This window comes from Microbacterium sp. As-52, from assembly GCF_049949185.1.
Taxonomy (GTDB): Bacteria; Actinomycetota; Actinomycetes; order Actinomycetales; family Microbacteriaceae; genus Microbacterium; species Microbacterium maritypicum_A.
Map to the genome: position 1 here is coordinate 2,534,159 of NZ_CP188171.1, position 112,159 is coordinate 2,646,317.

Sequence of the window (112,159 nt, forward strand, 5' to 3'; positions counted from 1 at the left end):
AGCCCACGGCGGGCGGCGAAACGCAGGAATTCGTCGTACAGGGTCGGCTTCTCCCACTCGGCGGTGAGCAGAGCGAGGTTGGCGGGGTGGTCGGCGAAGACGCTCAGCATCTTCGCGTTCTTGTTGCCGAGGGCGAACTCCACCGCCCGGTACTGCACGGACTGGAAGCCCGACGAGTTGCCCAGTGCCCCGCGGAACTGTGCGTACTCGGTGGGGGTGAGCGTGGCGAGCACCGACCACTGCTGCGTCATCACGTCTTGGATGCGCTTGACCCTGGCGATGCGCTTCAGGGCCTCGCGCAGGTCGTCGTGGGCGAGCAGCTCGCGAGCGGAGGACAGCTCATGCAGCAGCTGCTTGAGCCACAGCTCGGTGGTCTGGTGCTGGATGATGAACAGCATCTCGTCGTGGTGCTGCGGTGCGCTCACCGGGTGCTGCGCGGTGAGCAGCTGGTCGAGCGCCAGGTACGAGCCGTAGGTCATCCGCCCCGAGAGGTCGGTGACGATACCGGATTCGAGGGCGCGTTCGTTCTCGCTGTGCATGCGCCGAACATATCACTATCGTGGCGAGCGTCACAGGAGTGTTATGTCACGCTGGCGGCTCTTTCAGAGCGCGGGGGTGCGCGTCGGCGGCGTGCGACGCGTGCCAGGGCCGCCTGCCGCTTCGAATGCCGAGGCGAAACGCAGCAGTCGCGTGTCGTCGTACGCCCGTCCCGCGAATGTCAGCCCGATCGGCATGTCGATGTCGCTCATCAGTCCCATCGGCACGGTGACGGTCGGGATGCCGAGGTGACGTATCGCGAGGTTGCCGTTCGCGATCCACACGCCGTTGCGCCAGCCGAGGTCGGCGGATTCCGGGTTCACGTCCATGTCGGCCGGCCCCACGTCGGCGACCGCGGGGAAGACCACGGCGTCGAGCCGCAGCACATCCATCCACACCTCGAGGTCCCGGCGGCGGGTCTCCTCCAGGCCGCGCAGCCCGTCTTCGAGCTCGGGCATGTCCCTGTACGAGACGTCGGGATGGCGGCGCACCCAGTCCGGATACTCGGCGATATCGTCGTCGAACCCGGTGTAACGGTCGGGAAGCGCGCCCTCCGGATGCGGGAAGATCCTGGCGCCGTCGACCTCGGCGAGCGAGCGCAGGCCCGGGTCGCCGTTCGCCTGCAGGAAGTCCTCCCACGCCCACGCCGAGAGGTCGACGATCTCGCGGTGCAGGTACTCGGGTGACACCAGGCCGCGAGTCGCGATGGTGTGCGCCCCCGGACGGTCTCTCTCGTAGTTCGACACCGCGGGGAAGTCGACCTCGATCACGGTCGCTCCGGCAGCGGTGAGGTCGCGGCGGGCGGCCTCCCAGCGCGCGATGATGCTCGCCCGTGTGTCGATGCGCCGGCCGGTGGGGCCGCCGATGCCCGGGCTCTCGGTGCTGCCGGCATCCGGGTCCGCATTGATGTACATGCGGGGGATGCCGATGCGTGCACCGACGAGCGTGCGCGCCGTGTCCGCGGCGAGGGCGCGATACGACTCCGGGCGGACGGCGGATGCGGCGGGCAGCTCGACCCACGGCTGCGCCCGCCAGAAGTCGCCGCGGGTCTCGGCGTCGTCGGCGACGATCACGTCGAGCACCTCGAGCAGATCGGCCATCGAGCGGGTGTGCGGCACCACGACGTCCATGGTCGGCACGAGAGGCCAGTTCCCGCGGGTCGAGATCACGCCGCGTGAGGGGGTGTAGGCGCACAGCGCGTTGTTGGTCGCGGGGCCCCGGCCGCTCGACCAGGTCTCCTCGCCGAGGCCGAAAGCGGCGAAACTCGCCGCCGTCGCCGTGCCGGAGCCGTTCGACGAGCCGGAGGCGAAGGGCGCTGTGAGGAAGGCCGCGTTGTACGGACTCTCCGCGCGACCGTAGGCACCACGCTGCATGCCGCCGTTCGCCATCGGAGGCATGTTCGTGAGCCCGAGGCAGATGGCTCCGCCCGCACGCAGCCGCTCGATCGTGAAGGCATCGCGCTGGGCCACGAGCTCCGCGAAAGCGGGACTTCCCGCGGCGGCGGTGAGGCCGCGCACGAGGTAGCTGTCCTTCGCTGTGTAGGGGATGCCGTCGAGGGGCCCGAGGGCCTCGCCGCGGGCGCGACGAGCATCCGATGCCGCCGCCTCGGCACGGGCCTCCGGGTTGGCGACGACGACGGCGTTCAGCGCCGTAGCCGTGCCGGGGGCGTCGAAGGCGGCGATGCGCGCGAGGTAGGCGTCGATGAGTTCGACCGCGGTCGTCTCGCCGGTCTCGAGGGCGCGCCGCAGCTCGGCGATGGATGCCTCCACCACGTCGAACATCAGTGGCTTCCGTCGAGGGCGGGCTGCTGCTGAGTGATGCAGTGGATCCCTCCGCCGCGGTCGAACAGCGGGCGCGCATCCACCGTGACGACCCGGCGTCCGGGGTAGGCGTCGGCGAGGATCTCGCGCGCCGCGGCATCCGCCTTCTCGTCGCCGAAGCCGCACGCCACCACGCCGTCGTTCGTGACCAGGTGGTTGACGTAGCTCCAGTCGACGGGCCCCTCCTGGTCCGTCAGCGTGGAGGGTGCGGGCAGGTCGATCACCTCGAAGCGGCGTCCGGCGGCATCGGTCTGCTCCGAGAGCAGGGCGCGCAGCTCACGGGTGACGGCGTGGTCGGGGTGCTCGGGGTTCTGCTGATCGTGCAGCAGCAGCCGCCCGGGCGAGACGATGGTGGCGACGATGTCGACGTGGCCGTTCGTGCCGAAGTCGTCGTAGTCGCGAGTGAGCCCACGGGGCAGCCACACGGCCTTGGTCGCGCCGATAGTGCGGGCCATCTCGGCCTCGATCCGCTGCTTGTCGGCGAAGGGGTTGCGCCGAGGGTCGAGCTGCACGGTCTCGGTGAGCAGCACGGTGCCCTCGCCGTCGACGTGGATGCCGCCGCCCTCGTTCACGAGTGTGGAGCTCACGAGCTCCGCCCCGACGGCGCCGGCGACGATGCGCGCGTGCTGCGCGGCCTTGCGCCACTCGGCCCATTCCGGCGCACCCCAGCCGTTGAAGATCCAGTCGACCGCACCGAGCACTCCCGGCCGGTCGTCGTCGACCACGAACGTCGGCCCGGAATCGCGCATCCAGAACTCGTCGACCGGCGCTTCGACGATCTCGATGCTGCTGCTGAGCATGCGCCGGGCCCTGTCGACCTCGCTCGGGTCGACCAGCATCGACACGGGCTCGAATTCTGCGACCGCATGGGCGACGGCGGTCCAGGTGGCGTAGCCCTCTTCGCGCGCCGTGTCGGTGTCGCCGAGGGTCTCGCCCTCTGCAGGGAACGCCATCCAGGTGCGCTCGTGACGTGCGGTCTCGGTGGGCATGCGCCAGCTCATCGTGATCTCCTCGCTGCTGCCGGTTCTTCTATTGAACATGCGATCAACAGGTGTTACGGTAACCCCTGATGAAGACCACGTCAACAGGTGCGGGCGCTCGCCGGATGTCGCCGGAGGAGCGCGATCACTCGATCCTCGACGGCGCGATCGGCCTTGCGCGCGAGAGTGGTCTCGAGAGCCTCACCGTGCGGGCGGTCGCCGCTCGCGTCGGGGTGACTCCGGCGCTCGTGGCGCACTACCGGCCGGGGATGGACGCGTTCGTCGCCGATGTGTTCGGGCTGATCGTGGCGGCTGAGCGCGACGAGGTGATCGCCGCGTTCGATGGCGCCGACGGCCCCGCCGCGCTGCGGGCCGGTCTGCTGCGCCTGATCGAGACACTCCTCGACGCCGACCGCGACGACGTCACCCTGATCTGGGTGCAGGCGTGGGCGCTCGGTGCTCGCAACGAGGCGCTCGCCGCCCGCGTGCGGCAGGAGATGGACGGGTGGCAGAGCGCGCTGGAGCAGATCTTCGCCCGGGCCGCGGCGACCGGTGCGATCGCGGCCGGCCGCGCCGACATGGCCGCGTGGCTGCTGCTCGCGATGGTCGACGGAATGAACGCGCACTCCCTCGTGAAGTGGGCGCCCCGCGACCGCGCCGACCTGGCCAGGCGTGCACTGTCGGCCGTGCTCGACACCGCACCGCTCGACATCGCACCGCTCGACACCGCACCCGCCGACTCTCTATCTGCCGACTCCCGATCTGATGACAAGTAAAGGAACGCCCATGGATGCTGTGCGCATGCACGCGGCCTCGCCCGAATCGACGGCGATCGTCGACGCCGTGCTCGACTACTCGCGTCGTCGCATGCTCGCCGCCGACGTGCCGCTCGACAAGCCCCAGTCCGAGGCCGAGCTGAACCGCCTCGTCGGGCCCACGATCACCGATGCGGGACTCGGGGCCGCGCGTGCCCTCAGCGTGTTCGAGCACGTCCTCGCCCCGGCGTGCCTGACCACGAGCCACCCGTTGTATCTGTCGTTCATCCCGACAGCGCCGACCATGGCGGCGATCGCGTTCGACCTCGTCGTGTCGGCATCCGGACTCTACGGCGGCAGCTGGCTCGAGGGCGCGGGGGCCGTGCACGCCGAGAACGAGGTGCTGTCGTGGCTCGCGAGCGAGTTCGGGCTGCCCGAGACCGCGGGCGGAGTGTTCGTGCAGGGCGGCACGATCGGCAACCTCTCGGCACTGGTCGCCGCGCGCGAGGCGGCGAAGGCGCGGCTGATCGCGGCCGGCAAGGAGCTGCCGAGCCGATGGAAGATCCTGTGCAGCGTCGAGGCGCACTCCTCGAACAAGTCGGCCGCGAAGGTGATGGATGCCGACGTGCTGCTGGTTCCTGCGGGCGACGACGGCGTGCTGCGTGCGGAGGGCGTGCGCGAAGCCCTCCTCGCGCACGGTGACGAGATCTGTGCGGTCGTCGCGACCGGCGGCTCGACCAACTTCGGCATCGTCGACGACATCGAGGGGATCGCGGCGCTCAAGGACGAGTTCGATTTCTGGCTGCATATCGACGGTGCCTACGGTCTCACCGCGATGCTGGCGCCGGAAGCGCGGCACATCTTCGCCGGCGTCGAGCGCGCCGACTCGGTCATCGTCGATCCGCACAAATGGCTGTTCGCACCGTTCGACTGCTGCGCGCTGATCTACCGCGACCCCGACAGCGGGCGCCGGGCGCACACGCAGCATGCCGAATACCTCGACATCCTCACCGACGTCGACGAGTTCAGCCCCTCGGACTACTCCATCCAGTTGACGCGTCGCCCGCGCGGCCTGCCCATGTGGTTCTCGGTCGCGACCTATGGGGTCACGGCCTACCGTGAGGCGGTGAGTGCCGGACTCGCGCTGACGCGACGGATCGCCGCGGAGATCGCCCGACGTCCGGAGCTGCGTCTGGTGCGAGACCCGCAGCTGTCGATCGTGGTGTTCGAGCGCGACGGCTGGGAGCGTGCCGACTACGACCGATGGTCGGCGGCCCTGCTCGACTCGCAGCGGGCGTTCGTGGTCCCCAGCTCCCATGCCGGGCGTCCGAACACACGCTTCGCCATCCTGAATCCCCTCACCACGTTCGAAGACCTCGTCGGCATCCTCGACACGATGAAGTAGCCCGGCGGCCCGCGGTGCGCGACTCCGGATGTGGATGCCGGTGCGCGACAGTGATCGAACCCGTGGCGGTTCAGCCGGCCATCCCGGCGATGAGTCGACGCAGGCCGTACTCGAAAGCGCGGTCGACGTCGCCGCCGAGTCGGAACGCTCCGGACAGCTCCATCTGCAGGAAGCCGGTCGCCCAGGCGGTGAACAGACGGGCGGCGTCGAGCGCGTCGTCGTCACCGACCAGGGAGGCGGCGGCGCGCATGAGGGGTGCCGCCGAACGTTCCAGCGCGTCATGCGGAGCCGCGATCGTGAACATGATCCGGAAGCCCTCCGGATGCGCGTGCGCGAAGTCGCGGTAGGCATGAGCGAGCGCACCGATGTCGTCACCCGCGGCTTCGAGCCGCGCCGTGAGCGCATCGATCGACGCGGTGGCGACGGCGGCGTGCAGAGCATCCCGGTCCCGCACCCGCTTGTAGAGCGAGGGGGCGCGGACGCCCACCCTGTTCGCGACCGCCTGCATCGTGAGGCCCGAAGGTCCCGCGACCTCGAGGATCTCCCGTCCGGCCGCGACGATCTCGTCGGTGGACGTGCGTTCCGGTGTCGGCATCGGATCCTCCCTGGATGGCTATTGACAATAGCCATGATAGCTACGTAACGTAGCCATCGCAATCATCCCGAGAGGATCCGCCATGAAGCTCGCACCGCACCTGCACCGCCTCGGCAACGACATCGTCGCCTCGTACCTGATCGACCTGCCCGAGGGCATCACCCTGATCGACGCGGGGCTGCCAGGGCACTGGCACGATCTGCAGCGCGAACTCGCCGCGCTCGGTCGCCCGCTGTCCGACATCCGCGGACTCGTCCTCACCCACGGCGACGGCGATCACATCGGCTTCGCCGAGCGGCTGCGCACAGAGGCGGGAGTGCCGGTGTTCATCCATGCGGCCGACAGCCATCGTGTGCGCACCGGGGAGAAGCCGAAGACCGCGATGGGACCGGCGAAGATCGGGCCCACGCTCGGCTTCTTCGCCTACGGCCTGCGCAAGAACGCCCTGCGCGCACATCACGTGTCGGTCGTCACGGAAGTCGGCGACGGCGACGTGCTGGATCTGCCCGGTGCTCCGGTCGTCATCGGGATGCCCGGCCACTCGCCGGGGAGCATCGCGGTGCACGTGCCGGCCGTCGACGCGGTGTTCGTCGGCGACGCGCTGACCACTCGGCACGTGCTCACGGGACGGACCGGGGCGCAGCGCGCGCCCTTCACGGACGAGCCCGACGAGGCGCTCGCCTCGCTCGACCGCCTGGCCGCGGTCTCGGCCTCCTGGGTGCTGCCGGGTCACGGCGCGCCCTGGCACGGCTCCCCGACCGACATCGCCGCCGCCGTGCGAGCCTCGGACTGAGGCCCACGCCCGCCGTCAGCGGTTGCCGAGCACGGTGGCGGTGTCGCTCACGGTGATCTGCGGGGGATACAGTCCCATGACGTGCAGCGCAGTCGCGTGGTTCTCCGCAGTCGAGCCGGCGCAGGCATCCGCGGCGATCGTGACGTGCGCACCCGCGTCGGCCGCGGCCAGAGCCGTCGAGATCACGCAGCAGTCCGTCGAGACCCCGGCGAGCACCAGGCGCCCTCCGCGACCGACCACCGCTTCGAGCTCGGGGCCCCACTTGCCGAACGTCGGCAGGTCGAAGCTCGGATGCGGGGAGAGGTCGATCGCTTCGGGCACCAGGGCGAACAGCGGGTCGCCCGGCGGCTGGTCGGCGAACGGCCAGGCTGCGAAGTAGTCGCCCCAGGAGGTGGACCGATCGGCGGTCGGCACCCAGCGCGTCACGAGCACGCGGTCGCCGAACGCCTCCGCCAGGGCGCGGATGCTCGGCATCGCCTCGGCGAAGAAAGGTGAACCCCACGCAGACTCCGGCGAGGCGAAGATCGCCTGCGGATCGATCACCACGAGCCAGGTGTCCCCGGCAGCCGGAGCGCTCACACGGCCTCCTGGCGTCGGATCTTCGCGGCCCTGGCGGCGTAGGTCACGAGGAACGACAGCACCAGCGCGAAGAACACCCCGAGGTTCGCGTATGCCCACTCGCCGTCCCTGCCGCCGATGAGGAACAGCAGGTAGCCCTGCCAGTTGTTCCACGCGGCATCCTCGGCGAAGTTGTTCACGACCAGGCCCCAACCGATCACGCTCGTGACGACCAGGGTGCCGATCGATGTCCAGTCCCACGCGCCGTAACGACCGTTCTGATCGAACAGGGCCTCCTCGTCGTAGTCCTTCTTCCGACGCAGGATGTCGGCGATCAGGATGCCGGCCCACGAGGCGAGCGGCACACCGAGCGTGATCAGGAAGCTCTGGAACGGCCCCAGGAAGTCGGTCGCGAAGAACACCACGAAGATCGTGCCGAGTGTGAGGATCACGCCGTCGATCGCGGCCGCCGACGGGCGCGGGATGCGGATGCCGAGGCTGAGCAGGGTGAGCCCGGAGGAGTAGATGCCCAGCACCGCGCCCGAGACGAGCGCGAGCACGGCCGTCAGCAGGAACGGCACGAGTACCCAGGGAGGAAGGATCGAGGCGAGCGCGCCGATCGGGTCGGCGGCGATCGCGTTCATGAGGTCTTCGTCGGAGCCGCCGAGCAGCAGGCCGAACACCACGAGGATCACGGGTGCCACGGAGCCGCCGATCGTGTTCCAGGCGACGATCGCTCCGTCGGACGCCGTGCGCTTCTGGTACCTCGACCAGTCGGCGGCGATGTTGATCCAGCCGAGCCCGAATCCGGTCATCACCATCACGAGCGCGCCGATCACCTGACCGACACCGCCGTCGGGGCGGGCCAGCACGGCGGCGAAGTCGATCGCCGGCGCCGCGAGGACGATGTAGACCACGGTCACCACGCCGGTGATCCACGTGAGCACCGACTGCAGCTTCATGATCGTGTGATAGCCGAGCACGGAGGCGGTCACGATCAGCGCTGCGACGATGACGGTCGCGACGATGCGCAGCCAGATGCTGTCGCCGTCACCTCCGAGTTGCGTGATGACGGTCGCGGTGGCGAGTACCGCCATGATCGCGAGGAACGTCTCCCAGCCGATCGAGGTCAGCCACGAGACGATACCCGGAACCTTCTGGCCCTGCACGCCGAACGCCGCGCGGGAGAGCACCATGGTGGGCGCCGAGCCGCGCTTGCCGGCGATCGCGATGAGCCCGCACAGCAGGAACGACACCACGATGCCGATGATCGAGACGAGCGTCGCCTGCCAGAACGAGATGCCGAAGCCCAACACGAACGAGCCGTACGACATGCCGAACACCGAGACGTTCGCCGCGAACCACGGCCAGAACAGGTCACGAGGCTTCGCGGTGCGCTCGGATTCGGGGATGATCTCGATGCCCGCACGCTCGATGAGGGCCGGCTTGATGTCCGTCATGCTCACATCCTGGCACTGCGGGGGCGCGGCCGGGCGGACTTCGCGTGGGCCGGATCCGCCCGCGTGCTCAGCCAGCGAAGAACGACTGCGCGGTGCGGGCCAGATCGTGCAGGTCGGAGACCCCGGCGAGCTCTCGTGCGGAGTGCATCGAGAGGATGGGGATGCCCACGTCGACCGTGCGGATGCCGAGGCGGGTCGCCGTGATCGGGCCGATCGTCGAGCCGCACGGCACGCTGTTGTTCGACACGAACTCCTGCGTCGCGACGCCTGCGCGCTCGCACCAGCTCCGCCATGACGCCGTGCCGATCGCATCCGTCGCATAGCGCTGGTTGGCGTTGATCTTCAGGATCGGTCCCGAGCCGAGCACCGGTTGCACCACGGGGTCGTGCTTGGCGGCGTAGTTCGGGTGCACCGAGTGTCCGACGTCGCTCGACAGGCACCACGACGAGGCATACGCCTGACGGCGCGCGGATCCATCGGCGCCCAGCCTCGCGTACACGCGCTCGAGCACGTCTTCGAGGAAGGGGCCGGCGGCCCCGGAACGGGACTCCGAGCCGAGCTCCTCGTGGTCGAACGCGGCGAGCACCGCGATCGGTGCGCCCGCGGACGGTTCGTGCGTCGCGAGTGCGACCACGCCGGCGTGCACCGAGGCGAGGTCGTCGAGACGGCCGGAGGCGAAGAACGCGTCGTCCTTGCCGAACACCGCGCCGCGTGCGGAGTCGGCGACGACCACGTCGTATCCGCGGATCTCGGACGCTGCCACGTCGGCCGATGCGGCGAGTTCGGCGAGGATGTCGGCCTCGGTCGGGTCGCCCAGCCCCCACACGGGCTGCGTCTCGGTCTGCTTGTCGAGGGCCAACCCGTTGTTGACGCCGCGATCGAGGTGGATTGCGAGCTGTGGCAGGCGCAGCAGGGCGCCGGTGTCCGCCAGCACGACATGGCCGTCGGCCAGCGCCAGTCGCCCGGCGAGGCGCAGCTCGCGGTCGAGCCAGGAGTTCAACAGCGGTCCGCCGTACACCTCGACTGCAGCCTGCAGCCAGCCCCGCGAACCGGTGGTCGGCTGCGGCTTGAGCTTGAACCCGGGGGAGTCGGTGTGCGCGCCGAAGATCTGCACCGGCGTGGTGGTCGCGGCGTCCGACGGCACGACCCAGGCGATCGCCGCGCCGTCGCGCACGACCACGAAGCGCCCACCGGGCTGAAGAGGCCATTCGTCTTCCTCGTGCAGCCGCGTGAACCCGGACTCCTCCAGTCGTCGAGCGACCTCGGCTGCCGCGTGGTAGCTCGAGGGCGAGGCGGCGACGAAGTCGGCGAGGTCCTCGGCGTGGGCGAGGGCTGCGGGGGTGACGGGCATGTCGTGACCTTCCTGGAGAACGCGGTGCTTCGAGCGTAGTCGGGGACTTCGTCCGAAGGCCGGTCTACCACTTTCGGCTACACCCGGGTTAGCCTTCCAGCGGGGGAGATGCCGGTTCGGGCTCTTCCGTGAACCGGGGAGAACTTCACATGCGTGCACACCCACGTCTGTCCATTCGTCGCGCCATCGCGGGGGCGACTTCGGTACTGCTGCTGGCTGCTGGCCTCACCGTCGTCACCGAAGCGGTCGCTCCGACATCGGCATCGGCGGCGCAGACCCCGACCAGCTGTCAGGGAACGGTCGCCCTCGTCAACGGCGGGTTCGAGGCGCCGGTGATCCCGAACGCCTCGGTGTCGCTCCCCGACGAGAATCAGGTCCCCGGGTGGTTCACGAACGACAGCCTGAACCAGATCGAGCTGTGGAGCAGCGGATTCAACGGCGTCACCGCCGCCGCGGGGCGGCAGTTCGCCGAGCTCAACGCGAACAGCCCCAGCCGGCTCTATCAGGACGTGGCGACGACGCCGGGCCAGACGCTGTCGTGGTCGCTCAAGCACCGCGGGCGCACCGGGACCGACGTCATGCGCGTCGTGATCGGCACCCCGACCGGAGCCCTCGTGCAGAGCGGCCCCAACCTCTCCGACGGGAACACGGCCTGGGGCGCGCACACCGGCACGTACACCGTTCCCGCGGGTCAGACGGTGACGCGCTTCGGCTTCGAGGCGGTCAGCTCGGCTGGTGGCAGCGCTTCCGTCGGCAACTTCCTCGACGACATCACCTTCGGAACCGGCCCCTGTCTCATCACGAACAAGTCGGTGACCAATCTGACGCGCGGAGGCACGACCGCTGAGGTGGGCGACACGCTGCGCTACACGGTCACCACGAACAACGGCGGCGGGAACCCGGCGCTGCAGTCGGTGTCGTCCGACGTGCTCGCCGCAGGGATCGACTTCGTCCCGGGCTCGCTCAAGATCATCAGCGGAGCGGGCACGGGTGCCCTCACCGACGCCGCCGGCGATGACCGCGGCTCGTACACCTCGGGGAGCCGCACGGTGCAGGTGCGCCTCGGTGACGGGGGTACGGCCACTGCAGGCGGGTCGATCGGCGTGGGAGCGAGCACGAGCTACACCTTCGACGCCAAGGTCAATGTCTCGGCCGCGGCGACCACGATCGTCAATGAGGCACGGGTCGCCTTCCGCGACAACGTCGTCGGCCAGGACCGCACCTCGGTCAGCCAGGAGACCCAGACCCCTGTGAACGCCGCCGCCGACCTGGCGATCACCAAGAGCATCGACACGGATCCGCTGGTCGCCGGCCAGCCGGTGACGTTCACGATCGGTGTGACGAACAACGGCCCGCAGACTGCGACAGGGGTGACGGTCACCGACCCCATCCCTGCAGGCATCACGAACGTCAGGGTCGACTCGGGTGACGTGACGTGCACCGTCACCGCGACGGTGAGCTGCGCGGTACCGGACATGGCGGTCGGGCAGAGCACCGAGATCAAGATCACCGGAACGCTCTCCCCGTCGGGCGACCCCGGGGCCTCGTTGTCGAACACCGCCACGGTCTCGGGCACCCGCACCGATCCGAATCTCGCGAACAACACCGCGAGCGTCGTCAGCACGATATCCGCCCAGACCGACGTGTCGATCGTCAAGACGTTCTCCCCGTCCACGCCGGTCGCCGGCGAGCAGGTGACCTACACCCTCTCGGTCTTCAACGCCGGGCCGTCCGAGGCGCGCAACGTCGTGGTCACCGACCCGCTGGACCCGGACACGACCTTCATCAGCGCCGATCCCGGCCAGGGCACGTGCACGGCTCAGGGGTCGATGCTCACCTGCCAGGTGGGTACGCTCGCCCCCGGCGCGAGCTCCGTCGAAACCTTCGTCGTGGTGGAGATCAACCCCGGCGCCACCGCTGTGCTGCAGAACACCGCGACGGTGACGACCAGCACGACCGACACGAACCCGGCGAACAACGTCTCGTCGACCAGCTTCCAGCCCGATGTGATCGCCGACATGGCCGTCGTGAAGACGGCCTCCGCCGCGCAGGTCTCGGCCGGCGACACGATCGACTTCACTCTCGCTGTACGCAACCTCGGTGCGTCGGACGCCGTGAACGTGGCGCTCGTCGACACCGTGCCCGAAGGGTTCTCGGTGACGGGTGTCGACGCCCCGCCCGGCGCGACGTGCACATCCACCGCGAGTTCGATCATGTGCACCTGGGCGTCGTTCCTCGTCGGGGGACCGTCGAACGTGGTCGTGCACGCTCTGGTCGACGCCGATGCACCCGTCGGCACCGTGACGAACACCGCGTCCGTCGCGGCCCCCGCGGCCGACCGGGACACCACGAACAACTCCAGCTCGGTCGACGTCGAGGTCGTCCAGAGCGCTGACCTGAGCATCGTCAAGACGGCGCCGACGACGGGCGAGCCGGGGAGCTCTTTCACGTACACGCTCCGGGTTGCGAACGCGGGGCCCTCCGTCGCCCGCGGCGCCTCGGTCTCGGACACGCTCCCGGCGGGATTCCTCGACGTCGTCGTCAACGGACCGGGCTGCTCGATCGTCGGAGGGACGCTCGGGTGCGAGCTCGGCGACATCGCTCCCGGGGGATCGGTGGCGATCGAGGTCACGGGCACGTGGAGCACGACCGCGACGGGCGTGGTGTCGAACACCGCGACGACCACCTCCGGGACTCCGGATCCGAACACCGACAACAACACCTCGACGGTCGACGTCACGCTCGCGCCGAACGCCGACGTGAGCGTCGTCAAGACGACCTCGACCCCGACGGTTCCGCTCGGCGGGACCGCGACGTTCGAGGTCACGGTCACCAACGAAGGTCCGTCGGCGGCCGCCGGCGTGGTGCTCGACGAGCTGCTCCCCGTCGGGTTCATGCTCACCGGAGCCACGCCGTCGACAGGCACGTGGTCGATGGAGGACGCGCGCTGGACGGTGGGCACCCTGCTGCCGGGCGACTCCGAGACGATCACCGTCACCGCGACCGTCAACACGGAAGGACAGCTGACCAACACCGCGACGGCGAGTTCGCGCACGCCGGATCCTGACACGTCGAACAACACCGGCACCGCGTCGGTGACCGTCACGCCCTCCGCCGACCTCGCGATCGTCAAGACGATCTCGGCGAACCCGGCTCCTCTCAACGGCGCCGTGACCTACACGCTCGTCGTGACCAACAACGGGCCGAGCATCGCCTCCGCCGTCGCGGTCTCCGATGCCCTTCCCGCCGGCCTGCTGAATCCGTCGACCGCCACCCCCGGGTGCACGGTCACCGGATCGCAGCTCGCGTGCACGCAGCCGACCCTCGCGGTCGGCGCCACCTTCACCGCGACGGTGAGCGGCACGGTCGACCCGTCGATCGCGGGTGCGACGCTGTCGAACACGGCGACGGTGACATCGAGCACTCCTGACCCCGACCCGAGCGACAACACCTCGACGGTGACCGTTCCGGTCTCGGGAACGCCGCAGGTCGAACTCGTCAAGAGCGTCAGCGCTCCGACCGACACCGACGGCGACGGACGCATCGGTGCGGGTGACACGGTCGCCTATACCTTCACGGTCCGCAACACCGGCGACGTCACGCTCACCAGTGCCGCGATCACCGACCCGCTGCTCGGCGGTGCGGTGGCGTGCGCGGCCTTCGCCGCACCCTTGGCACCGGGCGGCACGGTGACCTGCGCGCCGGTCTCGTACACGCTCACGCAGGCGGACGTGGATGCCGGGACGGTGCGCAACACCGCCGCGGTGACGGCCCAGTCGGCCCAGGGCCCCGCGACCGACGATGCCGAGGCGAACGTCACGATCGCGGCGACCAACGGCATCAGTCTCGCCAAGAACCCGTCGACCGTGGTCGACGTGGACGGCGACTCCGCCGTCGGAGCCGGTGACACGATCGACTACACGTTCACCGTCACGAACAACGGCACGACGACGCTGCGCGACGCGGTGATCACCGACCCGATGCTCGGCGGAACCGTGACGTGCCCCGAGCTCGATGGAATCGCGCTCGCACCGGGGCAGTCGGTCTCCTGCACACCGATCACCTACACGCTCACCCAGGCCGACATCGACGGCGGGCTCGTGCACAACGAGGCCGCGGTCACGGCGAACGCACCGATCGGCACGGTGACCGACACCGCGCAGGCGGACGTGGACATCACCGGTACCGCGGCGATCGAACTGCTCAAGAACGTCGGGCGCGTGCTCGACGCCGACGGCGACGGCTTCATCGGTGCCGGTGACACGGTCGACTACACCTTCTCGGTGCGCAACCTCGGCACCACCACCCTCACGGGTGTGGTGATCACCGACCCGATGCTCGGTGCGGGAACCCTCTGCGCAGTCGGTGCTCTCGCGCCGGGCGGCACCTCGGACTGCGGCTCGTTCACGTACACGCTGACCCAGGCCGACATCGAGGCCGAAATCGTCCGCAACACCGCCACGACGACCGGCACCAGCCCGCTCGGTCCGGTCAGCGACGACGCATCGGCCGACGTCGTGATCACGGGCACGAGCGCGATCGAGCTGACCAAGACCCCGGGAGCGATCGCGCTCGGCGAAGACGGTCGGGCAGGAGCCGGTGACACGGTCGGCTACACGTTCACGATCCGCAATAGCGGCACGACGGTGCTGCGCGACATCGTCCTCGACGACCCACTGCTGGGTGGCAGGGTCGACTGCGCCGCTCTCGACGGTCTCGAGTTGAGTCCGGGTGACGAGGTCACCTGCGGGCCGGTCGACTATGTGCTCACGCAGCAGAACGTCGACGACGGGACCGTGCACAACGTGGCCACCGTCGAGGGGCAGTCGCGCAACGGCAGCGCCGACGCCCAGGACGAGGCCGACGTGCGCGTCGCGGGCACCGACGACATCACGCTGCTGAAGTCCGCGGCAGCCGTTGTCGATGCCAACGGCAACGGACGCACGGATGCCGGTGACACCATCGCGTACACGTTCACCGTGACGAACGCGGGCACGACGACCCTCACAGGCGTCACGGTCAGCGACCCGCGCCTCGGGGCGGCGGTCACGTGCGATGCGACCGAGCTCGCCCCGGGTGAGTCGACCGTCTGCGCGGCCGGCGCCCCTGCCGTGCTCACGCAGGCCGAGATCGATGCGGGCGAGATCGAGAACACGGCCACCGCCACGGGAACCGGCACCTCGGAGATCCCGCCGGTCGCGACCGACACCGTGGTGACCCCGCTCGTGGCACAGCCGGCCATCGCCCTGACGAAGACCGGCGGCGACTACGTCGATGCCGACCGCAACGGGAAGATGAACGCGGGCGACACCATCGCCTTCCGGTTCACCGTCACCAACACGGGAGCGGTGACGCTGACGAACGTGAAGATCGACGACCCGAAGCTGGGTGGCGTCGTCGACTGCGCGATCCCCGCCCTCGCTCCCGGCGCCACGGCGAGCTGCGGTCCGGTGACCTACGCCCTCACCACGGCGGACATCGCGGCGAGCACGGTCGTCAACGTGGCCACGGCGAGTGGCGTCGGCGGGGCCGTGACGGTCACGGCTGCCGCCACCGCGACGGTCGACCTGAACGGGCTCGCCGCCACGGGTGGCGTGATCACCGGAATCGGCTGGGCGCTCGCGTTGCTCGCGGTCGGGGCCCTGGTGCTGCTGATCGCCCGCGTGCGTCGCCGCGACGTCGAGGTCTGACGCCGCTCCATCCGCACGACGCGCCCCGCCCGATGATCGAGCGGGGCGCGTCGTCGTTTCCCCGCCGTTCATCCGATCGCGTTAGGCTCGTCCCGATAGCGCCTAGGGTTCCGGGGTTCGCGCCCGTCTGGTCCGAGCGGCGCCACGGCCCTCCTCCACAGGAGAGCCGTCATCTGACAGGACAAAAGCCCGGAGGACCCTGTTCGTCGCGCCGCGCGTCGGACGGAAGGGTCTCGTCGTGTCTCCACTCGCCTTCGTCCTGGTCTTCGGCGCCGCCATAGCCCACGCGGCGTGGAACATCATCGCGCACGGCATCAGCCGGGCCGGAGCGCCGTTCCTGTGGTGGGGATCGGTCGGCAGCACGGTCGTGTGGATCGGCGCGGTGCCGTTCACCGGCGGTCTCGGGGCCGACGACCTGGGATCGTTCGCCCTCGGCGTCGCCGTCTCGTCGGTGCTGCACGTCGGTTACATGGCGGTGCTCCAGCGCGGGTACCGGGAGGGCAACCTCTCCACCGTCTACGCGACGGCGCGGGGCACGGGCCCCTTCCTCTCGGTGATCGTGGCCGTGCTGCTGCTCGGCGAGCGTCCTTCGGCGGTCGCGCTCGTGGGCGTCGCCGCCGTGATCGTCGGCGTCGTCGCCATCGGACTCGTCGACCGGGGGAGAGGGGCGGGTTCTCGGCGGCTCGATCCCGGCATCGTCTTCGGGCTCCTCACCGGTGTCGCGATAGCCGTCTACACGATCTGGGACGCGCACGCGGTACGCACCTGGGGCCTCTCGCCGGTCGCGTTCATGGTCGGAACCACGCTGCTGCAGGTGCCGTTCTACTCGATCGCGGTGCGTCGGCGCTGGGGTGCGGTGTGGGCGCTCGGGCGCACGCAATGGCGCCGCATCCTGGCCTTCGGCATCCTGTCGCCGCTGTCGTACATCCTGGTGCTGACCGCGATCCAGATCGCACCGGTCGCGCTGGTGGCCCCCCTGCGCGAGGTCAGCGTGGTGCTGGTGAGCCTGTTCGGGGTGTTCGTGCTGCGGGAGTCGCGTCCTGCCTGGCGGATCGCGGCGTCGCTCGTCGTCGTCGCGGGGATCGTCCTGCTCGCGTGGTGATCAGCGGAAGCTGACGAGACCAGCGTGCGCGGCCGTCACGAGGATCTGCACGCGGTCGCGCAGGTGCCACTTGGACATCATGCGGCCGAGATGCGCCTTCACCGTACCCTCGGAGACGATCAGCGCCTTGGCGATCTCTGCGTTCGACATGCCCTGGGCGAGGCAGTGGAGCACCTCGACCTCGCGCTCGGTGAGCGGCTCGAGGGCGTCGGCGTCGGCCGCCACGGGCGTAGATTCGCGGACGTGCTTGATCAGCATCGAGGCGATCCGGGGAGAGAGGGAGCTGGCGCCGCTGTGCACTTCGCGGACGCCCGTGACGATGTCGTCGGCGCTGGAGTCCTTGAGCAGGTAGCCGGAGGCGCCGGCGCTGAGCATCGGAAGCACCGTGTCGCTGCCGTCGAGCGTCGTCACCGCGAGGACGCGGACGTGCGGCCAGCGCTCGGCGATCACGCCGGTGGCCTCGATGCCGTCCATCTCGGGCATCTGCACGTCCATCATCACCACATCGGGCTGCTCGCGTTCCACCGTGGCGATCGCCTCGAGGCCGTCCTCCGCCTGCGCGATCACGGTGATCTCCGGGTCACGCGACACGAAGTGCGACAGCGCCGAACGGACCAATGGATCATCGTCGACGATCACGACACGGATTTCCTGCATAGGGGGAAGCCTAACGGCGGGAGCGCTTCGATGACGTCATGTAGACCTTTGGCCAAAAACCTCTAGACGTGAGACAGATGTGCGCCGCGTTGTTCGCCGAGAAGATGAATACAGACATCGACGAACGACTACATAATGGAGGTGAACGTAATGACTTTCTGGCAGCAGGTTGGCAAGTTTTTTGGTCTCGTCCGCTAGCGTACCTGGCGAATAGGAGATAGTGAACCATGGCCTTCGACCAGTCCACCCGACGATCTGCGGATTCGTTCCGGTTGGGTCGGGGCGAGAAGCTCAGCGCGATCGAGCGGATCGTCGTCCTGGTCATCGTCTCCATCACCATCGCCACGGACGTCATAGGTTTTTTCACCACGCCGGGTGTGAACCCGGTCGCACTTTTGGTGAGCGTCGCATGTACCGCAGCGTTCGCCCTCTATCTCTGGAATCCACTCATCGCGACATGCGCCCTCGGCGTCGTGTTCGCGACATCATTCCTCGTGGGAACCGAGTCCCAGGTTCTGACCGCAGCCGCTGTCGCGGCCGGGCTGGTCATGAGGCTGGGATGGACCTCCCTGATCCTGTCGTACACCGGTGCGTTCCTCATCGCTGCAGCACTCGTCGCCAACGGCGATGCCGACACCGATGTGAACGTCGGTCTGTTCCTCATCTTCGCCACGGTGGCCGGAGCTGTCGGGTTCGCCCTGCGGCTCGCCTTCGCTCGGGGCAGTCGCCTCGAGCGCGAACTCGAGGAGCGCGCGGAACAAGAACGTCAAGCAGTGCTCGCCGAGCGACGATGGATCGCCGGTGAGCTGCACGACAGCATTGCGCACCACCTCACGGTGGTGGCGCTGCACGTGCAGATGCTCGAAGACCCCGAGACCAGCACCGATTCGCAGGAAGCGATCCGTGTCGCCGCTCGCAAGGCGATGACCGATCTTCGCTTCGTGATCGAATTGGCGGACGACGGTCCGCAGTCGTCCAGTGTGCAGACGGGCGACCTCGCAGCGGCGATCGACGAGGCGCAGAGCGAGTTCGAATCCGCGGGTCACTCCGTGGCCCGCGACGGAGACCCCCGCGACGAGCGCATCCCGCGTGCCGTCGAGATCGTCCTCGCGCGCATCGTGCGCGAGTCCGCCACGAACATCCTCAAATACGCAGGACCCGGTGAGGTGCAGATCGACCTCGCCGTGGACGACGACGTCGCCCACCTCACGCTGCGCAGCCCGCTCCCGACGACGCCGCGCCGCGAGCTCTCCTCCAGTCGCACCGGCCTGGGAAGAATGGCGGAGCGCGTCATGGGCGCGAGCGGCGAGTTCAGCGCCGGCGAAGTCGAGGGATTCTGGGTCGTGTCGGCCCGACTTCCGGTCGTCTGATGCTCTAGAGTGTGTGAGCACCCCTTCCACGATCCGCGAGAACCTAGACGAAAGTCTAGAGAAGTCTCGACGTTCGACCCTGTGGAACGCGTTGCAGCCTCCCGTAATCTGAAGGCTCCCCAGATAAAGCGTCCCCAGCGCTGCGATCGCGGGCGCGGTCTTTCTGGCTTCTGAAACACCTTGCGCGCTCGCGATCGCCTTCTGCGTTAACGGCCGATTCTCCGGCCTCCCGACCGGTGCTCATGCACGTCCTGCTAGGCGCCGACGGCACGCATGAAATGGCCGTCGGTGGAGATCCCCGACGCGGCGACCGTGAAGCGCACGACCTCGCTCAGGTAGCGGTCCTCCGAGGCCTCGAAGATCCGCCCCTCCGCATCGCGCGACGTGCGTGTGAGGCGCAGGATGGGCCTGCCACGGGGCACGCGCAGCAGTGCCGCATCCTGGTCGTCGGCGGCCACCGCATCGATGACGTGCTGCAGCGTGACGATCGGGTGTCCGACCGAGCCCAGGTACTCCGTGATCGAGACCTCGTCGAGGTTCACCTCGAACAATCGTCGTCCCGCGACCTCCGTGTAGTGGAGGCGCTCCAGCATGGTCGGCCGGCCGTCGAGCAGACGCAGCCTGACCACGCTCACGATGGTGTCGCTCGCGTCGACGCCGAGTGCTGCTCCCAGATCGCCGGCGCGCCGCAGGCTCAGCTCCTGCGTCTGCGCCCCCGGGGTGACGCCCAGCTCCCGAGCCCAGCGCGTGAACGGCACCGACACGTCGACGGCCTGATTAGCCTTGCGGGCGACCACGCGCGCCGGCCGCCCGCGGCTCGTCTCGATCAGACCTTCGCCGCGCAGAGCGGCCAGGGCGTTGCGGATCGGACCGCGAGATGTGCGCCACTTCTCGGCGAGGTCCGCCTCGGTCGGGACGTCGTCGCCTGGGCGCAGGGTGCCCGCCGCGATCTGCGCGCGAAGGTCGTCGGCGATCTGGGTGTACACAGCTTCGGCCACATAGGTACATTACTTCGCCATCTCGGTGAGCGCGATCACGTTCGAGGAGTGTTCATCCAGGCGAATGCTCGGTAAACGAGCCCTGAACTCTTCCGAGTTAGGTACATATCTCGGCGTGGCACCTGAGAGAGTCTTCCGTGGATCACCCCTCACACCCTGAAAGGTCCTCATGAAGCTTCGCGCTCTTCCCGCCCTCGCCGGCGTCGCGCTCCTCGCCCTCGGCCTCGCCGCCTGTTCCGGCTCGGCCGACGCAGCCGGCACACCCGGTGCCGACGAGTCGTCCTCCGCCAGCGGATTCGCGGTCGACGAGAACACGCTCGTCTTCGGCGTCGTGCCCGACTCGGTCGACACCGAGACGAACTACCAGCCGCTCATGGACTACATCGCCGAGATCACCGGCAAGACGGTCGAGTACCACGAGTCGACCGACTACGCCGCACTCATCGAGGCCGCGGTCGCCGGCAAGGTCGACGTCGCGTCCTTCTCCGGATTCACCTACGTCACCGCCACCAACAACGGCGCCAAGCTCACCCCGATCTCCTCGATCGTGACCGAGGAGGGCCAGGAGCCGGGCTACTTCTCGCAGGCGATCGTCCCGGTCGGCAGCGACATCACGAGCATCGACGACTTCAAGGGCAAGAAGGTCTGCTTCGTGGACCCGTCGTCGACCTCGGGCTACCTGTTCCCGTCGTACAACCTGCTCAAGGCCGGCATCGACCCCAAGAACGACATCACTCCGGTGTTCGCAGGCAAGCACGATGTCAGCGTCACCAAGGTCGGCGAGGGCGTGGAGTGCGAGGCGGGCTTCGCCGAGGACTCCGAGGTCGAGAAGTCGGACAAGGTGAAGGTCGTCGACGAGACGATGGTGCCCGGTGCGCCGCTGGTCTACTCCTCCACGCTCCCGGACGACGTCTCGAAGAAGCTCATCGACGGCCTCGCCGAGATCACGATCGACGACATCATCGCCGCGGGCATCGACGGTGCCGACACCGACGCCTTCCGCAGCGTGTTCTACGCCACGAAGCCGGTCGACGACGCGTACTACGACCTGATCCGCGACATCTGCAAGGAGACCGAAGCGGAGCAGTGCAAGGCCTGAGCCCGGCCTGACCGCTTCCCCTCACCCGGCGCCCTCCGTCCCTTCCGTCGCGCACGGACGGGACGGAGGGCACCACCGCACGACTCACGACACCACAGGAGCTACGACATGACCGCCTCGGCATCCGACGCCCTCATCCGCCTCGACGGCGTGACGAAGACCTTCGGGACGACCACCGCACTGAAGGATGCCTCGCTCGAGGTGTCCCGCGGCGAGATCGTCGTGCTCCTCGGCCTCTCCGGCTCGGGGAAGTCGACCCTGCTGCGCCACCTCGACGGTCTCGAGACCCCCACCGCGGGCTCGGTCGAGGTGCTGGGCTCCCAGGTCCCGGCGCTGAAGGGCAGGGCGCTGCGCGACCTCCGCAGCCGCGTGGGCTTCATCTTCCAGCAGTTCGAGCTGGTGCCCTCGCTCACCGTGCTCGAGAACGTGCTCACCGGCTCGCTGTCCGGCGTGCGCGGGCCGCGCCTCGGCCTCTGGGGATACTCGCGTGCCGCCAAGCTCACCGCACTCGAGCACCTCGACCGCGTCGGTCTGCTCGACCGCGCCTACCAGCGCAGCGACACCCTCTCGGGTGGACAGCAGCAGCGCGTGGCCATCGCCAGGGCCCTGATGCAGAAGCCCGACATCCTGCTCGCCGACGAGCCGGTCGCCTCGCTCGACCCGGAGTCGAGCGAGCAGGTCATGGCGCTGATCCGGGAGATCGCCGCCGACGAGGGACTCACCGTCGTCTGCAGCCTGCACCAGGTCGACCTCGCGATCTCGTGGGCCGACCGCATCGTCGGTCTGCGTCACGGCGAAGTGGTGCTCGACACCCCGACCGACGGTCTCACCAAGGCCGAGGTCATGGAGATCTACGGCCGCGTCGCCACCACGACCGCCGAGATCCGTGCCGTGGCCGAAGAGCTGGTCGAGGCGGCTGCGCAGGTGGCCGCATCATGACGGCCCTCGATTCCGCGACGGATGCCGCCACACGCGGCGGAGGCCCCGTGGCTCAGGGCGGCGGGCGCAGCGTCGCCGAGCGTGCCCCGAGGCGTCCGATCTCGCCGGAGCGGATCGCGGCATCCCTCACCCTGGTCGCCCTCGTGGTGCTCGGCATCCTCGCCGTCCGCGATGTCGACATCTCCCTCCCCGCGATGGTGCAGAGCTGGGGCAATGCCGAGAACTTCATGGCGCGCGTCGGCGGTCTCACCTTCCCCGCCCCTGGCGACCTCGCCTGGCTGATCGCCCTCACCGTGGGACTCGTGCTCGTGGGCACGCTGCTCGCCGCCGTGCTGTCGGTGCCGATCGCCTACCTCGCCGCCGCCAACACCACGCCGGGCAACGGATGGCGCGCAGCCGCGCGGTTCATCGGCGTGCTCACCCGTGCGCTTCCCGACGTGGTGCTCGCGATGGCGTTCGTGCTGATGTTCTCGCTCGGCACCCTTCCCGGGATCCTCGCCATCGGCATCCACTCGATCGGCATGATCTCGAAGATGTTCGCCGATGCGATCGAGCAGATCGATGAAGGCCCCCGCCTCGCCATCCGTGCGGCGGGCGGCTCGAAGATGCAGGAGTTCACATCGGGCATCCTGCCGCAGGTGCTGCCCAGCTGGGTGGCCACCGTGCTGCACCGCAACGACATCAACCTGCGCGGCAGCGTGGTTCTCGGCTACGTCGGCGTCGCCGGTCTGGGCCTGGAGATGTCGTATGCGTTCAAGTCGCTCAACTACGGCAAGGGCCTCAGCATCGCCCTCGTGATCTTCATCCTGTGCGTCGCGATGGAGATCGTCTCGAGCATGGTCCGCGGCGCGATGCTCGGCGAGCAGAAGCACACCCGATCGTGGATCGACAGGATCCTGCATCCGCGTCTCGGCGCGAACGCCGCATCGGCACCCGACGCTCGCCCCGCCTGGGCGGCCAGCCCGGAGACCGCGGTGCGGCGGCCCTGGACCGCGCAGCGCGTGCGCCACACGATCGCCGGCGTCATCGCGATGCTCGTGGTGATCGGCAGCGTCGTGGTCAGCCAGATCAACTGGATGGACCTCATCACGTTCTGGGCCAAGCTGCCAGAGGTGGCGGCGAAGTTCTGGCCGCCGTCGTTCGGCAACTACGACGCGAGCGCGATGTTCCAGGCGATGCGTGAGACTGTCGCGATCGCCCTCGCGGCCACCGTGCTCACCCTGCTCCCGTCGTTGCTGCTGGGTTCGCTCGCGGCACGCAACGTCGCCCCGAGCTCCGGTGCCCGTGGCACGGCACGTCTGCTGCTCGTCGGCATCCGGGGCATCCCGGAGCTGATCCTCGCGATCGTGCTCGTGGTCATCACCGGACTCGGCGCGCAGGCCGGCGTCATCGCTCTCGCCATCGGCGGCATCGGACTGCTCGGCAAGCTCATCGCCGACTCCTTCGAAGAAGTGGACCGCGGACCGGAACGCGCACTTCGCGCGGTGGGCGCGACGCGTCTGCAGACCTATACCTCGGCGACAGTGCCGCAGGGCATGCAGGCGCTCATCGGCCACAGCTTCTACATGCTCGACACGAACATCCGCGCGGCGACGATCCTCGGCATCGTCGGCGGCGGCGGCGTCGGCTATTACCTGCTCAACGCCAGCCAGGGCTCTCGCTACGAGACCGTGACGGCGATCGTGCTGATGATCCTCGCCACCGTGCTGGTGGTCGAAGGGCTCGCGATGTGGATGCGGAAGGTGTTCCGATGAATCGTCCTCTCGACACGGCCGACGTGGTCGTCGTCGGCTCCGGGATCGTCGGTCTGGGTGCGGCGTACGCGGCGGTCCGGCGCGGTCTGCGCGTGATCGTGGTCGACCGCACCGACGCACCGGTCGGCGCCACGATCCGCAACTTCGGGCACCTCTGCATCGGGGCTCAGGGCGGGGAGGCCCGGCGGTACGCCGACATCTCGCGCGACCTGTGGCTGCGCCTCTCCCACGATGCGGGCTTCTGGCTGCGCGAGTCGGGCACGCTGGTCGCCGCCCGGCACGACGATGAGCTCGCCGTGCTGGAGGCCGCCTCCCGCGAGGGCGGGATCCGGATGCTGGATTCCACGGAGCTCCTGCGTCTCGCCCCGCTCCGTGCCGAGGGACTCATCGGCGGCGCGCACATCGAGACCGACCTGCAGACGGATCCGCGCACCGCGGCGGATGCCATCGTGCGTCACCTGGCTCGTCTGGGTGTCGAGTTCCGCTTCCGTACCGCCGTCACCGCGGTCGGAGACGGACGTGTCGAGACCACCCGCGGTCCGATCGCCTGCGGGAGCGTCGTCGTCGCCGTGAACCACGACATCGATCAGCTGCTCCCCGAGGTCGCCGAACGGCACGGGGTGGTCCGCTGCGCCCTGGACATGATGCGGGCGGCCGTGTCGTTCCGGCATCCGCTGGCGGCGCCGCTGCTCACCGGCTGGTCGCTCGTCCGCTACGGTCGGTTCTCCGACGGACCCGAGGCCGCCGTGCTGCGGGAGCGCCTGCACATCGAGCGGCCCGACCTCGCCGCGATCGACCTCAACCAGATGTACACGCAGCTCCCCGACGGCACGCTCATCATCGGCGACTCGCACGCGACGGCCGTGGCCCCGGCGCCGTTCCAGCCCGAGGCCGCCTTCACCGCCTTCCTCAGCGAGGCGGAAACGCTGTTCGATGCGCTGGCGCCCCGCGTGATCGAGCGGTGGCAGGGCGTATACGCGAAGGGGCGGCAGGAGTTCCTGATCGACCGGACCGACGACGGTGTGCTGGTGCTCGCCGCCACGACCGGCATCGGGATGACCACAGGGCTGGGGCTCGCCGAAGAGAATCTCACCGCCGCCTTCGGGTGGGCGGCAGCAATGGAAGGAACATCATGACCACTCCTCTCGAACTCGTCGTCCTCGACATGGCGGGAACCACGGTGCTCGACGACGGCGTCGTGGAACAGGCGTTCCAGCGCGCCGCCGAGCGTACGGGCGTCGCGGACCGGATGCCGTGGGACGAGGCGCTCGACTACGTGCGTGTGACGATGGGGCAGTCGAAGATCGATGTCTTCACGCACCTCTCCGGTGGCGACGCCGAGTCGGCCGCACGGGCGACCGCCGCGTTCGAGGGCGCGTACGCCGAGATCGTCTCCGAGCAGGGAGTCTCCGAGGTGCCTGGCGCCGCCGACGCGATCCAGGGGCTGAAGGATGCCGGGTTGACGGTCGTGCTCACCACCGGCTTCGCCCCGGTGACCCGCGACGCCCTGATCGACGGTCTGGGGTGGGGCGATCTCGTCGACCTCGTCCTGTCGCCGATCGATGCCGGACGCGGGCGTCCCGCCCCGGACCTGGTGCTCACCGCGCTGCTGCGCACGCAGACCGCCTCTGTCCAGGCCGTCGCTGTCGCCGGCGACACCGTCAGCGACGTCGAGTCGGGCCGCCGAGCCGGTGCCGGATTCGTCGCGGGCGTGCTGACCGGTGCACACGATCGTCCGGCGCTGAGCGCCGCAGGGGCGGATGCCGTGCTGAGCGATGTGACCGCCTTGCGCGGCGTGCTCGTCCAGCGCGAACTGCTCCCGCTCGTCGCCACCTCCTGAGAGGCCCGACATGGGAACGCTGCTGATCCGTCCTCCCGGACACCGGAGAGACGTCGCTCTGCGCCCGGCGGCGACCGCGATGGTCTGGATCGGCGAGGGCCATCCGCACGAGACGATCGCGGTGCCCGGGGTCGCGCTCGCCGACGGCGACGTGCTCGTGGCGGTCGAGATGTCGACGATCTGCGGTTCCGATGTGCACACCGTGCAGGGCCGTCGATCCGCGCCGACGCCCCTCGTGCTCGGACACGAGAGCGTCGGGCGGGTGATCGCGACCGGCGACGCCGGAGCGCTCACCGTCGACGGCACTCCGCTGCGGATCGGCGACCGGGTGGTCTGGTCGGTCACGGTGTCGTGTGCGCGCTGCGACCGCTGCCTGCAGGGCATGCCGCAGAAATGCCGCGACCTGGGCAAGTACGGGCATGACCGGGTCGGGGCGCACGGCGATCTCACCGGAGCCTTCGCGAGTCATGTGCAGCTACGGGAGGGGACGGCCATCGTGCGGGTGCCGGAGGCGCTCCCTGCCTCGGTTCTCGCCCCCGCTTCGTGCGCCACGGCGACCGCCTGGGCGGCGGTGGCGAGGGCCGCCCAGGACCGCGACCTCGACGGGGCCGCCGTGCGGATTCACGGGGCCGGACTGGTCGGGCTGTCGGCTGCGGCCATCGCGGCCGAGCAGGGCGCGACCGTCGAGGTGCTCGACCCCAATCCGGATCGACGCGCGCTCGCCGCACGCTTCGGCGCAACGGGTCTCGCCCGTGAACCCGACGTGGTGATCGAGGCCTCGGGGCATGCCGTGGCCGAGGCACTCGCGGGTGTCGCGGTCGGGGGAACGGTCGTGCTCGTCGGGAGCGTGTTCCCCGCCGACCCGGTGCCGTTCGATGCCGAGAGCATCGTGCGACGGCTGGTCACGGTCGCCGGTGTCCACAACTACACCGGTGCCGAGCTGGCCGATGCCGTGGCCTTCCTCGCCGGACGGGGGCGGGCCTACCCGTTCGCGGATGCGGTCGGCGCGGTGCGCGGGCTGTTCGAGATCGACGCGGCTCTGGCGGCAGCCGCTAGCCCGGGCGCGCCCCTGCGGATCGGGCTCATCCCGGGGCAGTGACGCCCGGATCGCCGACGCTACTCGTCGGCGTCCTGACCGCGCAGGGGCCCGAGCGGGCGGAGCCCCTCGGAATGGAAGGCGAGCAGGCGGACGGCGGCGGCGACGGTCGCGGCCAGGACCTCTTCCGGGTCGCCGACCAGAGCGAGCCTCCGATGACCCGTATCGTCAGCGGTGGCCCAGCCCAGGTAGACCGTCCCCGAGGGGTGACCCCCCTGCGGCTCGGGGCCTCCGACGCCCGTGGTCGACACGGCGATGTCGGCGTCGAAGAGGTGCCGTGCCCCCGCGGCGAGCTGTTCTGCGCACGAGGAGGAGCAGGGGTCGGTCCCCGGCGTCAGCCCGAGCACTCGCTCCTTGACGTCGGTCCGGTAGGCGACGACGCCGCCGGCGAACCAGTCCGAGGCCGCGTCGCCGGAGCCGATGGTGTGCGCGAGCAGGCCGGCCGTGAGCGACTCCGCCACCCCGACCCGCAACGGTCGCTCGGCGGCGAGCTCACTCAGTCGCGCGATGTGGCTGCGTATGCCGGGGTCGCCGCTCGTGCCGTCCGCCTCGGTGTCGTTCGCGTCGTCCGTCTCGGTGTCCGGATCGGCTGTGGGGTCGTCGTGCAGGGTCACCGTGAGATGCTCTCCACTGTCTTGCCGGTCGTCGCCGCGGAGAGCGAACGGGCGATGTCCGCCTGACTGACGATCCCGACCAGCCGACGATCGGCGATCACCGGCAGGCGTCGCACCTGGTTCTCCTGCATCCGATCGAGGGCCACACGGATGTCGTCGTCGGCGTCGACCGTGACCGGCCTGCCCTTCGCGAGAGCGGACGCCGGCGTCGTCTCCGGGTCCATCCCGAGGGCGATCGCTCCGACGACGATGTCGCGGTCGGTGAGCATGCCCTTCAGCTTGCTGTCCTCGCCGCAGATCGGCAGGGCGCCGACATCCAGATCCGCCATGACGGACGCGGCGATGCGCAGCGAATCGTTCACCCCGATGCACCGCGGACTCGGTGTCATCAGGTCGCGGGTGGTGGTCATCGCTCTTCGCTCTCGTCATAGTCGGGGCGAGGAGGCTGGAGCGGCTGGTCGGAGTATTCGCCACCCGCGCGGCCTCCGTACGGGCGACCGTGATCGGCGAACTCATCCCGCGCGAACACGAGAGTCCACGGACCGGCCGTGAAGTGCGCTCCCGTGCGCAGTGTCTCGGAGTCTTCATCGACATGGGTCGCGTCCACACCCAGGCTCGCGTTCGTCTCGCCCTCGCCGTGCATCGTCAGCACATACTCGTCGCGGTCGTCGTGCGTGATCGTGGCATGCACGGGGTCGGTGTCGGCGAGGCGCAGCTCGTTGCCGTCGGCCGAGCCGATGCGCACCACGTCGTCTTCCAGGGCGAATTCGGTGCGTTCGTCGTCCCGCGTGATGCGCAGCCGCGGGTTTCCCGCGCCCCACTGGGCGTGGGTGGTCGTCGGCGTGTAGCCGTCGTCGGGACGGTCGTCGATGTGTCGGTCGTTCATGGCATTGCCCTTCTCGAGTTCGAGTGACCCCGAGGCTAGGCTCCGGTCGATGTCTCGCCGAGGGGGTTGACTTCGGTGTATCGAGTCGGCATCGGGCACACCTGCCCGTGAGGGCGGCATCCGGCGGAGGAGTGCGCGACAATGGATCGAAGCCGTCGTCTCGGCCAGGCAGCGACCAAGGAGCACCACCAATGGGAAAGTTCGTCTACGAAGGCGGCGTGAAGACCGAGATCGAGGACCGCGCCCTCACCCACCTGCAACTCGTCATCACCGCGAAGCTGCGGCGCGGCGAGCCGTTCCCGTTCAGCTGGCGCGAAGATGCGAGCGTGGGCGGCGGGCGCACGACCGTCTGGATCCAGCCCGGGAGCTCGCTCGTCTTCAAGTACTTCGGCAGCCGTCAGCCTTCGATCAACCGCGCGTGGATCGAGGCGCTGGCGTTCACGGCGAACGCTCCGAGCGGTCTGTACCTGGTTCCCGAACCGGCCGAGGCCGGCGACGAGCCCGGTGCCGGAGAGGTTCCGGTCACGCCCCCGCTCTGACCTCCGGGGCTCTCCTCGAGCCCACGCACCTCATCGAGACCCACCGGCGCGGAGCATCCGTCGGTGGGTCTCGGCGTTGCGCCCCGGACATCGACGGCACCCTGGCGAACGGCGAGATCTGTCAACCCCCTGACGAAGGACGGGACGATCGGGGAGGGTTGCTCCGACGACGACACGTCCGACGAGACGAGGAGGATCGGCCATGACCGACGACACCACCGACCCACGGCACGCGCACCGCGAGGAGGGTTTCCCCGCACAGCACCAGGACCAGCCGGGACTGACCGAGGAGACCAGGCCCGAACCGGACCACGGTGAGCGGACCTACGTCGGCCACGGTCGCCTGGACGGACGCCGCGCCCTCATCACCGGCGGAGACTCGGGCATCGGGCGGGCCGTGGCGATCGCCTTCGCACGCGAGGGCGCGGACATCGCGATCGCGCACATGCCCGAGGAGCAGGACGACGCGGAGGACACCCTCGCCCTGGTCCGCGAGGCGGGACGCACCGGAGTGGGCTTCGCCGGTGACCTGCGGGACGAGGCGTTCGCGACCGAGATCGTGGCGGGGACGCGGAGTGCGCTCGGCGGACTCGATGTGCTCGTGCTCAATGCCGGCTACCAGCACGACATCGACGGCTTCGAGAACCTGGAGACGGAGCGGATGCGCCGGGTGTTCGACACCAACCTCGCGGGAATGCTGTTCTCGGCACGGGCGGCCTACCCCCAGCTCGAGCCTGGAGCGAGCATCATCGTGACCGCGTCCGTCCAGGCGTACAACCCTTCGCCGGGACTGATCGACTACGCCATGACGAAGGCGGCGCAGGTGGCGTTCGTGAAGGCGCTCGCGGAGGAGGCAGGAACCAGGGGCATCCGGGTCAACGCCGTCGCGCCCGGGCCGATCTGGACGCCGCTGATCCCGGCGACCGGGTGGGACGCCGAGCGGCTGGCGACCTTCGGAGACGACACCCCGCTGGGCCGGGCGGGACAGCCGGCAGAACTGGCCGGGGCGTACGTGTACCTGGCATCGTCCGAGTCGTCGTACACCTCCGGATCGGTCATCGCGGTCACGGGCGGCAAGGCTCTCTGATCTGCGTCGAGGCGGCGGTCCGGCCGGGGGCCGCCGCCTAAGCTTGTCTGGTGCAGAAGCCCGCCGCGTCCAGTCCCCTCGTGGGGGTCGCGCTCGTCATCGGCTCCTGCCTCTCGCTCCCTTTCGGGGCCGCGGTCGCGGCCCAGCTCTTCCCCGTGCTCGGGCCGTGGGGCGTGACCTCGCTGCGCGTCGCGATCGCCGCGATCCTGCTCGTCGTCATCGTGCGCCCGCGACCGCGGAAGTGGACCCGCCCGCAGTGGCTCGCCGCGGTGCTCTTCGGTGTCTCGCTCGCCGCGATGAACGGCTTCTTCTACGCCGCGATCGATCGCATCCCGCTGGGCCCCGCCGTCGCGATCGAGTTCCTCGGTCCGCTCGTGCTCGCCGCCGTGCTCACCCGCAAGCTCGCGGACTTCGCCTGGGTCGGGGTCGCCCTGCTCGGCATGGTCGTCCTGGGCATCGACGGCATGATCGGCGCCGAGCCGCTCGATCCGCTCGGGGTCGTGTTCATCCTCATCGCCGCCGGCTTCTGGGTGATGTACATCCGGATGAGCGCCCGTGTCGGCGCGCTGATCCCCGGGAGCAGCGGACTGGCGATGGGCCTCGTGGTCGCGGCCGTGCTCCTCATCCCGGTCGGTATCCCCGCCGCATCGACGGTCGCGATGGACCCGCAGCTCCTGCTGCTCGCGGCGATCACCGCGGTGCTGTCGTCGGTGATCCCCTACAGCTTCGAACTCGCGGCGTTGCGCCGTCTGCCGCAGCGGGTGTTCGGGGTGCTGCTGAGCCTCGAACCCGCGTTCGCGACCCTCGCCGGGTGGCTCATCCTCGGGCAGGACGCGACACCGCTGCGGATGCTCGCCGTCGGGCTCGTGATCGCCGCGAGCGTCGGCACCACGCTCGGCGTACGGAGGGACCGTCGCGACGGCGGCCCCTCCGGCCCCTTCACCGCGCCGATACCGCTGCCCGACTGACCGCGGGCGTCGGCAGCGGGAACCGCCGCCGCAGGATGACACGCTGCACGAGCGTCCACACCACGGTGACCGTGAGATACAGCGCGGCAGCGAGCGGGACGAACGCGGCGAAGACGGCGGTGAGGTAGTGCATCGCCGAGACGACGCGCAGCATGGCGGGGGAGTTCAGCGGAGAATCGTCGCCCTCCACCGGTGCCGGACGGAAGACGCGACGGGTGATCTCGGCGGTGATGATCATCACCGCCAGCAGCGCGCCGAAGACGAGGAACGTGGCAGGGGTCGCGGTGCCGCCGAAGAGCGCCGACACCAGGCTCGTCCCGAGCGGCGCACCGAACAGGTCGTGTGCGAGCAGTTCGTTCGGGTGCCCCGCGATCTCCGGTCGGAGGAACAGCGTGTAGAGGATGCCGACGACCGGGGCCTGTGCCAGCACGGGAAGCATCCCGGCGAACGGCGACGTGTTCTCGGCCTTGTACAGCGCCAGCGTCTCCTTCTGCAGGCGCTCGGGGTTCTTCTTGTGGCGGCGCTGCAGCTCACGCAGCTTCGGGGCGAGGCGCGCCCTGGTCTGCTCGGCCTTGGCCTGGGAGATGCCGACGGGAATGAGGAGCGCCCGCACCAGCAGAGTGACGAGGACCACCGCGAGGGCGGCCGCAGAGGCACCGGCGAGGGGTGTGAGGAGGTCGGAGAGCCCGGTCAGGGCGCCGTAGGCGGCGTCGAGGAGGGCGGCGAGAGGGGGGAAGGCGAAGATGTCCATGCGGGTGTCCGTTCGTGGCGTCGGGAAGGGTCGGCGAAAGCCGCGTGATCCCATCGTGTGAACGGACTACGCGGCGGTCGCGACTCCCGGCGCCCGAGGGCGCGGATGCCCCGCGGCATCGGGATCGCTCTGCGTGAGGAGGGTGCCGACGTCGATCGCGCGCAGCGGATGCGGGGCGTCGGCTGTGGCTCCGGGGCGCACGCTCAGCACGATGGCGAGCGTGAGGGCGGTCACGGCGAGCAGCGCGATCGCGAGGCCGAGAGCCGCCGCGTCGGGCATCGAGACGAGACCGAGCGCGGTCGCGACGAAGCTCAGCATCTGCCCGAACCACTCGCTCATGTGCGCGCTCCTCCCTGCGACGAGGGTATCACCGGGGTCGGCGCTTCGCCCCGGCTTCGAATCGCGCGAAGCGTCGCATCGGCGGCTCGAATGCAACCGTTCGCGCGATCCGAACGGGGACGATACCTGCGCCGCGGGCGTAACGTCGAAGCATGAGTGACCTGCGCGCCCTGCTCGGCATCGATCATCCGATCATCCTCGGCCCCTTCGGCGGGCTCTCCTCGACGGCGCTCACCGCGGCCGTGAGCGATGCGGGCGGACTGGGATCGTTCGGCTTGTACGGCTACGACGGCGATCGCATCCGCGCGACCGGGGCCGAGCTGCGTTCCCTGACCGATCGACCGTTCGCGGTGAACATCTGGCTGCCCAGAGGCGATGAGGTCGAACCGAACCCGCAGCACACGGTGTTCGCGCAGGCACTTGAGCCCTTCTACGAAGCCGTGGGGGTCGAGGTTCCCGGAAGACCCGAGCGCTATACGCCCTCCCTCGATGAGCAGCTCGACGCCATCTGGGAGATCGACCCCGCGGTGCTGAGCGTGGTGTTCGGGGTGCCCTCCGACGCGCTGGTGGAGGGGGCCCGACGTCGCGGCGTCCGGATCGTCGGCACGGCGACAACGGTGGCGGAGGCGGTCGCGCTCGCCGCAGCAGGAGTGGATGCCGTGGTCGCCACCGGCGCGGAGGCCGCCGGTCATCGGGTGTCGTTCCTGCGCCCTGCCGAGGAGTCGCTCGTCGGGACGTTCGCCCTGATCCCGCAGGTCGTCGATGCGGTCGACGTGCCCGTGATCGCCGCGGGAGGCATCGCCGACCGGCGCGGCGCGGCCGCGGCGTTCGCTCTGGGCGCCGCCGGTGTGCAGGTCGGTACGGCCTTCCTCGCGACGGCGGAGTCGGCGGCGAACCAGGCGCACCGTGACGCGATCCGCTCGACCGCCGCCGACGAGACCGTGCTCACGCGCGCGATGAGCGGACGCCTCGCCCGGGGCGCGCGCAACCGCGTGGTGCGGGCGATCGAGGCGAGCGGCACGATCGCGCCGTTCCCGATGCAGAACTGGCTCACCGGACGTTTTCGCACGGCGGCCGGCGAGCAGAACCTGGGCGCGTTGCAGTCGCTGTGGATGGGGCAGGCCGCGCCGCTCGTGCACCACGAAACCGCCGGTGAGGTGTTCGCCGAACTCCTCGCCGGGGTTCCGGCCGCTCCCTGACGCTCGCTGACGCTCGCTGACGCTCGCTGACGCTCGCTCTGCGGCGTTCCGGTCGCAGTTCCTGCCGCGCTGACGGCCTCGGAGCGACAGGAAGTGCGACCGGAACCCTCGCGAGCCAGACGCTGCTCTACGAGCCAGACGCTGCTCTACGAGCCAGACGCTGCTCTAGAGGATGACGGTGGACTTTCCGTGCACGATCACGCGGTCCTCGGCGTGCCACTGCACGGCGCGGGCGAGCACCAGGCGCTCGACATCGGCACCGCGGCTCTGCAGCTCGGCCGCCGACTCGGAGTGGGTCACGCGCGTGACATCCTGCTCGATGATCGGTCCTTCGTCGAGATCGGCGGTCGCGTAGTGCGCGGTCGCGCCGATGAGCTTGACGCCGCGATCCTTGGCGCGCGCATACGGGTTCGCCCCGATGAACGCGGGCAGGAACGAGTGATGGATGTTGATCACCGGGGCTTCGAGACGGGTGATGAAGTCGTCGGTGAGGATCTGCATGTAGCGGGCGAGCACGACCAGGTCGACGTTGCCGCGCAGCAGTTCGAGCTGTCGCTCCTCCATCGCGGACTTGTCGCCGGAGGGGATGTGCACGAACGGCACCCCGAACGAGCGGACGGCCTCCGCCAGGTCGGGGTGGTTGGAGACGACCATCGTGATGTCGATGTCGAGCTGTCCCCGTTGGGTGCGCCAGAGCAGCTCCATCAGGCAGTGATCGTACTTCGAGACGAAGATCGCGACGCGCTTGCGGCGCGCCACGTCATGCAGCGACCACTCCATGCGGAAGCGCTCGGCGACGACCGCGATGTCGGCCTCCAGCGCGGGACGCGCGGCCGCCAGCCCGTCGAGGTGGATGACCGTGCGCTGGAAGAAGCGGCCCCCCTCGGAGTCGGTCGAGTGCTGATCGAGCGAGATGATGTTCGCCCCGTGCTGCGCGAGCACGCCGGCCACGGCGGCGACGATGCCGGGCTGGTCGTCGCAGGCGATGAGCAGGCGGGCGGTATCGGGCTGAGACATGGGGGCTCCTCGAGGGTGTGCATCGATTCTGCCGTGGATGCGCCGAGCGGGCGAATCGCGAAAGATCACCCGCAGCGCGTCACCCGCGAGGCGGCGGGCTCACCTACCCTGAGAGCATGGAAGCGAGCGACCTCGGTCTGGTGCTGATCCCCCTGCTGGCGGTCGCCGCGCCGTTGCTCGCGCGTGGTGTGCGACCCGTGGTGCGGGTGCCCATCGTCGTGTTCGAGCTCGTGCTCGGCATCCTCGTCGGCCCGGCCGTGCTCGGCTGGGTCGAGCCGGGACCGCTGCTCGAGAAGCTCAGCGACTTCGGCCTGGCACTGCTGTTCTTCGTCGCCGGAACCGAGATCGACTTCAAGATGGTCGCGGGCAAGCCGCTGGCGCGCGCATCGCTCGGGTGGCTGCTCAGCGTCCTGCTGGGCATCGGGCTGGGGTTCTTCTTCGCGCCGGGGGAGGGCATGGTGGTGATCGGCATCGCGCTGAGCTCGACCGCGTTGGGCACGCTGATGCCCATCCTGCGCGATGCCCGCGAGCTCGACACCCCCTTCGGCCGTGCGATCAGCGCGATCGGCGCGGTCGGCGAGTTCCTGCCGCTCATCGCGATCTCGATCTTCCTGAGCACGCGGACGACGCCGATCGCCACCGTGATCCTCTTGACCTTCGTCGTGCTCGCCGGTCTCGCCGTGCTTCTCGCCAATCGTGTGCCGCATGGACGGCTGCACCGTATCGTGCGCGCCACGCTGCACACCTCCGACCAGTTCGGCGTACGCTTCGTGATCCTCCTCATCGCCGCGCTCGTCGGCCTCAGCGTCATGCTCGACCTCGACATGCTGCTCGGCGCCTTCGTGGCAGGCGCGATCTGGCGCATCATCATGGCGCGCGCCCCGAAGAAGGACGCGGAAGAGGTCGAGAGCAAGATCGAGGCGATCGCCTTCGGTTTCCTCGTGCCGATCTTCTTCCTCTACACCGGCGTCACCTTCGACCTGCAGGCGCTGCTCACCTCGTCGTCCGCGCTCGCAATGGTGCCGATCTTCCTGGTCGCCCTGCTGGTGATCCGTGGATCGGCGGCGCAGCTCTCTGTTCCGCACGGTGCGAGCGTGCGCGATCGGGCGGCCCTCGGGCTCCTCGCCGCGACTGGCCTGCCGATCATCGTCGCGGTGACGGCCATCGGTGTCGACCAGAAGATGCTCGATACCGGCACGGCCGCGGCGCTGGTCGGGGCCGGCATGCTGTCGGTGCTGCTGTATCCGCTCATCGGCATGACGCTCCGCGGCGATCGCGCCGAGGTCGTCGGGCCGACGCACGCCGCCGAATCCACGCAGGGAGAACTGTGACCACCGCATCCGCCCTCCTGACCCAGGCCGTGATGGACCTGAAGGACGCTCCGAAGGAGGGCCTCGGCGAGCAGCGCGACTCCCGGTGGCGCGGGCGTCGCATCGTGCGGGTCGGCGCGGCCTGGCACCTGGGCGTGCTGCTGCTGACCGATACGCATGCGCTGGCCACGAATGAAGTGTTGCGCGCCGCCGACCCCGGTCGCCGCGGCTACACGGCCGAGTCGGCGAGGGAGCGCGCCGAGCGCCGTGCCGAGGCCCTGCGCGGCGGCTTCGACGAGGGCGACGTGGTGCACGTGGGGTGGAGCGTGATCGACGTCGATGCGGTGGATGCCGGCGGTTCCTCGGGTCCGCTCGCCCTCATCGATGCGGTGCCCTCCGTGCGGTGGAGCACCGCCGGTGGATTCATGCCGCTGGAGGCATACCTGCGCGAGCGCGTGGCGCTGCTGCGCGACTCCGCGTCGAGCTGACGCCGGCGAAGCGACTCCGGCGGACCGACTCAGGCGAAGGTCTCGGCGAAGCGGCGCAGGAGTGCTGCGCCCTCGGTGACGGATGCGGCGAGCACCTGCTGCTGCACCGCGTCGAACTCGTCGGGGTCGAAGTAGCCGGTGGTGCGGTAGAAGGTCATCCGGTCGGCGAAGTCGCGAGGGGTGGGCTCGGGGTGGAACTGCGCCGCATACAGGTGCGTGCCCACGCGGTAGGCCTGCACAGGGCAGACCTCGTTCGTCGCCAGCAGCACCGCACCGGGAGGCACGTTCGCTGCGCTCTCCTTATGCGCGGTGAACACGGTGAGGGCGGAGCCGCTGGGACCGAAAACCGGGTCGAGCGCGCCCTCGGGGGTCGTCTCGATCACGGTGGCGCTCGCGGGCTCGGGGGTGTCGGTCACGACGTCTCCACCGAGCATGCGGGTGACGACTCCGATGCTGAAACAGGTGAAGAACACCGCGATCTCCGCCGCCATCGCCGCATCGGCGAGAGTCCGCAGATCGGCTTCGACGCGCATCTGCTCCGGAGTCTTCACGGCGTCGGAGACGTTGAAGGGCGAGCCGCCGACCACGACGCCGCGGTAGCCGCGCAGGCGCTCGATGTGCAACGGCGTCTGCAGCAGGTCGAGCCGGTCGACCACGTCCACGCCCAGCGCCCGCCGGAACGAAGCGTGCTCGGCATCCGCCGCCCCGATCTCGGGACGCACGCAGATGTAGAGAAGCGAGGCCATCAGGAGATTCTAACGAGCGTGCGGCGGTCGGCCGTCGCGGTCGTCAGCGCGAGGAGTTCGCCGTGCGGCCGCGGACGATGCCCACGAACGTCTCGACATCGGGTGTGGTGCGCTCGCGGGGCCAGGCCAGGGCCACGGTCGAGGTCGGTCCGTCCGTGAGGATGCGGTGGTCGGCGTCCTTGCGGTGGTGCTTGCGGGCGAGCGACATCGGGACGATCACGATGCCGACTCCGGATGCTGCGGTCGCGATCGCGTCATCGGTGGGGAGCGCCGCGAACGTCGCCGGGAGTGCGCCCGGGAGATCGAGGGGACCGAGCACATCGTCGGTCAGCGCGATCACGATCTCGCCCTCCAGGTCTGCCGCCGTGAGGTCATCGGCCGCCATCAGATGCGAGTCCGCCGCGGCGACCACGACGGGGAGCTCGTCGTAGAGCGGGATGATGTGCAACGACTCGTCCAGGAGGGGCAGGCGCACCAGGGCGGCATCGAGATCGTCCAGCGCTGCCCGCGAGGACGCCGCCTCGATCTCCACGAGTTCGAGCGGAACGTGCGGCATCCGCTGCTTCCACGCATCGACCCACTTGCCGGGCGTCGCGCCGGGCACCGCGCCCAGACGGAAGGTGCGCGGTGCCTCGGGTTCGGGCTGCGGAGAGTCGAAGACCACCTTGGTGGTCTTCTTCTTCGGCTTCTGCGGGGGGAAGCGCTCGGCAGGAGCGGCCTTGTTCCGGCGAACCGGTGTGCCGCGGCTTGCGCCCTTCGCGGGCCGTCTTCCCTGATTCGCCATGGGGACCAGGCTACTCGGCGAGCGGCCCCGACACCTCCGGCGACGCAGCGGGGGTCGCGGCCGCGAGCTTGCGCTGCGCCCGGCGGATGAGTCCCGTGGCGCCGCCGACGAGCAGCAGCACACCCGCGGTCAGCAGCAGGATCGTGATGATCGTGGGCGGGGTCAGAGTCAGGAGCGCGTCCGCGACCGCTTCTCGTCGGGCTTCGTCGGCGAGCGCCCAGAGGGCACCTCCCGCGATGGCGGCGAACAGGAGCCCCCAGATGATGGCGGCCCAACGGGTGCGGGGCGGGGTGGTCGTCTCGGTGATCGTCGGCGTGCTCATCACTGGTCTTCCTTCGCGGGCTCGATGACGATGACGGCGATCTCGCCGCTGGTCTGATGGATGGTGACCGGCTGGACCGTGGTCGTCGAGGCGTTCTCCGCGGCGATCTTCACCGACACGGATGAGCGTCCGTCGCGTTCCTCGACGGGCCAGACGCCGCTGTCGACGATCCCGCCTCTCTCCTCGTCCTGCCGCGTCCAGGAGACGGTGGCCGTATCGACGGTGGCGCGCAGATCGAGCTCCACTCCCGGCTGCACATAGATGAAGGTGTTCCCGGAACCCTTGTCCACGACGATCGACCGGGGGCCGTCGTCGTGCGGGTTCAGCGTGACGTACACATCTCCGAAGGGCTGGCGCACATGAGCGGGCGCGTTGTTGCCGATCGAGGCATAGCCGAGCGTGACGCCGGGGAAGGCCGAGAATGCACCGGCCACCAGTCCGCCCACCAGCGTGAGCGCTGTCGCGAAGGCCAGGAAGCCGCTCCGCCGACGGAACGCCCCGGCGACGATCATCCCGAGGGCGAGGATGAGGGCGGCGGCGAGCAGGCCCAGTGCCCCGCCGAGGGCTTCCCCACCGGCGACGAGACCGACGGCGGCGCCCGTGATGATGGCGAGGCCGATCATGGTCGCGGCGAAGGCGAAGCCCGCTCGCGGGTTCGATGCGCGGCGGATGCGGCGGCGCTCGGCCGCCTCCGCGGCGAACACGGCGGCCTCAGCCTGGCGCTCCCGGCGCAGCTGGTCGCGGGCGGCTCGTTCGACATCCTGCTGCTGGCGCCGCCACGCTTGATCCTGTTCCTTCCAGGCGGCATGCTGGGCGCGCCACGCCTCGAGGGCGAGAGGGTCCTGGGATCCGGGCGGCAGCGGGGCCGGCGGCGCCGGCGGGGTCAGCCCGAGCCCGGCATCCGGCGCGGCGGGCTCCGTCACGGTGTCGGCAGCGGGGAGCGCCTGCGTGGAGAGAGTGGCGTCCGCCCCCTCGGCGGTACCCGAACCGTCGAGGGGAGCGGACGCGGCCGGGGCCGTCTGATCTGCGGAAGCCATCGGCAGATCGGACGCGGAAGCTCCCGGCGTGCGGCTGGCCGCGCGCACGATCAGGAAGAGCAGGCCGGCGACGAGCACCAGCCCGAGGATCCAGCTGATGAGGGACAGAGCGGACCAGCCGTCGTATCCGAGCCCGAACAGGCGGCCGGCGAGGGGCGCGGTCGGGAACAGGCCGATGACGCCCATCGCCAGGATGCCCCACTGCACGGGCTGGTAATCGCGGCGCAGGAGGTCGCGCACGTGCACACGTCCGTCGATGTCGGGCAGCAGTGCCCAGGCGGCGGCGTAGAGGAAGATCACCGGCAGTCCGAACAGGGCCGCGACCACGAGCACACCCCGCACGATCAGCGGGTCGATGCGGAGGCGGGCGGCGATGCCGGCGGCGACACCGCCGAGCCAGCCCTCGGAACGGGCGACGCCGAGACCGGCGACCCAGAGCAGGAAGCGATCGGCACCGCGCGGGATGTCGGTGCCCGGAGCGCCGACGGCCGGAGCGGCGGGGTCGGCGGGGGGTGGGGGCGCAGTCGGAATCGTCATGCTTCGATCCTGGCGGCGACAGCGGGATTGCTGCCATGGGGGGAACCCCTGAACGGACCCTGATTCCGGGCAGGGGAGCCCCCGGAGCACACGTGCGGGTGATTGGATTGCCACATGTCCTCTTCGGCGCACGTTCCCGCGCGACCCCCGCGTGCCGCGGCACCGCCGCGCCCGCCGTTGAGCCGCGATCGCGACTGCCTGGTCGCCGGCGTCAGCACCGGGCTCGCGCGTCATCTCGGCGTGCGGGTGTGGACCGTGCGGGCACTGTTCATCGCCCTCACCCTGTGCGGCGGCGCAGGAGTGCTCCTCTACGCCTGGTGCTGGATGTTCACGCCGTGGGAGGAGGGGGAGGGCGCGCCGACGAGGCGGATGCCGGTGGCCTGGCTGCTGCTCGCTCCCGCGGCCGTGGGGATGCTCGTCGTGCTGGTCTGGCGCGGGGGCAGCGACTGGTTGAGCGGATCGATCCCGCCGGACCTCGCCGCGCTGGTCGTGGGCGGTACGGCGGCGTTTGCGACGGGTGCCGGGCTCTGGGCCACGCTGGTCGACCGCACGGACACGGCTCGAGGACCCCGGCACAGCATGAGCATCCGGATCCTCTCGATCCTGCTGCTGGCTCTGCTGTTCATGATCCTGCTGTCCTGGCCCGTCGCCAGATCCGGCGTGGCACTCGTGCTCCTTCCTCTGGGCGGACTCGCGGCCGTGGTGTCGTCGGCGTTGATCCCCCGATGGCGCGAGCTCTCGGGTGAACGCGTGCGCCGCATCCGCGAGGAGCAGCGCAGCCAGATGGCCGCGCACCTGCACGACTCGGTGCTGCAGACGCTGGCGCTGATCCAGAACAGGGCGGGGGCCTCCAGCGAGGCCGCACGCCTCGCCAGGGCGCAGGAGCGCGAGCTGCGTGCGTGGCTCTACGACGGGGACGCCCCGGCCGACAGCGACCTTCCGACAGACCTGCGCGACTATGCGGGAGCGCTCGAGCTCGACTATCCGGTGCGCATCGACGTGGTCTCGGCCGGACTGTCGACCGAACGTGCGAGCGGGGAGCTCGCGGCGGCCGCCAGGGAGGCGATCCTGAACGCAGCCCGTCATGCGGGTGGCGAGATCTCGGTGTACATCGAGGGGAGCGCTTCGGGCGTCGACGTGTTCATCCGTGACCGAGGTGCAGGGTTCCGCCTCGACGACGTGCCCAGCGATCGGCTGGGCGTGCGGGAGTCGATCATCGGGCGCATGCGGCGTGCGGGTGGCAGCGGAGCGGTCCGCAGCGACGAGAACGGCACCGAGGTGCACCTGCGGATCATGACGGGCCCGCTCCAGGATCGCCCGGCCGCGCGGCCGGCACCCGCTCGGGAGGAACAACGTGGCTGACAGCATCCGGGTCGTGATCGTCGACGACCACTCGATCTTCCGCTCCGGCCTGCGTGCCGATCTCGACGCGGGCGTCGACGTGGTCGGCGAAGCGGCCGACGTGCCCTCCGCCATCACCGTGATCGGCGCGACACAGCCGGATGTCGTGCTTCTCGACGTGCATCTCCCGGGCGGAAGCGGCGACGATGCGGCCGGCGGCGAAGCCGTGATCCGCGGTTCGGCACCCACTGGCGCACGGTTCCTCGCGCTGAGCGTCTCGGATGCGGCGGCCGACGTGGTGCGGGTGATCCGTGCGGGGGCCAGGGGCTACATCACCAAGGGCTCGTCCGGCATCGAGGTCAGCAGCGCGGTGCGGGCGGTGGCCGAGGGAGACGCCGTGTTCTCGCCGCGACTCGCCGGCTTCGTGCTGGACGCGTTCGGGGCGGTCTCCGGAGAGACCGCCACCGCGACCGACGAGCTCGACCGGCTCTCGGCGCGCGAGCAGGAGGTCATGCGCCTCATCGCCCGCGGGTACGCCTACAAGGAGGTGGCGTCGGAGCTGTTCATCTCGATCAAGACGGTCGAGACGCACGTGTCATCGGTGCTGCGGAAGCTGCAGCTGTCGTCGCGGCACGAACTCACCGCATGGGCGTCGGAGCGGCGCCTGCTGTGAGCCGGCTCAGGGCTCGGCCGGTCAGGCCGCGAGCCACAGGCCCTTCTGGTCCGTCGCGATGGTGAGTCCCGCGGCGACCGTCTCGTCGTCGCCGATCCTGGCGCCGCGGACGATGCGCGCTCCGGCGCCGATGTCGGTGCGGACACCCACGTAGGCGTGATCGCCGATCGCCGCACCGTGGCCGACGTGCGCGTGCGCGTCGACGAACGCGCCTTCGCCGATCACGGCATCCTCGTCGATCCAGGCGCCGCGGGCGATGGTGGCCCCGGCGCCGACGCGCGCCCCCGGTTCGATATACGCACCGGCCTCGATGTGCGCTTTCGGGTGCACCTTCGCGCCGTGCGCGACGAGACCCCGGCCGTTCGCGTGCTTGCGATACCGCAGCGTCGCGCCCTGGTCGTTCTCGATGTCGACGTAGTTCTTGCCCACGATTCCTCCCGTGCTCCGGAGTTCTCCGGATATATCAACAACCACGGCAGCGGCGGATTCATTCCCGCGGATGGATGTGGTCAGCGCTGGCAGGAGGGGCACCAGAAGGTGACGCGCTCGCGGGTCGGATCGGCGCCCTGCTCGCCGCGTCGGATGAGGGTTCCGCAGCGTCGGCACGGGCGTCCGGCGCGACCGTACACCCAGGTGCCCTGACCCGGGCGATCGATGCCGGTGAAGGTGCGGTGGCGGCGGTCGCGATTGGCGCGGATGGTGCGGACGCCGAGATCGATGAGGGCGGACACATCGACGTCCGGCGTCGGCGTGGTCGGCAGGATTCCACGCAGGAACAGGAGTTCCGCAGCGTACTCATTGCCGAACCCCGCGACGTTGCGCTGATCGAGGAGCGCGACATGGATGCTGCGCGTATCGGCCCCGAGACGCCTGACCGCTTCGGCCGCGTCCCAGCTGTCGGCGAGGGGATCCGGCCCCAGGTACCCCACGAGCTGGTCCTCGTCGCGCGTGGCGACGACCTCGATCTCGGCGATGTCGACGCCCACGGCTTCACTCCGCGGTGTGCCGACGACGGCGCGCACCTTGAACGCCGGGTGCCGCCACTTCTCTCCCGGGCGGTACGTGAACCAGGCGCCGTCCATGCGCAGATGCGAATGCAGTGTGCTGTCGCCGATGCGCATGAGCAGATGCTTGCCGCGGGGAACCACGCCGTGCACGGGCTGCCCGGTCAGATCGAGCGTGGCGAACCGGGGGACGCGGAGGTCGAAGCGGGTGACCTCCGCACCGGCCAGCGCTTCGTCGAGGCGTCGGGCCGTGCGGAAGACCGTGTCGCCCTCGGGCATCAGGAAGCCCCGAGGGGCGCGGGCGGCGTCGGGGTCGTCGTCGTGGGCAGCGCAGCGGTTCCCGTGCGGGTGAGCATGTCCCGCGCGAGCATGGTGCTGCCGGCGACGGCGGCGGGCATGATCGCGACGGCGCCGCCGGGGATGAGGAAGCAGAGCTGGGTCGCGACACCGAAGCCGAGCACCCGTGCGCGGCTGCCGGAGAACAGCACGGCTCGGTCGGCGGGGTTGAGGTCGCGGGCGTCGAAGGCGCGGCCCGTCAGTTCGCGTGCGAGCAGTCGACCGGTGAACACGACACCGGCGATGGGGCCGAGGAATCCACCGACGGCCGGGATGAGGCCGATCAGCAGCACGAGGACCGCGATCAGGATGCCGAGCAGGACCAGTCGGAGCCCTTCGCCGAGGGCGCTCCAGAAGCCGCCGCCGTCGGCAGGGGGAGCGTCACCGAGATCGACCTCGACCGCGTGCCAGATGCGCTGATAGAACGGGTCGCCGATCGTCAGGGTCAGAGCGCTGAACACGACGCTGGCCAGGGCGAGCGCTGCCGCGACGATCACGAAGCTCACCGCGGACCGCAGCAGTCCGCGCCACGGTTCGAGCCACCCCTCGGCGAACGGCGTCAGCCAGGTGGAGACCGACGGCAGCGAGATGATCAGCGGCACGAGTGCGGCGGCGAGCAGGATCAGCGCGATGATCGCAGGGATCAGTCCGAGCACCATGAGGCCGGGCCGCGTGCGCCACAGGCCGAATCCCCGCAGCAGCGTACGGATGCCGGCGGCGAACTCTCGGATCATGGCTTCCAGCGTAGAGGCATCGCTCAGACGACCTTGCGGAGGGTGTATCCGCGCGGCGTCGCCACGAAGCCGGCCTCCTGCAGGGCGAGCGCGAGTGCGGTGCCGTAGACCCCCTCGCCGTTGATCTTCTCGACGGTGAGGGTATCCAGGCGTCGGCTGCGCGCGGTGGCAGCGAGGTCGGCGGTGGCGGCACGCAGCACGTCGACGTCATCGCTGAACGACAGCACCGTGCGGCCACCGCGTTCCAGGGAGAGCACCAGGGTGCCGTCGACCAGGACGACCAGACCTCCCGCCTTGCGCCCGGGGCGGTGCGACACCCCGTCGAGCTTGGGCCAGCCGAGCGCCGCACCGTAGGGGTTCGCGGGGTCGGTCGCGGCGAGGGTGACGGCCGTGCGGGGTGGTGGATCGGCGAGGCCCGCGTAGGTGCGCAGTCGGTCGACGGTGCCTGAGGCGGCGAATTGCGCGGCGCCGAGCTTCTCGATCACGTAGCCGCGGCGACAGTGCCCCGCCTCTTCGAAACCGGCGAGCACTCGATAGGCCTGCGCGAAGCCGCCGGGCACGCCTTCGGCCTGCACGGCGCCGCGGGTCACGACGCCGTAGCGGTCGAGCAGGAGGCCGGCGGTGACGGTCGCCCGACGGGAGGGATCGGTCTCGAGTGCGGGCAGCAGCGACCAGCGTCCGCCGATCGACGCGGGCCGCGGTGCGGCGGATCCGGTGAAGGACACGCCGCGGTAGGTGCGGGCACGGGGGGCGCGGCGCTTCACCTTGTGTGCCTGCGAGCCGCCGGCGAGAAGAGAGCGGATCGGGGCGAAGGTGTCGTTGGTGACGTAGCCCGACCACGTCAGCGACCACAGCGCCTCGAGCACGGACTGCTCGTTCTCGGCCGCGGCCATCTCTTTCAGCTGGCCGGCGAAGTAGGCGCCGCCGACGTCGAGGGCGATGAGGATACGTGATTCCAGGGAGTCGGAGGCGATCTCGGCGTCGCGCTCCGGCAGGGTGAAGGGCGCGATGTCGGCGGGATGCAGCGACACCCAGCCGTCGCGCCCCGGAAGCGTGCCGTGTCCGGACCAGATGACCTCGCCGGATGCCGTCAGCTCATCGAGCATCGCGGGGGAGTAATCGCGCACGCGCGAGGGCAGCACCAACGATTCCCACGCGCTCGCCGGGATCGGCACGCCGGCGAACTGCTCGATCACGCTGAGCACGCCGTCGACGCCGTCGAGGGGGCGACCGATGTGCTGCCAGTCCGGCAGGAATCGGGCGTACGCCTCGGGCGAGACCGGTTCGACCGATCCACGGATCGCGGCGAGCGAGCGCATCCGCAGGCGGCGCAGCACCTCGGTGTCGCACCATTCGATCGCGTCGCCGCTGCCCGCCGCCTCCGGCAGGAAGTAGCCGCTCGTGATCCGCCCCGCGGTCTCGAGACGCTGCAGGGTGTGCCGGGCCACCGCGGCGCCGAGTCCGAACCGGGCGGCGACGGCATCCGTCGTGAACGGGCCGTGCGTGCGGGCATGGCGGGCGATGAGGTCACCGAGCGGGTCGGCGACGGGTTCGAGGAAGGCGACCGGGACACCGGTCGGGAGCGCAGCGCCCAGGGCATCGCGCAGGCGTCCTGCATCTTCGATCGCCGCGACCCGGCTCGTGCCGGCGATGGTCACGGGGATCGCCCGGCGCGCGGAGATCAGGTCGTCGAGCAGGGCGGCTGCCGACGTATCGGCGATCGACTCGGGGTCGAGGCGGGCCGTCGCCTCGTCGGCGTCGAGGGGGCCGAGCATCCGCAGCAGGTCGGCGACGCCCTCGAGTCCGCGCGCTCGGCGATCGGGGTCGAGACGCTGCGCCTCGCGCTCGAACTGGGCGATCACGTCGGGGTCGAGCAGTTCGCGCAGCTCGACCGTGCCCAGCAGCTCGCCGAGCAGTGCGGGGTCGACCGAGAGAGCGGCCGCTCTGCGCTCGGCGAGAGGGGAGTCGCCCTCGTACATGAAGGCGCCCACGTAGCCGAACAGCAGGTCACGGGCATACGGCGAGGGCTGGCCGGGCTCGGTCTCGACGAGGCGGATGCGGCGGTCGGCGATCGACGTCGCGAGGGTGCGCAACGAGGGGAGGTCGTAGACGTCCTGCAGCACTTCGCGCAGGGTCTCGAGGATCACCGGGAAGGTCGGATGGCGCCTGGCCACCTCGAGCAGCTGAGCCGACCGCTGTCGCTGCTGCCACAGCGGGGTGCGCTTGTTGGGATTCATGCGGGGCATGAGCAGTGCCCGCGCCGCGCACTCGCGGAAGCGGGACGCGAACAGGGCGGAGCCGCCCACCTCTTCGGTGACCAGGTGTTCCAGCTCGTCGGGCTCGAACACGAACAGCTCTGCGCCGGGCGGCTCGGCCTCGGCATCGGGGATGCGCACGATGATGCCGTCATCGCTCGCGACCGCCGACCCCTCGACGCCGAGGCGCTCACGCACCCGGGCGTTGATCGCCAGCGCCCAGGGTGCGTGCACCTTCATGCCGTAGGGGGAATGCAGGATGACACGCCAGTCGCCGACCTCGTCGCGACCGCGTTCGACGGTGAGCGTGCGGTCGGTCGGGAGCGTGCCCGTCGCTTCGCGCTGCTCCGTCAGGTGCGCCATGAGGTTCGCGCGCGCCTGCTCGTCGAGTCCGGCGTCGATCAGTCTCTGCGCCGCCTTCTCGGGAGTGGCCGCCGACACCTCACGGGAGAACGCGCCCAGAGCCTCGCCGAGCTCGAACGGGCGGCCGATCCCGTCGCCGTGCCAGAACGGCACCTTGCCCGGCTGCCCGTAGGCCGGGATCACGTTGACGCGGTCGTGGGTGATCTCCGCGATCCGCCAGCTCGTCGTACCGAGCGTGAACACGTCTCCCACCCGCGACTCGTAGACCATCTCCTCGTCGAGCTCGCCGACCCGCGCGCCCGTCGATTCGCCGGCGACGAAGACGCCGAACAGGCCGCGGTCCGGGATCGTGCCGCCACTGGTCACCGCGATGCGCTGCGCTCCCGGTCGCCCGGTCAGCGTGCCGGCATCGCGATCCCACACCAGTCGGGGGCGCAGCTCGGCGAACTCGTCGGACGGGAATCGACCGGCCAGCAGATCGAGCGTCGCCTCGTAGGCCGAACGCGGAAGAGCCTGGAAGGGCGCCGACCGGCGAACAGTCTCGAACCACTCCTCGACCCCGATGGCTCCGAGGGCGCTCGCGGCGACGGTCTGCTGCGCGAGGATGTCGAGCGGGTTGCGCGGCACCTGGATCGCCTCGATCTTGCCCGCGAGCATCCGCTCGGTCACGATCGCGGTGTGCAGCACGTCGCCGCGGTGCTTCGGGAAGAGCGCGGCGCGACTGATCTCGCCCACCTGGTGACCGGCGCGGCCCACCCGCTGCAGACCGGAGGCCGCCGAGGGCGGTGCCTCGACCTGGATCACGAGGTCGACCGCTCCCATGTCGATGCCGAGCTCGAGGCTGCTCGTCGCGACGACGCAGCGCAGCACGCCGGACTTGAGCTCTTCCTCGACCTGCGCGCGCTGCTCCTTCGAGACCGAACCGTGGTGCGCCTTCGCGAGCACGGGATCGGCACCTGCGGTCGCTCCGGCCTGCGCCATCATGGCGGCGGGTACGGTCGCCGCCGGAAGTTCGACGCCGATCCGCTCGGAGTAGATCTCGTTCAGACGCCCGGTGAGGCGCTCGGCGAGGCGACGGGAGTTGGCGAACACGATCGTCGAGTTGTTCTGCAGGATGCGGTCGACGATCGCCTCCTCCACATGGGGCCAGACCGAGCCGGTGACCTCGGAGTACTCGGCATCGGCCGCATCCCCCGGCACGCCGGGAGGGGGCGGCGGGTTGGTCATGTCATCCATCGGCACGACCACGCCGAGCTCGAAGGTCTTGGATGCGGGGGGCGCGACGATCTCGACCGGAGCCGAGCCGCCGAGGAACCGGGCGACCTCGTCGATCGGGCGGACGGTGGCCGAGAGTCCGATGCGCTGCGCGGGAGTCTCGATGCCGTTCGCGCGGCGCAGCGCGTCGAGGCGCTCCAGGCTCACGGCGAGGTGCGCGCCGCGCTTGGTGGCGGCGACCGCGTGCACCTCGTCGATGATCACGGTGTGCACGCCGCGCAGCGTCTCACCTGCGCGGCTCGTCAGCATGAGGTACAGAGACTCGGGGGTCGTGATGAGGATGTCGGGCGGGTCGGACACGAGCTTGCGTCGGTCGCTCGAGGTCGTGTCGCCCGAGCGCACGCCGACCGTCACCGCCGGCGCCGGAACTCCGAGCCGTCTGGCCGACTGTCCGATGCCGATCAGGGGCGAGCGGAGGTTGCGCTCGACGTCGACGCCGAGCGCCTTCAACGGAGAGATGTAGAGGATGCGCGTGCGTGGCTCGCCCTTCGCCGGAGGGGGGGTCTCCGCCATGCGCTCCCGGAACACGCTGTCGATCGCCCACAGGAACGCCGACAGCGTCTTGCCCGACCCGGTCGGTGCCACCACGAGCGCGTGCTTGCCCGCGGAGATCGCATTCCAGGCGCCCGCCTGCGCCGGCGTGGGCGCGGGGAAGGCCCCCCGGAACCAGTCCTGCGTCGCGGAGGTGAAACGGTCGAGCACGTCGCTCATCCCTCCATCTTCGTCGAGGCCGGGGACATCGGGGTCGTGAACGATGTCGGCGGAAGGCGGGAGGTTCGCATGCGCACACCTCCCGCGACCGCGAAGCGACGGCTTTCGGCGGAGGTCGTTCCCCTCACATCGCGACGGCGAAGGGGCGTCGTACCTCGGTACGACGCCCCTCGACAGTGGGCACTCCGGGCCGACGCGACCGGGTTCCCTCCGCTCATACCGTCTCCCTATGCCCACCGAGAACACCACCCCTCCGTCCGCCGGAAACGCTCTCCGCATCGTCGCCTCGATCGTCGGAAGCCTGCTCGTCGCCGTCGCGCTGACCATCATCTGGGTCGCCCGTCTGAGCATCGACCGCGTCCTGTATGTGAGCGGACTCGGAGCCGACGGCGAGCCGACCGCGGGATGGTTCGAGCTCGCACTGCTGCTCCTCGTCACCGGTGGCTTCGCTGTGGCCTGGGCCTCGCGCGGGCTGCGTTCGACGGTGCCGTGGTTGAGCATCTGGTCGCCGTCGTTCTCGGTGGCGGTGGCATCATCGCTGTTCCTGGTGGCCTCGCAGGTCACGTGCACGACCGGGTGCCCGCTGCCGGTGGGGCCCGCGTTCACCTGGCAGGACCTGGTGCACACCACGGTCGCCGTGCTCGCCTTCGCCCTGGCCGCGTTCGCGATGCTGCAGGTCTCCTTCGTCGAAGGTCGGCGCACGCTCCGGGTGCTGTCGCTCGGCGCAGGCATCTCGACGGCCGTGATCGCCGCGGCGGGAGGCATCCTCTCCCTGCTGCAGTTCCGCACGGACATCGGCAGCATCTTCGAGCTCGTCGCGACCACCATCGGCATGGGGTGGCTCGCGATCCTCGGAATGGACACGGCGGTCGCGCAGCGGCGTCGACGGGTACGGCGCGAGACGTGGAAACCGGTGGCGCCGACCCTCGACCCGCATCAGAGCACCGCGCGTCGCACCGCGACGGGTGCGCTCGTCGCCGTCTCCCGCTGAGGAACCCGACGTGCGGTGCGTAGAGTCGTCACATGCGAGAGTCAGCATCCGTCGGCGAGAGCGGGGTCCGGTCGGTGGACCTGCCGCGGCCGCCGGGGGTCGTCCGGCGGTTCTGGGGAAACCACCCCTGGCTCTTCGACGGTCTGCTCACCTTCGCCTACCTCATCGTGAGCGTGTTCTGGGCGGTCGTCGCTCCCCTCTCCTCGGGCGACTGGACTCCGCTCGCTCCGATCGTCGTCCCGATAGTGCTGGGCGTTCTCGCGGCGGGAGGACTCCTCTTCCGCAGGCATCGGCCGTGGCTCACGTTCGCGGTCTTCGCGGTCGTCGCGGTCGTCGCGCTCATCGCCGACACGCCTGCCGAGCCGATCGGCGTCGGCTTCGCCCTCTACGCGCTCTTCGTCTACCGCTCGAACCGCAGCGGATGGGTCGCCTTCGGGGTGACGGTGCTGGCCGGGGTCGTGGTGCTCCCCGCTCTCGACTGGCTGCGCCGCGGTGCCCCCGATGGCGGCTTCACGTATGTGCCGGGCAGCCTGCTGTTCCTCGTCGTGATGCTGATCGCCGCGCTCCTCGGAGTCACCGTGGGTGACCGGCGGCGCTACATCGGGGCGATCCTCGACCGCGCCAACCAGCTCGCACGCGAACGTGACCAGCAGGCGCGGATCGCGACGCTGGCCGAGCGCGCGAGGATCACCCGCGAGATCCACGACGTCGTCGCGCACAGCGTGTCGGTCATGGTGTCGCTCGCCGACGGCGCCGGCGCGCTCGCGGAGAAGGATCCGCAGCGTTCGCGCAGCGCCATCCAGGAGATCGGCGAGGTCGGACGGCAATCGCTCGTCGAGATGCGCCAGCTGCTGGGCGCGCTCGGCGACGACGCGGACGACGGCGAGGAGCAGAGCCCGCTGCGCCCCAACCCCGGACTGGCGGAACTCACGGCCCTGGTCGAGACCTTCCGCTCCGCGGGTCTGCCGGTGACGGTGCATATGCAAGGGGCGGCGCCCGGGTCACCGGCGCTGCAGAACACGATCCACCGCATCGTGCAGGAGGCGCTCACGAACGCGCTGCGCTATGCCAAGGACCCGCGTGAGGTGCTCGTGAGTCTCGATCTCCGTGGCGAGGTCCTCGTGATCGAGGTCACCGATGACGGCCGGCAGGGCCCGCCGGCGGCCTCGGTCGGATCGGGCCGCGGCCTCGTGGGCGTACGGGAACGTGCGCGGCTGGCCGGCGGGACGGTCGACGCCGGTCCGCTCCCCGAGGGCGGATGGCGCGTACGGGTGGAACTTCCCGAACAGGAGGAACAGGGATGACCGAGGAGAAGATCCGGCTGCTCATCGTGGACGACCACGAGTTGATCCGTCGCGGTATGCGGATGGTGCTCGATGCCGAAGATGACATGCAGGTGGTCGGGGAGGCCGTCTCAGGAGCGGAGGCCGTGCACCTCGCGGCCGATCTGCGACCCGACGTGATCCTGATGGACATCCGGATGCCGGAGATGGACGGGATCGAGGCGACCAGGCGCATCGTCCGGAGCACGCCGTCGAGCCGGGTGCTGGTGCTCACGACCTTCGACCTCGACGAGTACGCGTTCGGCAGCCTCCGCGCAGGAGCGAGCGGGTTCCTGTTGAAGAACACCCCGCCCGCGCAGCTGACCGCCGCGATCCGCGCGATCGCCGCCGGTGACGCCCTTGTCTCGCCGCGCGTCACACGGTCGATGCTCGACCTGTTCGCCACCCGTCTTCCCCGACAGGCCGAGGCGGTCGATTCGCGGCTGGACGTGTTGACCGAACGCGAGCGGGATGTCTTCCTCGCGATCGCCAAGGGATACAACAACACCGAGATCGGCGAGAGCCTGTTCGTGTCGGAGTCGACGGTGAAGACCCACGTCGGCCGCATCCTGCTCAAGCTCGATCTGCGCGACCGCGTGCAAGCCGTCATCCTCGCCTACGAGGTCGGCCTCGTCTGACGGTTCCGATGCGACGACGGCGCGCGCCGAGGAAACGGAGTCCCGGCGCGCGTCGTCGTCTTCCGCGCGTTGTCGTCCTCCCGCGCGTCACTGCTCCAGCGAGACCTCCTGGAGCGCGCCGTCGGCGTCGATCTGGAGTGTCAGATCGAGGTCGAGCCGCCGCAGGAACGCATCGTCGTGACTCACGATGAGCACGGCCCCGCGGTAGGCGCGGAGGGCGTCGACGACTTGGTCGACCGTGTCGAGGTCGAGGTTGTTCGTCGGCTCGTCCAGCACCACGAGGTGGGGTGCCGGGTCGGCGAGCAGCAGCTTCGCCAGCGCGACGCGGAAGCGTTCGCCACCGGAGAGGGCGGCGACCGGTCGCTCGGCGGTGGCCCCTCGGATGAGGAACCGCGCGAGGCGGTTGCGCAGCTCCTTCTCCGGGACGTGCGGCGCCGCGGCCGCGATGCTCTCGAACACCGACCGCTCCTCGTCGAGGCCGTCGACCCGCTGCGGCAGGTAGCCGATCAGGTCGGTATGGGCTTCGGCATGCAGGGCTGGCCGTACGGAACTCAGGACCTCCGTCTCGGATCCGCTTCCTTCCCGCCCCTGCGGCCCGACGGGAGTCATTGCTCCTGAGCTGTGAACGCCGGTGGCGACCAACCGCTCCAGCAGCGTGGTCTTCCCCGCGCCGTTGCGTCCGATCAGCGCGACCCGCTCCGGCCCCTGGATCACCCACGCGCGTTCGTGATCGCCGACCGTCGCGATGCGGCGGCTGCGCGACACCTGCGGGTCGGGCAGCTCGATCTTCATCGACGAATCGGAGCGTACCCGTCGCCCGGCCTCGTCGAGCACCGAGCGCGCGGCATCCTCCTTCGCTCCGACCTCGGTGCGGAGCCTGCCGGCCGATACCTCGGCGGCCATCTTCCGGCCGTGCGCGACGATCTTCGGGACCCGCTTCTCGATCTCCGCCTTCTTCGCCGTGCGCGCGCGGTGGGCGAGCTTCACCTCGGCTTCGATCCGCTGCCGTTTCTCCTTGCGGAGCACCTGGGCGGCGGTGACCTCGGCCTGCTTCGCGGCATCCTGCTCGGCGTCCAGCCACGCACGCCATTCCGAATACGGACCGCCGAAAACGCTCAAGGTCTGGGCGTAGAGCTCGGCGGTGTCGTCCATCAGCTCGAGCAGCGACAGGTCGTGGCTGACGACGATGAGCGTGCCTTTCCAGGCGCGCACCATCGCCGCGAGCTTCGCCCTGGCGTCACGGTCGAGGTTGTTGGTCGGCTCGTCGAGGAGCGTGATCGGTGCGCGGCGCAGGCGGATGCCGGCGATCGCCACGAGCACGGCCTCCCCGCCGGAGAGCTCTCCGACCCTGCGGTCGAGGAAGTCCGGCGCGAGACCGGCCTCCGCCAGGGACGCCTCGGCGCGCGCCTCGATGTCCCAGTCGTCGCCGACCGCGTCGAAGTGGGCGGGATCGACGTCGCCGGCGCTGATCGCCCGCACGGCGTCGAGCGCCTCCGACACTCCGAGAAGCTCGGCGACGCGGCGGTCGACGTCGAGAGTCAGCTGCTGCGGAAGGTACGCGACCTCGCCGGATGCCGTGACCATGCCCGAGGTCGGTTCGAGCTCGCCGGCCATCAGCCGCAGCAACGTCGACTTGCCCGCGCCGTTGCGACCGACCAGGCCGGTGCGTCCAGAGCCGAATGCGCCCGAGACGCCGTCGAGCGCGACCGAGCCGTCGGGCCAGGTGAAGGTGAGCCGGTCGAGGATGACCGACGCGTGAAGAGTGGTGGGAGTTGACATGAGTGTCTCCTGTCGAGTGCGAGGGTGCACTGACACCGAGCCTCTGCCGGGCCGTGACACGCGTCACAGGATGCGAGAGGAGAGGGTCTGCCGTGGAGTCGGCGATCGTCGGGTCAGCGCGCGGAAAGAAGAGCGCGGAGGCGACGGATCAGATCAAAGGACTTCCAGACACGGCGGACAGGACTCCCCGACGATACCCGGGGCTGTCAGGATCGCGCAACCCCCGGGCGTGTCGAGCATCCGTCGTGCGGGGGATGCCGTCGAGCCGGCGGATCCGTACCGTGGAGTCATGGCAGATCAGGATCCGAGTCCGCAGGAGTCGCGTTCGCGCATGGGCCTGGGTGTGGGGCTCGCGCTCGGGGTGGCGATCGGAGCGTCGATGGGTGCCGCCCTGCAGAACTGGGCGCTCGGTATCGGGATCGGAGTGGCGATCGGTGTCGCGCTCTCCGTCGCCATCACGTCGGGCGGGGGTTCCCGCCCGGGAAGACAGCCTGAGGGCGACCCTGACGACGCCCCTGACAGCGACGGCCCTGACGGCGACGACACCGACGACGGCCCTGACGGCGATCCCGGCGCTTCCGCGGAGAAGCCAGAGGAGAAGCCCGAGCTCTGATCAGCCGTTGGTGATCCCCTCCAGCCACTTCGTGAGGAACCGGTGCACGTCGGTCAGCTCCTCCTCGGAGATGCTGTGCGTGAGGCCGGTGTACACCCGTCCGGAAAGCTCGGAGTGCGCAGGCAGCCACTGCGCGGTGTGATCGATCAACGCGGGCGGGATGACGTCGTCATGCGTGCCCCGACCCCAGAACACGTGCGGGCGCAGTTCTGCCAGCGACTCGTCGTTCGGCAGCTCGCCCGGTGCCGCGTAGCCGCTCAGGACCGCGACGGCCCCGAAGCGCTCCGGTGCCAGGCGCAGAGCCTGCAGCGACACCGCCGCGCCCTGAGAGAAGCCGAGCAGGGCGACCGAGGGAGCATCGGCCGCCGCGGTGTCGAGCCAGCGCAGGAAGGCCTCCGCCGCGGCGGTCACGGCCTCGGAGCTGCGCCCGTCGAGCCCCTCGATCGGATACCAGGAGCGCCCCGGCATCGGCCACGGGGGTGCGAGGGGCGCAGCGACGGATGCGACGGCGATGCCCTCGGGGAGGGAGGGGACGAGTCCGAACAGGTCGTGCTCGTCGGCACCGTAGCCGTGCAGCAGGACCAGCAGTGGCATCCCCGCGCGGTCGGGGGACGACCATCGGGTCGCGGTGTCGTCGATCGTCAGGTTCTCGCTCACACCGTCATCCTGCCAGGGGCGACCGACGTGCGCGCGGTGTCGGTTCGCAGAAGCGGCTGGTAGAAAGGACACATGGCCGTCCGCACACCTGATCCCGATCCGGAGCCCGATGACGACGGTCTCGGTGACTTCCCGGATTCGAACCGGCCCGCGCCCGACGCGAATCCCGGCTGGCTGAGCGAGTTCGAGCTCGAAGAGGCTCGGCGCCGTCTGCCGATGCTCTACGTCGAGGCGATCCCGGTGCGCACCGACGGCTCCGGCCAGGTGATCGAGATCGGCATCCTGCTGCGCTCCACTCCGATGGGAGAGATGACCCGCACGATCGTGTCCGGTCGCGTCCGCTTCGGTGAGACGATCCGCGACGCCCTCTTCCGCCACGTCGAGAACGACCTGGGCCCGATGGCCTTCCCGCTGCTGCCGCCGCAGCCGCTGCCGTTCACGGTGGCCGAGTACTTCCCGATCCCCGGGGTGAGTGCGTTCCACGACGATCGGCAGCACGCCGTGTCGCTGGCGTTCGTGGTGCCGGTGACGGGAACGTGCGAGCCGCGTCAGGACGCTCTCGAGGTCACCTGGTTCTCGCCGGAGGCCGCCGGTTCCGACGCGGTCGCCGCCGAGATGGAGAACGGCCGGGGCACGCTCATCCGACAGGCTCTCGCGAGCCTCGGTCTGCTGCGCTGACGTCTTCTGCGCTGACGTCTTCTGCGCTGACGTCTGCTCTGCTGGCCTTCGCGGCGCTCAGGCCGTGGTGAGCCGGGCGAGTTCGGCGACGAAGGCGTCGACGTCGGCTTGCTCGGTGTCGAAGCCGCACATCCACCGCACCTCCTTGCGCGCCGCATCCCAGTCGTAGAAGCGGAACGAGTCGCGGAGCTGGTCGGCGACTCCGTCGGGGAGCGTGGCGAACACGCCGTTGGACTGGGTCGGCTGGGTGAATCCGACGCCCCGGATGGAGCCGTCGGCGATGCCGGCCTCGATCTCGGAGCGCAGACGCGCAGCCATGGCGTTGGCGTGCTGGGCGTTGCGCAACCAGAGGTCGCTCTCGAGCAGGGCGATCAGCTGCGCCGACACGAACCGCATCTTCGACGACAGCTGCATGTTGAACTTGCGCGAGTACTTCAGTCCGTGGGAGGCCTCGGGGTTCAGCACGACGATCGCCTCGCCGAGCATGGCACCGTTCTTCGTCCCGCCGAAGGTGAGCACGTCGACACCCGCGTCACGGGTGAACGCGCGCAGCGGCAGGTCGAGGGCGGCAGCGGCGTTCGAGAGGCGTGCGCCGTCGAGGTGCAGCTTCATGCCGCGCTCATGCACGTGGTCGGCGATCGTGCGGATCTCTTCGGCCGTGTACAGCGTGCCGAGCTCGGTGGTCTGGGTGATCGAGACGACCAGCGGCTGCGCGCGGTGCTCGTCGCCCCAGCCCCAGGCCTCGCGGTCGATCAGCTCGGGGGTGAGCTTGCCGTCGTCGGTGGCGACCGTGAGCAGCTTGAAGCCGCCGATCTTCTCGGGCGCCGCAGCCTCGTCGACGTTGATGTGCGCGGTGGAGGCGGCGATCACCGCGCCCCAACGCGGCAGCATCGACTGCAGGCCGGTCACGTTCGCGCCGGTGCCGTTGAACACCGGGAACGCCTCCACGCCCTCGCCGAAGTGCTCCTGGAAGACCTCCTGCAGGCGCGCGGTGTACGCGTCCTCGCCGTAGGCGCTCTGGTGGCCGCCGTTCGCCGCGACGATCGCCGCAAGGATCTCGGGGTGGATACCGGAGTAGTTGTCACTGGCGAAGCCCCGGATCGCGGGGTCATGCTGGATGCTCACCTCCCCAGCCTAATTGTCCGGCCGGTGCTCGCGGTGCGACGACGATGCTCTGTCCGGAGAGGGGCTTCCGGATGTCGGAGGCCGGTCCTACCCTCTTAGGCATGCAGCGCACCGCAGCGAAGAGGGCCTTCGCCAACGTCCTCGTCAACACGCTCATCGCGAACGTGACGACGAGCTTCCTGTGGTTCGCGCTCACGTTCTGGGTCTACATCGAGACGCAGTCGGTGCTGGCCACGGGCATCATCGGCGGTGCCTACATGCTGTTCGTCGCGTTCTTCGCGATGGCGTTCGGCACGATCGTCGACCGAAACCGCAAGCACACCGTCATGGTGATCTCGAGCGTCATCTCGGCTGTCGCTTTCCTGGTGGCCGGGGTGCTCTACCTCTGGCAGCCCGAGGCGGCCCTGCTCGACCTGGGCGGACCGTGGTTCTGGCTGTTCTCTGGCATCATCCTGTTCGGCGGAGTCATCGAGCAGCTGCGCAACATCGCGCTGTCCACGACGGTCACCCTGCTCATCCCCGAAGAGAGACGTGCGAACGCCAACGGCCTGGTCGGCACGGTGCAGGGCATCGCCTTCCTCGTCACGAGCGTGTTCTCGGGACTCTCGATCGGCTTCCTCGGCATGGGGTGGACGCTCGCGATCGCCATCGCCGCCATGGCGCTCACCTTCGTGCATCTGCTGTTCGTACGCATCCCCGAGGGCGATCCGGAGCCCGACCCGAACGCGTCGAGCGCGCTCGACTTCCGGGGAAGCGTGCGGGCCATCCGGCTGGCTCCCGGCCTCTTCGCACTGATCATCTTCTCCACGTTCAACAACCTCATCGGCGGCGTCTACATGGCGCTCATGGATCCTTACGGGCTGACGCTCTTCGACGCCCAGACCTGGGGATTCGCCCTGGCGTTCGCGTCGACCGGATTCCTGGTCGGCGGGGGACTCGTGGCCAAGTTCGGTCTCGGTCCGAAGCCGATGCGCACGATGCTGCTCGTGGTCATCGCGATGGGGCTGCTGGGCTCCGTGTTCATGCTGCGGGAGTGGTGGCCGCTGTATGTGGTCGGCATGTGGGTGTACATGGCGCTGGTGCCTCCGGTGGAGGCGGCCGAGCAGACCGTGATCCAGAAGGTCGTGCCGTTCGAGCGGCAGGGGCGCGTGTTCGGAGTGGCCGCCGCGATGGAGGCGGCAGCGGCCCCGATCACCGCATTCCTGATCGCACCGATCGCCGAGTTCCTGATCATCCCGTACATGGACACGGCGCAGGGGCAGCGGCAGTGGGGGTGGCTGCTCGGCGAGGGAGAGGCCCGAGGCATCGCGCTCATCTGCCTGTTCGCCGGACTGATCATGGTCGTCGCCGCCACCCTGGCCTTCTTCACCCGCTCGTACCGCAAGCTCACAGAGCTGTACGCAGAGGCTCCGGAGCAGGAGATCGCGGGGGCGGAGGAGGAGATCTCGGACCGGACACCGGACGATGACGAGACCGAGCCCGTCGTGACCCGGCGTGCGGACGCGCCGCCCGTCGTGCCGGGGATTCCCCCCGAATCCGGGGGACCGCGTCGGTGATCCCGGGCGGAATCAGGCCACGTCGAACACCCGGTCGTTGAGCTCGGCGGCGTCCGCATCCCACAGCGCGACGATCCGTGCAGCGAGCACCTCGGCGTCGAGCGCCTGGGCGCGGAACACGACGGATGCGGCCCGCAGTGGCTCCCCGGCCTCGCGCGACGCCTTGGCATACCCCTGCGCGACCGCTCGGGCCCAGGCTTCGCTCGCGGCCTTGACGGCGGTGTAGTTCGCCCCGCCGGCGAGGGGACGTGCGACGGCGGTCGAGGAGACGATCGCGAAGCGTCCGGCCGCGGAGGCGCGCAGGGCAGTGTCGAACGCCCGGCTCGTGGCGCGCACCGCTTCGAGTGCCGGCAGCAGGGCGGCGAAGTCAGCGTCGGATTGCCCGGCCAGCCCTCCACCACCGCGCCAGCCGCCGACCAGCGGGACCACCGCATCCACGGGGCCGATCCGCGAGGCCACGGCGGTCATCGCGTCGAGGGAGGTCGCATCGGCGACCTCGACCTGAGCCCCGGCATCTGCGAGTTCCCGCAGGCGCTCCGCGGAGCGGCCGGTGGCGATGACACGGGCATGCGCGGCGACCAGTGCGCGTGTGGCGGCGAGGCCGGCGGCGCTGGTCGCTCCGGCGAGGACGACGGTGCGTCCGGCGGCGTTCGAATCGGTGCGTTCAGCCATGTGTCCACTCTTCCGCGTCGTCGGGGCTTCTGCGGCCGGAACCCGCGGAGAGATCCGCAGAACAGGTTCCGGCCGCAGCGCGGTGCGCCCCAGCGTCACACTCGGAACGCGCGCGGTGCGCGCGTGGTCTTCATCCTCAGTCGTCGGTACCGCGGATGCCGACAGTCGACTCGATGACCGGCTTCATCTTCTTGTCGAGGGTCTCGAAGAACATCGACAGCGGGAACTCGTCGTCCATCACGGCGTCCGTGTAGCCCTTCGGCGCACCGGCGAGGATCTCGTCCGAGAGCCCGCGAGCCCACTGCGATGCCGGGTGCGGGGTGAGCGTGCCGCGCACCAGTTCGTATGCGGCGAGCCAGTGCGAAACCTTCGGGCGGTCGATCGAGTGCCAGTACAGGTCGTCGATCGCGTCGCCCAGAGCCACCACGGCATCGGGCACGTTGTCCCAGTCGAACGCCAGAGCGGTGTCGGTCCAGTGCAGCACGCCGCGCTGGTGCAGCCATGCGAACAGCAGCTGCCCGCCGACCGCGTCGTAGTTGCGCGTGCGGGTGCCCGTGATCGAGAAGCGGAAGATGCGGTCGAAGATCACCGCGTACTGCACGAGGTGCGCGTAGTCGTGCATCTCCTGCTCGGTCGCGGTGAGCTCCTCGCCGGCGTCGATGCGTGCCGCGAGGGCGCGCTCGATCTTCACGGACTCGCGGAACGCCGTCATGTCGCAGCGCATCTCCTCGAGCGAATAGAGGAAGAACGGCATCCGCTGCTTGATCATGAACGGGTCGAACGGCAGGTCTCCGCGCATGTGGGTGCGGTCGTGGATGATGTCCCACATCACGAACGTCTTCTCTGCCACCTGCTGATCGTCCAGCATCGCGGCCGCGCGCTCCGGCAGGTCGAGGTTGGTGATCTCGGCCGCGGCACGGGTGACGCGACGGTAGCGGGCCGCCTCGCGGTCCTGGAAGATCGCGCCCCATGTGAAGGACGGGATCTCGCGCATCGCGACGGTCTCGGGGAACAGCACGGCCGAGTTGGTGTCGTATCCGGGCGTGAAGTCGACCAGACGCAGCGAGACGAACAGCTTGTTGCCGTAGTCGCCCGCTTCGAGCGCCGCGATGAACTCCGGCCAGATCGTCTCGACGATCAGCGCTTCGACCAGGCGGTCGCTGGATCCGTTCTGCGTGTACATCGGGAACACGACGAGGTGACGGATGCCGTCGACGCGGTGCTGCTGCGGCTGGAAGGCCATGAGCGAGTCGAGGAAGTCCGGCACGCCGAAGTCCGAGGCGGACCAGCGGTCGAAGTCGACCACGGAGGCGGCGAGATACTCGGCGTCGTGCGGGAAGGCCGGGGCGAGCGCGCGGATCGCGGCGGTGATGGCGCCGACCAGCTCGCGGGCGGCGGCATGATGAGCGGCGTCCGGGATCGAGCCGTCCTTGATCTGCATCTCGCGGATCGCGATCGCCGCGTCCTTGAGCTGTGCCCAAGCGGTCGACTGCTCGGCGATCGATGCGTCCTCGACGACCTCGGGTTCGCCGACGATGGCCTGAACAGCGGAACTGTTGGCGGAAAGAAGGGACATCGGGACCTCCGATCGGAGTTTTTGACGGAAAGATTCCTGCACAAACGGAATCCTGACGATAATCTTACAGCCATGGATGACTCTGTCGACCGCGCGATCCTGACCGCGATCTCCCGTGACGGCCGTGCCACGCTCTCCCAGCTCTCGGATGCGGTGGGGCTGTCGGTCTCGGCGGTGCAGTCGCGCCTGCGTCGGTTGGAGACGCGGGGAGTCATCTCCGGATACCAGGCGATCCTCGACCCCGAGCAGGTGGGCACGCCGCTCTCGGCGTTCATCGAGATCACCCCGCTCGACCCGGCGCAGCCCGACAACGCGCCCGAGCTGCTGGAGCACCTGGACGCGATCGAGGCATGTCACTCCATCGCCGGCGATGCCAGTTACATGCTCTTCGTGCGGGTTCCGTCACCGCGTGCGCTCGAAGAACTGGTGCGCGACGTGCGGCTCGCGGCGAACGTCAGCACCCGCACGACCGTGGTCCTGCAGACGTACTACGAGCACCGGCCGATCATCCCGGTGGGCTCCACCGAGTAGTCGGACGAGCGGGCGTCAGAGCATCGCGCCGACCAACGCCTCGCCCAGCGGTGTGCGCAGATGCAGCATCCTGGCGCCGTGGCGTTCGCTGGCGATGAGACCGCCGCCCCGCAGCACCGAGAGGTGGTGCGATGCCGTCGATATCGCGATGTCGGCATCGCGTGCCACCTGCGAGGTCGTGCGGGCCGTGCCGGCGCCGAGCAGGATGGCCGCTCGGGCCGGCCCCAACAGGGCGCCGAGGGCGTCGGCGATCTCGGTGGCGTCGCGGGCCCATCCGGCCGTGACTCCCCGGGCGGGATAGAACAGGGTGGGCTGTGCCGGCGGCTCGGTGAGCACCATGCATCCCCATGACGACATGACGGACGGGACCAGGACCATGCCGCTTCCCCGGCAGTCGACCTGTTCGCTGTGGCGGCGCAGCGAGACGCGGACGGCACCGGACCCCCAGGTCACCTGTCGGTGCAGATCGCCGGCCATGCCGGCGATGCCCGCGCTCGCCATCGTGCGTGTGCGGACGGCGATGTCGGCGCGCAGCAGCCGGTCGAGCTGCGGCCACACCGGGGCGAGTGCGGCGTCCCACACGGCGCCCCACGCGTCGGCGATCAGGCTGCGGGCGCGGGCGGGGTGATCCCGCATCTCGCGGAGAGCCTCTCGCCGGGTTCCGCTCGACCGCGCCACCATCTTCCCGAAGTCGACGCGCATCGGGCCGAGGGATGCGGCGCGCAGTTCGTCGAGCTCGATCTCGGGCGTGAGGTCCCAGCGGGGCGTGGTCGTCAGGAAGTCGGGCAAGTAGCCGTCGTCGCCGATCACAGTGGCGAGCAGCGCGACGTCGTCGCGGGGGAGGCGGTCGCGCACGGAACGCAGCCACCCCCATTGCAGGGGGTGGGCGGTCGGTCGCCGTAGTACCCGTACCGCGTGCGCGAGCTCGTGTCCGGGCGAGATGCCGAACCGCACCGCCTCGACGTCACCCGGGCTCAGGTGGAACTCGACGCGGTGATCTGGGTGCTCGACGCCCTCGATCGGGCCGGAGTTTCGATCCACGTCGAAACTCTAGGGACTCTTCGCGAGTCTGTCGAGACTGGTGCCATGAACAGCACATCACCATCGAACGGGGTCGTCTCCGGGGCGGACATCCGCATCGGTACGGGCGGCAGCCGCAGGTTCGTGGGAGCCGAGCACGGCGCCGAGGTGTCGTACTTCTTCGTCGAGAACCAGCCGGGGGAAGGGCCGGGGCTGCACTGGCATCCCTATCCTGAGACCTGGGTCGTGATCGAGGGCATTGCCTCGATCGCGGTGGGCGAGGAGACTTTCGTGGCCGGGGTGGGAGACACGGCTACCGGGCCCGCCTTCATCCCGCACCGCTTCACCAACGTGGGGGACGGGGTGCTCCGCATCATTGGCATCCACGCCTCCGCCACCATCATCCAGACGTTCCTCGATGAGGACTGACCACAGGAGCACCGATGTCCTTCCAGGCATACCTCGACAACATCGAGACCAAGACCGGCCTCACCCCGCGGCAGTTCATCGCGCTCGCGACCGAGAAGGGGTTCGACCGCACCACCAAGGCGACGCCGATCGTCGCGTGGCTCAAAGAGGACTACCAACTCGGTCAGGGGCACGCCATGGCGCTCGTGCACGTGATCACCAAGGGCCCGCAGATCAGCGACAAGCACGTGGGCACGGGCGGTGCCCACGCAGACGCGTCCGACACTCTGTGGCTCGACGGCAAGGACAGCAACCCGAACTCCTGATGGGCCCTCACGCTGAGGTCGGGCATCGCCCCGGCCAGTAGGATTCCCTGCGTGGCAGCATCCTCCCAGCGCAAGAAGAAGACCCCGACCGCGAAGCGCACCCCGGTCCGCACGAGCGGCAACCCGGCGAAGCGTCCGGCGGTCGAAGCGGGCCCCGTGACGGCCTCCGACTGGGTCGGGGCCGCGCGTCTTCGCACCCTTCCTCTCGCGATCGCGCCGGTCGTGATCGGCACGGGAGCCGCGCGCAGCACCGGGCCCGAGTTCCACTGGGTCATCGCGCTCGCCTGTCTCGCCGTCGCGGTGCTGCTGCAGATCGGCGTGAACTTCACGAACGACTACAGCGACGGCGTGCGCGGCACCGATGCCCACCGGGTAGGGCCCGCGCGCCTGACCGCATCCGGGCGGGTCGCGCCGCGCACCGTCCTCATCATCGGGCTGGTGTTCTTCGCGCTCGCCGCGCTCGTCGGGCTGGCGATCGTCGTGCGCACCGGACAGTGGTGGATGCTCGCGGTGGGCGCCGCCTGCATCGTGGCCGCCTGGTTCTACACCGGCGGCAAGCGGCCCTACGGCTACTACGGCCTCGGCGAGGTCTTCGTGTTCGTGTTCTTCGGGCTCGTCGCCACCCTCGGCACGACCTGGGTACAGATCTTCGCGCTGCCGCAGCAGGCGTGGCTCGGTGCGATCGCGACCGGCCTTTTCGCCTGCGCCGTGCTCCTCGCGAACAACCTGCGGGACATCGATCAGGACCGCGAAGTGGGAAAGCGCACGCTGACGGTGCTGATCGGACGCCGGGCCACCCAGGTGCTGTTCACCCTCTTCGTGATCGCGCCGTTCGGGATCGCGGCCTTCCTGGCGTTGGCGTTCCCGATCGCGTGGATCTCGCTGCTGGCGCTGCTCGCAGGGCTCCCGGCGATCGCGATCGTGTGGTCCTACCGGCAGCCCAAGGAACTCGTGACCGCATTGGCGCTCACGTCGCTGACGTCGCTGCTCTACGCGGGCGCCCTCTTCTGGGCGTTCGTCGGCTGAGCGCGGCTGGGGCGCTCAGGCCCTGGCGTCGCCGTCGATCGGGTCGTTCGACTCGTCGATGACCTGGTCCTCGGCATCCGCATCGGCCTGTCCGGCGGACGAGCGGCTCTCGCGGCGTTCCTGCAACCGGGCGGAGGCGTCGGTCAGGGGCGTACGCAGGAACAGCATCGAGATGCTCATGCCGATCAGCGCGGCGAAGATCGCGGCGAGCCACCAGAACTCTCGGAAGATCGGGAAGAACACCCAGAGGATGGCGAGCGGGACGAGGAACGCCAGCAGCCGCAGCACGGTGTAGACGAGGAAAGGCGCGGGCTTCTTCACCCCTCCAGTCTACGTTCGCTGCGGACGGCCTCCGTCGCGGGTGCTGTCGTCGGTCCCGTCGTCGGTGCTGCGGGGGATGCCGAGTCGGGGGAAGGGGATGCCGCGCACCACGCGCCGCCACGGGTGCTCGCCGAGCGACCACAGCAGTCCCGCCTCGAGGTCGAGGGCGAGGTCTTCGCATCCGACCGGCAACGGCACCGGAGTCGGAGCGAGCGCCTCGCGCCGGCCGCTCCAGAGCGTACCGGGGTGCATACGGTCGGATTGCGACACGAAGTGCCGATCGCCCCAGCGGACGGCCCCCTGCATCCGCGGGATGCCCGGGGTGAAGCGATCGACCTCGGCGAAGTCGTCATCGGCGCTCGCGGGGACGATGAACTCGCCGATCCGGCCGCTGTCATCCGTGCGGTGCTCACCGATGAGCACTCGCGGCAACGACGCGCCAGCGTCGTCGAACACGCGGCCCAGGTACGAACAGCGCAGCGCGATCGGATGCGCGCGGGTGCGTACCGCGATGAGCGCCGTCGTGCGTCCACTGCGACGGCGTGCCCCGGCCAGTCGCTGAGCGAGTGCGCCGTGCACCTGACGGATGTCGGACATGTCGAATTCCCAGACACCGCGTCCTGTGGCCGCGGCGAACAGGCGATCCCCGAACCAGGCGAGCCCACCGGCGTGGATCCGCGCCGGTTGCAGCTCGCCCTCGTCATCGGTGACCGCGAGCAGGATGTCGATGTGGCGCGAGCGCTCCAGATCGACGAGCGTGACGCGGGAGGCGAGGTGCTCCCCGGAGAGCTCCTGACGGAACCAGCTCACGGCCAGGGTGCGTCGCCCGCGCCACTCGCCGACGTCGACGCCCTGCGGGTACCAGCGCCTGGTCCACGTCCTCGCGCTGAGCCATCGCAGATCGACGGTGTCGCGACGACGCTGTCGCACGGGACGCCAGGTCGATCCGAAGGGCCAGAGCATGCTCCCATCGTCGTCGATGCGTCGCGCGGGTGCGAACCGAACCTCGAAGAGCGCGGCATCGCGGAGCGCAGATTCCATCATGCTGGCATGTATTATGTTACCGGAGGTCGATTTCGTCTCTGGGAACGAATGCGACGACGAAGAACGTCTCGGGGGAGTCTGATGGGGGTCAGACGACCCCGTGGCCCGCGGGGTCGCATCTGCGATCCTGCATCCCGAACGTGTCACGTTCGGCAGTGCGATGCACTGGGAGGTGTGGTTCCGTTCGGGTGCGGGACCACACCTCAGTGCTCGTCTCCGTGGACACCCATCGTTCACCTCCGCGTCGCCATCCGGCAACGACCGCCTGGCACCATTCCCGGACACCGTCCGTCTCCGGGAGTCCTGTGCGCACACCCTTCGTCACCGTCATCCTGCCCGCGAAAGACGCCGGCGAGTACATCGGGACGACGCTCGAAACCCTCACCCGCCAGTTCGACGATGCCGGAGCGGTCAAGCTCGTGGCCATCGACGACGGGTCCCGCGACGACACCGGCGAGCTCATGCAGAAGTACGCGCAGTGCTTCGATCACGCCGAGGTGCTCCGGAATCCGACGGCGCGCGGGCTCGCGACGGCCCGCAATCAAGGCCTCGCGCATGTCGAGGGCGACGCCTTCTGCTTCCTGGACGGCGACGACTGGATGCAGCCGCGGCGGCTCGAGGTACTGCTGTCGCGTATGCGGGAGCTCGGCTGCGACTTCGTGCGCACCGACCACGTCACGGTGACCGATGGACAGCGGGCGCTCGTCCGCGCACCGCACCCGTGGCGGGAGCGGGTGACACCGCCGCGAGAGGCGATCCTGCCCGAGAACGAGTCGACGATGGTCGACTATCCCTACGCCTGGGCAGGGCTCTTCCACCGCCGGATCATCGACAGCGGTCTCGCGGCGTTCCCGGAGGGCCTGTTCACAGCGGAGGACCGTCCTTGGATCTGGCGACTGCACCTGCAGGCCCGATCGTTCGCTGTGGTCGATGCGCCTGCCCTGCTCTACCGCCGGGGCGTCGCCACATCGCTGACGCAGGTGCACGATCGGCGGCAACTCGACTTCGCCAGGGCCATGAATGAGGTCGTCTCAGTGGTCGAGCAGGACGCGGAGGCGGAGCGCTTCCTGCCCAAGGTCGTCTGGACCGCACTCGCCCTCAGCTCCCACCACCTCGTGCGCGCACGGCGGATGAGCCCACAGCTGCGCACGGAGATGCGATCCGGGATCCGCGACATGCTCCGCCGGCTCCCCACTGATGAGGTGACTGCGGTGCTGGGGCGCCTCGGCGGGCCGCGCCGCCGCGTGCTCGCGCGCATCCTCCGACAGGCAGGGCGTGCGGCATGACGCAGATCTTCGCGCTCCACAGCGCCTATGGCCTGGCGACGGCCGTCGCCGGGATCGATTCCGGACTCCTCGACGCGTCCGTCGGCGAGCGCCTCCTGGTTCCCTTCACCTCGTCTCGAGTGCCCGAGACGGTGGTCGGGATCGCGCACGACCCGGCGCTCGGATCTCTGCGTGCGCGGTTCGACCGTATCGAGCCGTGGGAAGACCTGCTCGGGCCCATGCATCCGAGTTCGTGGGAGCCGGCCGATTCCGACCTGCCGATGCTGGAGCGGCTGTTCGCACGCGCGTGGGATCTGGATCCTCACGATCTCGAACTGTTCGTGCAGAGTCCGCAGGTCGCGCCGGCCCGCACACTGATGGCGTTGTTCCCGCAGGCGCGCATCACGATCATCGGCGATGGTCTGATGACGTACTCGCCGATGCGGGTGCGGATCCCCTACTCCGTCGCCGCACGCATCGAACAGGTCGTCTACGCCGATGTCGTACCGGGGGTCCGACCGCTCGTCGGGTCACCTGGTGCACAGGTCGTGCCGGTGCCGCCGCGGGTGTTCGCCGCCGCCCTGGGCGAGACGGATGCCGGCTCGACCGAGCCTCCGGACGAGTCCGGCTCGACGGTGCTCGTGCTCGGACAGTACCTGTCGGCGCTCGGGCTGATGACGGCGGCCGCCGAGATCGATCTGCAGACGCGCCTGGTCGACCGCGCGGCGCAGTGGCGACCGCGGCGCATCGTGTTCAAACCACATCCGGCCGCTCCGCCGCTGGTGACCGCCGCCGTCGAAGGGGCAGCGGCCCGTCGCGGCATCGACTTCGAGGAGTATCGCGGCCCCCTCCCCGCGGAACTGCTCGCCGAGCGACTGGACGCGGTGGCGGTGGTCGCCGGGTTCTCCACCGCGCTGCCGACCGTGCATGCGCTCTTCGGCCGGGCGATCGGTTCGGCGGGAAACGACACCGTGCTGGCCGCCCTGACGCCTTTCGAGAACAGCAACCGGATTCCCGTCACCCTGGTCGACGCCCTCACGCGTGAGGACTCGCCCTACGCCGATCCTGCCCGACTGCAGCTGCTCATCGACGCGGTCGGCTATGCGATGCAGCCGGAGATCGCCGGCCACCTGCGGGGTCGGGCCGAGGAACTGCTGCGTGGCCTCGACGCCGACGAGCGTGCTCGGTACTTCACGCCCCGACGGCTCGCCGAGCTGCGGCTGCCCGGTGCACCGGCGGAGAACGCCCTGCGTCGTGCGCTGCGTCCTGCCGGGGGAGTGGGCAGGATCGAGGAGTGGCGCCTTCACGCCCTCGGGGCCAGGAGGCGGGCAGGGCGTGCGTGGCGGGCGCTACGCGGACGATGACGATGGCGACGACGAGGATGTGGACGATGGACGAGCGGAAGCCCCTCACGGTGGCGATCATCCCGGCGCGCGGGGGATCGAAACAGGTGCCACGCAAGAACCTGCAGCGCGTCGGCGGTGTGCCCCTGGTCGAGCGTGCGGTCCGCGCCGCGGCCGCCGCACCCGGCATCGATCTGGTCGTCGTCTCGACAGACGATGACGAGATCGCTGCGGTGGCGACGTCGGCCGGCGCGCGGGTGGTCCGTCGCCCCGCGGCGCTCTCCGGTGACACCGCGACCTCGGAGAGCGCGATCCTGCATGCATTGGACGACCTCGAGGCGAACGGAGACGCCGTCGGCATCGTGGCGTTCCTGCAGGCGACCTCGCCGTTCATCGCGAGCGATGCGCTCGCTGACGCCGTGGAGGAGATCCGTGCCGACCGCGCCGACAGCGTCTTCTCGGCTCACGAGACCTACGGGTTCCTGTGGCGGGAAGGGGAGGGGAGCGAGGCGGTGGCGATCAACCACGAAGCCGCGCACCGCCCGCGCCGACAGGACCGGGAGCCGCACCACCTCGAGACCGGCGCGTTCTATGTGTTCCGGGCCGCGGGCTTCCGCGAGAACAGGCATCGCTTCTTCGGCAGGACCCGCATCGCGGCGGTGCCGGAGTGGACGGCGATCGAGATCGACGATGCGGATCAACTCCGCGTCGCCCGTGCGCTCGCCCGCCTGCACGAGGCCCCCACGCCCATCCCGGTCCGCGCGGTCGTCACCGACTTCGACGGCGTGCACACCGACGACACCGCGATCATCGACGCCGACGGCGGTGAACGGGTGCGGGTCAGCCGGGAGGACGGCATGGGCGTCGCCCTGCTGCGCCGAGCCGGCGTGCCGCTGCTGATCCTGTCGACCGAGGTGAATCCGGTGGTCCGCGCTCGCGCCGACAAGCTCAGGGTCCCCGTGCTGCACGGCATCGACGACAAGGAGAAGGCGCTGCGCGACTGGGCGCGCGACAACGAGGTGCCTCTCGGCGACATCGCCTACCTCGGCAACGACGTCAACGACCTGCCGGCGATGCGGATCGTGGGGTGGCCGGTCGCGGTCGCGAACGCGCATCCGCTGGTGATCGAAGAGGCCCGTGTCGTGCTGCGTCGCAGAGGTGGAGAGGGTGCGGTGCGGGAGCTGATCGAGCGGGTGTTGTCGAGCTGACCGATGCCGGTAACCCGGCGGTCGCCCGGTGTTCATCCTCGGCCCGTATCCAGGAAGGAGGGGTAGCACCAACGCTCGAACACCGGAGGAATCATGACTGTCAGCATCGGCTCACGAGTGATCGGCGGAGGGCGTCCTGCCTACGTCATCGCAGAGATCGGCCTGAACCACAACGGCGACGTCGACATCGCGAAGAAGCTCATCGACGTCGCGGCCCGAGCCGGTGCCGATGCCGTGAAGTTCCAGAAGCGCACTCCGGAGATCTCGACGCCGGAGCACATGCGCGACGTTCCGCGCGAGACGCCCTGGGGTGTGATGAGCTACCTCGACTACCGCCGTCGTGTCGAGTTCGGGCGCGACGAGTACGTCGAGATCGGCGACCACGCCACGATGCTCGGCCTGGACTGGTTCGCCTCGCCGTGGGACGTTCCCAGCATCGCGTTCCTCGAAGACTTGAACGTGGTGGCCCACAAGGTCGCCTCGGCCAGCCTCACCGACACCGAACTGCTGATCGCGCTGCGGGAGACCGGCAAGCCCGTGATCCTCTCCACCGGCATGTCGACCATCGAGCAGATCGACCGGGCGCTCGACACGCTCGGCACCGATCGGGTGGTCCTCATGCATGCGACGTCGACCTACCCGCTGGAGCCGGAAGAGGCGAACCTGCGGGTGATCGCGACGCTGCGCGACCGCTATCCCGGCGTGCCCGTCGGCTACTCGGGTCATGAGCGCGGACTGCAGATCTCTCTCGCCGCCGTGGCCATCGGAGCCGTCGCCGTCGAGCGCCACATCACCCTGGACCGCACGATGTGGGGATCCGACCATGCGGCCTCGCTCGAGCCGGCGGGCCTCGAGCACCTCGTACGCGACATCCGTGTGATCGAGCGTGCGACCGGCGACGGCGTCAAGCGGGTGTTCGACAGTGAGCGCGCGCCGATGGCGAAGCTGCGCCGCGTTCCGGCATGACGGCGGCCACCGGCATCCGCGTCGTCGCCATCGCGGATGCCGACTCGTTCGTGAAGTGGGCCGCCTCCCTTCTCGGTTCCGTGCCGGGTGTGCGCCCGCACCTGCTGCTCGTGCGCACACCGCTCACGGCCAGCGCGGAGCAGCAGCGCACGGCTCTCGCCGGCACGACGCTCAGACCGGATGACGTCACCCGCATCGGGTTCGCGCAGACGGAGGCCTGGCTGGCCGGACAGCGCCCCGACGTGGTCCTGCTCGCGGGGCGCGGACCGTTCGTGCGGCTGATGGGACGCGTGATCGACGCGTTGGAGCATCGACCGGTCACGGTCTCGGGACTGCCCGGCATGGCGATCCCCGCCCAGCGCGGGGCGCTGGATTATCGCCGCCACACCGATCTGCTGGTTGTGCATTCCCACAGGGAGGTGCGGGCCTTCGAAGAACTCGGCCGCCGCATCGGGGTGCAGACGCCGGTGGCGCTCGCCACCCTCCCGTTCGCCCGGCGGCGGCAGCGCATGCTGCGTCCGGAGCGCGTCGGCATCGATGCGGTGGCGGGTCGGCGAGCCGGTCTCGCCGCGCGGGGCGGTGGCGTCGCGGTCGCCGAGCGCCCTCCGCGGCCTGCCCCGGTCAAGCCACCGGCGACCGACGTCGTCTTCGCCGCGCAGGCCCTCGTTCCGCTCGCGAAAGACCAGCGGGCCGAGATCGCGGCCATGCTCGTGCGGGCGGCCGAGGCCGAGCCGGGTCGCCGTGTGGTGGTGAAGCTGCGTTCGCGGCCCGGGGAGTCGGAGACCCACCTCGAGCGCGAACCGTATGCGGGGCTGCTGCCGTCGCGCCTGCCGCCGAATCTCGTCTTCTCCTACGACTCGATGAGCACCGCGCTCGAGACGGCCGCGGGCCTCGTCACTGTGAGCTCCACCGCCGCCATCGAGGCCACGGCTCTCGGTGTGCCCGTGATCGCCCTCGACGCGTTCGGGGTGAGCAAGAACCTGCTGAACACGGTGTTCGTGGGAAGCGGGCTGCTCGGCGGTCGCAGCGAGGTCGTGGCGGGGCGCTTCCGACATGCGCACCCCGACTGGCTGCGCGACAACTACTTCCACCCCGAGGGCGAGTCGACGTGGTGGGAGCGGGTCGAGCAGCTCGTGGCGCTGCGGCGTTCCGGGGCACTGCCGGCGCGGCGGGTGCCGTCGGCCCGCGGTGGATCACTGCACGAGGCCTGGCATCGGGCGAGTGTGCTCGGCGCAGAGGATCGCACGGTGCGGGGTGCGGTGGCGCTGGCCATGGGCGCGCCGGCGACCCGAGCGCTGGCCGCGGTGCGCGGACGCCGACTGCCCGCCGACGGGGGAACCTGGGCGGACGCGTCGACCGACTACACGTTGGAGCCGAACCCGTTCGACGACTCCCTGCGCCGTTGAGCCGCGGTCCTCAGGCGCTGCCGAAACCCAGACGCTTCGTTCCACCGTCGGGGTGTCGTGCCACGACGCGCGGATGATGCGCCACTGCGTCTGGGTTTCGGCATGCCCGCAGCGGCGCACCATCGGGCGCGGTCAGTTGCTGCGACGGATCGCGCGCACTCCGACGATCAGTCCGACGACCGCGACGGCGAGCGCCGAGACCCAGCCCCACAACACGGTGACATCGCCGAGGTCTCCCGCGAACAGGGCACGCTCGGCCTGGACGACCCAGTTGACCGGGTTGACCGAGGCGACGACCCGCATCCAGTCGGGTGCCGCGTCCAGGGGCAGCAGCATCCCCGACAGGATCAGCAGCGGGAAGATCAGCGACTGCTGCACACCCCAGAACAGCCACTCCCGATCCTTCGTCGCGAGAGCCAGCGAGTACGACAGCGAGCCGAGACCCACCCCGAACACGGCAAGCAGTGCCAGGCCGATGAGCAGACCGGGGATGTCGGCCGCGAATCCGAACGGCCAGGCGATCAGCACGATCACCAGAGCCTGCACGACGATCGGTGCGATCTCCTTGAGGGCGCGTCCGACCAGCAGTGAGGACCGGGCGAGCGGGGCGACCAGAGTGCGCTCGTGCGAGCCGGTCATCATCTCGTACTGCAGGTTCGACCCGGTCGACCCGGTGCCGAACAGCACGATCATCACCAGCACGCCCGGCACGAACCACGCCAGCGTCTCACCGGCCGGTTGACCCGAGTCGCCGATCAGCAGGGGCGCGAACAGCCCGAGGAAGATGAGCGGCTGCAGCAGGCTGAAGATCAGCGTGAACGGGTCGCGGAGCACGGGCTTGAGTTCGCGCGTCAGCACGTTCCGGGTGTCGCGCGCGAGGTTCGGGCGCACGAGGGTGTCGTTGACGGTCATGAGAGGACTCCTGTCGTGCGGTTCTCGGAGGCGGGGCTGTTCTCGGGGGTGCCGGGAGCGGACGCTTCGCCCGTGGCATCCTCTCCTTCTCCGGCATCGCGGAGGGTGCGGCCGGTGAGGGCGAGGAAGACGTCATCGAGCGTCGGCGGTACTCCTGTGGCCCGACGGACCAGGATCCCGGCGGCGTCGAGTTCGCGCACGATCACCGGGAGCAGCCGGTCGCCGTCCTGCACGGCGAGGGAGATCGATTCCCCGTCCGCGGTCACCGGCGCCGGGTTGAGACCGGCGACCACGGCGCGGGCGCTCGCCGCCTCGTCGGCATCCGCGAATCCGAAGGTCAGCACGTCGCCGGCAAGAGTCGCCTTGAGGGAGTCGGCATCGTCGTCGGCGATGATCCGCCCCTTGTCCATCACCATCACCCGCTCGGCGTAGCGGTCGGCCTCTTCCAGATAGTGCGTGGTGAGGAAGACGGTCGTGCCGTGCTGGGTGCGTAGATCCAGGATGTGCTCCCACAGGTTCGCCCGGCTCTGCGGGTCGAGTCCGGTGGAGGGCTCGTCGAGGAAGATGAGGGGAGGTGCGTGCATGAGTCCGAGCGCGATGTCGAGTCGGCGCTTCTGTCCGCCGCTGAGCTGCTGCACACTGCGGGTCGCGAAGGACGTGAGATCGAGGGAGTCGATGAGCTCGTCCCCTCGCCGGGCGCTGTCCCGACGCGACATGCCGTAGAAGGCGCCCTGGCTGAGCAGCTCGTCGCGTACGCGCTGCGAGAAGCTGCCGCTCGTGAGCTGACCGACATACCCGATGCGTGCGCGTACCCCGGCCGCGTCGGAGCGGATGTCGTGGCCGACGACCCGCGCATGGCCGGAGGTGGGCGGGATCAGGGTGGTCAGCATCCGCAGAGTCGTCGATTTACCGGCGCCGTTGGGACCGAGGAAGGCGACAAGCTCTCCGCGCACGGCGGTGAAGGAGACGTCGGTCACGGCGTGGACCGGCGTCTTCTTGACGGTGAAGACCTTGGTCAGGCCTTCGGTCTCGATGAGGGATTCGTTCATGGGAGCGAGCGTAAGAACCAATGCGGACAGATCCTGTCCGCGTATTCTGACAATCTGAGACGCATGACCGACACCACCTCCCGTGCTCTCGCTCTGCTCAACCTGCTGCAGACACACCGGCACTGGCCGGGGACGGAACTCGCCACCCGGCTGGGGGTGACCGAGCGCACCGTGCGCCGCGACGTCGATCGGCTGCGCGAACTCGGCTATCGGGTCGAGTCGACGCCCGGCGCCGCCGGCGGATACCGGTTGGAGGCGGGGAGCGCCGTGCCTCCGCTGCTGCTCAACGACGACGAGGCGGTGACCATGGCGATCGGACTCCGCGTCGCCGCCACGCAGCAGCTGGTCGGCGGGCCCGACGTGACGCTCACGGCGCTCGCCAAGCTGGAACAGGTGCTCCCGTCGGCGCTGCGGCAACGGGTGAACGCGCTCGCCGCATCGGTGCAGGCGCCGCGCATCGGAGAAGGGCCGGTGGTCTCACCCGAGGTGCTGGGGGAGATCGCGCTCGCCACCCGCGACACCGAGCGGCTGCGCCTGCGGTACCTCGACGGGGAAGGGCGCGAGAGCGTGCGCCGCGTCGAGCCGCATGCCCTGGCCCCGGCCGGTCGCAAGTGGTTCCTGTTGTGCTGGGACCTCGATCGGGACGACTGGCGCACGTTCCGCGTCGACCGCATCGCCGCGGTGGAACACACGCGTGTGCTGTTCACCCGTCGCGAGATCACGGAGGACGAGATCGAGGAGCGCGTGCTCGTCGCCTCGTCGTGGTCGCCGCAGAAGGTCGAGGCGGCCGCCGTGATGGAGCTGCCGCTCGCCGAGATGCAGGAGCGCTTCGGGCCGTGGTGGCAGGGCGCGACCGCTGTGGGGGAAGAGCACACGCGCTGGCCCGTCGGCGGGTCGGACTGGCGTGAGGCGATGTACGGACTGCTCTGGATCCCGGAGGGCATCGAGTACACGGTCGCCCTGTCGGATCCGCACCGCAGCGAGCTGCGCGAGGCGGTCGCACGACTTCTGCGCGCCCTCGACGCCCCGGAGCCGGATGACGCCGAGTGACGAAGAGGCGTCATCCGCAGACTCATAGGGTTATCCCAGGCAACCATCCTGGCGGGGAAGATCACGGCCGGGTAACGTCAGTCCCATCGCGGCGATCCGGGCGGTCCCGGGCCTCAGCTCATACCTGAAGGCGTTGCGGGTTCGACTCCCGCCGTCGCGTCCACTTGAAGCCATCTCACCCGTTCCGGTCGCAGTTGCTGCCGCCTCGACGCACGCAGAACGGCAGGAACTGCGACCGGAACACGACGGGGTTCCCGGGGAGGATCCGCCTCACAGCCCCAACTGGTCCAGTCTCTCCTCGAAGCGCACCTGCACGTCCTCCGGCTCATCCCCCTCGGACTCGGCCCAGATCGCGTCCAACTCCTTCTGCACCGACTCGGGCAGGGCGGCGAACTTCTCGTCCCAGGCAGCGACCGGCGTCCAGTAGCCGACGACCTTGAACCGGGTCGCGGGCAGGCCGAGCTCCTTGCGCAGATACTTGCGCACGTCGCGCAGCGCCACGGTCTCGCCGGCCACCCACACGTAGCCCTTGTCGAGCGGGAGCCGGTCGTCGACGATGCCGCGCACGAGCGGACCGAGCGCACTGGGACCGTGGCCGTTGCCGCCGACCACCCAGGTGACCTCGACGTCGGCGCCCACCTCGAGAGCGACGCGGTCCGCCTCGCTCGGCACTTCGAGCACGACCCGCGTGCGCACGCCCTCCGGAGCCTCGGCGATGATGCGCGCCACGGCCGGAAGCCCGGTGAGGTCGGCGACGAGCACCTGCCACGTGATGCCCTCCGGCGGCGAGTACAGGCCCGTCGGGGAGTTGAACCCGAGCACGTGACCCGGCTCCGCCCGCGCGGCCCAGGGGCCCGCGACACCTGCCTCGTGGATCACGAAGTCGATGTCGAGTTCACCGGCGTCCGGGCGCACGCCGCTGATGGTGTACGTGCGCATCGGGGCCTCGGGCGCCCCCTCCGGCGTCTCCCACCAGTCGCCCGCCGGCACCGGCAGCGACACCTCCTTCGGGTCGTCGCCGTGCGGGAAGAACACCCGCACGTACTCGTCGCCGATACCGGTGCTGAGGAAGTCGGCGACGCCCTCGCCGCCGAGCGTGACGCGGACCAGGGTCGGGGTGAGGGTGGTCGTGCTGCTGACGATGCCGCGGTGGATGCTCACGGAGTCTCCGTCTCTGTAGGGCGAATCTCTTGGGTGGGGGATGGGTCGGTGGGGGATGGCTCGGTGCGGGTGGATGTGCTGCGGGTCTGGGCGAGCCAGGAGTCGCGGTAGGGGCCGTCGGTCGCGAGGAGCTCCTCATGGGTGCCGCGCTGGGTCGCCCTGCCATCGGCGAACACCACGATCTGCTCCGCGGTGACGGCCTGCTGCAGCCGGTGCGCGATGAGCAGAGCGGTCCGTCCCTTGCGCAGTGCGGCGATCGCCTCTTCCACGGCGTCCCGGTGCTGGAGCCCGACATCGGCGGTGGCCTCGTCGAGGATCACCACATCCGGGTCGGCGAGGAAAGCCCGCGCGACCGCGAGCTGTTGGATGCGTCCCTCGTCCATGGGCGCGACAGTGTCTGTGGAAGCGCCCTCGCTCTCGCGGATCAAGGCCTCGACCGCCCACTGCGCCCCGACCGCCCGCAGCGCCGCCACCATCTCCTCGCCGCTCGCTTCGGGGGCGACGAGGCGCAGGTTGTCGGCGATGCTGCCCCGGAAGTGGTGCAGCTCCTGCGACAGGTAGTACGGGGCGTCTGTGCGGGACGCCAGGTGCACGCTTCCCGACGTCGGCGGGTGATGCCCGGCGATGACGCGCGCCAGAGTGCTCTTGCCCGACCCCGAGGTGCCCACCAGCGCCGCCGTGGTGCCGGGGTCGACCCGCAGGTTCACGCCGCTGATCCCCCGGCCGGTGGTGGGGTAGTGGAACGTCACGTCCCGCACCTCGATGCCCGCGGATGCCGGCGGTGCAGCTTCCGTCTCCGGGCTCTGGGCGGCCGGCGCGGGCGCGAGATCGATGACTCCGACGAGTCGCGCGAGACCGATGGCTGCCCGCTGGATGTCGTCGAGTCCGAAGATCAGCTGTCCGACCGGGCCGAACAGGCGATGGAACAGCAGCGCAGCAGTGGTGACCGCGCCTACCGTGACAGCGCCGGCGGACTGCAGAAGGAATCCGGCGCCGAGGATCGCGGCCAGCCCGACGAGCTCACCGCCGTTGATCCAGCGGAACAGACGATTCGTCACCCGCACGCCCTCGATCTGCATGTGGATCGACGCCACCGCGCGCTCGCGCACCCGCTCGAGAGCGGGCTCCTGCTCGTTGAACGCGGTGAGGGTCTCGATGCCGTCCACCGTGTCGAGCACGGCCTGGCTGCGGGCGGCCTCGCGCACCCGCACCTCGCGGAACACCACACGGGACTTCCGCAGAAAAGCGCGCGTACCGAGGATGTAGAACGGCGCGGAGGCGAGGCCCGCGAGCGCCAGCCAGGGATCCAGAGCGGTCAGCGCGACCACCGAGACGCCGATCGCGAACCCCGCGGACAGCAGGGTCGGAGCGACGTTCCCTCCGGCTTCGGCAACGGCATCGACGTCGCCGGTCACGCGGGAGAGCAGATCGGCGCTCTCTCCGTCGTCGACCGCGCTGACGGGCAGCCGCATCGCCGAGGCGAACACGTCTTCACGCAGGCTCGCGAGCATGTCCTGCACCAAGCCGGTGAGCACGCGCACGGCCCACAGCATCACCACAGCGGCGCCGATGGCACCCAGACCGGCCGCGGCGACCCACCCGGCGATGGTCGCGAAGCCGGCGTCGGACGACACGGCATCGACGATGCGCCCCAGGCACGCGGGCATCACGATCCCGAGAGCGGATGCCGCGAGGAACAGCGCGGCGACAGCGGCGGTGCGACCGGGATGCTGCCGCAGCAGCCCACCCACGACGGCCCGCACCCGAGCGCCGGAGGCGATCGGGAGCAGCGCGCCAGTCGAGGTCGAGTCACTCATGGCGTGTATCCGATCCTTCGGAGGGAAGCTCGACGACCCGGTCGCACGCCCCGAGCAGCACCGGAGAGGTGGTGATCACGATCACGGTCTCGGTGTGCTCTGCAAGGGCGCGGGCGATGTGCGCCTCGGTGATGGCGTCGACGGCCGAGGTGGGCTCGTCGAGCACGAGCACGTCGGCCTCCGCGTGCAGGGCTCGGGCGATGCCGATGCGCTGGCGCTGTCCGCCCGAGAGGCGTCGCCCGGCCTCTCCTACCTGTGACTCCCACCCTCCGACCTGCACCACGGTGTCGTGCAGCGCCGCCATCTCGATGAAGGGCGCGTGCGGCTGGTCCTCCACGCCGTGGCCGCGCACGGCCTCGCGCAGGGAGCCGCTCACGATCGTCTGCCTGTGCGGAGGGGCGACGACCCGACGCCGATACTCGACCGGGTCGAGGTCGGTCAGATCGTGCAATTCACCGTCGATCGCGAGCGCGACCCGGCCGCGGTCGGGTCGGGTGCGCAGACCGAGCAGGCGCGAGAGGGCACGGGCCGTGTCGCTGTCGGCGGGACGGATGCCGAGCAGTTCGCGCTCGCGCACCTCGACGGGCGCGGAGGCGGATCCCGCGCGGAAGGTCAGGACGACGTCCTCCGCCGGTCGTACCGGGGCGGCCGCCGCGACGGGCGCATCGAGCAGGTCGTCGGCGTCGATCACCTCGGCGAGTCGCTTGGCCGAGGCGAGCTTGTGGATCCAGTTCGAGGGGAAGGAGCCCGCATACGCGAGGTAGCCGCTGATGAACTGAGCGAGCCCGAGCACCGTGACCAGCTCGCCGATGCTGATGCGGCCCTCGGAGGCGAACCAGGCCGACATACCTGCCAGCGCGGTGGTCGCGATCGCCGCCAGCGTGCCGCTCACCGCCTCGTATGACGCGAGGGAGCGACCTGCCGCGGTCGCCGCCCGCCGAGAGGTGTCGCTCGCGGCGATGTAGCGGCGCACGGCCTCCTCGCGGGCGCCGATGCCCACGAGCACCCGGAATCCGCTCATGAAGTCGGCGGCGACCGCCCCGGCCTCGGTGGCCGCCTGCTGCTCGACGAGGCCACGGCGTTCCAGCGGGCGCGACACGACCTGCATCACGAGCATCATCGCGATGGTCGAGCCGAATACGACGAGCGTCGCGACGGGCGAGATCACCAGCATCGCGAGACCGGCTCCGATGATCGCGGCGATCGTGGAGCACTGCTGTGCGACCGACCAGGCGACGCCGGCGACCCGATAGGTGTCCGACGTGACGAAGGTGAGTGCCTCGCCGGGGGCCACTGTGCGGCGAGAGAGCCGGGGGCGCAGCATCCGAGAGAGCGTGAGGTGGCGCAGCGCCTGCTCGCCGTAGCCGTAGATCGACACCATGAGGTGGGACGCCGACTGGTAACTCGCCGTCAGCACGAGGAACGTGCCGACCAGGGCGCCGAGCCAGAGGGCGAGTGCTGCGGGGTCGGCGGGGAGCACGGCGCGGTCGATCGTCGCACCGATGATGACGGGGATCGTCGCCTCGGCGAGCGCATGCACGATGAGCAGCGCGGTCGCTCCGGCGAGGGCGATGCCACGCCCCTCCGACTTCAGCGCGATCCCGAAGAGCCTCCGCGGCGTGGGCGTCACGGTGTCCGCCGACCGAGCGGGAGCACCAGCGGCGTCCCGGAGACGGGGTCGGTGATCACTCGACACGGAAGGTCGTACACGGTGTGCACGAGCTCTGCGGTGATGATCTCGCGCGGATCGCCCTGCGCCACGATGGCCCCGTCGCGCATCGCCACGAGGTGCGTCGCGTAACGGGCCGCATGGTTGAGGTCGTGCAGCACGGCGACGAGCGTGGTGCCGCTGCGGTGCAGGTCGGCGAACAGCTCCATCAGGTCGATCTGGTGCGCGATGTCGAGGAATGTCGTCGGTTCGTCGAGCAGCAGATGCGTGGTCTGCTGGGCGAGGGCCATGGCCACCCAGACGCGCTGCCGCTGACCGCCGGAGAGCTCGTCGACCAGGCGCCGCGACAGATCGGTGACCCCGGTCGCGGCCATCGCCTCGGACACGGCGCGCTCGTCGGCGCTGCTCCAGGTGCGCATGGCGCTCTGGTGCGGGAAGCGTCCGCGCCCGACGAGATCAGCGACCGTGATGCCGTCGGGGGCGAGGGACGACTGCGGAAGCAGTCCCAGCTTGCGGGCGACTTCTTTCGGCTTGAGCGAACGCAGTTCGTCGCCGTCGAGCAGCACGGCGCCGGTGGTCGGGCGCAGCAGCCGGGCGAATCCGCGCAGCAGGGTCGACTTGCCGCACGCGTTGGGTCCGATGATGATCGTGAACGAGTTGTCGGGAACCTCGAGAGTGAGGTCGGAGATGATCGGGGTGTCCCCGTAGCCCAGCGTGATGTCGCGGGCCCGCAGCGAAGCGGTCATGGGTGTTCCTTTCAGGTGCGGCGCGCGTACTGGGCAGCGAGCAGCCAGGCGAGATAGAGGCCGCCGACCGACACCGTCACGACGCCGACCGGCACAGCGACGAGCTGGGCCACGGCGTCCGACACCACGACGAGAGCGGCGCCGGTCAGCATCACGGGCACCGTGCCCATCGGGGTGTTCGAGCGGGTGAGGCGCTGCGAGATCTGCGGGGCCGCGAGGGCGATGAAGGAGATGGGGCCGGCCGCGGCGGTCACCAGCGCGACCAGGGCGACGCCGAACACCATCGCTGCGAGACGGGTGCGACCGGGACTGATGCCGAGGGCGGTCGCCGCGTCGTCGCCCATCTCGAGCACGGGAAGCGTGCGGGCGAGGGGGAGGGAGAGCAGGGTCACGATCGCGAACACGATCGCCGCCGGGATCAGCTGGTCGAAGCCGAGCGAGGCGATCGAGCCCGCACCCCAGGTCGCCGCCATCATGGCCTTCTCGACGCTGACCGAGATCAGGATCCACGAGGTGAGGGATCCGAGTCCCGCCGAGACGCCGATGCCGACGATGATGAGCCGGAACGACGACATCGCGTTCTTGCTGGCGAGCACGTAGACGAGCAGCGCGGTGAACAGGCCTCCGACGAGCGCACCCGCCGCCTTGAACATGTAGGTGTTCAGCTCGAAGACGATCATGACCAGCGTCACACCGAACTGTGCGCCGATGCCGAAGCCGATGATGTCGGGGGAGCCGAGCGGATTGCGGGTGAGGGACTGGAAGATGCCGCCGGCGAGCGCGAGGGCTGCTCCGCACAGCACGGCGAAGAGCACGCGCGGCAGGCGCCATTCGAACACCACCTGGCGGATGTCGGGGTCGGATGCGGGGTCGAAGATCGCTCGGATGACGGCCGCGAAGTCGACCTCGTAGGCGCCGAGAGTCATGGAGAACAGGCCCGCGCCGATGATCACGACGACCAGCAGGAGGCTGACGATGACGGATCGCACCGGGATGAGCGCGGCGATCCGCGCGGTCTCGATCCGGAACAGGCGGCGTCCGTGATCGACCGGCACGAACGCGGCAGGCGCGGCGTCTGCGTGGGGTGCAGCGACGGGCTTCTGGTCGATGCTCACAGGCCGCTCACCCGCTTGCGACGCACGAGCATGATCAGGATCGGGGCTCCGAGGAGGGCCGTGACGATGCCGACGCGCATCTCCCCGTTCGGGAGCACGATGCGGCCGAGGACGTCGGCGAACAGCAGGAAGGCGGGGCCGATGATCATCGAGTACCCGAGCACCCAGCGCTGGTCGGGGCCGGTGAACCAGCGGACGATGTGCGGGATCATGAGCCCGACGAAGGCGATGGGTCCGGCGGCGGCGACGCTGGTTCCGGCCAGCAGGGTGACGGCGATGATGACGAGGATGCGAGTCACGCGCACGCGTGCACCGAGGGCCTGCGCCAGGTCGTCGCCGAGGGCCAGGGCGTTCAGGGAGCGCGCGCACAGGAGTCCGATCAGGAGACCGGCGACGATCAGGGGCACGGCCCAGGTGAGCTGGTCGAGGGTGCGTCCACCGATCGAGCCGACGCCCCAGAACCGCATCACCTGCAGGGTGCTGTGGTCGCGCAGCACGATCGCGGTGGTGAAGCCGGTGAAGGCCGCGCCGAGGGCGACGCCGGCGAGGGTGAGCTTCATGGGGGTCGCCCCCGAGGCTCCGAACGAGCCCAGTATGTAGACGAGCATGGTGAGGACGAAGGCTCCGCCGAGGGCGAAGGGCACGTAGGCGCCGGGGGCGGTGAGGCCGAGCACACCGACGGCGAACGTGACGGCGAAGGATGCACCGGCGTTCACACCGAGGATGCCGGGGTCGGCCAGCGGGTTGCGGGTGAAGGCCTGGATCAGGCCGCCGCACACCGCGAGAGCGGCACCCACGACGATGCCGAGCAGGGTGCGCGGCACACGCAGCTCCATGACCATGAGGTGCAGCGGGTTCTCGTCGTCGTAGGAGAAGAGGGACTGCAGCACGGTGATGGGGTCGATCGCGAGGGCGCCGACGGCGAGCGAGGCGATGGCGGCGATGGCCAGCACCACGACCGAGATGACCAGTCCCGCCACGAGCGTCCCGTTACGGTGCGGGGAGTCGACTGCACGACTCCCCGCACCCGTGTTCGAGACGTCCTTGCCGTCATCCGTCGCCAGGGACATCTCTCGGATCACTTGCCGGTGATGGTGGGCTCGCCCTGGAGCGCCCCGGCGAGGTCGTCGACGTACGTCGGCAGGATGTACTTCAGCGAGAGCACGGTGGGCGCGCTGATGGCCGAGGCCTCGGCGTCGTCGGCGTAGATCACGTACGAGCCGTTGGCGATCGGGTTCCAGCGCGACACGACCTTGTTCTCGACCGTGTACGTGCCCTCGTCGGCGCTGCCGCCCCAGGCCGCGAACAGTTCGGCCTCCACGTCGTAGAGGTTCTCGAGGCTGACGCCGGTGTACCAGTTGTCGCCCTCCGCGGTCTGGAGGAAGCTGTCCATCGCCGGGGTCGAGGTGAATCCGAGGGCCTCGGTGATGCGCACGCGGGGGTCGTACTCGAGGTAGACGCCGAGGTCGGTGCCGCCCTCGTTCAGGGTCAGACCCCAGACGAAGGTCTTGTCCTCGAACTCGGGGTGCTCGCCGGCCAGGGTGGTGATCTGCTTCTCTGTCTCGGCGATCAGCTCATCGGCCTTGTCCTCTTCGGACAGTGCCTTGCCGACCGTGCGGGTCATGTCCTCCCAGGTCCCCGGGTTCCAGGGGCCTTCGATGTAGGGGACGGTCGGGGCGATCTCGGTCAGGCGCTCGTACTCGATGTCGGAGACGCCGGAGTAGAGGCTCAGGATCAGGTCGGGCTTGAGCTCCTTGATGGCCTCGTAGTTGGGGCCGTCCTCGAGGAAGGGGATGATCTCGGGGGTCTCGCCGTACTCCTCGGTGACATAGTCCTCGAACCAGGGCTGGTAGCCGCTCTCGCCTGCGCCCCAGACCTCCTCCATGCCGACGGGATTGGTGCCGAGGGCGGCGACGATGTCGGCCGTCATCCAGCCGAGGGTGACGATGCGCTGCGGCTTCTCGGGGATCACGGTCTTGCCGTGGCCGTGCTCGATGACCACGCCGTCTGTTGCGGTGGAGGCGGAACTCGATTCTTCGGGGGTGGACGAGCACCCGGCGAGGGTGAGGGCGGCGGCGACGGCCGCGGCGACGAGGGCCGAGCCTCGGCGGATCTTCGGGCGCGCAGAAGCGAGCGACATGGTTCTCCTTCGGGAAGGGGGGAGGGTGTTGCCGCGTCGACGCGGCGAGAAGTTAGGTAAGCATGCCCTAACAGAACGATGCTAGAACGCGGATCCTGCGCTCAGTGTCGCGGGAGCGACGACTTGTATCGCGGAACCGACAACGACGGTCGGATTCGCCGTCAGGGGATCAGGATCGCCCCGCCGTCACCGCCAGTACAGCTGGTGCGCCGCGTCGGCCTGCACGCGCGCCACGTGCTGCCGGGGAGTGAGCCCGAAGCGCTCCTTGAACGCGGCGGAGAAGGCGCTCGTCGTGGCGTAGCCGCAGCGGTGCGCGGCCGCACCGATCGGAGTGCCGTCGACGATCAGACGCGCCCCGAGGGTCATCCGCACGCCGGTGCGCCACCGCCCGAAGCTCATGCCGACGTCGTTCTGGAAGATGCGCAGGACCGTACGCTCGTGGAGCCCGTGCGCGAGGAACAGCTCGATCGCACTGCGGGGGTCGCCGGGGTCGGCGAGAACGGCCTGCACGAGCGGGGCGACCCGCTCATCCGCAGGCATCGGCACCTCGCCCCATTCGCTCGCGGCCTCGGGAAGCGGCTGCTGCAGCATCTCGATGAGCACCGACTGGATGCGCACGCGCAGGTCGGTGGGCATGTCGTTGATGCCGAGGTGGAGCAGCATCTCCTGCACCGCGCGCGGCACCAGCACCCGTGTGATGTCGTCGATCGGGGCGATCAGCGATGAGTCGGGGATGTACGTGTAGCAGCCGGTCGAGTCGGGTTCGTGATGGGCCGTGTGCGGGGTGCGTGCGGGGATCCACACGCCCTGACCGGGGGCGAGGCGCCACCGTGCGTCCTGCAGGTGCACCCACACCGTGCCGCGGTAGCACCAGGCGAGCATCGGGTCGGCGTGGCTGTGCGGAGGGGAGAGCGGGCGGGTGCCGGTGTCCTCGGCGGTGACCACGCCGGTGCCCATCAGGTACGGCTCGTTCACGGTCGACGGATACGACGGGCTCGCCGCCCAGTCGTCCTGCCGGTAAGAGTTCATTCGTGCTCCGCGTGAGGCGGCGCCGACTGCGCGGGAAAACAGGTCCTGCCGCCCTCGCCATGCTATCCGGGTGAGCTGCGAGCGCCCCGCGAGGCCCGATGATGGACACATGCCTTCTGCCCATCGCCCCGGTCTGCGGGTCTCGTCGGGTCTCACGATCCCCGAGGCCGAGTTGTCGTGGCGCTTCTCGCGGTCATCCGGGCCGGGGGGACAGGGCGTCAACACCGCGGATTCCCGCGCTGAACTCGTCTGGGATGCGGCGAACTCCGCGGTGCTCTCGCCGCATCAGCGCGAGAGGCTGCTCGACCGATTGAGTGGTCGCCTGGTCGATGGAGTGCTGACGATCGCCGCGTCCGAGCATCGTGCCCAGTTGCGCAACAGGGATGCGGCGCGGGAGCGGCTCGTCGCCCTCGTCGCAGAGGCTCTGCGCCCGCCGGCACCACCGCGACGGCCGACGAAGCCGAGTCGGGGGTCGAAGGAGCGCCGGCTGAAGGCCAAGCAGCGGCGCACCGACGTCAAGAGTCTGCGACGACGCCCTCGCGACGACTGACCCGGCGCCGGAGAATCACCTGGCGAGACGCTCTTCGACAGGGTCCCAGCCACTCGCGAGCACCCGGAATCCCGCGTCCACCGTCTCGAGTGGATCTTCGCTGTCGTTGATCAGCAGTTGCATCTGCAGGACGAATCGGGCGTAGACGCGGATCTCGGCGACCGGCTCGGCGAGCCCGAGCTCGTCGGCGATGGCCGCGGCGAGGGCATCCTCGTGTCGGAGCCACATCTTCGCGGCATAGTCGCGCAGGGCGGGTGTCTCGTTCAGGAAGCGCATGAACACGCGGGTGACGTCATCACCGTGCTCGTCGAAGTTCGCCCTGATCTCGGCGGCGAAGAAGTCGTGGATCGCGCGGTTGATCGTGCGTCCGGCGGGCCGGTCGCGCACGGCCGAGACCAGACGGTCGCGCTGTTCGTCGTCCTCGTCGAAGACGAGAGCCTCCTTCTGCGGGAAGTGCGCGAACACGGTCGTAGGGGAGACGTCCGCCGCATCGGCGACCTCGCGGATGCTGACGTTGTCGAAGCCGCGCTCGAGGAACATCATCGTCGCGACGTCGGAGATCGCCTTGCGGGTCGCGGCCTTCTTGCGCTCGCGGCGTCCGAGGGGCTCTGGGTTCGTCATGACAGCAGTCTATCGTGGACCGACTACAAACCTGGCTTGACACCAAAACTGGTATCGGTACACTTTCGGTATGACTTCACCCAACGTCCTCACGCGACGGGATCAGAACCGCGCGTGGATCATGCTCATCGTGCTCACGATGCTCACCGTCATCGGTATGACGGTCGTCCTTCCCGTCCTGCCCTTCGTCGTGCTGCAATACGTCTCGCACGAGAGCGACCTCGCCATCTGGGTGGGCGTGCTCGAGGCCGTCAACGGCCTCTGCGCCTTCCTGGTCGCCCCCTTCCTCGGCCGGCTCTCCGACCGCTTCGGTCGTCGACCCGTCATCATCGTCGCCGCGTTCGGCGCCGCATTCTCGATGGCGCTGTTCGGCATCGGCGGTGCGATCTGGGTCCTCGTGCTCGCGCGCATGATCCAAGGCCTGACCGCGGGAGATCTCCCCGCCCTCTTCGCCTACCTCGCCGACATCACCCCGCCGGAACAGCGGGCGAAACGCTTCGGTCTCCTCGGCGCTCTCACGGGAATCGGCACCATGGTCGGCCCGGGGATCGGTGGTCTGCTCGCCGCGGTGAGCATTCAGCTTCCCGTCTTCCTCACCTCCGCCGTCGCCCTCACGATCGCGATCCTCAGCATCTTCCTGCTTCCGGAGAGCCTCAAGCCCGGCAATCGCATCAGCGCCATCCGGCTGCGTGACGTGCAGCCGTTCGCGGTCTTCAAAGAGGCGTTCGGGCGCAAGGAGCTGCGCGGACTGATGATCGGCTTCGGTCTGCTCGCCCTGCCGTTCGGCTTCTTCGTGAACAACTTCAGCGTCCTCGCGCTGGACTCCATCCAGTGGGGGCCGACGCAGATCGGACTCCTGACCGCGGCCGTCGGCATCATCGACATCCTCATCCAGGGTGTGCTGCTCGGCATCCTGCTCCCGCGCATCGGTGAGCGCGGCGTGATCATCAGCGGCATCGTCGCGCAGATGGTCGGTCTCGCGGCGCTCGCCATCGTCGCGTCGATCTTCGCCCAGCCGTGGGTGTTCATCGTCGGTGCGCTCATGCTCGCTGCCGGCCAGGGAGCATCCCAGGCGGCGATGGACGGTGCCATGTCGAACGCGGTGGGCGACGACGAGCAGGGCTGGCTCGGCGGAGCGACGCAGTCACTGAACGCGGCCATGGGCACGGCCGCCCCGCTCATCGCGGGGGCGCTCTACGCACTGGTCAGCCACGCCGCCCCGTACTGGCTCGGTGTCGCACTGATGATCGTCGCCGTGATCGTGGTCAGCCGTGCACACATCGCGAACACCGCGAAGCGCCCGGTCACCGATGGTGTGGGAGCGACTCCGGTCGAAGCCGTCGAGACCGTCGGCTGAGCATCAGGCTGCGGGAGCTGCCGGACGCGGCAGCTCCCGCAGCCGCGTGATCGAGGCGAGCAACTCCTCCGGCGTCGTGCCGAGATTCCCGAGTGCCAGTGCCGCCGACGCGCTGAATCCCGCCGAGTCGATCGGGAGGCGTGCCACGTTCGGCACCAGCCCCTTCTCGTTCGTCACCCAGTTCCCGGCCGCGGCGTGCCAAGCGTGCGCGGTCAGCATGGCCGTCGTGGTTCCGCAGAGGGAGACGTATGCGACGTCTCCCGCCTTCGCGCCCTTCACGGCCGCGTTCAGCAGGAAGTCGACCTGCCAGAGGCTCGTGAGGAACGCCTCGCGCAGCGCCGCGGGATAGGGGGTGACGCTCCGTGCCAGACCGACCAGGAGTCCCTCCGGATCGCGAAGCGGCACGCTGGTGGCCACCTCGCCCGCATAGGCGACATCGAGGAAGCCGAGGGGGTGACCCGGTTGGGTGTGGAAGGCGAACTCGCCGCGGACGGCGCGAGCGCATTGCTCTCCGACGCGGGTGACGTCGCGGAGGATGAGGTCGACCGGGACGCCGTCGACGATCAGCCAGGCGCCGCCGTCGACCCAGGGTCCCCATCCGCCGCGCTCGGCGACCTCGACGGGTTCGCCCGTCCACCCGCTCGCCACGCGCGCGATACCGGCGCGGTCGACATCCGAGTCCACGTAGAGCCCCAGATCGATGTCGGAGTCGGGTCGGTGCGTCCCGCGGGCGCGGCTGCCGCCCAATGCGACGGCACGCACGCCGGGAACCCGGCTCAGTTCGTCGGCCATCGAGCGGAGGCGGTCTTCATCGAGCACGACACCGATCGTACTCACGTGGTCTCACGCCGTCGGAGAACAGACGCCATCCGGAGATCGACCCACCCGACGCGTTCTCGGACGGCGTGGGCTCCGTCAGTCCTTCCCGCCCCGTACGAGTTCGAGCCCGGCACCCGCGAACTGGCGCAGCGTCGCATCCGGCAGGAACGCCCGCGTGAGTGCTCCACCGATGCGGGTGAGGTCGCTCTCGTCGCGGAAGAGGAGATACATGGTCTCGTACCGGGGGTGGAACTTCTGCTTGAACCGATGCAGCGACCCGAAGCCGTACACCGGTTCCAGCGCATCGGCCAGCCGGTCGCTGAGAGCGGCGATCATCCCGGCATCCGGCGGATAGTCGTGGGCGAGGGGCGCGCCGGAGAGCGACATGATCTGCGCGCCCTCCTCGGCGAACTGCTTGGCCGAGGAACCGATCAGATACTCCATGACGGGCCCGAAACCGCCTTCGCGGCGACGCATGAGGTCGAGGGTCCAGCCCCGCACCGCACCGTCGTCGCCGTACACCGGCAGCCAGGAGAGGAAACCGTCGACGTCGCCGTTGGGAGCGAGCGCCAGGGCGAGCCGCACCTCCGGATCCTCGGCCTCGTCGAGGGTGCCGAGCGTGAAGCGCATCTCGGGCAGGTCCTTGTCTCCGACCCAGGCCTCCGAGATCGCTCTGAGCTGCTGCTGCACACCCCACGGCTCCGCTTTGAGGTGTGTCATCCGGAAGGTCATCTCCTCGCGACCGGCCTTGTTCAGTGAGGTGCGCACCGAGTTCCAGCGCTTGCCCGTGAACTCCAGCCCCGGCAGGTCGACGATCGTGTCGTCGGCCACGACGATGCTGCGCCAGGTCGAGGGGACGGCCGCCCGCGTGGCCTCATCCGCACTGAAGAAGCAGGGAACGAGGCCGGCGAGCTCCACGGCGTGGATGAAATCGTTCACGGCTTCTGCGCGTGTCTCCGCAGGGCCGATCGGGTCGGCCAGGGCCAGGGCGACGCCGTTGCGACGCTGGTACGCGACGATGCCGCCGGCCACCCGGGCATAGCTGTTGCCCTCCCAGGTGGTCATCCACGAGAGCGTCCCGCCGCCATGAGTGCGCAGCTCGCGCTTCATGTCATCGACGTTCGGAGCGGGCTGGATGCCCAGCTTGGCGCGGCGCTTGGCTCGGAACGCGCGTCGCACCCACACCAGGTACACGAGCATGATGAGCCACAGGAAGCCGTTGGCCATCGCGAGCTCGGTCTCACCGTCCCAGCGCAGATCGAGCTCCGCCTGGCTCGTGATGATGATGAGGGTGAGCACCAGCGCGGCGCCCGAGACGTTGAACAGGCCGAGCAGGATCGCGAGCACCCACGCGAAGCGCCGCCCGCGACGGAGCCCGTTCACGAGCACGAGGATCACGACGAGGTCGATCGCGAGGTCGATGAATCCTCCCGACGCGGGATCGGTCGGCCCGAAGGGTCCGTCCGTGGGCAGGAAGGTCGTGATGATCTCGACGGCGCCCAGGACGAGGATCGCCACCACGGCGATCAGCCGCTGCTCGCGGACCGTCGTGTGCCGCACCCGCAGCGATCGGTCGACGACGAGGATCAGCAGCACCGCGAGCAGGTGCTCGAGGTCGGCGACCTTGCCCCAGAAGAGCATCGCGATGAACACGAAGCCGAGCAGGATGAGCCAGCCGCGCACCCGCCACGGCGGACGGAACAGGCCGACCGCGGCGGCGATGCACGCCATGGTGCCGCCCGATGCTCCCACGTCGAGCGCCTGGGCCTGCTCTGCCGCCCACGCCCACGGGAACTGCGAGAGCACGTACAGCAGCAGGGCGGTGGCGAAGATCGCGAACAGCTGACCGAGCCAGTAGTAGGCGAGCGCCACGCGCGATCCGCGACGGAACTCCAGGTAACCCATACCCCAGAAGCCTGCGATCGTGAACAGGTACACCCAGGGCTGGTTCACGAAGAACGTGCCGGTCAGGGGCGTCCACCACTTGCCGTCGGCGAGGTTCGGGAGCCCGTAGGCGACTGTCTGGAAGAGTGCGGTGTCCTCGAACGGCGCCCAGAGGCCGCTCCAGACGACCCCCACCGCGATGATCAGCAGCACCATCGTCAGCGTCGCCGGAATGCGCCGGACGACGGCCATCACCGGATGGGGAGAGGGGGAGTGCTCCTCGGTCATGCGCTCAGCGTAGCGAGGGCTGCGTCCGCACGGGCGCGGGCACTCCTACTCCCCGCGAAGCACTCGACGAAGGTCGGCGATCTCGTCGTCGGTCAGACCGCCGCTTCGCAGATAGCCCGCGACGTCGCCGTGGTTGTCGTCGATCCAGTCCATCGCAGCCTCGATGGCGGATGCCGGAGCCTCGGTCGTGAGCGTCTTCAGCGCCGGCGTGAGGGGGACGCCGAGTGAGGTGATCAGTGCGGTGAGGGCTTCGGCGAAACCCCGCGCCAGATTCTTCTCCGTCTGCGTGTAGTCCTCGACGATCGCCTCGCGAGGTGCTTCGGCGACGAGCAGCAGGATCGCGGCGGCGAGCCCCGTGCGGTCCTTGCCCGCAGTGCAGTGGAACAGCACGCCGGGTCGTTCGGTGCGCGAGGCTTCGAGCACCGTCCGCGCGATGGTCGCGAACGGGGTGGCGCTGGCCGCCAGGATCGAGACGTACAGCTCCTCCAACGTCGGCACCTGCTTCAGCACCTCGGCGACCTGGGTCACCGAGAGTCCCGCTCCGCCGGCTGCAGGGAGCAGCTGCTTCACCATCTCGTCCATCGCGCCGCCCTGCATGGGCAGAGTCAGGAGCGTCACGCTGCCGTCGTGGGGCAGGCGATCCGCGGCGCGTGCACGTTCGCCCTCGGTGCGCAGATCGATCACGGTGCCGATGCGGAGGTCGGCCAGCGCCTGCATCCCCTCGTCGGTCAGCGCGGCGAGCGCGTCCGATCGGAAGAGCAGACCGGAGGCGAGCGTGCCGCCGCCCGAGGTCGGGATCCCGGCGAGTTCGCGGGCGTTGTGGGTTGTCTGCAAGGCGGTCGTGATGTCGATGGTCATTCTGGCCCTCTCCTGGGTATGCGGCCAGAATATCGGTGCGGCGGGACCGCGCGGCTTCGACACGGAAGCCGCGCCATCCGCCTTTCCATGTCAGCCGTTCACGGCCTTCTCGATGGCCTGTTCGAGGTCATCCCACTCCTGCAACACGATCTTCTCGCCGTCGATGAAGAACGTCGGCGTGCTGTTCACCCCGAGCTTCTCGCCGTCGGCCTTGTCGGACTGCACGCGCTCCGCGGTGGCCGGGTCGGCGATCGCGGCATCGTACGCGCCCATGTCGAGCCCGAGATCCTGGGCGAACCCGCGGAACACCTCGGGGGTCTCCTCGGGCTGCTCGCCCCACTGCGCCTGCGTCTCGAACAGACGGCGGTACATGTCCTCGAAGCGGTCCTGCTGCCCGGCAGCCTCGGCGGCCAGCGCGGCCTGGGTGGAGTTGATGTGCCCGGGCAGGGGGAAGTAGCGGACGACATACGTGATCTCGCCGTCGTACTTCTCCCTGAGGTCTTCGACGACGGGGTAGAACGCCCCGCACGCCTCGCACTCGAAGTCGAGGAACTCGACCACGGTCACGGCGCCCTCGCCCCCGTCGTCGAGCACATGGGAATCGGTGCGGACGGTCTGCTGCGGCTCTCCGCCCTCCGCGGGCGCGGCGGGTTGCTGTTGGCTGATCGCGAAGACGATTCCGGCGATCAGCAGGACGATGGCGACGGCGATGGCGATCAGGGTCGCTTTGACAGAGTTCTTCATGGGGTCTCCAGACACACGGGTACGACGAGGGAAGGGTGCCGCTTTCGGGCGGCTCGATGCGCGCGTCGGCGGGTCAGGTGCGGGAGATGGAGAGCTGCGTGAGAGTCAGGGCGGGGACGAAGGCGCGCGGACCCGCGCGACTCGGCGACACCGTGCGCGGGGCGCGGGTGCCGAGCGGCCGGGTGCCCCCGGCGAGCCGGCGGAACAGCAGGACCAGCGCGACGCCGCCGAGCACCGCGAGCAGGCAGATCCCGACACCGGAGCTGAGCACGTCGATCGTGGGCGCTGTCGCCGCGTCACCTGCCGTCGGGGCGGCAGCCGTCGACTCCGAGACGCCGGAGGCGAGACACAGCGTCGCGTGCACATCGGCCGAACCCCGCGAGGTCGACCAGGCGCCGACCACGAGCAGGAGCGCGAGGCCGACGGCGGTGATCACCCGGGCGATCAGCATCCGCTCGGCCCGCGCTCGCGGCATCGGATCCGGCGATGAGGGCAGCATTTCCCGCGCAGTCTAGCAACGGCGCCTCTGTCCTCCCCGGGGCCGGGGAAGCCGTGGCGCGCCTACACTGGAGGGGTGGCGAGACTACTGATCGTCGGCGGCTTCCTCGCCGCCGTGTTCTGGGTGTTCAGCATCGTCGACTGCGCAGTGCAGCCGGCGACGCGGCACCGCGGTGTGTCCAAGCCCGTCTGGATCCTGATCGTGGTGCTCCTTCCCGTGATCGGAGGCATCCTCTGGTTCGTGATCGGCCGTCGACGTGCGAACGATCCCGGGGTCCGTCCGGTCGTCGCGCCCGACGACGACCCGGCCTTCCTGCGCAGCATCAGCAAGACCGAGCAGGATGCGCGCATCCGCCGCCTCGAAGAGGAGCTCGCCCGTCTGGACGAGGAGACCGACGAGCCTCCCGCCACGGACCAGCGCCCGTGACCCCGTCGCCGGCCATGGATGCTGCGGCATCCCTGATCGCCGACCTCGTCGCCCAGGGCGTGCGCCACATCGTGGTGTCTCCGGGCTCACGCTCGCAGGCCCTCGCGCTCGCCGCGGTACGGGCCGCCGATGACGGACACGTCCGGGTGCACGTCCGGATCGACGAGCGGGTCGCCGGCTTCACGGCTCTCGGAATCGCCCGTGAGACGGGCGTGCCCGCCGCGGTGGTGTGCACCTCGGGAACGGCCGTCGCGAACCTGCTGCCCGCGGTGATGGAGGCCTTCCACTCCGGGGTGCCGCTGCTGCTGCTCACCGCCGACCGGCCGCCCGAGCTGCGCGGGGTCGGTGCCAACCAGGCGACGCTCCAGGACGGCCTCTTCCATCCGTGGGTGCGTGACCAGCTGGACGCTCCGGTGCCCGGGGATGGCGACTGGTCGGGACTCGCTGCGCAGGCCGTGGCCGTGGCGATGGGTGCTCGCGAGGTCGAGAGCGGCCTTCGCGGGATCTCCGGACCCGTGCATCTGAACCTTCCCTCCCGGGAACCGCTCTCGGGCGACCTGCCCTCGATCGCCATCACCCCGGGCGAGGCGCCGGAGGCTCTGAGAAGCACACCGTTCGAACTCGACCGCGGGCCACGCACCGTCGTGGTCGCCGGGGCCGATGCCGGCCCCGATGCCGAGGAGATCGCGCACGCCGGCGGCTGGCCGCTGATCGCCGAGATCGTGAGCGGCGCGCGATTCGGACGCCAGATCGTACACGGCTACCGTCGCCTGCTCGCGCGTGAGGATCTCGGCGGACGCGTCGAGCGGGTCGTCGTCCTCGGGCATCCGACACTCAGTCGCGAGGTCGCGGCACTCCTCTCGCGTCAGGATGTCGAGGTCGTGGCCGTGCACCGCGGCGGCGAGGAGCTGAACCTCAATCACCGTACGAGGGGGGTCGACGCCGTCGTCGTCGCTCCGGGCGTCGCGGATCGCAGCTGGCTCGGGGAGTGGATGCGAGCATCCGCGGCCGAGACTGTCGACCTGAGCGAGCGCGCCCCCGATCCGGAAGCGCTGGCGTCCTCCGATTTCGCGGCGCGCAGGCAAGCTGTGAAGGCCGAGCTCGACGCCGTCCGCCGTCCGCTCGATCGCGAGCTGCTCGTCGATGCCGTGTGGCGCGCCACCTGGCCGCACGACCGCCTGGTGTTCGGCTCCTCCCGGCTCGTCCGCGTCGCCGATCAGGTGCTCGGCGGCAAGAAGGTCCCCGTCCATGCCAACCGCGGTCTCGCCGGCATCGACGGCACGATCGCCACTGCGACCGGAGTCGCGATCGCGAGTCAGGCGGCCGGCGCCCCCGGCGTGACGCGGGTGCTGCTGGGCGACCTCGCCTTCCTGCACGACGTCGGCGCCCTGCTGCTGCCGCCTGACGAGACCGAGCCCCGGTTGCAGGTCGTCGTCGGCAACGACGGCGGGGGCACGATCTTCGACTCTCTCGAGGTCGCATCGTCAGCACGCCCCGGCGACCTCGATCGCGCCTTCTACACGCCGCACACGGTCCGCCTCGAGCACCTCGCCCTCGCGTACGGCTGGGAGTACCAGCGGGTCACCACCCGCACGGCACTGGATCAGGCCCTGACCTCGCCTCGTGGTGGACGTCAGATCATCGAGGTGCCACTGGCGCGTTGACTGGCAGGATGTGCGTATGAACGCGCACACCTGGACGCAGACGCTGCGAGTCGACGAGGGATTCCGTCTCGCCGACATCGACCCCGACGCCAAGCCCGGATACGACCACGGCAAGTCCCGCGGGGTCTCCGACCTCGCAGCCGGGCTCACCGACCTCAATGTGCTGCAGGAGCGGCTCTTCGCCGAGAGCCGGGCAGGGGTGGCGAAGGATGCGGTGCTGCTGGTGCTGCAGGCGATGGACTCGGCCGGCAAGGGCGGCATCGTGCGGCACGTCGTCGGCGGCGTCGACCCGCAGGGCGTCGCGCTCGCCGCGTTCAAGGCGCCGACGGCAGAGGAACGCGCGCACGACTTCCTCTGGCGCATCGAGAAGCGTCTGCCTGAACCGGGGTTCATCGGGGTGTTCGACCGCTCCCACTACGAGGATGTGCTGATCGGGCGTGTGCGCGAACTCGCCCCGCCGGACGAGATCGAGCGCCGCTACGACGCCATCAACGAGTTCGAGTCCCGGGTCGCGGCATCCGGTACCCGCATCGTCAAGGTCATGCTGCACATCTCACCGGATGAGCAGAAGTCGCGGCTGATGGAGCGACTCGAACGTCCGGACAAGCACTGGAAGTACAACCCCGGCGACGTGGACGAGCGCATGCTGTGGCCGCAGTACATGGAGGCGTACCAGACGGTGTTCGAGCGCACCTCGACCGAGGTGGCCCCGTGGCACGTGATCCCGGCGAACGCCAAGTGGTACGCCCGGCTGGCCGTGCAGGAACTGCTGCTCGCGGCCCTGGAAGACATCGACCCGCAGTGGCCACGTGCCGACTTCGATGTCGAGGCCGAGAAGAAGCGTCTCGCCGCCAGCTGAGCGTCGGCCGCGGTCAGGCCAGCGCGTCGACCAGGGGGCGGAATTTCACGCGCGTCTCGAGCAGTTCGCTCTCCGGGTCGGAGCCGGCGACGATCCCGGCGCCCGCGTAGGCCGTCACCCCGATCTCTCCCTGGCGCACGGTGAACTGCGCGCAGCGCAGCGCGATCGCCCACTCGCCGTTGCCGGCGGCATCCACCCAGCCCACGGGGCCGGCGTAGCGCCCGCGGTCGAAGGGTTCGAGCTCGCGGATCGCGTCGATCGCCGCCGGTGTCGGCGTGCCGGCGACGGCGGCGGTCGGATGCAGTGCCCGCACCAGGTCGAGCGCGCTCTCCCCATCGGCCAGCTCGCCCTCGACGTCGGTGGCCAGATGGAACAGATTCGGCAGCTTCAACAGGAAGGGCTGCTCGCTCGCCGCTAGCGCCCGGGTGTGGGATCGGAGCGAGGCGAGCACGCTCTGCACGGCGTACTGGTGTTCGTCGAGGTCTTTGACGCTCGACGCGAGGTGAGCGGATGCGGCGGTGTCGGCGTCGGCGTCCGCGCCACGGCCGATCGTCCCCGCCAGCACCCGTGCGGTGACGGTTCCGTCGTGCACGGTGACGAGCGTCTCCGGGCTCGCACCGATCAGCCCGTCAACGGCGAACGCCCACGTGTCGGGGTAGCCGGTCGCAAGGGCGCGCACGAGCCGACGCAGGTCGGAGCCTGCCGGGATGCTCCCGGTGAGGTCGCGGGCCAGCACGACCTTGCTCAGGTCTCCGTCGGCGATGCGGGCGAGGGCGCGGCGCACCGAATCCTGGTATCCCTGCGGGCTCTGAGCTCCGGGGCCGACGGTGCCGGCCCAGTGCGGGCCGTAAGGCTGGGTGACGAGCTCGTCACGGTCGTCCGGAGCGCCGGCGAGGCGGAGCGTGGTGCGCCAGAACCGGTCGCCGTGTCGCCCCACCACCTGCGTGGGCACCACGAGCACGCTGTCCGCGGCAGAGTCCTCGTCGAACGCGAATGCCCCGAAGGCCACGAGCCCCGTGCCCGGGAGGCCCATCGGGTCGGAGATCTCGGACTGCGCCGCCATGGTGCGCCAGGCAGCCGCGAGGGTCTCGACGCGTGACGTTCCCGCTTCGACCGCGGGACGGATCTCCGTGAGCGGTCGGCCGACGGCGACGATCCCGTCTCCGCGGCGCAGCCAGGCAAGAGGGCGGGCGGGGTCCGCGTAGGCCAGGAGGTCTTCGACCGGGTTGATCTCGCGGGTCTCCACGACCAGGTGGGTGGTGTGCACGTCTCCAGCCTATGCCGCTCAGGGCGCATGGATCCGCGTGGTCGTAGGGTGAGCGGATGAGCGACGCACGTCCTGCACCCGGCACCGAGATGGTCTTCCAATGGCGCAAATGGGATGGCTCGCCGCACTGGCGGCACGAGTGCGTCTATCTCGGCGCCGACGAGTGGGGCGACTGGATCGGGCAGCCCGTCGGATGGCACAGTGTGCGCCCCGGCGCCGAGTTCCACGCGGGCGGTCCGAACGTCACCCTGGTCCCGGCGAGCGGTGACCATGCGCTCACCGTCAATCGCCGTCACCGCAAGGGCATGCGCATCTACATCGATCTGGGGTGGGACATCCGCTGGTCCGATGATCCGCTGCTGGCGACCGGGATCGACATGGACCTCGACGTGGTGCGCGTGGAAGGGGAACGGGGAACGTGGGTCGACGACCGCGACGAATGGGCCGACCACAGTGCCCGTTACGGCTACCCGACCGATGTCATGGCGCATCTGGAAGCCCTCGCGCTCGACCTCGAGGAGCGGGTGCGGGCCCGGGTCGCGCCGTTCGACGATGCGACCGCCGATCCCTGGCTCGACCGCCTCGAAGCGCTGGGCCTCGCGCCTAGACTGAACTCGTGACCTCGAACGAGAAGAACCGCGCCGATCTCGGCAAGGACCCCGCCCGCGTCAGCGGCATGTTCGACCAGGTCGCCGCAGGGTACGACCGGACGAACACCGCGATGACCTTCGGCAACGACGTGCTGTGGCGTGCGGCGACCACCCGAGCGGTCGCTCCGAAGCCGGGGGAGCGGATCCTCGACCTGGGGGCGGGCACGGCCTCGTCGTCGGCGTCCCTTGCGCGGAGCGGTGCCCAGGTGGTCGCGGCCGATTTCTCTCCCGGCATGCTCGCCGAGGGCGAGCGCCGGCACGGCGCCATGCGCAACCTGTCGTTCGTGCAGGCCGATGCCACGGATCTTCCGTTCCCGGATGCGACGTTCGACGCGGTCACGATGTCGTACGCGCTGCGCAACGTGAACGATCCGAAGAAGGCGCTGAGCGAGCTCTACCGCGTGACCAAGCCCGGAGGACGGCTCGTGATCAACGAGTTCTCGACCCCGCCGGGAAAGCTCTTCCGCAGTGCCTACCGCTTCTACAACGCCCAGGTGCTCCCGCGGGTGGCCCGCGTCGCCGGTACGAACGGCGAGGCCTACGACTACCTGAACGAGTCGATCCGCGAGTGGCCGGACCAGAAGCGGCTCTCCGCCTGGATCCGCGAGGCGGGCTGGAGCGACGTCGCCTACCGCAATCTCTCGTTCGGCATCGTGGCCCTGCACAGAGCGCGCAAGCCGGAGTGAGTCTCTCGGGCGAAACCTCGACATCCGACGAAGGTAGGCTGAGAACGTGACTTCGAGCCCCATCGCCCCGGGTTCGCGACTGGCGAGCCGTCTCGGCTTCAGCGATCGCGTCTTCATCGGCCCTGCCGCCCGACGTGTCGCGCGCGCCATCGAAGACGGGCTGGAGCTCGTCGAGACCGGCCTGGCCGACGACGTCCGCGTCGCCGACCCGCTGGCCGACGCCGCCAGCCGTTACCTGTACGAGGCGGGTGGGAAGCGCATCCGCCCCGTGCTCACGCTCCTCGCCGCGCAGCTCGGCGACGGCAACACCACCGAGGTCATCGACGTCGCGAAGGCCCTCGAGATCACGCATCTCGGCTCGCTGTACCACGACGACGTGATGGACGGTGCCGACCGCCGCCGAGGGGTTCCCGCCGCGCATGCCGTGTGGGGCAACAACATCGCGATCCTCACGGGCGACATCCTGTTCTCCCGCGCCAGCCAGCTGATGTCGCGGCTGGGGGAGCGTGCCATCCGTCTCCAGGCCGACACGTTCGAGCGTCTGGTGCTCGGTCAGATGCACGAGACCCTGGGACCGCAGGACGGCGACGACCCGATCGAGTTCTACATCCAGGTGCTCGCCGACAAGACGGGCTCCCTGATCGCCGCGGCCACGCAGGGCGGGGTGATCTTCTCGAACGCTCCCTCGGAGTACGAGGAGCCCCTGCGCGTGTACGGCGAGAAGATCGGAGTCGCGTTCCAGCTGCTCGACGACGTGATCGACCTCTCCGCGAAGCCCGAGGAGACCGGCAAGGTGCCGGGCACCGACCTGCGCGCCGGCGTTCCGACGATGCCGTATCTGCTGCTCAAGGCGGAGGGGGACGAGGCGTCTATCGACCTCGCGGCGCGCATCGATGACGGCGTCGCCCTCATCGCCGACGGCGCGGACCCGGCCATCCTCGACGGCCCGTTGGACGAGTTGCGCGACCATGTCGTGACGCAGAAGACCCTCGAGCTCGCCCACGCGTGGACGCGAGACGCCGTCGACGCTCTCCGGCCTCTCCCGCGCGGAACCGTGCGCGAGGCGCTGACCCGATTCGCTGAGACCCTCGCCGAACGCTCCAGCTGACTCCGCGCGGCGGCCCTTCGGGCCGCGGGCACCGGCTGCGACGGCATACGAAAGGACCTCCCATGACCAAGCTCAGACTGGCCATCGTCGGTGCGGGCCCCGCCGGCATCTACGCGGCAGACATCCTGCTGAAGGCGGAGCGCAAGTTCGACGTCTCGATCGACCTCTTCGAACAACTCCCCGCGCCGTACGGACTGGTGCGCTACGGCGTCGCCCCTGACCACCCCCGCATCAAGGGCATCATCACCGCCCTTCGCGACGTGCTGGACCGCGGTGACATCCGCCTGTTCGGCAACGTACGCTTCGGCGAGGACATCACCCTCGAAGACCTCAAGAAGCACTACAACGCGGTGATCTTCGCGACCGGTGCGATCCGTGACACCTCGCTCGACATCCCCGGCATCGATGCCGTCGCCTCGTACGGGGCGGCGGACTACGTCAGCTGGTTCGACGGCCACCCCGACGTGCCGCGTGAATGGCCGCTCGACGCCGCTTCCGTCGGCGTGCTCGGCAACGGCAACGTCGCGCTCGACGTGGCCCGCATGCTGGCCAAGCACGCGGAGGACCTGCTCGTCACCGAGGTGCCGGCCAACGTCTACGAGGGCCTCAAGGCCAGCGAGATCACGGATGTGCACGTGTTCGGGCGGCGGGGGCCGGCGCAGGTCAAGTTCACCCCGCTCGAACTGCGCGAGCTCGGCGAGCTGCGCGACGTCGACATGGTCGTCTACGACGAGGACTTCGACTACGACGACGCCGCCAAAGACGCGGTCGCCAGCAACAAGCAGGTCATGGTCATCGATCGCATCCTGCAGTCGTGGCGCAAACGGGATTCGGTCAACAACGCCGGAGGCACGGCATCGCGCCGTCTGCATCTGCACTTCTGGGCGAAGCCGGTCGAGGTCCGCAAGGACGAGAACGGTCGCGTCGCGGCTCTCGTGTACGAGCGCACCCGGCCCGACGGCCAGGGTGGCGCGGTCGGCACCGGCGAGTTGCGCGAGGTGCCCCTGCAGGCTCTCTACCGTGCCATCGGCTACTTCGGATCCCCGCTTCCCGGCGTTCCGTTCGACAAGAAGCACGGGGTGATCCCGAACCGCGAGGGCCAGGTCCTCGCGAAGGACTCGAACGACCGCGTGCCCGGCATCTACGCGACCGGATGGATCAAGCGCGGCCCGGTCGGGCTGATCGGGCACACGAAGTCCGATGCGATGGAGACCGTGCGCCACATCATCAACGATCAGGGTTCCTGGTGGCACCCGGAGGACCCCTCGGAGGAGGCGATCGTCGAACTCCTGCAGGAGCGCGGTGTGCGCTGGACCGACCTCGATGGCTGGCACCGCCTCGACGAGCACGAGATCGCTCTCGGCGCCCCGGAGGAGCGCGCCCGCGTGAAGGTGGTCCCGCGCGACGAGATGGTCCGCGTCTCGCGCGGCGAATAGCGCGGTCGCGGTCGGCCTTCCCCCGAGCGGTCGCGCTCTCGGCTAGCCTGGCGACGACGGGGGAGGAACGCATGGCCGAGTGGATCCCTGATGTCCTGGGCGACGAGTTCGAGCAGCTGACACTCGATCTCGGCACGGACGATCAGGGCCCCGTGGTGGCGACTCTGGTGCGTGCGCTGCCGAAGAGGCCCGGTCTGTGGGCGCGGGCGAGCGGCAATCGTCCGCCTCTCGACGGAGTCGATGTGCTGTACGTGCACGGCTGGTCCGACTACTTCTTCCAGAAGCGGCTCGCTCGATTCTGGACGTCTCGGGGGGCCCGCTTCTTCGCCCTCGACCTGCGCAAGTACGGTCGCAGCCTCCGCGACGGGCAGACCCCGGGCTACATCGCCGACCTCGCCATCTACGACGAGGACATCGGGGCGGCGCTGGATGGGATGGGTCGAGGTGAGGGCGGCCTCGAATCCGATCGACGACTCGTTCTTCTCGGGCATTCCACGGGCGGCCTGACGTTGAGCCTGTGGGCTTCCCGGCATCCGGGCGCGGCCGACGCGGTGATCCTCAACAGCCCCTGGCTGGAATTCCAGTTCGCGCCGGCGAGGGCCGCGATCGCGCCGATGGTCGAGCTGCAGGCGCGTATCCGGCCGATGGAGGCCGCACCGCAGATCGACCTCGGCTTCTACACCCGCGCGCAGCAGGAGGTCGCCGATCCCGACGACCCGATGGAGGTCAACCCGGTGTGGCGCCCCGCGCAGACCATGGCGGTGTACGCGGGGTGGCTGCACGCCGTGCTCTCCGGGCACAAGACGGTGGCCGCGGGGCTGTCGATCACCGCACCGGTATGTGTGCTGCTCTCGGCACGATTCGTGCCGCCGACGCGCTGGTCGAACGATCTCACCTCCGCCGACTCGGTGCTGGTGGTCGACGACATCGCGCGTGCGGCACTCCGCCTCGGTCCCAGTGTGACCGTCGAGCGCATCGACGGCGCGCTCCACGACGTCTTCCTCTCCCGACACGACGCGCGGGAGGACGCCTACCGGCGCTTGGACAGATGGGTCACGGGTTGGCGCGCGGCGCTGTGACGGGGCTCACAGGTAGTACATCGCCCTGACCAGGCGTTCGGCTCCATCGCCGTCGGCATCGCGCACGGCGTCGCGGAAATCGTCGTAGACCTGCCCCATCCGCGCCCGATCGGACGCGGGAACCACCCAGTCCCGAAGGTTGCGGAAAAGCACCATGCTCGCATCGTCGATCAGTGTGCGATGCTGCTCGTTGCCGCTGTGCGAGCCCAGGTACGAGAACACGGCCCAACGGGCGCCGGAGGTCGTCGCCAGGTCGTCCAATGACGCATTCATCGCGGCGACGAGCGTGATGACATGCTCGCGCTGAGCCGCCGTGAGCCTCGGCACCGCCAGTCGCGCCGCGATTCCGGCCTGATACCCCGCGAACTCGAGCGACTGCGCCATCGTCTCGGGCGTCACCGCCGTGACCTCGGTGTACCGGCTCGGGTACATCGTGACCATTCCCAGTCGCTCCAGGCGCTGAAGCGCCTCTCGAACAGGTGTGCGCGACACATGCAGCTCTTCGGCGACGTCGACATCGCGGATGCGCTCACCCTCTGCCAACGTGCCGTCGATGATCTGCCTTCCGATGTGGTGGAAGACCTCCTCGGCCAAGAGCTGCTTGCTCTCTCCGATGTTCGTCGATCCGATACTCGCCATGGACCTGCCCCCAGTTGTCCTTCTGATCCCGAGCGCCCCATGATTCGCCCGGGAGGGCAACTACATCATGAAGTCGCATCGGATGCCAACAGCCCCACCCGAGTCCGCGAACCGCGTGGGGGCGCGCAGCGTGACTCAGGTGGGCTCTTCTTACTTGCGGTCTTCTTGCTCGCGGTTCCGTGGCCGGCGGATGCAGGGCATCCGCCGGCCACCGAAGACGCGAGCGCATGGAACTGCCGCGGCCTCGTCCCCACGAGGGCAAGCTCGCAATCCCGAGATCGCGTAGCCCTACGACGGCAGTGCGTCATGCGGCGTTCGCGTCATCGGTCGCATTGAGTCGACCACTCCCAGTCTTGGGCACCGCAACCCATATATCGGTATGCAATCCAACAATGACGAGAGAGGGGGCCGAGTGCGCTGCACCCGACCCCCTCCCCGCGACGTGTCGCGGGGGCTTACCGGTAGTTGATGAACTGCAAGTCGAGATCGAGGTCGGCACCCTTGAGCAGTGCGATGACCGACTGCAGGTCGTCTCGGCTCTTGGACTGCACGCGCAGCTCGTCGCCCTGGATCTGGCTCTTGACTCCCTTGGGGCCTTCGTCGCGGATGATCTTGTTGATCTTCTTCGCGTTCTCCGAGGAGATGCCGTCCTTGAGTGTCGAGACGATGCGGAACTCCTTGCCGCTGGCGAACGGGTCGCCCGACTCGAGGCTCTTCAAGGAGATGCCCCGCTTGATGAGCTTGGACTGGAACACGTCGAGCACGGCCTTGGCCCGCTCCTCGGTGTTCGCGATGATGAGGATGCTCTCGCCGCTCCAGGCGATCGACGCACCGGTGCCCTTGAAGTCGTAGCGCTGCTCGATTTCCTTGCGGGCCTGGTTCAGGGCGTTCTCCGCCTCCTGGTGGTCGACCTTCGAGACGATGTCAAATGAACTGTCAGCCATGGTTTCATCCTACTCAGGGGCTCAGCGCGTACACATTGTCGGAGATCCGGGTGGCTCCGTCCGGGGTGGGGTAGTCGTCCGGAACGGTCACGAAATGGCCGGCGGGGCCGCTCATCTCGACGGGGCCGCCTTCGCTGCCGCACCCCATGATCCCTGCGGTCTCGTCCCGATAGGCGAGTATGCAGACAGAGCCCTGATCCACCCCGCGCAACAGCCAGAGCGAGCTGCCGGAATGCTCGCCGACGTACCGCGCCGACGAAAGGTCGGCGATGTCTGCGGGGTCCTGCTCGATGAACGCGTCCGGAAGGGCGTCTGCGCCTTCGGCTTCACGGTCCAGAACGGCGTAGCCGGTGGCGAACGCGGTGCACCCGCTGAGGACAGCAGCGGAGAACGCCAGGACGATCCCTGCCGTCATCCGCGCGATGCGAAGCGAACCATCAGCCATGTCGGCAGTCTACGGGGCGACCTCTTCTCCGCAGGTGGAAGCGTTTTCACACCTGACGGCCACCCTTCTCTCGGTCACGGGTTGATATCGACGCCCACTCTCATTGCAAACGGCGTCGATTTCGATGCATACTGTAAGCGCTTGCAGTCCTTGCAGGTGATCAGCACTGAGAGAGGCACACACCAATGAAGGTGAACAAGAGGGGCATCGTCGCCGCGGGCGCGATCGCCATCGTTTCGACTCTGACGCTTGCCGGCTGCTCCACGGGGACCAGCAGCGACGACACCTCGGGCTCCGACGACAGCGGGAAGCTGGTCGTCTGGGTCGATGCCGAGCGCGTCGATGCACTGCAGGGCGCGGCAGACGCCTACCAGGAGAAGACCGGCGTCAAGGTCGAGCTCACGGGCAAGTCGGTCGACGACATGAAGGACGACTTCATCCAGCAGGTCCCTACCGGCAAGGGCCCCGACATCGTCATGGGCGCGCACGACTGGCTGGGTGAGCTCTCCACGAACGGAGTGGTCGCGCCGATCGAGCTGGGTGACAGCTCCGAGGACTACCTCCCCGTCGCCCTGCAGGCCGCCACCTACGATGGCACCGTCTACATGCTTCCGTACGCCGTCGAGAACATCGCGGTGCTGCGCAACGCCGATCTCGTTCCCGCCGCCGCGACCAGCTTCGACGACATGGTCTCGAAGGGCACGTTCGTCGTGGAGCAGGGCACCGAGGGCAACCCGTACCACCTGTATCCGTTCCAGACCGCTTTCGGGGCCCCGGTGTTCGGCACCGATGACACCGGCAGCTACGACTCCACCGACCTCCAGCTGGGCAGTGAGGGCGGCTTCGCGTTCGCCGACTGGCTGGGCGCGCAGGGCGCAGCGGGCGTGCTGAACACCGACGTCGACGGCGAGATCGCCAAGCAGCAGTTCCTCGACGGCACCGCGGCCTTCTGGCTGACCGGTCCGTGGAACGTGGGCGCGGCCACCGACGCGGGCATCAACGTCGCGATCGACCCGATCCCGAGCCCGACCGGTGAGACCGCCTCGCCGTTCGCCGGCGTCAAGGGCTTCTTCGTGAGCTCCGAGTCGAAGAACAAGGTCGCGGCGAACGACTTCCTCGTCAACTACATCGGCACCGAAGACGTGCAGCTCGAGCTGTTCAAGGCCGGCAACATCCTGCCCGCCCTGACCGCCGCAGCCGACACCGCCGCCGCCGATCCGATCATCGCCGGATTCCAGGCCGTCGGCGCCGACGCCGTCCCGATGCCCGCCATCCCGGCCATGGGCGCGGTCTGGCAGTACTGGGGCGTGGCCGAGGCCGCGATCATCAACGGCGAGGACCCGACGACGACGTGGCAGAAGCTCGTCGACGACGTGACCGCCGCGATCAAGTAACAGCCAGAACACTGACTCTGCCGGGGTGGGCGTCTTCGTCCGCCCCGGCAGGATCATGACGAGGACGACATGACAGACACCGACGAGCGCACAGCTCCTCCGACCAGACGCCAGCGCCAGGCCGCGAAGATCGCGGAGGCCGCGTCCGGACCCATCGGCTGGATGCTGCTGAAGATCCTCCTGCTGGCGGTGGTCGACGCGATCGCGCTGTATGCGGCCTTCGTGCTCTTCGCCCATCAGGAATGGGTGATCCTCGGCGTCGTCGTCGTGGTCGCCGTCCTCGTCAACTACATCTACTTCTCCCGCAAGCGCATCGCGGCGAAGTACCTCACGCCTGGCATCATCTTCCTGGTCGTGTTCCAGGTCTTCACCCTGCTCTACACCGGTTACATCGGGTTCACGAACTACGGCACGGGTCACAACGGGACCAAGGACCAGGCGATCTCCTCGCTCCTCGCCTCGGCCCAGGAGCGGGTCGAGGATTCGCCGACCTACCCCGTCACGGTGGTCGAGCAGTTCGGCACCTACGGGCTGCTCGCGACCGATCCGGAGTCCGGCGACGCGCTGCTCGGCACCGCGGAGCAGCCCCTGGAAGAGGTCGACGCCCGGTTCGAGGGCGGGAAGGCCGTCGCGGTCGATGGCTGGACCACGCTCCCGCTCGCGACCGTCTTCACCCTCTCCGAAGAGCTGGAGAAGCTCTCGGTCCCCTTCAGTGATGATCCGAACGACGGCAGCCTGCGGGCTCCCGACGGGCAGAAGGGCTATCTGTACGTCTCGACGCTCGAATACGACGAGGCCGCGGACACCATCACCGACACCACCACCGGCACCGTGTACGCGGACACCGGTGACGGAGCCTTCACGGCCGAAGGCGGAGAGCAGCTCCTCCCCGGATGGCAGACGACGGTCGGGTTCGACAACTTCGTGCGCGCGGTGACCGACTCGTCGATCCGCGGGCCGCTCATCTCGGTCACGTTGTGGACCTTCGCGTTCGCGCTGATCTCTGTCGCGACGACGTTCTTCCTCGGACTCCTGCTCGCGCTCGTCTTCAACAACACCCGCATGCGATTCCGCAACGGATACCGGATCATCCTCATCCTCCCGTACGCGTTCCCCGCGTTCCTCTCCGCGCTGGTCTGGGCCGGGATGATGAACGAGAGCTTCGGCTTCATCAACCAGGTGATCTTCGGCGGGGCCGCGATCCCGTGGCTCACCGACCCGGTGCTCGCGAAGGTGTCTGTGCTGCTGGTGAACCTGTGGCTCGGCTTCCCTTACATGTTCCTCGTCTGCATGGGCGCCCTGCAGGGCATCCCCGAGGATGTGAACGAAGCCGCGGTGATGGACGGCGCGAACCCGTGGCAGGTCTTCCGGCGGATCAAGCTGCCGCTGCTGCTGGTCACCGTCGCGCCGCTGTTGATCTCGTCGTTCGCGTTCAACTTCAACAACTTCAACCTGATCTACATGCTCACCAATGGCGGTCCGCGCTTCAGCGACGTGTCGATCCCCGTCGGGCACACCGACATCCTGATCTCGATGGTCTACAAGGTCGCCTTCACGGGGCAGACGCGCGACTACGGTCTGGCGTCGGCCTTCACGATCCTGATCTTCATCGTGGTGGCCACGATCTCGATCATCAGCTTCCGCAAGACCAAGGCCCTCGAGGAGCTGAACTGACATGAGCACCCACAGCCCCACCACCGGGCGATCCGCCGACACTCGCTCCACCGACGACCTGCAGAACCTCGCTCCGCGGCGCCGCAGCTTCGGCGCGTGGTTCGCCGACACCGGATGGCGACACCTCGTCGCGATCGTCGTGAGCGCCTTCGCCCTGTTCCCGCTGCTCTACGTCGTCTCCGCTTCGCTGAACCCGAAGGGGACGCTGACGGGCTCGAACCAGCTCTTCTCCGCGATCGGTATCGACAGCTACGTGCGCATCCTGAGCGACCCGCAGAACCCGTACGGCACCTGGTTCCTCAACACGCTGCTGATCGCCGTCGTCACCGGCGCGGTCACCGTCTTCATCGGCGCCTGCGCCGCATATGCCTTCTCGCGCATGCGGTTCGCCGGGCGACGGGTCGGTCTCGTCACGATCGTCGTCGTGCAGATGTTCCCGCAGCTGCTCGCCGTGGTCGCGATCTTCCTGCTCATGTCGACGCTGGGGGACTGGTTCCCCGCCATCGGTCTCAACACGCACACCGGGCTGATCCTGGTGTACCTCGGTGGAGCGCTCGGCGTGAACACCTACCTGATGTACGGCTTCTTCAACACCATTCCGAAGGAGATCGACGAGGCGGCCCGGATCGACGGCGCCGGTCATGCGCGCATCTTCTTCACGATCATCCTGCGTCTGGTCGCCCCCATCCTCGCAGTGGTCGGCCTGCTGTCGTTCATCGGCACCGTGAACGAGTACGTGATCGCGAGTGTCATGCTCGTTGACGTGGATCGGCAGACGCTGGTCGTCGGACTCACCAAGCTCGTTGCCAACCCGCGGTATGCAGACTGGTCCGCGTTCTCGGCCGGCGCCGTGATGGCCGCGATCCCGGTGATGATCCTGTTCCTCTTCCTGCAGAAGTACATCGTGGGCGGGCTGACGGCAGGCGCGACGAAGGGCTGATGGCACGGGCGGTCGTCCCTTCGGTGGCGACCGCCGTCCCTCCCCAGGTCCTCCTCTCCCCGGCGCTTCCGCTCACTTGTCTCGCATGCTACCTTGTCATGCATGACAGCGGACGTCGGCGCCCAGATGCGCAAGGGCGTGGTCGAGTACTGCGTGCTCGGTCTGCTCGCGCGTGAGCCGATGTACGGCTGGCAGCTGGCCGACGCACTCACCGGCGCGGGATTGATCGCCAGTATCGGGACGCTGTACCCGCTGCTCGGGCGGCTGAAGGACAACGGCTGGGTCACTACCTTCGACCAGCCCTCCGGAAGCGGTCCGGTGCGCAAGTACTACCGGCTCACCGCCAGCGGGACCGATCAGCTCGAGCGGTTCCGTGCGCAGTGGACACCATTCGCCCGTGTCGTCACGGGCATCGTCGGAGAGGGACGACCATGACAGAGCTCACCGCAGACGACCTCCGTGCGGATTACCTCGCGCGGCTCGACGAGGCCATGCGCAACCTGCCGCACGGTGTCGCGAGCGACATCCGTGCCGGCATCCTCGAAGAGCTGCAGGGACTCGACGCCGAAGCGACGGCGGCGCGCATCGCGCATCTCGGCGATCCGGTCGTGATCGCGGATGAAGCCCAGGCGGAGGTGCCCTCGGCGACGATCGTCGGTGCTCCCACGATCGCCGCAGCGCCCACACCCCGTCCGCCCGCGACATCGACGAGAGGGTTCGCGATCGCTGCGGCGCTCACGTTGAGCTTCGGAGGTATCGTGGTGCCCGTGGTCGGCTGGTTCGTCGGCGCCGCGCTCGTGAGCGCGAGTGCACTCTGGAGGGCCTGGGAGAAGGCGATCGCTATCGTCGTGCCGTTCGTCGTCACCGGCATCTCGTTCCTCACGGTCTCGACGCTGACGGCCCTCGCCTCGTCGGAGACGGGAAGCAGCTCCTCGGGGACCGGGACGCCCCCGGAGGTTGCCGCCGTCAACCCCCTCGTCCCCGGCGTGGGGGAGTGGCACGTCCTCATCCTCCTCGGGTTCCTCCTCGTCCCCCTCTCGGGGCTGTGGCTGCTGTGGCGACTTCGCGGGCGCACCGCAGGATGACAGGTGCTGCCGTTGCCGGATATCGGCGTTGCTCCGCAGCCTGTCGGGGCTTCGGCCGTAACGTGGAGCCATGGCACGGGTGGGGGGACGCAACCTCGGGATGAGCTGGTTCGCCGGGATCGTGTGCGTCGGCATCATCGGGGCTCTCGTGTGGCTGTCCCTGCCGATGGTCCCCGTGCTCGCGCAGTTCGCGGGCGATGCGCTGCGCAGCGCGCTCCCCTGAACCCGCGTCACGACGACCGGTCCTCGCGGATGCCGACGCGTCTCCGCGTATGACGACACGTCGGCACGCCTCCGCGAGCGGTCGTTCGCGCGGAGGTACCCTCGCAGTGCACGTATCCGATGAGAGGCGCACCCCATGAGTGACCCCAACGTTCCCCAGCCCGAGAAGCCGGCTGACGTTGACGACGTCGTCGGCAGTGCGAACGAAGGCCTGGACGCCGCTGCGGCTGCGGGTGCTGGCGTTCCCGGCAACAACGACGGCGTGAACGACGGCATCGATCAGAAGCCCGTCGCAACGCCGGTCGACCCCGACCTCGCCGCTTTCGAAGAGGCCGAGCGTGATCACCCCGGTACGTTCGCCTCCCCGCCGCCGGCCGTGACGCCTGCTCCGGTCGCTCCGTCGCGCGACTACGCCGACGAGGTCAGGGCTCAGGCCGACGCCGAGACCACCTCGTTCTACCCCGAGCCCGTCGTGGGCGAGCCCGTCCCGTTCGGCCACGAGCAGTCGGGGATGGCCGGTGCGGCGTACGCCCAGTACGGCGATGAGGTCGAGACGCGCGTCGTCCCGTCGGAGCCGCTCGTCGCCGCTGCCGCCGCACAGCCGCAGCCCATCTTCGTCCAGGCGCCTGAACCGCCCCGTGACCGCGGCAACCGCGGCACCGCGGGAGCCATCGGACTCCTGGCGACACTCGTCTTCGCGGTGCTCTACCTGGGGGCTGCGCTCGGACTCGGTGCCATCGCCGGAGATGTGACCGGCGAGAACATCGGCCAGACCGCGATCGCACCCCTGATGACATGGGGGTTCTGGACGCCCGTCGTCGTGTTCTTCCTCGGATTCTGGCTGCTGGGTGCGGTCATCAACCGTGGACGCTGGGGCCTCTGGGTCGTCTTCGGCCTCATCGTCGGCGTCATCGCGTATGGGGGCCACATCCTCGGGCAGCTCTTCGAAGCTCCGTTCTGGAAGCTCAGCGCCAGCCAGGGACTCGACCTCGTCGGGGAGCAGATGCTCGCCCCGCTCGCGATCGCGGCCTTCGTGTTCGCCCGCGAGCTGACCATCTGGTTCGGTGCCTGGGTCGCCCGAAGCGGTGCTCGCAAGACCGAGCTGAATGCCGAGGCGCAGCGCGAGTACGAGCGCACGCTCGAGGCCGGCCCGACGTTGTCGAGGTAATCACGAACTCCACCACGCCGAACCCCCGGGGACCCGAGTCCGCGGGGGTTTCGGCCATCCTGGCGGTGGTGCTCGCCACCATCAGCTTCTTCGCGCTCGCGGTGTTCGGGCTCGGCGCCGTGAGCATCGCCACCGACACGGACATCATCGCGGTCCCCGATCTCGGCCAGACCCCTGGCGTGCTCGGCATGATCGCGGCTGTCGTCTCGTTCGCGCTCGTGCTGTGGTCCACTCTGCGTCGACCGCATCCGTCGTATGTCGCCACGATCGCGATCGCGCTGGTCGCCGGCCTCGTCCATCTGATCGCGGTATGGGTCGCCGTCCTCGTCGGCGCCGGGAGCATCGTGCTCGCGACAGCGGTCGCCGGCGGTCTCGTGCGAGGCGGCGCGAGCGCCGTCCTCGTGCTGGCGGGCCTGATCGCCGGATGGGGTGGGATCGCGCTGCGTCGCACGCGCGCCGAGCATCCGCGTTGGCCGTGGGAGCGCGACGAAGAGGAATGACGTCCGAGCGATCCTCCCTCCGCGCCCCGCCGGGACCGGGAAATCGCGACGGTGACGGGCGACGCGCCGTACTCTGGTGGGGTGGAGCGCTCGTTGGAGACGCAGGTGGACCAGGCCGTGGAGGCATGGTTGCGCTGGGTGCCGCGCTGGGAGCCGGCAACCCATCGTGGTCGCGTCGCGCCATGCCGCCGGTGCCTCGGATCGCCGATCCTCTCCGCAGCCGGTATTGGTGCCAACGTGCCGCACGGCGTGCAGCACGGCCTCTCGACGCGTATCAAGACCATCGTCGATCACGCTGTCGCGGAGTACACGGCGCGGAATCTGCCGATGCTGCAGCGCGAGCTGGATCAGCAGGCTGCGCGGAACCGCGCCCGCAGCTACCGCCCGGCCGAGGACCTCGATCCCGAGTTCGACGGGCTGCCCCTCGATCCGGATCCGGTGCCCGGAGCACCGTTCCTGTTCACGATCGCGGGGCTCGCAGACGAATCCGCCGCCGCGCTGCCCGCGCTGCCCCCGCTCACGGAGGAGGCGAAGATCGCCCTCCGCCAGGAGGTCGCCCTCGCCGACGAGTACGCCAACATGGTCGGCCGCGAGATCTGCGGGATCCTGTTGCGTCATCGCATACATATCCAGGCCGCGATCTCTCAGCACGTCGAACCGCAGATCGAGGCACTGCTGGCTGAGCTGACCGAATCGCTGGACTCGCCGTTCGATCCCGATCTGCCCTGATCCTGCACTCGGGCCGCGCGGCCGGAGTTGCGCTCATTTGACCGCTACGTTACGCGGCATTACACTTGATCAGGTGTGTGCACGCCTCCGCGTGTGCGCTGGGCGCCGGCACCATGCCGGTCCGCCCCCACGGCATACCCATCACACCAAAAGCTCGTCGGTTCCGGCGTGCCGGTGGGTCATGATGTGAAACCCATCACGCTGTCACCGTGCAGCACTATGAGGAGAGAACGTGCCAACCATTCAGCAGTTGGTTCGCAAGGGTCGCTCGCCCAAGGTCACCAAGACCAAGGCGCCGGCGCTCAAGTCGAACCCGCAGCAGGCCGGGGTCTGCACCCGCGTCTACACCACCACCCCGAAGAAGCCGAACTCGGCGATGCGCAAGGTCGCTCGTGTGAAGCTCCGCAACGGCACCGAGGTCACCGCGTACATCCCCGGTGAGGGTCACAACCTGCAGGAGCACTCGCTCGTGCTCGTGCGTGGCGGTCGTGTCAAGGACCTCCCCGGTGTGCGTTACAAGATCGTCCGTGGCGCCCTGGACACCCAGGCAGTCAAGAACCGTAAGCAGGCTCGTTCCCGCTACGGCGCGAAGAAGGGTTGAGTTAGATGCCTCGTAAGGGACCCGCCCCGAAGCGCCCCGTCGCCAACGACCCGGTATACGGCGCACCCATTGTCACCTCGCTGGTGAACAAGATCCTCGTCGACGGCAAGAAGTCGCTGGCCGAGTCGATCGTCTACGGCGCCCTCCGCGGCGTCGAGGCGAAGAACGGTCAGGACGCCGTCGCCACGCTGAAGAAGGCGCTCGACAACGTGCGCCCGACCCTCGAGGTCCGCAGCCGCCGCGTCGGTGGCTCGACCTACCAGGTGCCGGTCGAGGTCAAGCCTCACCGCGCCAACACGCTCGCTCTGCGCTGGCTCGTGAGCTACGCGAAGGGCCGTCGTGAGAAGACGATGACCGAGCGTCTGCAGAACGAGATCCTCGACGCATCCAACGGCCTGGGTGCCGCGGTCAAGCGCCGCGAGGACACGCACAAGATGGCCGAGTCGAACCGCGCGTTCGCTCACTACCGCTGGTAAACAGCTTCGCCCGCCCCTCGGCCACTCGCCGCGGGGCGGGCACCCCCTCTTCGCAGTACGACTGCTCGAAAAGATAAGGACACTCCTGTGGCACAAGACGTGCTCACGGACCTGAGCAAGGTCCGCAACATCGGCATCATGGCGCACATCGATGCCGGCAAGACCACGACGACCGAGCGCATCCTGTTCTACACGGGCGTCAACCACAAGCTCGGTGAGACGCACGATGGCGCTTCGACCACCGACTGGATGGAGCAGGAGAAGGAGCGCGGCATCACGATCACGTCTGCCGCCGTGACCTGCTACTGGAACAAGAACCAGATCAACATCATCGACACCCCCGGCCACGTGGACTTCACGGTCGAGGTGGAGCGCTCGCTCCGCGTGCTCGACGGTGCGGTCGCCGTGTTCGACGGCAAGGAGGGCGTCGAGCCCCAGTCCGAGACCGTCTGGCGTCAGGCCGACAAGTACAACGTCCCGCGCATCTGCTTCGTCAACAAGATGGACAAGCTCGGCGCCGACTTCTACTTCACTGTCGACACCATCATCAACCGCCTCGGCGCCAAGCCGCTCGTGATCCAGCTGCCCATCGGCGCGGAGAGCGACTTCATCGGCGTCGTCGACCTGATCGAGATGCGTGCACTGGTCTGGGCCGGAGACGCCAAGGGTGATGTCACCATGGGCGCCTCCTACGAGATCCAGGAGATCCCGGAGGACCTCAAGGAGAAGGCAGCGGAGTACCGCCAGCAGCTCCTCGAGACCGTCGCCGAGACCGACGACGCGCTGCTCGAGAAGTTCTTCGGTGGCGAGGAGCTCACGGTCGCCGAGATCAAGGGTGCGATCCGCAAGCTGACCGTCGCCAGCGAGATCTACCCGGTGCTCTGCGGTTCCGCGTTCAAGAACCGTGGCGTCCAGCCGATGCTCGACGCGGTCGTCGACTACCTCCCGAACCCGCTCGACGTGGGCTCGATCGAGGCGCACGACCCGAAGGACTACGACACGATCATCGAGCGTCACCCCGACGCCAATGACCCGTTCGCCGCCCTCGCGTTCAAGGTCGCCGTGCACCCGTTCTTCGGTCGCCTCACCTACGTGCGCGTCTACTCGGGTCACCTGGACTCCGGTTCTGCGGTCGTCAACTCGACCAAGAACAAGAAGGAGCGCATCGGGAAGATCTTCCAGATGCACGCCAACAAGGAGATCCCGGTTCCCTCGGTCACCGCCGGAAACATCTACGCGGTCATCGGCCTCAAGGACACCACCACGGGTGACA

109 protein-coding genes and 1 tRNA gene (2 of these 110 cut by a window edge) are annotated in these 112,159 nt (G+C 69.5%); 59 read left to right on the forward strand and 51 right to left on the reverse strand.

Translation table 11 applies throughout. The annotated features are described in order from the left end of the window. The 3 genes from ACLFA2_RS12190 to ACLFA2_RS12200 all read right to left on the reverse strand — a co-directional run. Positions 1-539, reverse strand: the 5' portion of a protein-coding gene (locus ACLFA2_RS12190) for a tryptophan 2,3-dioxygenase (protein WP_347123517.1). Its footprint begins 313 nt before the window's first position; 539 of the gene's 852 nt are visible here — the first part of the coding sequence; it begins with the start codon at positions 537-539; its stop codon lies beyond the left edge, outside the window. A gap of 63 nt (positions 540-602) precedes the next feature. Next, positions 603-2,318 carry an amidase gene (locus ACLFA2_RS12195; protein ID WP_347123515.1) on the reverse strand — a complete coding sequence of 572 codons (1,716 nt, stop codon included), beginning with the start codon at positions 2,316-2,318 and terminating at the stop codon, positions 603-605. Beyond that, a complete protein-coding gene (locus ACLFA2_RS12200; RefSeq protein WP_021201225.1) occupies positions 2,318-3,358 on the reverse strand; it encodes an agmatine deiminase family protein in 1,041 nt (346 codons plus the stop codon). Before ACLFA2_RS12200 ends, ACLFA2_RS12195 begins: the two co-directional genes overlap by 1 nt. A 68-nt stretch (positions 3,359-3,426) precedes the next feature. On the opposite strand from ACLFA2_RS12200, the gene ACLFA2_RS12205 reads away from it, so the two are divergent. Further along, positions 3,427-4,113, forward strand: coding sequence for a TetR/AcrR family transcriptional regulator (locus ACLFA2_RS12205; protein ID WP_167255511.1), 687 nt, complete (start codon positions 3,427-3,429; stop codon positions 4,111-4,113). A 10-nt stretch (positions 4,114-4,123) separates the two neighbouring features. Next, positions 4,124-5,497, forward strand: coding sequence for a pyridoxal phosphate-dependent decarboxylase family protein (locus tag ACLFA2_RS12210; protein WP_021201223.1), 1,374 nt, complete (start codon positions 4,124-4,126; stop codon positions 5,495-5,497). A 70-nt stretch (positions 5,498-5,567) separates the two neighbouring features. On the opposite strand, the gene ACLFA2_RS12215 is transcribed toward ACLFA2_RS12210, so the two are convergent. After that, the gene (locus ACLFA2_RS12215) at positions 5,568-6,092 is read right to left on the reverse strand and encodes a TetR/AcrR family transcriptional regulator (RefSeq protein WP_029259969.1); all 525 of its coding nucleotides are present in this window, start codon (positions 6,090-6,092) and stop codon (positions 5,568-5,570) included. Between the two features lie 82 nt (positions 6,093-6,174). Here ACLFA2_RS12215 and ACLFA2_RS12220 point away from each other — a divergent pair, with 82 nt between their 5' ends. Further along, entirely contained in the window at positions 6,175-6,885 is a 711-nt protein-coding gene (locus tag ACLFA2_RS12220; protein WP_347123511.1) for an MBL fold metallo-hydrolase, read from the forward strand. A gap of 15 nt (positions 6,886-6,900) precedes the next feature. Here ACLFA2_RS12220 and ACLFA2_RS12225 read toward each other — a convergent pair whose 3' ends face one another. The 3 genes from ACLFA2_RS12225 to ACLFA2_RS12235 all read right to left on the reverse strand — a co-directional run bounded on the left by ACLFA2_RS12225 (position 6,901) and on the right by ACLFA2_RS12235 (position 10,254). Next, positions 6,901-7,464, reverse strand: coding sequence for a cysteine hydrolase (locus ACLFA2_RS12225; RefSeq protein ID WP_347123509.1), 564 nt, complete (start codon positions 7,462-7,464; stop codon positions 6,901-6,903). Beyond that, positions 7,461-8,903: a purine-cytosine permease family protein gene (locus ACLFA2_RS12230; RefSeq protein ID WP_347123507.1), complete on the reverse strand. Its 1,443-nt coding sequence runs from the start codon at positions 8,901-8,903 to the stop codon at positions 7,461-7,463. The genes ACLFA2_RS12225 and ACLFA2_RS12230 overlap by 4 nt, the downstream gene beginning before the upstream one ends. A 67-nt stretch (positions 8,904-8,970) precedes the next feature. Beyond that, on the reverse strand, positions 8,971-10,254 hold the full coding sequence (locus ACLFA2_RS12235) for a M18 family aminopeptidase (RefSeq protein ID WP_347123505.1): 1,284 nt from the start codon (positions 10,252-10,254) through the stop codon (positions 8,971-8,973). A 149-nt stretch (positions 10,255-10,403) separates the two neighbouring features. Between ACLFA2_RS12235 and ACLFA2_RS12240 the strand changes: the two genes are divergently transcribed. Further along, a complete protein-coding gene (locus tag ACLFA2_RS12240; RefSeq protein ID WP_426621383.1) occupies positions 10,404-15,944 on the forward strand; it encodes a DUF7507 domain-containing protein in 5,541 nt (1,846 codons plus the stop codon). A 238-nt stretch (positions 15,945-16,182) separates the two neighbouring features. Beyond that, positions 16,183-17,046: an EamA family transporter gene (locus ACLFA2_RS12245; RefSeq protein ID WP_021201216.1), complete on the forward strand. Its 864-nt coding sequence runs from the start codon at positions 16,183-16,185 to the stop codon at positions 17,044-17,046. Here the strand turns inward: ACLFA2_RS12245 and ACLFA2_RS12250 are convergent, their stop codons facing one another. Beyond that, positions 17,047-17,703 carry a response regulator gene (locus ACLFA2_RS12250; RefSeq protein ID WP_021201215.1) on the reverse strand — a complete coding sequence of 219 codons (657 nt, stop codon included), beginning with the start codon at positions 17,701-17,703 and terminating at the stop codon, positions 17,047-17,049. 227 nt (positions 17,704-17,930) lie between these two features. Here ACLFA2_RS12250 and ACLFA2_RS12255 point away from each other — a divergent pair, with 227 nt between their 5' ends. Beyond that, positions 17,931-19,073: a sensor histidine kinase gene (locus ACLFA2_RS12255; protein ID WP_021201214.1), complete on the forward strand. Its 1,143-nt coding sequence runs from the start codon at positions 17,931-17,933 to the stop codon at positions 19,071-19,073. Positions 19,074-19,327: 254 nt separating this feature from the next. On the opposite strand, the gene ACLFA2_RS12260 is transcribed toward ACLFA2_RS12255, so the two are convergent. After that, positions 19,328-20,071: a GntR family transcriptional regulator gene (locus ACLFA2_RS12260; protein WP_426621384.1), complete on the reverse strand. Its 744-nt coding sequence runs from the start codon at positions 20,069-20,071 to the stop codon at positions 19,328-19,330. 169 nt (positions 20,072-20,240) lie between these two features. Between ACLFA2_RS12260 and ACLFA2_RS12265 the strand changes: the two genes are divergently transcribed. The 6 genes from ACLFA2_RS12265 to ACLFA2_RS12290 all read left to right on the forward strand — a co-directional run bounded on the left by ACLFA2_RS12265 (position 20,241) and on the right by ACLFA2_RS12290 (position 26,802). Continuing rightward, positions 20,241-21,170: a phosphate/phosphite/phosphonate ABC transporter substrate-binding protein gene (locus ACLFA2_RS12265; RefSeq protein ID WP_021201212.1), complete on the forward strand. Its 930-nt coding sequence runs from the start codon at positions 20,241-20,243 to the stop codon at positions 21,168-21,170. A 108-nt stretch (positions 21,171-21,278) separates the two neighbouring features. Next, complete coding sequence (gene phnC / locus ACLFA2_RS12270) at positions 21,279-22,109, forward strand: phosphonate ABC transporter ATP-binding protein (protein WP_292769024.1); 831 nt, start codon at positions 21,279-21,281, stop codon at positions 22,107-22,109. Next, complete coding sequence (gene phnE, locus ACLFA2_RS12275; protein WP_426621385.1) at positions 22,106-23,863, forward strand: phosphonate ABC transporter, permease protein PhnE; 1,758 nt, start codon at positions 22,106-22,108, stop codon at positions 23,861-23,863. The genes phnC and phnE overlap by 4 nt, the downstream gene beginning before the upstream one ends. After that, positions 23,860-24,999 carry a TIGR03364 family FAD-dependent oxidoreductase gene (locus tag ACLFA2_RS12280; RefSeq protein WP_426621386.1) on the forward strand — a complete coding sequence of 380 codons (1,140 nt, stop codon included), beginning with the start codon at positions 23,860-23,862 and terminating at the stop codon, positions 24,997-24,999. The genes phnE and ACLFA2_RS12280 overlap by 4 nt, the downstream gene beginning before the upstream one ends. Further along, positions 24,996-25,703, forward strand: coding sequence for a phosphonatase-like hydrolase (locus ACLFA2_RS12285; protein WP_021201208.1), 708 nt, complete (start codon positions 24,996-24,998; stop codon positions 25,701-25,703). The genes ACLFA2_RS12280 and ACLFA2_RS12285 overlap by 4 nt, the downstream gene beginning before the upstream one ends. Positions 25,704-25,713: 10 nt before the next feature. Continuing rightward, positions 25,714-26,802, forward strand: coding sequence for an alcohol dehydrogenase catalytic domain-containing protein (locus ACLFA2_RS12290; RefSeq protein WP_426621387.1), 1,089 nt, complete (start codon positions 25,714-25,716; stop codon positions 26,800-26,802). Positions 26,803-26,819: 17 nt separating this feature from the next. On the opposite strand, the gene ACLFA2_RS12295 is transcribed toward ACLFA2_RS12290, so the two are convergent. The 3 genes from ACLFA2_RS12295 to ACLFA2_RS12305 are packed head-to-tail and all read right to left on the reverse strand — an operon-like array spanning position 26,820 to position 28,299. Continuing rightward, complete coding sequence (locus ACLFA2_RS12295; RefSeq protein WP_426621388.1) at positions 26,820-27,413, reverse strand: CinA family protein; 594 nt, start codon at positions 27,411-27,413, stop codon at positions 26,820-26,822. After that, entirely contained in the window at positions 27,410-27,823 is a 414-nt protein-coding gene (locus ACLFA2_RS12300) for a CBS domain-containing protein (protein WP_021201205.1), read from the reverse strand. The genes ACLFA2_RS12295 and ACLFA2_RS12300 overlap by 4 nt, the downstream gene beginning before the upstream one ends. After that, the gene (locus tag ACLFA2_RS12305) at positions 27,820-28,299 is read right to left on the reverse strand and encodes a hypothetical protein (RefSeq protein ID WP_347123489.1); all 480 of its coding nucleotides are present in this window, start codon (positions 28,297-28,299) and stop codon (positions 27,820-27,822) included. The genes ACLFA2_RS12300 and ACLFA2_RS12305 overlap by 4 nt, the downstream gene beginning before the upstream one ends. 191 nt (positions 28,300-28,490) lie before the next feature. On the opposite strand from ACLFA2_RS12305, the gene ACLFA2_RS12310 reads away from it, so the two are divergent. The 3 genes from ACLFA2_RS12310 (at position 28,491) to ACLFA2_RS12320 (ending at position 30,893) form a co-directional block, all read left to right on the forward strand. Beyond that, positions 28,491-28,838: a hypothetical protein gene (locus ACLFA2_RS12310; RefSeq protein ID WP_021201203.1), complete on the forward strand. Its 348-nt coding sequence runs from the start codon at positions 28,491-28,493 to the stop codon at positions 28,836-28,838. A 202-nt stretch (positions 28,839-29,040) separates the two neighbouring features. After that, positions 29,041-29,925, forward strand: coding sequence for an SDR family oxidoreductase (locus ACLFA2_RS12315; protein WP_167255533.1), 885 nt, complete (start codon positions 29,041-29,043; stop codon positions 29,923-29,925). 50 nt (positions 29,926-29,975) lie between these two features. Then, the gene (locus tag ACLFA2_RS12320) at positions 29,976-30,893 is read left to right on the forward strand and encodes an EamA family transporter (protein ID WP_029259985.1); all 918 of its coding nucleotides are present in this window, start codon (positions 29,976-29,978) and stop codon (positions 30,891-30,893) included. On the opposite strand, the gene ACLFA2_RS12325 is transcribed toward ACLFA2_RS12320, so the two are convergent. After that, complete coding sequence (locus ACLFA2_RS12325) at positions 30,865-31,644, reverse strand: YidC/Oxa1 family membrane protein insertase (protein ID WP_347123486.1); 780 nt, start codon at positions 31,642-31,644, stop codon at positions 30,865-30,867. The two genes, ACLFA2_RS12320 and ACLFA2_RS12325, sit on opposite strands and share 29 nt — an antisense overlap. A gap of 66 nt (positions 31,645-31,710) precedes the next feature. After that, positions 31,711-31,983, reverse strand: a complete 273-nt coding sequence (locus ACLFA2_RS12330) for a DUF6412 domain-containing protein (RefSeq protein ID WP_029259987.1) — start codon at positions 31,981-31,983, stop codon at positions 31,711-31,713. A gap of 152 nt (positions 31,984-32,135) precedes the next feature. On the opposite strand from ACLFA2_RS12330, the gene ACLFA2_RS12335 reads away from it, so the two are divergent. Next, on the forward strand, positions 32,136-33,182 hold the full coding sequence (locus ACLFA2_RS12335; protein ID WP_426621389.1) for an NAD(P)H-dependent flavin oxidoreductase: 1,047 nt from the start codon (positions 32,136-32,138) through the stop codon (positions 33,180-33,182). A 165-nt stretch (positions 33,183-33,347) separates the two neighbouring features. On the opposite strand, the gene purU is transcribed toward ACLFA2_RS12335, so the two are convergent. After that, positions 33,348-34,199 (reverse strand): formyltetrahydrofolate deformylase, encoded by an 852-nt coding sequence (gene purU, locus ACLFA2_RS12340; RefSeq protein WP_021201197.1) that lies wholly within the window; start codon positions 34,197-34,199, stop codon positions 33,348-33,350. Positions 34,200-34,315: 116 nt separating this feature from the next. Here purU and ACLFA2_RS12345 point away from each other — a divergent pair, with 116 nt between their 5' ends. Next, positions 34,316-35,530, forward strand: a complete 1,215-nt coding sequence (locus ACLFA2_RS12345; protein ID WP_029259989.1) for a cation:proton antiporter — start codon at positions 34,316-34,318, stop codon at positions 35,528-35,530. Continuing rightward, on the forward strand, positions 35,527-35,997 hold the full coding sequence (locus tag ACLFA2_RS12350) for a glutaminase (RefSeq protein ID WP_167255539.1): 471 nt from the start codon (positions 35,527-35,529) through the stop codon (positions 35,995-35,997). Before ACLFA2_RS12345 ends, ACLFA2_RS12350 begins: the two co-directional genes overlap by 4 nt. Positions 35,998-36,026: 29 nt before the next feature. Here the strand turns inward: ACLFA2_RS12350 and ACLFA2_RS12355 are convergent, their stop codons facing one another. The 4 genes from ACLFA2_RS12355 to ACLFA2_RS12370 are packed head-to-tail and all read right to left on the reverse strand — an operon-like array spanning position 36,027 to position 39,423. Continuing rightward, positions 36,027-36,743, reverse strand: a complete 717-nt coding sequence (locus ACLFA2_RS12355) for a glutamine amidotransferase-related protein (RefSeq protein WP_029267484.1) — start codon at positions 36,741-36,743, stop codon at positions 36,027-36,029. 43 nt (positions 36,744-36,786) lie between these two features. Further along, positions 36,787-37,527 carry a LysR family transcriptional regulator substrate-binding protein gene (locus ACLFA2_RS12360; RefSeq protein ID WP_036271716.1) on the reverse strand — a complete coding sequence of 247 codons (741 nt, stop codon included), beginning with the start codon at positions 37,525-37,527 and terminating at the stop codon, positions 36,787-36,789. A 10-nt stretch (positions 37,528-37,537) separates the two neighbouring features. Next, positions 37,538-37,849, reverse strand: a complete 312-nt coding sequence (locus ACLFA2_RS12365; RefSeq protein ID WP_021201192.1) for a hypothetical protein — start codon at positions 37,847-37,849, stop codon at positions 37,538-37,540. Then, a complete protein-coding gene (locus ACLFA2_RS12370) occupies positions 37,849-39,423 on the reverse strand; it encodes a PspC domain-containing protein (protein ID WP_426621390.1) in 1,575 nt (524 codons plus the stop codon). The genes ACLFA2_RS12365 and ACLFA2_RS12370 overlap by 1 nt, the downstream gene beginning before the upstream one ends. 114 nt (positions 39,424-39,537) lie before the next feature. Here ACLFA2_RS12370 and ACLFA2_RS12375 point away from each other — a divergent pair, with 114 nt between their 5' ends. Together ACLFA2_RS12375 and ACLFA2_RS12380 are read left to right on the forward strand one after the other, a co-directional pair. Further along, the gene (locus ACLFA2_RS12375; protein ID WP_426621391.1) at positions 39,538-40,785 is read left to right on the forward strand and encodes a PspC domain-containing protein; all 1,248 of its coding nucleotides are present in this window, start codon (positions 39,538-39,540) and stop codon (positions 40,783-40,785) included. Further along, positions 40,778-41,437: a LuxR C-terminal-related transcriptional regulator gene (locus ACLFA2_RS12380; protein ID WP_021201190.1), complete on the forward strand. Its 660-nt coding sequence runs from the start codon at positions 40,778-40,780 to the stop codon at positions 41,435-41,437. Before ACLFA2_RS12375 ends, ACLFA2_RS12380 begins: the two co-directional genes overlap by 8 nt. A 21-nt stretch (positions 41,438-41,458) precedes the next feature. Here the strand turns inward: ACLFA2_RS12380 and ACLFA2_RS12385 are convergent, their stop codons facing one another. The 4 genes from ACLFA2_RS12385 to ACLFA2_RS12400 form a co-directional block, all read right to left on the reverse strand. Next, entirely contained in the window at positions 41,459-41,866 is a 408-nt protein-coding gene (locus tag ACLFA2_RS12385) for a DapH/DapD/GlmU-related protein (protein WP_017829277.1), read from the reverse strand. Positions 41,867-41,946: 80 nt separating this feature from the next. After that, positions 41,947-42,720: an Fpg/Nei family DNA glycosylase gene (locus ACLFA2_RS12390; protein ID WP_167255543.1), complete on the reverse strand. Its 774-nt coding sequence runs from the start codon at positions 42,718-42,720 to the stop codon at positions 41,947-41,949. Then, complete coding sequence (locus ACLFA2_RS12395; protein WP_426621392.1) at positions 42,720-43,511, reverse strand: EI24 domain-containing protein; 792 nt, start codon at positions 43,509-43,511, stop codon at positions 42,720-42,722. Before ACLFA2_RS12395 ends, ACLFA2_RS12390 begins: the two co-directional genes overlap by 1 nt. A gap of 23 nt (positions 43,512-43,534) precedes the next feature. Further along, positions 43,535-48,115, reverse strand: coding sequence for an ATP-dependent helicase (locus tag ACLFA2_RS12400; protein ID WP_426621393.1), 4,581 nt, complete (start codon positions 48,113-48,115; stop codon positions 43,535-43,537). A gap of 229 nt (positions 48,116-48,344) precedes the next feature. Here ACLFA2_RS12400 and ACLFA2_RS12405 point away from each other — a divergent pair, with 229 nt between their 5' ends. Genes ACLFA2_RS12405 through ACLFA2_RS12415 form a run of 3 tightly spaced genes read left to right on the forward strand, consistent with a single transcriptional unit; the run spans position 48,345 to position 51,066 of the window. Further along, the gene (locus tag ACLFA2_RS12405; RefSeq protein WP_426621394.1) at positions 48,345-49,106 is read left to right on the forward strand and encodes a DUF998 domain-containing protein; all 762 of its coding nucleotides are present in this window, start codon (positions 48,345-48,347) and stop codon (positions 49,104-49,106) included. A 32-nt stretch (positions 49,107-49,138) separates the two neighbouring features. Then, entirely contained in the window at positions 49,139-50,410 is a 1,272-nt protein-coding gene (locus tag ACLFA2_RS12410) for a sensor histidine kinase (protein WP_297555700.1), read from the forward strand. After that, entirely contained in the window at positions 50,407-51,066 is a 660-nt protein-coding gene (locus ACLFA2_RS12415; RefSeq protein WP_029260003.1) for a response regulator, read from the forward strand. The genes ACLFA2_RS12410 and ACLFA2_RS12415 overlap by 4 nt, the downstream gene beginning before the upstream one ends. A gap of 87 nt (positions 51,067-51,153) precedes the next feature. Here ACLFA2_RS12415 and ACLFA2_RS12420 read toward each other — a convergent pair whose 3' ends face one another. After that, on the reverse strand, positions 51,154-52,845 hold the full coding sequence (locus ACLFA2_RS12420) for an ABC-F family ATP-binding cassette domain-containing protein (RefSeq protein ID WP_426621395.1): 1,692 nt from the start codon (positions 52,843-52,845) through the stop codon (positions 51,154-51,156). A gap of 289 nt (positions 52,846-53,134) precedes the next feature. Between ACLFA2_RS12420 and ACLFA2_RS12425 the strand changes: the two genes are divergently transcribed. After that, entirely contained in the window at positions 53,135-53,458 is a 324-nt protein-coding gene (locus ACLFA2_RS12425; RefSeq protein ID WP_426621396.1) for a hypothetical protein, read from the forward strand. On the opposite strand, the gene ACLFA2_RS12430 is transcribed toward ACLFA2_RS12425, so the two are convergent. Further along, entirely contained in the window at positions 53,459-54,115 is a 657-nt protein-coding gene (locus ACLFA2_RS12430; protein WP_426621397.1) for an alpha/beta hydrolase, read from the reverse strand. Between the two features lie 72 nt (positions 54,116-54,187). Here ACLFA2_RS12430 and ACLFA2_RS12435 point away from each other — a divergent pair, with 72 nt between their 5' ends. After that, a complete protein-coding gene (locus tag ACLFA2_RS12435) occupies positions 54,188-54,793 on the forward strand; it encodes an NUDIX hydrolase family protein (RefSeq protein ID WP_021201180.1) in 606 nt (201 codons plus the stop codon). Between the two features lie 57 nt (positions 54,794-54,850). Here ACLFA2_RS12435 and ACLFA2_RS12440 read toward each other — a convergent pair whose 3' ends face one another. Next, positions 54,851-55,918 (reverse strand): threonine aldolase family protein, encoded by a 1,068-nt coding sequence (locus ACLFA2_RS12440; protein ID WP_167255555.1) that lies wholly within the window; start codon positions 55,916-55,918, stop codon positions 54,851-54,853. A 101-nt stretch (positions 55,919-56,019) separates the two neighbouring features. On the opposite strand from ACLFA2_RS12440, the gene ACLFA2_RS12445 reads away from it, so the two are divergent. Continuing rightward, complete coding sequence (locus ACLFA2_RS12445) at positions 56,020-57,474, forward strand: MFS transporter (RefSeq protein ID WP_426621398.1); 1,455 nt, start codon at positions 56,020-56,022, stop codon at positions 57,472-57,474. A 12-nt stretch (positions 57,475-57,486) separates the two neighbouring features. On the opposite strand, the gene ACLFA2_RS12450 is transcribed toward ACLFA2_RS12445, so the two are convergent. Both ACLFA2_RS12450 and ACLFA2_RS12455 read right to left on the reverse strand, forming a co-directional pair. Further along, positions 57,487-58,146, reverse strand: coding sequence for an SDR family NAD(P)-dependent oxidoreductase (locus ACLFA2_RS12450; protein ID WP_426621399.1), 660 nt, complete (start codon positions 58,144-58,146; stop codon positions 57,487-57,489). Between the two features lie 136 nt (positions 58,147-58,282). Further along, on the reverse strand, positions 58,283-59,722 hold the full coding sequence (locus tag ACLFA2_RS12455; protein ID WP_426621400.1) for a DUF6421 family protein: 1,440 nt from the start codon (positions 59,720-59,722) through the stop codon (positions 58,283-58,285). Between the two features lie 72 nt (positions 59,723-59,794). Between ACLFA2_RS12455 and ACLFA2_RS12460 the strand changes: the two genes are divergently transcribed. Then, positions 59,795-60,253: an Lrp/AsnC family transcriptional regulator gene (locus tag ACLFA2_RS12460; protein ID WP_017829260.1), complete on the forward strand. Its 459-nt coding sequence runs from the start codon at positions 59,795-59,797 to the stop codon at positions 60,251-60,253. Between the two features lie 15 nt (positions 60,254-60,268). Here ACLFA2_RS12460 and ACLFA2_RS12465 read toward each other — a convergent pair whose 3' ends face one another. Next, positions 60,269-61,294 carry a DUF5937 family protein gene (locus ACLFA2_RS12465; RefSeq protein ID WP_426621401.1) on the reverse strand — a complete coding sequence of 342 codons (1,026 nt, stop codon included), beginning with the start codon at positions 61,292-61,294 and terminating at the stop codon, positions 60,269-60,271. A gap of 45 nt (positions 61,295-61,339) precedes the next feature. Here ACLFA2_RS12465 and ACLFA2_RS12470 point away from each other — a divergent pair, with 45 nt between their 5' ends. From ACLFA2_RS12470 to ACLFA2_RS12480, 3 genes are read left to right on the forward strand one after another with little or no spacing between them, the layout of a single operon-like run. Then, the gene (locus tag ACLFA2_RS12470; protein ID WP_426621402.1) at positions 61,340-61,702 is read left to right on the forward strand and encodes a cupin domain-containing protein; all 363 of its coding nucleotides are present in this window, start codon (positions 61,340-61,342) and stop codon (positions 61,700-61,702) included. A 14-nt stretch (positions 61,703-61,716) separates the two neighbouring features. Then, positions 61,717-62,007 (forward strand): DUF4287 domain-containing protein, encoded by a 291-nt coding sequence (locus ACLFA2_RS12475; protein WP_021201172.1) that lies wholly within the window; start codon positions 61,717-61,719, stop codon positions 62,005-62,007. Between the two features lie 51 nt (positions 62,008-62,058). Further along, the gene (locus tag ACLFA2_RS12480) at positions 62,059-63,033 is read left to right on the forward strand and encodes a 1,4-dihydroxy-2-naphthoate polyprenyltransferase (RefSeq protein WP_136024438.1); all 975 of its coding nucleotides are present in this window, start codon (positions 62,059-62,061) and stop codon (positions 63,031-63,033) included. 15 nt (positions 63,034-63,048) lie between these two features. Here ACLFA2_RS12480 and ACLFA2_RS12485 read toward each other — a convergent pair whose 3' ends face one another. Together ACLFA2_RS12485 and ACLFA2_RS12490 are read right to left on the reverse strand one after the other, a co-directional pair. Continuing rightward, positions 63,049-63,354 carry a DUF4229 domain-containing protein gene (locus ACLFA2_RS12485; protein WP_021201170.1) on the reverse strand — a complete coding sequence of 102 codons (306 nt, stop codon included), beginning with the start codon at positions 63,352-63,354 and terminating at the stop codon, positions 63,049-63,051. A 9-nt stretch (positions 63,355-63,363) separates the two neighbouring features. Next, positions 63,364-64,398 carry a hypothetical protein gene (locus ACLFA2_RS12490; RefSeq protein WP_426621403.1) on the reverse strand — a complete coding sequence of 345 codons (1,035 nt, stop codon included), beginning with the start codon at positions 64,396-64,398 and terminating at the stop codon, positions 63,364-63,366. A 305-nt stretch (positions 64,399-64,703) separates the two neighbouring features. On the opposite strand from ACLFA2_RS12490, the gene ACLFA2_RS12495 reads away from it, so the two are divergent. The 5 genes from ACLFA2_RS12495 (at position 64,704) to ACLFA2_RS12515 (ending at position 70,586) form a co-directional block, all read left to right on the forward strand. Next, entirely contained in the window at positions 64,704-65,684 is a 981-nt protein-coding gene (locus ACLFA2_RS12495; RefSeq protein ID WP_029267447.1) for a glycosyltransferase family 2 protein, read from the forward strand. After that, the gene (locus ACLFA2_RS12500; RefSeq protein ID WP_029260016.1) at positions 65,681-67,027 is read left to right on the forward strand and encodes a polysialyltransferase family glycosyltransferase; all 1,347 of its coding nucleotides are present in this window, start codon (positions 65,681-65,683) and stop codon (positions 67,025-67,027) included. The genes ACLFA2_RS12495 and ACLFA2_RS12500 overlap by 4 nt, the downstream gene beginning before the upstream one ends. Before the next feature lie 26 nt (positions 67,028-67,053). Then, entirely contained in the window at positions 67,054-68,214 is a 1,161-nt protein-coding gene (locus tag ACLFA2_RS12505; RefSeq protein ID WP_426621404.1) for a cytidylyltransferase domain-containing protein, read from the forward strand. Between the two features lie 93 nt (positions 68,215-68,307). Continuing rightward, complete coding sequence (locus ACLFA2_RS12510) at positions 68,308-69,180, forward strand: N-acetylneuraminate synthase family protein (RefSeq protein WP_426621405.1); 873 nt, start codon at positions 68,308-68,310, stop codon at positions 69,178-69,180. Continuing rightward, positions 69,177-70,586, forward strand: a complete 1,410-nt coding sequence (locus ACLFA2_RS12515; protein WP_426621406.1) for a DUF6716 putative glycosyltransferase — start codon at positions 69,177-69,179, stop codon at positions 70,584-70,586. The genes ACLFA2_RS12510 and ACLFA2_RS12515 overlap by 4 nt, the downstream gene beginning before the upstream one ends. Positions 70,587-70,718: 132 nt before the next feature. Here the strand turns inward: ACLFA2_RS12515 and ACLFA2_RS12520 are convergent, their stop codons facing one another. Together ACLFA2_RS12520 and ACLFA2_RS12525 are read right to left on the reverse strand one after the other, a co-directional pair. Next, positions 70,719-71,498: an ABC transporter permease gene (locus ACLFA2_RS12520; RefSeq protein ID WP_029267438.1), complete on the reverse strand. Its 780-nt coding sequence runs from the start codon at positions 71,496-71,498 to the stop codon at positions 70,719-70,721. Then, a complete protein-coding gene (locus ACLFA2_RS12525) occupies positions 71,495-72,547 on the reverse strand; it encodes an ATP-binding cassette domain-containing protein (protein WP_426621407.1) in 1,053 nt (350 codons plus the stop codon). The genes ACLFA2_RS12520 and ACLFA2_RS12525 overlap by 4 nt, the downstream gene beginning before the upstream one ends. Positions 72,548-72,610: 63 nt before the next feature. On the opposite strand from ACLFA2_RS12525, the gene ACLFA2_RS12530 reads away from it, so the two are divergent. Next, positions 72,611-73,597, forward strand: coding sequence for a helix-turn-helix transcriptional regulator (locus ACLFA2_RS12530; protein WP_426621408.1), 987 nt, complete (start codon positions 72,611-72,613; stop codon positions 73,595-73,597). An 87-nt stretch (positions 73,598-73,684) separates the two neighbouring features. Continuing rightward, a tRNA-Met gene (locus ACLFA2_RS12535) sits at positions 73,685-73,760 on the forward strand. A gap of 107 nt (positions 73,761-73,867) precedes the next feature. On the opposite strand, the gene ACLFA2_RS12540 is transcribed toward ACLFA2_RS12535, so the two are convergent. The 8 genes from ACLFA2_RS12540 to ACLFA2_RS12575 all read right to left on the reverse strand — a co-directional run bounded on the left by ACLFA2_RS12540 (position 73,868) and on the right by ACLFA2_RS12575 (position 83,274). Next, positions 73,868-74,758: a siderophore-interacting protein gene (locus tag ACLFA2_RS12540; RefSeq protein WP_426621409.1), complete on the reverse strand. Its 891-nt coding sequence runs from the start codon at positions 74,756-74,758 to the stop codon at positions 73,868-73,870. Beyond that, positions 74,755-76,575 carry an ABC transporter ATP-binding protein gene (locus ACLFA2_RS12545; RefSeq protein WP_426621410.1) on the reverse strand — a complete coding sequence of 607 codons (1,821 nt, stop codon included), beginning with the start codon at positions 76,573-76,575 and terminating at the stop codon, positions 74,755-74,757. The genes ACLFA2_RS12540 and ACLFA2_RS12545 overlap by 4 nt, the downstream gene beginning before the upstream one ends. Next, positions 76,568-78,205 carry an ABC transporter transmembrane domain-containing protein gene (locus ACLFA2_RS12550; protein WP_426621411.1) on the reverse strand — a complete coding sequence of 546 codons (1,638 nt, stop codon included), beginning with the start codon at positions 78,203-78,205 and terminating at the stop codon, positions 76,568-76,570. The genes ACLFA2_RS12545 and ACLFA2_RS12550 overlap by 8 nt, the downstream gene beginning before the upstream one ends. After that, positions 78,202-78,990, reverse strand: coding sequence for an ABC transporter ATP-binding protein (locus ACLFA2_RS12555; protein WP_426621412.1), 789 nt, complete (start codon positions 78,988-78,990; stop codon positions 78,202-78,204). Before ACLFA2_RS12555 ends, ACLFA2_RS12550 begins: the two co-directional genes overlap by 4 nt. Positions 78,991-79,001: 11 nt before the next feature. Beyond that, complete coding sequence (locus ACLFA2_RS12560; RefSeq protein WP_426621413.1) at positions 79,002-80,105, reverse strand: FecCD family ABC transporter permease; 1,104 nt, start codon at positions 80,103-80,105, stop codon at positions 79,002-79,004. Next, complete coding sequence (locus ACLFA2_RS12565; protein WP_426621414.1) at positions 80,102-81,175, reverse strand: FecCD family ABC transporter permease; 1,074 nt, start codon at positions 81,173-81,175, stop codon at positions 80,102-80,104. The genes ACLFA2_RS12560 and ACLFA2_RS12565 overlap by 4 nt, the downstream gene beginning before the upstream one ends. 8 nt (positions 81,176-81,183) lie before the next feature. After that, positions 81,184-82,245, reverse strand: a complete 1,062-nt coding sequence (locus tag ACLFA2_RS12570; RefSeq protein ID WP_426621415.1) for an ABC transporter substrate-binding protein — start codon at positions 82,243-82,245, stop codon at positions 81,184-81,186. A 186-nt stretch (positions 82,246-82,431) separates the two neighbouring features. After that, entirely contained in the window at positions 82,432-83,274 is an 843-nt protein-coding gene (locus ACLFA2_RS12575) for an AraC family transcriptional regulator (RefSeq protein WP_426621416.1), read from the reverse strand. 109 nt (positions 83,275-83,383) lie between these two features. Here ACLFA2_RS12575 and arfB point away from each other — a divergent pair, with 109 nt between their 5' ends. Beyond that, positions 83,384-83,824 (forward strand): alternative ribosome rescue aminoacyl-tRNA hydrolase ArfB, encoded by a 441-nt coding sequence (arfB, locus tag ACLFA2_RS12580; RefSeq protein ID WP_021201153.1) that lies wholly within the window; start codon positions 83,384-83,386, stop codon positions 83,822-83,824. Between the two features lie 15 nt (positions 83,825-83,839). On the opposite strand, the gene ACLFA2_RS12585 is transcribed toward arfB, so the two are convergent. Next, positions 83,840-84,445: a TetR/AcrR family transcriptional regulator gene (locus tag ACLFA2_RS12585; RefSeq protein ID WP_021201152.1), complete on the reverse strand. Its 606-nt coding sequence runs from the start codon at positions 84,443-84,445 to the stop codon at positions 83,840-83,842. A gap of 70 nt (positions 84,446-84,515) precedes the next feature. Here ACLFA2_RS12585 and tet(42) point away from each other — a divergent pair, with 70 nt between their 5' ends. Beyond that, the gene (tet(42), locus tag ACLFA2_RS12590; protein ID WP_231494481.1) at positions 84,516-85,802 is read left to right on the forward strand and encodes a tetracycline efflux MFS transporter Tet(42); all 1,287 of its coding nucleotides are present in this window, start codon (positions 84,516-84,518) and stop codon (positions 85,800-85,802) included. Between the two features lie 3 nt (positions 85,803-85,805). Here the strand turns inward: tet(42) and ACLFA2_RS12595 are convergent, their stop codons facing one another. The 5 genes from ACLFA2_RS12595 to ACLFA2_RS12615 all read right to left on the reverse strand — a co-directional run bounded on the left by ACLFA2_RS12595 (position 85,806) and on the right by ACLFA2_RS12615 (position 90,894). Continuing rightward, positions 85,806-86,621: a nucleotidyltransferase domain-containing protein gene (locus ACLFA2_RS12595; protein ID WP_426621417.1), complete on the reverse strand. Its 816-nt coding sequence runs from the start codon at positions 86,619-86,621 to the stop codon at positions 85,806-85,808. A gap of 96 nt (positions 86,622-86,717) precedes the next feature. Next, positions 86,718-88,793 (reverse strand): bifunctional lysylphosphatidylglycerol flippase/synthetase MprF, encoded by a 2,076-nt coding sequence (locus ACLFA2_RS12600; RefSeq protein WP_029260034.1) that lies wholly within the window; start codon positions 88,791-88,793, stop codon positions 86,718-86,720. Between the two features lie 45 nt (positions 88,794-88,838). Further along, complete coding sequence (locus ACLFA2_RS12605; RefSeq protein WP_426621418.1) at positions 88,839-89,651, reverse strand: tyrosine-protein phosphatase; 813 nt, start codon at positions 89,649-89,651, stop codon at positions 88,839-88,841. 90 nt (positions 89,652-89,741) lie between these two features. Further along, complete coding sequence (locus tag ACLFA2_RS12610; RefSeq protein WP_029260036.1) at positions 89,742-90,395, reverse strand: DsbA family protein; 654 nt, start codon at positions 90,393-90,395, stop codon at positions 89,742-89,744. A 73-nt stretch (positions 90,396-90,468) separates the two neighbouring features. Then, complete coding sequence (locus ACLFA2_RS12615) at positions 90,469-90,894, reverse strand: hypothetical protein (protein ID WP_347123436.1); 426 nt, start codon at positions 90,892-90,894, stop codon at positions 90,469-90,471. A 75-nt stretch (positions 90,895-90,969) separates the two neighbouring features. Between ACLFA2_RS12615 and ACLFA2_RS12620 the strand changes: the two genes are divergently transcribed. From ACLFA2_RS12620 to ACLFA2_RS12630, 3 genes are read left to right on the forward strand one after another with little or no spacing between them, the layout of a single operon-like run. After that, positions 90,970-91,320, forward strand: coding sequence for a PLD nuclease N-terminal domain-containing protein (locus ACLFA2_RS12620; RefSeq protein WP_021201145.1), 351 nt, complete (start codon positions 90,970-90,972; stop codon positions 91,318-91,320). A 14-nt stretch (positions 91,321-91,334) separates the two neighbouring features. After that, positions 91,335-92,984 (forward strand): 2-succinyl-5-enolpyruvyl-6-hydroxy-3-cyclohexene-1-carboxylic-acid synthase, encoded by a 1,650-nt coding sequence (gene menD / locus ACLFA2_RS12625; RefSeq protein ID WP_426622473.1) that lies wholly within the window; start codon positions 91,335-91,337, stop codon positions 92,982-92,984. Positions 92,985-93,000: 16 nt separating this feature from the next. After that, entirely contained in the window at positions 93,001-93,843 is an 843-nt protein-coding gene (locus tag ACLFA2_RS12630; RefSeq protein WP_021201143.1) for a polyphosphate kinase 2 family protein, read from the forward strand. Positions 93,844-93,856: 13 nt separating this feature from the next. On the opposite strand, the gene ACLFA2_RS12635 is transcribed toward ACLFA2_RS12630, so the two are convergent. Beyond that, on the reverse strand, positions 93,857-95,110 hold the full coding sequence (locus ACLFA2_RS12635; RefSeq protein ID WP_426621419.1) for an isochorismate synthase: 1,254 nt from the start codon (positions 95,108-95,110) through the stop codon (positions 93,857-93,859). A gap of 56 nt (positions 95,111-95,166) precedes the next feature. On the opposite strand from ACLFA2_RS12635, the gene ACLFA2_RS12640 reads away from it, so the two are divergent. From ACLFA2_RS12640 to ACLFA2_RS12660, 5 genes are all read left to right on the forward strand, one after another. Then, complete coding sequence (locus ACLFA2_RS12640) at positions 95,167-95,730, forward strand: hypothetical protein (RefSeq protein ID WP_021201141.1); 564 nt, start codon at positions 95,167-95,169, stop codon at positions 95,728-95,730. Continuing rightward, positions 95,727-96,446, forward strand: a complete 720-nt coding sequence (locus ACLFA2_RS12645; RefSeq protein WP_021201140.1) for a class I SAM-dependent methyltransferase — start codon at positions 95,727-95,729, stop codon at positions 96,444-96,446. Before ACLFA2_RS12640 ends, ACLFA2_RS12645 begins: the two co-directional genes overlap by 4 nt. Before the next feature lie 46 nt (positions 96,447-96,492). Beyond that, positions 96,493-97,554: a polyprenyl synthetase family protein gene (locus ACLFA2_RS12650; protein WP_021201139.1), complete on the forward strand. Its 1,062-nt coding sequence runs from the start codon at positions 96,493-96,495 to the stop codon at positions 97,552-97,554. A 62-nt stretch (positions 97,555-97,616) separates the two neighbouring features. After that, complete coding sequence (locus ACLFA2_RS12655) at positions 97,617-98,990, forward strand: FAD-dependent oxidoreductase (RefSeq protein ID WP_029258219.1); 1,374 nt, start codon at positions 97,617-97,619, stop codon at positions 98,988-98,990. A gap of 71 nt (positions 98,991-99,061) precedes the next feature. Further along, complete coding sequence (locus ACLFA2_RS12660) at positions 99,062-100,069, forward strand: alpha/beta hydrolase (protein ID WP_021201137.1); 1,008 nt, start codon at positions 99,062-99,064, stop codon at positions 100,067-100,069. A 6-nt stretch (positions 100,070-100,075) separates the two neighbouring features. On the opposite strand, the gene ACLFA2_RS12665 is transcribed toward ACLFA2_RS12660, so the two are convergent. The 3 genes from ACLFA2_RS12665 to ACLFA2_RS12675 all read right to left on the reverse strand — a co-directional run bounded on the left by ACLFA2_RS12665 (position 100,076) and on the right by ACLFA2_RS12675 (position 102,097). Continuing rightward, positions 100,076-100,708, reverse strand: coding sequence for a GntR family transcriptional regulator (locus tag ACLFA2_RS12665; RefSeq protein WP_021201136.1), 633 nt, complete (start codon positions 100,706-100,708; stop codon positions 100,076-100,078). Positions 100,709-101,163: 455 nt separating this feature from the next. Continuing rightward, complete coding sequence (locus ACLFA2_RS12670) at positions 101,164-101,652, reverse strand: YajQ family cyclic di-GMP-binding protein (RefSeq protein WP_017829222.1); 489 nt, start codon at positions 101,650-101,652, stop codon at positions 101,164-101,166. A 13-nt stretch (positions 101,653-101,665) separates the two neighbouring features. Then, positions 101,666-102,097, reverse strand: coding sequence for a hypothetical protein (locus tag ACLFA2_RS12675; protein WP_322954854.1), 432 nt, complete (start codon positions 102,095-102,097; stop codon positions 101,666-101,668). A 185-nt stretch (positions 102,098-102,282) separates the two neighbouring features. Between ACLFA2_RS12675 and ACLFA2_RS12680 the strand changes: the two genes are divergently transcribed. The 12 genes from ACLFA2_RS12680 to fusA all read left to right on the forward strand — a co-directional run. Further along, positions 102,283-103,491, forward strand: coding sequence for a sugar ABC transporter substrate-binding protein (locus ACLFA2_RS12680; protein ID WP_167255598.1), 1,209 nt, complete (start codon positions 102,283-102,285; stop codon positions 103,489-103,491). A gap of 69 nt (positions 103,492-103,560) precedes the next feature. Further along, positions 103,561-105,165, forward strand: coding sequence for an ABC transporter permease subunit (locus ACLFA2_RS12685; protein ID WP_029267387.1), 1,605 nt, complete (start codon positions 103,561-103,563; stop codon positions 105,163-105,165). A 1-nt stretch (position 105,166) separates the two neighbouring features. Further along, a complete protein-coding gene (locus ACLFA2_RS12690) occupies positions 105,167-106,105 on the forward strand; it encodes a sugar ABC transporter permease (protein WP_426621420.1) in 939 nt (312 codons plus the stop codon). A gap of 102 nt (positions 106,106-106,207) precedes the next feature. Then, the gene (locus ACLFA2_RS12695; protein ID WP_036271430.1) at positions 106,208-106,540 is read left to right on the forward strand and encodes a PadR family transcriptional regulator; all 333 of its coding nucleotides are present in this window, start codon (positions 106,208-106,210) and stop codon (positions 106,538-106,540) included. Then, the gene (locus tag ACLFA2_RS12700) at positions 106,537-107,190 is read left to right on the forward strand and encodes an HAAS signaling domain-containing protein (protein ID WP_029258213.1); all 654 of its coding nucleotides are present in this window, start codon (positions 106,537-106,539) and stop codon (positions 107,188-107,190) included. Before ACLFA2_RS12695 ends, ACLFA2_RS12700 begins: the two co-directional genes overlap by 4 nt. Positions 107,191-107,260: 70 nt before the next feature. Continuing rightward, the gene (locus tag ACLFA2_RS12705; protein ID WP_021201129.1) at positions 107,261-107,413 is read left to right on the forward strand and encodes a hypothetical protein; all 153 of its coding nucleotides are present in this window, start codon (positions 107,261-107,263) and stop codon (positions 107,411-107,413) included. Between the two features lie 135 nt (positions 107,414-107,548). Then, positions 107,549-108,580 (forward strand): hypothetical protein, encoded by a 1,032-nt coding sequence (locus tag ACLFA2_RS12710; RefSeq protein WP_021201128.1) that lies wholly within the window; start codon positions 107,549-107,551, stop codon positions 108,578-108,580. 68 nt (positions 108,581-108,648) lie between these two features. Next, positions 108,649-109,080: a hypothetical protein gene (locus ACLFA2_RS12715; RefSeq protein ID WP_031207980.1), complete on the forward strand. Its 432-nt coding sequence runs from the start codon at positions 108,649-108,651 to the stop codon at positions 109,078-109,080. Positions 109,081-109,161: 81 nt separating this feature from the next. Continuing rightward, on the forward strand, positions 109,162-109,809 hold the full coding sequence (locus ACLFA2_RS12720) for a hypothetical protein (protein WP_029258210.1): 648 nt from the start codon (positions 109,162-109,164) through the stop codon (positions 109,807-109,809). 232 nt (positions 109,810-110,041) lie between these two features. Next, a complete protein-coding gene (gene rpsL, locus ACLFA2_RS12725; protein ID WP_017201609.1) occupies positions 110,042-110,410 on the forward strand; it encodes a 30S ribosomal protein S12 in 369 nt (122 codons plus the stop codon). 5 nt (positions 110,411-110,415) lie between these two features. Further along, positions 110,416-110,886, forward strand: coding sequence for a 30S ribosomal protein S7 (gene rpsG, locus ACLFA2_RS12730; protein ID WP_426621421.1), 471 nt, complete (start codon positions 110,416-110,418; stop codon positions 110,884-110,886). A gap of 87 nt (positions 110,887-110,973) precedes the next feature. Next, positions 110,974-112,159: the 5' portion of an elongation factor G gene (gene fusA / locus ACLFA2_RS12735; RefSeq protein ID WP_021201125.1), read on the forward strand. 929 nt of this gene lie beyond the right edge of the window; only the first 1,186 of its 2,115 coding nucleotides appear in the window; it begins with the start codon at positions 110,974-110,976; its stop codon lies beyond the right edge, outside the window.

Bases quoted from the DNA above. Each gene is read 5' to 3' on its own strand.
- ACLFA2_RS12315 (WP_167255533.1), top strand. From the start codon at position 29,041: ATGACCGACGACACCACCGACCCACGGCACGCGCACCGCGAGGAGGGT.
- ACLFA2_RS12300 (WP_021201205.1), bottom strand. From the start codon at position 27,823: ATGACCACCACCCGCGACCTGATGACACCGAGTCCGCGGTGCATCGGG.
- ACLFA2_RS12290 (WP_426621387.1), top strand. From the start codon at position 25,714: ATGGGAACGCTGCTGATCCGTCCTCCCGGACACCGGAGAGACGTCGCT.
- ACLFA2_RS12435 (WP_021201180.1), top strand. From the start codon at position 54,188: ATGGCCGTCCGCACACCTGATCCCGATCCGGAGCCCGATGACGACGGT.
- ACLFA2_RS12665 (WP_021201136.1), bottom strand. From the start codon at position 100,708: ATGGCGAGTATCGGATCGACGAACATCGGAGAGAGCAAGCAGCTCTTG.
- ACLFA2_RS12520 (WP_029267438.1), bottom strand. From the start codon at position 71,498: ATGACCGTCAACGACACCCTCGTGCGCCCGAACCTCGCGCGCGACACC.
- arfB (WP_021201153.1), top strand. From the start codon at position 83,384: ATGCCTTCTGCCCATCGCCCCGGTCTGCGGGTCTCGTCGGGTCTCACG.
- ACLFA2_RS12675 (WP_322954854.1), bottom strand. From the start codon at position 102,097: ATGGCTGATGGTTCGCTTCGCATCGCGCGGATGACGGCAGGGATCGTC.
- ACLFA2_RS12670 (WP_017829222.1), bottom strand. From the start codon at position 101,652: ATGGCTGACAGTTCATTTGACATCGTCTCGAAGGTCGACCACCAGGAG.
- ACLFA2_RS12280 (WP_426621386.1), top strand. From the start codon at position 23,860: ATGAATCGTCCTCTCGACACGGCCGACGTGGTCGTCGTCGGCTCCGGG.
- ACLFA2_RS12530 (WP_426621408.1), top strand. From the start codon at position 72,611: ATGACCGACACCACCTCCCGTGCTCTCGCTCTGCTCAACCTGCTGCAG.
- ACLFA2_RS12630 (WP_021201143.1), top strand. From the start codon at position 93,001: ATGAACGCGCACACCTGGACGCAGACGCTGCGAGTCGACGAGGGATTC.
- ACLFA2_RS12335 (WP_426621389.1), top strand. From the start codon at position 32,136: ATGAGTGACCTGCGCGCCCTGCTCGGCATCGATCATCCGATCATCCTC.
- ACLFA2_RS12370 (WP_426621390.1), bottom strand. From the start codon at position 39,423: ATGACGATTCCGACTGCGCCCCCACCCCCCGCCGACCCCGCCGCTCCG.
- ACLFA2_RS12605 (WP_426621418.1), bottom strand. From the start codon at position 89,651: ATGACCATCGACATCACGACCGCCTTGCAGACAACCCACAACGCCCGC.
- ACLFA2_RS12355 (WP_029267484.1), bottom strand. From the start codon at position 36,743: ATGGCCTCGCTTCTCTACATCTGCGTGCGTCCCGAGATCGGGGCGGCG.
- ACLFA2_RS12205 (WP_167255511.1), top strand. From the start codon at position 3,427: ATGAAGACCACGTCAACAGGTGCGGGCGCTCGCCGGATGTCGCCGGAG.
- ACLFA2_RS12405 (WP_426621394.1), top strand. From the start codon at position 48,345: ATGCCCACCGAGAACACCACCCCTCCGTCCGCCGGAAACGCTCTCCGC.
- ACLFA2_RS12505 (WP_426621404.1), top strand. From the start codon at position 67,054: ATGGACGAGCGGAAGCCCCTCACGGTGGCGATCATCCCGGCGCGCGGG.
- ACLFA2_RS12325 (WP_347123486.1), bottom strand. From the start codon at position 31,644: ATGGACATCTTCGCCTTCCCCCCTCTCGCCGCCCTCCTCGACGCCGCC.
- ACLFA2_RS12600 (WP_029260034.1), bottom strand. From the start codon at position 88,793: ATGACCGAGGAGCACTCCCCCTCTCCCCATCCGGTGATGGCCGTCGTC.
- ACLFA2_RS12220 (WP_347123511.1), top strand. From the start codon at position 6,175: ATGAAGCTCGCACCGCACCTGCACCGCCTCGGCAACGACATCGTCGCC.
- ACLFA2_RS12695 (WP_036271430.1), top strand. From the start codon at position 106,208: ATGACAGCGGACGTCGGCGCCCAGATGCGCAAGGGCGTGGTCGAGTAC.
- ACLFA2_RS12240 (WP_426621383.1), top strand. From the start codon at position 10,404: ATGCGTGCACACCCACGTCTGTCCATTCGTCGCGCCATCGCGGGGGCG.
- ACLFA2_RS12230 (WP_347123507.1), bottom strand. From the start codon at position 8,903: ATGACGGACATCAAGCCGGCCCTCATCGAGCGTGCGGGCATCGAGATC.
- ACLFA2_RS12365 (WP_021201192.1), bottom strand. From the start codon at position 37,849: ATGAGCACGCCGACGATCACCGAGACGACCACCCCGCCCCGCACCCGT.
- phnE (WP_426621385.1), top strand. From the start codon at position 22,106: ATGACGGCCCTCGATTCCGCGACGGATGCCGCCACACGCGGCGGAGGC.
- ACLFA2_RS12470 (WP_426621402.1), top strand. From the start codon at position 61,340: ATGAACAGCACATCACCATCGAACGGGGTCGTCTCCGGGGCGGACATC.
- ACLFA2_RS12450 (WP_426621399.1), bottom strand. From the start codon at position 58,146: ATGGCTGAACGCACCGATTCGAACGCCGCCGGACGCACCGTCGTCCTC.
- ACLFA2_RS12585 (WP_021201152.1), bottom strand. From the start codon at position 84,445: ATGACGAACCCAGAGCCCCTCGGACGCCGCGAGCGCAAGAAGGCCGCG.
- ACLFA2_RS12685 (WP_029267387.1), top strand. From the start codon at position 103,561: ATGACAGACACCGACGAGCGCACAGCTCCTCCGACCAGACGCCAGCGC.
- ACLFA2_RS12565 (WP_426621414.1), bottom strand. From the start codon at position 81,175: ATGTCCCTGGCGACGGATGACGGCAAGGACGTCTCGAACACGGGTGCG.
- ACLFA2_RS12200 (WP_021201225.1), bottom strand. From the start codon at position 3,358: ATGAGCTGGCGCATGCCCACCGAGACCGCACGTCACGAGCGCACCTGG.
- ACLFA2_RS12690 (WP_426621420.1), top strand. From the start codon at position 105,167: ATGAGCACCCACAGCCCCACCACCGGGCGATCCGCCGACACTCGCTCC.
- ACLFA2_RS12700 (WP_029258213.1), top strand. From the start codon at position 106,537: ATGACAGAGCTCACCGCAGACGACCTCCGTGCGGATTACCTCGCGCGG.
- ACLFA2_RS12410 (WP_297555700.1), top strand. From the start codon at position 49,139: ATGCGAGAGTCAGCATCCGTCGGCGAGAGCGGGGTCCGGTCGGTGGAC.
- ACLFA2_RS12215 (WP_029259969.1), bottom strand. From the start codon at position 6,092: ATGCCGACACCGGAACGCACGTCCACCGACGAGATCGTCGCGGCCGGA.
- ACLFA2_RS12330 (WP_029259987.1), bottom strand. From the start codon at position 31,983: ATGAGCGAGTGGTTCGGGCAGATGCTGAGCTTCGTCGCGACCGCGCTC.
- ACLFA2_RS12710 (WP_021201128.1), top strand. From the start codon at position 107,549: ATGAGTGACCCCAACGTTCCCCAGCCCGAGAAGCCGGCTGACGTTGAC.
- ACLFA2_RS12570 (WP_426621415.1), bottom strand. From the start codon at position 82,245: ATGTCGCTCGCTTCTGCGCGCCCGAAGATCCGCCGAGGCTCGGCCCTC.
- ACLFA2_RS12610 (WP_029260036.1), bottom strand. From the start codon at position 90,395: ATGAAGAACTCTGTCAAAGCGACCCTGATCGCCATCGCCGTCGCCATC.
- ACLFA2_RS12400 (WP_426621393.1), bottom strand. From the start codon at position 48,115: ATGAGCGACGTGCTCGACCGTTTCACCTCCGCGACGCAGGACTGGTTC.
- ACLFA2_RS12310 (WP_021201203.1), top strand. From the start codon at position 28,491: ATGGGAAAGTTCGTCTACGAAGGCGGCGTGAAGACCGAGATCGAGGAC.
- menD (WP_426622473.1), top strand. From the start codon at position 91,335: ATGGATGCTGCGGCATCCCTGATCGCCGACCTCGTCGCCCAGGGCGTG.
- ACLFA2_RS12420 (WP_426621395.1), bottom strand. From the start codon at position 52,845: ATGTCAACTCCCACCACTCTTCACGCGTCGGTCATCCTCGACCGGCTC.
- ACLFA2_RS12390 (WP_167255543.1), bottom strand. From the start codon at position 42,720: ATGCCCGAGGGCGACACGGTCTTCCGCACGGCCCGACGCCTCGACGAA.
- ACLFA2_RS12475 (WP_021201172.1), top strand. From the start codon at position 61,717: ATGTCCTTCCAGGCATACCTCGACAACATCGAGACCAAGACCGGCCTC.
- ACLFA2_RS12375 (WP_426621391.1), top strand. From the start codon at position 39,538: ATGTCCTCTTCGGCGCACGTTCCCGCGCGACCCCCGCGTGCCGCGGCA.
- ACLFA2_RS12575 (WP_426621416.1), bottom strand. From the start codon at position 83,274: ATGAACTCTTACCGGCAGGACGACTGGGCGGCGAGCCCGTCGTATCCG.
- ACLFA2_RS12500 (WP_029260016.1), top strand. From the start codon at position 65,681: ATGACGCAGATCTTCGCGCTCCACAGCGCCTATGGCCTGGCGACGGCC.
- ACLFA2_RS12285 (WP_021201208.1), top strand. From the start codon at position 24,996: ATGACCACTCCTCTCGAACTCGTCGTCCTCGACATGGCGGGAACCACG.
- ACLFA2_RS12250 (WP_021201215.1), bottom strand. From the start codon at position 17,703: ATGCAGGAAATCCGTGTCGTGATCGTCGACGATGATCCATTGGTCCGT.
- ACLFA2_RS12655 (WP_029258219.1), top strand. From the start codon at position 97,617: ATGACCAAGCTCAGACTGGCCATCGTCGGTGCGGGCCCCGCCGGCATC.
- ACLFA2_RS12195 (WP_347123515.1), bottom strand. From the start codon at position 2,318: ATGTTCGACGTGGTGGAGGCATCCATCGCCGAGCTGCGGCGCGCCCTC.
- ACLFA2_RS12265 (WP_021201212.1), top strand. From the start codon at position 20,241: ATGAAGCTTCGCGCTCTTCCCGCCCTCGCCGGCGTCGCGCTCCTCGCC.
- ACLFA2_RS12425 (WP_426621396.1), top strand. From the start codon at position 53,135: ATGGCAGATCAGGATCCGAGTCCGCAGGAGTCGCGTTCGCGCATGGGC.
- ACLFA2_RS12445 (WP_426621398.1), top strand. From the start codon at position 56,020: ATGCAGCGCACCGCAGCGAAGAGGGCCTTCGCCAACGTCCTCGTCAAC.
- ACLFA2_RS12510 (WP_426621405.1), top strand. From the start codon at position 68,308: ATGACTGTCAGCATCGGCTCACGAGTGATCGGCGGAGGGCGTCCTGCC.
- ACLFA2_RS12555 (WP_426621412.1), bottom strand. From the start codon at position 78,990: ATGACCGCTTCGCTGCGGGCCCGCGACATCACGCTGGGCTACGGGGAC.
- ACLFA2_RS12395 (WP_426621392.1), bottom strand. From the start codon at position 43,511: ATGATCCGAGAGTTCGCCGCCGGCATCCGTACGCTGCTGCGGGGATTC.
- ACLFA2_RS12460 (WP_017829260.1), top strand. From the start codon at position 59,795: ATGGATGACTCTGTCGACCGCGCGATCCTGACCGCGATCTCCCGTGAC.
- ACLFA2_RS12615 (WP_347123436.1), bottom strand. From the start codon at position 90,894: ATGCTGCCCTCATCGCCGGATCCGATGCCGCGAGCGCGGGCCGAGCGG.
- purU (WP_021201197.1), bottom strand. From the start codon at position 34,199: ATGTCTCAGCCCGATACCGCCCGCCTGCTCATCGCCTGCGACGACCAG.
- ACLFA2_RS12235 (WP_347123505.1), bottom strand. From the start codon at position 10,254: ATGCCCGTCACCCCCGCAGCCCTCGCCCACGCCGAGGACCTCGCCGAC.
- ACLFA2_RS12255 (WP_021201214.1), top strand. From the start codon at position 17,931: ATGGCCTTCGACCAGTCCACCCGACGATCTGCGGATTCGTTCCGGTTG.
- ACLFA2_RS12490 (WP_426621403.1), bottom strand. From the start codon at position 64,398: ATGATGGAATCTGCGCTCCGCGATGCCGCGCTCTTCGAGGTTCGGTTC.
- ACLFA2_RS12640 (WP_021201141.1), top strand. From the start codon at position 95,167: ATGAGCGACGCACGTCCTGCACCCGGCACCGAGATGGTCTTCCAATGG.
- ACLFA2_RS12680 (WP_167255598.1), top strand. From the start codon at position 102,283: ATGAAGGTGAACAAGAGGGGCATCGTCGCCGCGGGCGCGATCGCCATC.
- phnC (WP_292769024.1), top strand. From the start codon at position 21,279: ATGACCGCCTCGGCATCCGACGCCCTCATCCGCCTCGACGGCGTGACG.
- ACLFA2_RS12660 (WP_021201137.1), top strand. From the start codon at position 99,062: ATGGCCGAGTGGATCCCTGATGTCCTGGGCGACGAGTTCGAGCAGCTG.
- ACLFA2_RS12345 (WP_029259989.1), top strand. From the start codon at position 34,316: ATGGAAGCGAGCGACCTCGGTCTGGTGCTGATCCCCCTGCTGGCGGTC.
- ACLFA2_RS12415 (WP_029260003.1), top strand. From the start codon at position 50,407: ATGACCGAGGAGAAGATCCGGCTGCTCATCGTGGACGACCACGAGTTG.
- rpsG (WP_426621421.1), top strand. From the start codon at position 110,416: ATGCCTCGTAAGGGACCCGCCCCGAAGCGCCCCGTCGCCAACGACCCG.
- ACLFA2_RS12210 (WP_021201223.1), top strand. From the start codon at position 4,124: ATGGATGCTGTGCGCATGCACGCGGCCTCGCCCGAATCGACGGCGATC.
- ACLFA2_RS12305 (WP_347123489.1), bottom strand. From the start codon at position 28,299: ATGAACGACCGACACATCGACGACCGTCCCGACGACGGCTACACGCCG.
- ACLFA2_RS12455 (WP_426621400.1), bottom strand. From the start codon at position 59,722: ATGTCCCTTCTTTCCGCCAACAGTTCCGCTGTTCAGGCCATCGTCGGC.
- ACLFA2_RS12525 (WP_426621407.1), bottom strand. From the start codon at position 72,547: ATGAACGAATCCCTCATCGAGACCGAAGGCCTGACCAAGGTCTTCACC.
- ACLFA2_RS12515 (WP_426621406.1), top strand. From the start codon at position 69,177: ATGACGGCGGCCACCGGCATCCGCGTCGTCGCCATCGCGGATGCCGAC.
- ACLFA2_RS12545 (WP_426621410.1), bottom strand. From the start codon at position 76,575: ATGAGTGACTCGACCTCGACTGGCGCGCTGCTCCCGATCGCCTCCGGC.
- ACLFA2_RS12705 (WP_021201129.1), top strand. From the start codon at position 107,261: ATGGCACGGGTGGGGGGACGCAACCTCGGGATGAGCTGGTTCGCCGGG.
- ACLFA2_RS12360 (WP_036271716.1), bottom strand. From the start codon at position 37,527: ATGGCGAATCAGGGAAGACGGCCCGCGAAGGGCGCAAGCCGCGGCACA.